Here is a 112,309-nt window from a genome sequence, read left to right on the forward strand (position 1 = left end):
TCCTCGAGGAAGGCCGCGGCGTGCGCCCGGAGATACGGCAGCGGAATGGTCACCCAGGCGCCGATCGATGGGTGCTGGCAGCAGGCGGTGATGGTGTCGATATCCGCCGCCGTGGGCGGCGACAGCCAGACCGTCCCGTCGGCGAGCGCGCGTTCCTCCACGGGATTCATGGTGGCATGCGCATCCGGTGCGCCGGGCCGTTCCCCGCGCCCCGTAGAATCCCCCTGGTGGTAGCCGCTTTTCTCGCTGATCTGTTCGAATCGCATCGAGCGCATCTGCTCTCGGTCGCCTACCGGCTGACCGGAAGCGTCAGCGACGCGGAGGACGCGGTCCAGGAGAGCTGGCTGCGGCTGGCCGGGGTGCACCAGTCCGAGATCGACGATCTGCGCGCCTGGCTGACCACCGTGGTGTCCCGAATCTGCCTGGACCGCTTGCGCAGTGCCGCCGTGCGGCGTGAAGCGTATGTGGGGCAATGGCTTCCGGAGCCGGTCGTCACCCGGCTGGGCGGCGCCCGGGATGCGGATCCGCTGGAGCAGGTGGTGCGCAAGCAGGACACCCGCATGGCGGCCATGGTCGTGCTGGACACGCTGACCCCGCCGCAGCGCGTGGCTTTCGTGCTGCACGACGGGCTTTCGGTGCCGTTCGACGAGATCGCGGAGCTGCTGGGCGTTTCCGCGGATGCCGCCCGGCAGCTGGCGGTGCGGGCCCGCAAAGCAGTGGCCGGGGTGCCCGAGCCGGTGCCGGACGGCGAGCATGAGGCGGCGGTGCGCCGCCTGCTGGACGCGCTCGCCGAGGGCGATATCGCGGCGGTGACGGCGGCGCTGCACCCGGATTCGCGCCTGGTCGGCGATGCCAACGGCACCACCTCGACCGCGGTGAACGTCATCGACGGGGCCGACCGGATCGCCCGCTTCCTGCTCGGCCTGACCGGCCGCTACGGCATCGGGGACACCGACGCCGCCGTGCTGCGTTACGAATTCGCCCTGGTGAACGGGCAATTGGGCCTGATCGTGAAGCGCAACGACGGCCGCACCCGGGTGGTCGGTTTCACCGTCACCGACGAAACCATCTGGGGCACTTACGATCACGCCAACCCCGCGAAGCTGTCGGGGGTGCGGCTCTGAGTGCCCGGGCCGGACCCTCATCGTCCGGCCCGGCACTCCCGCTCGCTGTTACGGAATGGTCGAACCGGTGAACCAGTCACCGGTCGAGGACCCGGTGCCGTGATTGCCCGTTGACGAACCGCCGAAGAAATCTCCGGTGGAGGAGCCGAGGAAGCTGCCGCCGATCAGATCGTGGGCGATGTCGCGAAGGTAACCCAGGACTGATCCGGCGACCTCCGACGCCGCCGGTTGCAGTACCAGGTCGAGATACGAGGCCATGAGCGCCCCTTTCGAGAACCCGCCCCGAGGGGCGGTTTTGTGAGGTAGAACACGGCGAGGCTAGCTGCCTTGCAGAGAACTCACAACCATGCAGTTCAGAGGCTCGAATATAATGTGAAACATAGCCTTTCGCTATCTGTTGGCAACGATGGCGACCGCTGGGCTACCCTTCCAAGGTGTCCACGAGCTCCGCGACAGTCGCCCGCCTGCGCCCCTTCGCCTCGACGATCTTCGCCGAGATGACCGAACTCGCCGTCCGCCACGGCGCGGTGAACCTCGGCCAGGGCTTCCCGGACACCGACGGCCCCGCCGCCATGCTCGAGGTCGCGCGCCAGGCCATCGCCGACGGGCTCAACCAGTACCCGCCCGGCCGCGGGATGCCGGTGCTGCGCCAGGCCATCGCCGCCGACCGGGCCCGCCGCTACGACACCCACTACGACCCCGACACCGAGGTGCTGGTCACCGTCGGCGCGACCGAGGCGATCAGCGCCACCCTGCTCGGCCTGGTCGAGCCCGGCCAGGAGGTCGTGCTGATCGAGCCGTACTACGATTCCTACGCCGCCGCGGTCGCCCTGGCCGGCGCCACCCGGCGCACCGCCCGCCTGGTCGCCGACGGCGACCGCTTCGTGCTCGACCTGGACAGCCTGCGCGCCGCCATCACCCCCGCCACCCGCATGATCGTGGTGAACTCCCCGCACAACCCGACCGGCACCATTCTGGACCGCGCCGACCTCACCGCGATCGCCGAACTCGCCTGCGCGCACGACCTGCTCGTACTCACCGACGAGGTCTACGAGCACCTGGTCTTCGACGGGCACGAGCACATCGGCATCGCCACCCTGCCGGGCATGGCCGAGCGCACCGTCGTGGTCTCCAGCGCCGCGAAGTCCTTCAGCGTCACCGGCTGGAAGACGGGCTGGGCCTGCGGCCCCGCACGCCTGATCGACGGCGTGCTGGCCGCCAAGCAGTTCATGTCCTTCGTGGCCGGCGGCCCGTTCCAGCCCGCCGTCGCCTACGCCCTGGAGCACGAACTCGATTGGGTCGCCGGCCTGCGAGACGATCTGTCGGACAAGCGGCTTCGCCTCGCCGCCGCGCTGCGCGACACCGGCTTCGACGTGAAGTCCAGTGCCGGCGGCTATTTCGTGTGCGCCGACATCACGCCGCTCGGCGGCGCCGACGGCCTGCAGTTCTGCCGGCAACTGCCCGAGCGGCTCGGCGTCGCCGCCGTGCCGATCAGCGTCTTCGCCGACGACAAGCAGTCCTGGAATTCCCTGGTGCGCTTCACCTTCTGCAAGAAGGACGAGACCATCGACGAGGGTGTGCGCCGGCTGCGCGCGGGCGTGCGCGTCTAGGGCAGTGGGCTGTGGCGGGCCAGCGGTGCGCGCCACTGGAATCGGCGCGCGAGCAGCCGGAAGGCGATGGCCAGCAACGCGGCCAGGAAACCCGTCCACGCCTGGTAGAGGCCGAAGTGCAGCAGTATCGCCGTGGCCGTCGCGCCGAGCAGCGCGGGCACCGCGTAGAGGTCCTGGTCGGGGCGCAGCACGCTGGGCACCTGCCCACCCAGCAGATCGCGGATCACGCCGCCGCCGATCGCGGTGACCATGCCCAGCAGCGCGGCCGACGGCGCGCCCGCGCCGGCGGTGTAGGCGACCACGGTGCCGGTGACGCAGAACAGGCCGAGGCCGATCGCGTCGGCGATCTCCAGCGGACCGCGGGTCAGCCGGGCCGACGGGTGCCGGAAGAAGACGACCAGCGTGACCAGCAGCGCCGCGGTGAGGTAGGTCAGGTCCGTGAACGCGGCGGGCGGGGTGCGCCCCACCAGCAGATCGCGAATGACGCCGCCGCCCAGCGCGGTCGAGCAGGCCAGCACGGCCATGCCGAAGATGTCGAGGTTCTTGCGCACCGCGAGCAGCGCGCCGGAGGTGGCGAACGCGACGACCCCCAGCAGCTCGCCGGCGTGGTGCGCGGCGGTCACCGCGTCGTCGAACTGCCCCGCCACAAGCTCGAGCCCGGCGCCCATTCATCGCTCCCTTCGTGCGGATCCTGCACAGCAGGTTGGCACGCCGGTCGCGCCGGAGCGTCCGCGACACCCGCTCCGGGTCAGGCGGGCACGGGCCGCGCCTTGTCGGTCGCCAGTTTCACCGCGATGGCTCCGAGCATCGACCCCATCACCCAGCGCTGCGCCCGCAGCCACAGCGGCCGTCCGGTCAGGAAGCCCGCGATCCCGCCCGCGCCCAGCACGATGAGCCCGTTGACGGTGAGCGCCACCGCGATCTGCACCGCGCCCAGGCCCAGGCTCTGCAGCCACACCTGCCCGCGCTCGGGCGCCACGAACTGCGGGATCAGCGCCATGTACATGATCGCGATCTTGGGATTGAGCAGATTGGTGACCAGGCCCATGGTGAACAGCCGCCGCACCGGATCCGCGGGCAGCGCGGTCGGCGCGAACACCGAGGTCCCGCCCGGTTTGATCGCCTGCCAGGCCAGCCACAGCAGGTAGGCCGCGCCGGCCAGCTTCACCGCCAGATACAGGCCCGGCACCACCGCGAAGACCGCCGTGATCCCGGCCGTCGCCGCGGCCAGGTAGACGCCGAACCCGGCCGCGACGCCGGCCAGCGAGATCAGCCCGGCCCGCCGGCCCTGCGACACCGTGCGCGAGACCAGATACATCATGTTGGGTCCCGGGGTGAGCACCATGCCCAACGCCGCTGCCGCCACACCGAGAATCGCCGCCGTCTGCACCATGCTCCGATCCTGACCCACCGGACCCGCCACCGTCTCGGTCCACTTCGCGACCGGTGGCCCGGCCGCCTGTTCCGAGCTGTGATGCACGCCACTCGAATTCGCGATAGGTTCGCGCGGGCGACGCCGTCATATCAGCGAACCCACCCACTGGAACTTCGAAAGAGATGATGATGATGAGCGACTTCTCCTACCGCCTGACCCGCACCCTGGACGCCCCGGTCGCCGCCGTCTGGCAGGCCTGGACCGACGACAAGCAGTACGAGCAGTGGTCCTACTCCGTGCCCGGCTCGGTGCACCAGGACGTGCGGCCGGGCGGCGCCTGGTCGGCGGCCGTGCAGGGCCCCGAGGGCCCCGCGATCGAGATCAACGGCACCTACCTCGAGGTGGAGCCCGAGCGGCTGCTCGTGATGGACATGCCCACCCCGACCGGCACCACCGTGATGAAGCTCGAACTCACCGACAAGGGCGCGAGCACCGAGGCCGTGCTCAGCCAGGAGTGCGCCTCCGCCGAGGAGCGCGACATGGCCGAGCAGGGCTCGACCATGCTGCTGGACTCGCTGGCCGCCTTCCTGGCCAAGTCCTGAGCCCTCACGCCTCGGCGAGCACCTCGTCGTCGGACATCGCCGCCACCTCCAGATACAGCGTGGCGACGGTCTCCAAACGCCCAGCGGCACCGTGCTCGCGCTCGCGCTCGAGCAGCCGCCGGGCCAGGCCGGCGACCGTCCGGCCGGCGAGCAGATCGGCGACCCGCGCGTCGCCGATCTCCAGCCAGTCCCGGGCCCGGGCGACCGCGGTCGTCGCGAGCACGGAATCGCCGCCGGCGGCGAAGAAATCGTCGTGCACGCCGATCCGCTCGACGCCGAGCACCTCGGCCACGATCGCCGCCAGCGCGGTCTCCAGCGCCGTCGCGGGCGCGGTGTCGACCGCCTCGTTCGCGCCCGGCTCCAGCAGTGCCAGCACCGCGCGGCGGTCCAGTTTGCCGTTGCCGGTCAGCGGCATCCGCTCCAGGATCTCGATCCGGGTCGGAATCATGTACCCGGGCAACAGGTCTGCTACGGCCGCCACGATGTCCGCGGCGCCGCCGAGCTCGGTGCCCGCGACCGCGGCGACCAGCTTGGGCGCACCCGCGCCGACCACCGCGGCCACCGCGTGCCGCACACCGGGCGCGGTCCGCAGCGCGCTCTCCACCTCGCCCAGCTCCACCCGGTAGCCGCGTATCTGCACCTGATGATCGGCGCGGCCGAGGAATTCGATGGTGCCGTCCGGCCAGTAGCGCGCCATGTCACCGGTGCGGTACCAGCGCATGTTGTCGTGGTCGACGAACCGCTGCGCGGTCCGCTCGGGATCGTTGCGATAGCCCGCGGCCACATTCGCGCCGCCGACCCAGAATTCGCCCGGCACCCAGTCCGGGCAGTCCCGACCCGCCGAATTCACCACGCGGCAGCGCACATTGCGCAGCGGCACCCCGAACGGGATGGTGGCCCAGTGCGCCGGCGGCTCGGAGATCTCGCAGATGGTGTTGTGGATCGAGGTCTCGGTGGCGCCGCCCAGACCGGAGAACCGGCAGCCCGGCACCTGCCGGGCCAGTCGCCGGGCCAGGTCCGCGCCCACCCAGTCGCCGCCCAGGGTCACCGCGCGCAGCGAGTCGCCGAGCCGGTCGCCACCGATCTCCAAGATCATGTCGAGCATGCTCGGCACGCAGTTCAGGATCGAAACCCGGTGCCGGGTCAGCAGTTCCACCCAGCTGGTGGCCTCCGCGCGCTGCGCGGCCGACAACGCCACCACCGAACCGCCGACCGCGAACATCCCGAACATGTCGTAGACCGAGGCGTCGAATTCCAGCGCCGACAGGCCCAGCACGCTGTCGCGGGCGTCGACGGCGAACCACTCGTTCACCGCGTCGATGGTGTTCATCGCGCCGCGGTGCGGCACCTCCACCCCCTTGGGCACCCCGGTCGACCCGGAGGTGAACAGCACGTAGGCGATCGCCTCGGTATCCGGAAGCACCGGCGCGGCAAGCGGACTCGTGTGCCGCCGGGCCGCCGACAGCGGCACGCGGGCGATGCCGGGATCGCCCAGGTCGGCGTCGTCGACGGTGAGCGCGGCCACCACGTCACCGGTGCGCAGGATCTCCGCACGCCGCCCCACCGGCTGGTCGAAACCGATCGGCACGTACGCGGCGCCCGCCGCGAGCACGCCGAGCACCGCCAGGATCTGATCCGGCCCTTTCGGCAGCTGCACCGCGACCGCCGCACCGGGGCGCACGCCCGCCTCGTGCAGCGCGCCCGCCACCGCCAGCGCCTGCGCGGCGAGCTCGCCGTAGCTCCAGCCGCCGTCGGTGTCGTCGAGCGTCCAGCGCACCGCAGGCGCGTCCGGCATGCGGCGCGCGTGCTCGAAGAAGCCCTCGTGCAGCGCCCGGCCGGAGACCGGTCCGTCGGTCGCGTTCACCGCGGCGCGCACCGCGGCCTGGGAAACCGGAAGGCGCACAGCGGCTTCGGCGTTCCAGCCCGCATCACCCGCGCCGAGCCGGCCGACGGCGGCGGTGTAGCGGGCGAACATGTCCTCGATCAGGCCCGCCGGGAACGCGGCGGCGCGCACATCCCAGTTCAGCAGCAGCCCGTCGCGCACCTCGGTGACCTGGGCGTCCAGCAGCACCTGCGGGCCCTGCGAGATGATCCAGACCGGCGCACCGAAGGTCTCGGTCACCGTTGTCGCGAACAGCTCGCCCAGGTTGAGCGCGCTGGTGTAGACGATCGGCGCTAGCACCGGCTCGCCGCGGTGCCGGCCCAGATCACGCAGCACCTCGAGCCCGGAATACGCGGTGTGCGAACCGCTTTCGTGCATGGTGCGCTGTAAGGCCTTGGCGCGCTCGGTCACCGAGACGTTCGCGCTGACATCCACCTCGAGCATGATCGAGGAGGTGAAGTCGCCGATCACCCGGTCGATGTCCGGGTGCACCGGCTCCCGGTGGAACAGCGGCACATTGAGCAGGAACCGGCTCTGCGCCGACCAGCCGCCGATCGTCTCGGCGAACACCGCGGCCAGCGCCATCGCCGGCGTGATGCCCCGGGCGTGCGCCGCCGCGAGCAGGCGCTGCTTGGCCGCCGGTTCCAGCCAGTAGTCGAAGCGGACCGTGCGGTGCGGGTCGACCCGCTCGCTGACCGGGATGGTCGGCAATTCGGGTGCGCCGGGCAGGTCCGCCAACCGGTCCTGCCACCACTGCCGGTCGCGGTCGCGCGCGGCGGCGTCCACCGGGCGCTCGGTGCGGTAGCGGCGGTAGCTGTAGCGCTGCTCGGGCAGCGACCCGCCGTGGTAGAGCTCGGCCAGATCCGCGATCAGCACGCGGTAGCTCATGGCGTCGCCCGCGGTCATGTCGACGTCCAGATGCAGCCTGGTGCGGTCCGCTCCGAGCAGGCTCAGCGTGACGTCCAGGACCTGACCTTCCTCGATGGCCAGGCGCTGGTGCGTCTTGCGGTCGCGCAAACGCTCCAGTTCGGCCGCGGCCGCGGCGGGCTCGTGTGCGCGCAGGTCGACCACCGAGTACACCGGCAGGCCGGGCGCCGCCAAGGTTTGCTGGGTGCCGTCGGGCAGCACCCGGGTGCGCAGCATCGGGTGCGCGGCGACGAGGTCGTCGACCGCCCGGCCCAGGCGCTCGGGATCGACGCCGGGACCGTCGAATTCGACGTAGAGGTGGGCCGCCACGCCGCCCAGATCCTGCTCGTCGGAGCGCCCGATCCAGTAGGCGTGCTGCATCGCCGCGAGCGGGAACGGGGCGTTGTCCTCCGGCGTGCTCCCGACCGGCGCGGGCGCGGCGAGCGTGGACGCGGGTGCGGCGAGCGCGGGTGCGGGTGCGGCGGGTGCGGCGAGCGCGGGCGCGGTGGGTGCGGGCGCGGCGAGCGCGGGCGCGATGGGTGCGGCAGGCGCGGCGAGCGTGGGTGCGGCAGGCGCGACCGGCGCGGGTGCGGCGGGCGCGGATTCGTCGGTACCGCCGAGCAATTCGAACCAGCCGTCCACGGTCGGTTGCGCCGCCAGTTGCGCGAAGTTGATGTCGATGCCGCGCTTGCGCCAGCCGCCCGCCAGTTTCATGGTGCGGATGGAGTCGAGCCCGAGCTGGATCAGGTCGGCGCCGGTGGCGATGTCGGCGGCGTCGATACCCAGTTGTGCGGCAATGGCTGCCCGGATGTCCTCCCGGCTGATCTGCGCTGACTCCATATGCGGCTGTCACTCCTCGGTCGCCGCCGCGCGGGGCGGATCGATAATGCTCGCGCCAAGGGTATCGCACTGAGATAGGGTTGCCTAACCTACATAAGAGGCTCTGATCACCACCAGCATGCGAGGCACACCGTGACTTCCACGCCCACCGACCACCGCACCGGCTACGTTCCCTTCCCCGCCGAAGCGGCGAATTCCTACCGCGCGGCGGGCTTCTGGACCGGGCGCCCCCTGGGCGAACTGCTGCGGGAAACCGCGCAGCGGCAGCCCGATCGGCCACTCCTGCTCGGCGACACGGGGTCCTGGAGTTATGCACAGCTGGACACAGCGGCCGACCGGATGGCGCACGGCCTGCTCGCGCTCGGCTTGACGCCCGGCGACCGGGTGGTCGTACAGCTGCCCAATATCGCCGAGTTCCTGACCGTGCTGTTCGGACTGCTGCGCGCGGGGATCATTCCGGTCCTCACCCTGCCCGCGCACCGCCGGGCCGAAATCGAGCATCTGGCCGCGCTTTCCGAGGCCACGGCCTACGTCATCGCCGACCGCCAAGGCGATTTCGACTATCGCGAGCTGGCCGCGTCGGTCCGCGCCGCCGTGCCGTCGCTACGCCACGTCCTCGTCGCCGGCGACCCGGGCGCGTTCACCGACCTGAATTCGGTGCCCCACGAAGGCGATACGCTGCCCGCGATCGACCCGGCCGACATCGCGCTGATGCTGGTCTCCGGCGGCACCACCGGCCTGCCCAAGCTGATCGCCCGCACCCACGACGACTACGTCTACAACGCCACCGCGAGCGCCGGGATCTGCGCGCTCGGCGCCGCAGACGTCTACCTCGCGACGCTGCCGGTCGCGCACAACTTCCCCCTGGCCTGCCCCGGCATCCTGGGCACCATCGCCACCGGCGGCGCGGTCGCCTTCGTCACCGATCCGAGCCCGGAGAGCGCCTTCGCCGCCATCGAGCGCCACCGCGTCACAGTGACGGCGGTGGTGCCACCCCTGGCCCAGCTGTGGTGCGCGGCCACCGAATGGGAGGAGGCCGACCTGAGTTCGCTGCGCCTGCTCCAGGTCGGCGGCGCCCGCCTGGCCGAAGTCAACGCCAAGGAGGTCACGCCCGCGCTCGGGGCCACCCTGCAGCAGGTGTTCGGCATGGCCGAGGGCCTGCTCAACTTCACCCGGCTCGACGATCCGGCCGAGCTGCTGCACACCACCCAGGGGCGGCCGCTCGCACCCGCCGACGAGATCCGGGTGGTCGACGGCGCGGGCGACGATGTCGAGCCCGGGGCCGAGGGCGAGCTGCTCACCAAGGGGCCCTACACGATTCGCGGCTACTACCGCGCACCCGAGCACAACGCGCGCGCGTTCACCCCCGACGGCTATTACCGCAGCGGCGACCTGGTGCGACAGCTGCCCTCCGGCCACCTGATCGTCTCCGGGCGGATCAAGGACGTGATCAACCGCGGCGGCGAGAACGTCTCCTGCGACGAGCTCGAGGAGCACCTGCTCGCGCATCCGGCGGTGCGCCAGGCCGCGGCCGTGGGCCTGCCGGATCCCGCGCTCGGCGAGAAGGTTTGCGCCGTCCTGGTCGTGGGAGGTGAGCTGCCGAGTCTCGCCGAGATCAAGACCTTCCTCACCGACCGCGGCCTGGCCACCTACAAACTGCCCGATGTGCTGCGGCAGGCCGACCGGCTGCCCGTCACCGCGGTCGGCAAGATCGACAAGAAGGCGCTGCGCGCCGCGCACTGAACGACGAAGCCGGGCGGCCTCTTCCGATGCCGCCCGGCTCCGGCGCTCAGGCCTGCACGAGGTAAGGCGCTACGCTGCCGAGCTTTTCGCAGGTCTCCTCGAATTCTCGCTCCGGGCGCGACTGCCCGACCACGCCCGCGCCCGCACGCAGCCAGGCGCCCTCGGCGTTCTGGTACACCGCGCGCAGCACCAGCGTCGCCTCCAGCGCGCCGGTGGGCGAAACCGTCACCACCGCACCGGAATACAGCCCGCGCGGCGCGCCGTCCAGCCGGAAGACCGAGTCGACGCCCGCCTGCTTGGGGATACCGGCGGCGGTCACCGAGGGGAACAGCACCTCCAGCGCGTCCCAGCTGGACCGCCCCGGAGCCAGCCGGCCGCGCACCGTGGAGGCCAGGTGCTGCACGCTGCCGCGCTCGCGCACCGCCATGAAATCCGAGACCGCGGTGCTGCCCGGCTCGGCCACCGCGGCCACTTCGGCGAAGGAGGTCTGCACCGAGATCGCGTGCTCCACAATCTCTTTCGGATCACTGAGCAGATCCGCGCGCGCCGCCAGATCGATCGACTCGCCGAAGCCGAAGGCGCGGGTACCGGCCAGCGGCTCGGTCGTCACCATTCGGTCCTCGTCCACCGCCGCGACGAGTTCCGGGGAGAATCCGGCCGCCTCCAGGCCGCCCAGGCGCAGCAGAAACGACCGCGCCGGCGTGTTGTTCGCGCGGCCGAGCCGGTAGGTGGCGGGCACGTCCACCGCGAACGGCAGTTCGACCTTCCGGGACAGGATCACCTTCTGGTAACGGCCGGAACGGATTTCGGCGACCGCGGCCGCGACCCGGTCTTGATAACCGGTCGGATCCGGACGGATGTCGGCCGGGTGCGGCTGCGGCATCGGCGTCGCGGCCGCCGCCGCCACCAGCGCGCGGATCTCGACGGCCTCGGCCTCCGTGGCGCCGGTGATCCGCACGCCCGAATCGTTCAGCACGATCTCGATCCGCGGAATCATCAGGTGCGCCAGCGGTGTCCGCTCGCCGACGTGTGCGGTGGCGGCCAGGGCCCAGGCACAGAACTCGAAGCCGATCCAGCCGTAGGCTTTCCGGTCGCCGAGCGGCAGCATCCCGAGTGCCCGATCGAGGACGGCGGCGGGTCGCCCGCTCCATCCGCTGACGGTGGACTGCCCCGCCCAGGCCACCCGGAGTTCGTGCGCGTCGAGTTCGACGGCGCCGATCGGGTCGGCCGCGAACACCCACTCCCCCGGGCGCTCGTACATGACGTATTCGCCGAATCGGTCAGCAGCCGCCAGCTGTGCCATCACCGCCGCCGGTTCCGGCCCGCCCCTGGTGGTCACATCTTCGACGCGCAGGCGTTCGTGCGTGGTCGCCAACGATCCTCCAAGGTAATGCTGACCTAACTCAAGGAGGTAAGGTTAGCATTACCTGGCTCGCCGTGACTGGTTAGCGAGAGCCATCCGTTTCACATTTCAGCAAACTCTCCGCGCGACTCCGGCGGCCCCGCGCCCCACCGTCTTCGGCAACCCCGCGCAACTCGGGAACCCGAGATACCTGCGCGATTCGGCCCGTGCCGCTTGAATAGGAGGACTGCGGTGTGAGTTGCGGAGGGACAGTAATGATCGATCACGGCCGAGGTGCGCCCGCACCGGCTCAGCGCACGACGCCACCCGGCTCGGTGGTGGCCTTGATCGAGGCGTCCTCACCCGTGGAACGCCGGATCGTCGGCGAGTGGCTGACCGCCGGTGGGCTCACCCAGGACTTCGGCACGAATGTGCCCGTGACACAACTGGATCTGGACGCGGGCGCGATCGCCACCCGCCTGGTCGGCCGGCACGACGATCCGCTGGTGGTGCCGGTCCGGGTGCTGTGGCTGCCGCCGGAACGCGACGGCGTGCGGCGCATCACCTTCACCGACCTGGCCACCATGACCAATCCGCGCAAGCCGAACCGGCTGGCGCAGCGCCGGCTCGCGCGCAAGGAGCCGGACCGGCACGTCGTGCTGGCCGGCCAGCCCGCGCTACTCAGCGAACTCCGGGCGAACAATCCCGAGGCGACCGCGATGCTCTCGGCCGGGTCCGGTGAGCCGCTCGCCCGCGCCATCGTGCGCGCCGGCGTCGTCGCGCTGGAACGCGCCGAGCGCACCATCATCGGCGACCGGTACAAGGTGCCGCGACTGGTCGCCGAGGAGATCCTGGACTCCCCCGAATTCCTGCGCCGGCTGGAACTGATCGCCGACCAGATCGATACACCGACCCACGAGGTGTACCGCCGCGCCGAGAAGGCGCTGAACGAACTCGTCGCCGCGCAGTCCCGCCTGGTCTCGGACCTGTTCACCCAGGCCATGCGCCCGGTGCACGCCTCCACCTGGAAAGTCGACACCGACGAATCCGGCCTGACCGCCCTCAAGACGCTCAACCGCCGCTACCCCCTGGTCTTCCTGCCCTCGCACCGCTCCTACGTCGACGCCTTCGTCCTCGGTGACGTCCTGGCCCGCAACGACTTTCCGCCCAACCACGTGATCGGCGGCGCCAACCTGAGCTTCTGGCCGATGGGCCCGATCGCGCGCCGCACCGGCACCGTCTTCATCCGGCGCAGTTTCGGCGACGACGAGGTCTACAAGGCGGTGGTCGAGGAGTACTTCGCCTACCTGCTGACCAAACGCTTCAACCTGGAGTGGTACTTCGAAGGCGGCCGCACCCGCACCGGCAAGCTGCGCCCGCCGCGCTACGGGCTGCTGAACTACCTGGCCGCCGCGGTGCGCCGGAACCGCGTCGACGACGTGCTGCTGGTCCCGGTGTCGATCACCTACGAGCGGCTCAACGAACTCGGCGCGATCGCCCACGAACAGGTCGGCGGCAAGAAGAAGCCGGAGGGTCTGGCCTGGCTGGCCCGCTACGTCCGCAGCCAGCAGCATTCGGCCGGCCACGTGTACGTGCGCTTTGGCGAGCCGCTCTCGGCCCGGGACCGCCTGGCCGTCCACGGCGATCCGCTCAGCGAGCCGCCCACCGCCATCCCGCTGCACCGCACCGACGCCGAAGGCGTGGACCGCGTCCCCGAGCCCGACGACGCGGCCGCGGAACTGGAGCGCAAAGCCGTCCAGCGCCTGGCCTTCGAGATCGCGGTCGGCATCAACGCCGTCACCCCGATCACCGTCAACGCGCTGGCCACCCTGGCCCTGCTCGGCGTGCACGACCGCGCGCTCACCCTCGGCGAGGTGCGGGCCGTGCTGGATCCGGTGCTGCGCTACATCGACAAGCGCGGGCTGCCCAGCGGCGAGCTCGCCGCGCTGCGCGACGAGCAGAGCCTGGCCGTTGTGCTGGAACAGCTCTCGCTGGCCAGCGTGGTCACCATCTACCGGGGCGGGCTGGAGCCGGTGTTCTCCATCGAGCCGGGCGCGCACCTGGAAGCCGCGTTCTACCGCAACAGCGGCGTGCACTGGTTCGTCAACCGGGCCATCCTGGAGCTGTCCATCCTCGCCGCGATCGACTCCGACGATCCCGACCAGTTGCGCGCCGGCTGGGCCGAGGCGTTCGAACTGCGCGACCTGCTCAAGTTCGAGTTCTTCTTCCCCGACCGCACCGACTTCGCGGCGCAGATGACCGACGAGATGCTGCTGGTGGATCCGCAGTGGCGCAGCCACACCCGCGCGGACACCTTCGGCGCGGACATCCTGGACCGGCTCACCGAGTCCGGATTCATGATGGCGCACCGCGTGCTGCGCTCGTTCTTCGAGGCCCAGCTGGTGGTGGCCGAGCGGCTCGCGGCGCGCGATCCGGCGCAGGAGGTGGACCGGAAACTGTTCATCGACGAATGCGTGAAGGTCGGCCGGCAGATGCTGCTGCAGCAGCGGCTGCACAGCCCGGAGTCGGTCTCCACCGAATTGTTCACCAGCGCGCTCAAACTGGCCGACAACCACGGTCTGCTGGCCCCGCGCGCGAGCGACGACGCCGGATTGTCCGCGGGCCGGGACGCTTTCGCCCAGCGGCTGCGCACCATCGTCGCCCGCATCTCGCGCGCCGCGACCCTGGATCCGTCCAACCGGGAGCCCGCCGCATGAACCTGGAGGAATCGCTGGCCCGCATCCGGACCGGGCCGCAGGGCCCGCGGATCGCGGCCGTGTTCGACTTCGGGGCCGTGGTCGACGGCTTCGCGCGACTACCCCTGTACCGGCGGCTGTTCCGGCACGGTCCCGATGCCGCGGCCACGCTGCTCGGCGGCATCCACAACGGCCTGACCGACGGCGAATACAGCCGGTTCCTGCAGCAGGCCTCGCTCGCGCTGGCCGGGCAGCGCGCCGCGGACCTGGACCAGCTCGGCGCGAAATTGTTCAAGAGCACCGTCTACGGGCACCTGTATCCCGAGGCGTGGCAGCTCATCCGGACGCACACCGCCGCGGGCCACACCGTGGTGCTGGTCAGCTCGCTGACCCGCTTCCAGGTGGCGCCCGCCGCCGCGGAACTCGGCATCCCGCACGTGCTCTGCACGCCCATGTCGGCCGTGGACGGCGTCCTCACCGGGCACGCCGAGGGTAAGACGCTGTGGCGCAACGGCAAAGCCGACGCCGTGCGCGCCTTCGCCGCCGAGCACCGCCTCGACCTGGCCCAGAGTTACGCCTACACCGACAATGTCGCCGACCTGCCGCTGTTATCCCTGGCCGGGCACCCGACCGCGGTGAATCCGGAACGCAAGCTCACCGTCGCCGCCGCCGAACGCGGGTGGCCGGCGCTGACCTTCCGGCCCCGGCAGTCGCCGCGCCCGGCCGACTATGCCCGCACCCTCGCGGCCTTCGTCGCGCTGCTGGGCGGTGCGTTCGCTGGCGTGCTCAGCAAGTCCTACACCCGGCAGCGGCGCAAGATGGCCGACGCCCTCATGGATTACGGCACGGGCGCGACCCTCAAGGTGCTCGGCGTGCGGCTGCGCGTCACCTCGGGCGGCGAGTACGCGCACGAGCCCCGGCCCGCGGTGTTCCTGTTCAACCACCAGAGCCAGTTCGACGTGATCATCGTGCCCAAGGTGCTCGACGGCGGCGTGACCGGTCTCGGGAAGAAGGAGCTGACCAAGAACCCGATCTTCGGGCCGCTGATGCGGTTCGTCGGCGTCACCTTCATCGACCGCAGCAACGCCACCGAGACCAGGGCCGCGCTGGAGCCGGTGGTGCGCACGCTGCGCGAGGGGCTGTCCATCGCCATCGCGCCGGAGGGGACCCGTTCCTACACACCGGAGGTCGGCCCGTTCAAGAAGGGCGCGTTCCACATCGCGCGCCAAGCCGGGGTGCCGGTGATTCCGGTGGTGATCCGCAACGCCGGCGAAATCTCCTGGCGCAACTCGATGATCGCGCGCCGGGGCACGGTCGACGTGGCGCTGCTGCCGCCCATCGATGTCGGCGCGTGGCACCCGGCCGAGCTCGACGCCGAGGTCGCCGCGGTACGCCGGCTCTACCTCGACACCCTGCTGAACTGGCCGGACGCCGACGCGAAACGGAACGAGACCACCCGTTGAGTGATCTGGAACACGCTGCGGCAGAAGGGGGTTGACCCCAACATTCGTTGAGGTTTCAGGATGGTCTCACACGAAAAACACAGCTTCGTCCCAGGAGATCATCATGAGCATCGCGTCCGCCACCACCGCCCGCACCCTGCCCGTCCCCGCCCTCAACCGGCCCGCCGCCGTGCTCGGCGGCACCGGCGCGGCCCTGCTGGCCAACATCGTCGTCTGGCTGCTCGGCGTAGCCGCCGGCGGCACCTTCGAAATGACCAACCAGGGACAGGTGCAGAGCGTCGCGCCCGGCGGCATCATCACCCTGACCGTCGTGCCCCTGCTCGTCGGCCTCACCGCCGCCGCGCTGATCTCCTACAAGTGGGTCGGTGTCCTGCGGGTCGCCGCGGTCGTCGGATCCCTGCTCGCGGTCGGCACCATCGCCATGACCGTCGCCGCCGACTTCGACACCGCCTCCACGATCGCGCTGTCGGTCACCCACCTGACGCTGGTGCCCGCCATCGTCGTCGCCACCGAAGGTCTGCGCCGCAAGCTGATCGAGGCGTGAGCACGCGAAAAGCCCCGCATCCGAACAGGATGCGGGGCCTTCGGGCGCCCGGGCTCAGACCGAGCGGCCGAACAGCAGCTTCCAAGGCATCAACGCCGACTCCAGCTGCACCTTCAAACTCATCTTCGAAGCGCCCAGCGTGCGCTCCTCGAACCGGATCGGCACCTCCGCGATGCTGATGCCCTGCTTCACCGTCCGGTAGTTCATCTCCACCTGGAACGAGTAGCCGTTGCTCTTGATCGAGCCGACATCGATGGCACGCAGCGTGTCGGCCTTCCACGCCTTGAACCCGGCGGTCGCGTCCTTGACGCCGAGCCGCAGCAGCAGGTTCACGTAGAAGTTCGCCCACGCCGACAGCGCCTTGCGGTACCACTTCCACTCCGTGGCCGTGGAGCCGCCGGCGACGTAGCGCGACCCGAGCACCACGCCCGCGTCGGTCGTCGTCAGCTTCTCCAGCATCGCCGGGATCACCTCGGCCGGATGCGACAGATCGGCGTCCATCTGGATGATAACGTCCGCGCCCTCGTCCAGCGCGCGGGTGATGCCCGCGATGTAGGCGCGGCCGAGACCGTCCTTCTCGGTGCGATGCAACACGCCCACCACGTTCGGCAGCTCGGCGGCCAGCTTGTCGGCCACCTCGCCCGTCCCGTCCGGGGAATTATCGTCAACGACGAGCACATGCAGGTCGGACACCGGAAGCGCCGTCAGCCGCTCCACCGCCACCGGCAGATTCTCCCGCTCGTTGTAGGTCGGCACAACAACGGTAACCCTCAAGGGTCGCCCTCCCTGCTCACCAGCATTCGTCGGATTTCTCGAGAAACTTACCGAGAAACCGTACTTGATCGATCTGACCGTGCCCTGAGCAGTTCCACCTACCCGCTCCGGTCAGTTCCCCCAGGAATCCTTGGCGTCCTCCCGCTCGTTGCGCTCCTTCGCGATATCCAGCGCTCGCTCCGCGGTGGCCTGATCCGGATACGGCCCCATCCGATCCGCGAACCAGCACTTCTTCCCCTGCTCAGCCCTATGGTGCTTCAAGCAGTAGTACCACTGATCATCAGCCATACCCCCAGCATCCCACCACGAGCGGCCAGAGGCTCGCAGATCGCGCGGTGATCTTCGGTGATGCTCCCGCTACTCACTCACGGCTTTGTCCGCCTTGGCCCACAGCCGTCGGTACCAGGCCCGCGTTTTGGGGAACAGCAACGCGGGCAGGGTTGCCGCCGCAAACGCGAGGAACAGCGCGGCGCCCAGGTAGACGAGCAGTTCGGCGAGGAACTGCGGCCCCGCCGCTACCAGGAAAGAGACCGCTACGAACGCGAGCAATGCGAAAAGCGGCCATTGCCCCTGCTCCCAGGCTTCGAGTGCTTGCAGCCCGGAACCGCCTCCGACAATGAGAAAGAACAGCAGGATCGGGATGTCCCATGCGCTGTTCGACCCGCTGAGCCACCACCGGACAACTGGATGAACCTCGGAGACGGTCATGCGGGAATCCCCCTATCAGCGAACACGATTCGACAGTACCGGGGGTCGCACGGAAGCGGCTCCCGCTTCCCCTGCCAACCGGAGACACGAAAAATCCCCCTGATCCAATGGATCAAGGGGATTTTGAGTGGCCAGGGCCGGGATCGAACCGGCGACCTTCCGCTTTTCAGGCGGACGCTCGTACCAACTGAGCTACCTGGCCGCAGGCACCCGGAGCGAATGCCATGCTAATGGGAAACGCCGGATTACTCCGGCGTTCCACATTTGCGACCCTGACGGGACTCGAACCCGCGACCTCCGCCGTGACAGGGCGGCGCGCTAACCAACTGCGCCACAGGGCCTTGCTGTGCTTCCAACAGTCCGAAGACCGTACCCCCTACGGGATTCGAACCCGCGCTACCGCCTTGAAAGGGCGGCGTCCTAGGCCGCTAGACGAAGGGGGCTCGTCCCGGAGCTCTGGATGCCTCCAGTTCTCCGGACCGGCTTTCAACGGTGTGTTGCGTTCCGTTGGGAGCTCGCATAGCTTATGACAGCCCGCGCGAGACTTCCAAATCGGCTGGTCAGAGGCCCAAACCGAGCTCTTCCAGGCGTGCGGAAGCCCGCCACCCGTCGGCGCGGAACTTTTCGGCCCACTCCGGCGCTGCCATCGACTCGACGATAACCTCCAGCGCCTCGGCGTACCGGGAGCGCAGGTCCACGCCGCCACCGAGGGTGTCGACCAGGTAGCGCTGGCCGGCCAGGGCGGCGGTGAGGGTGCGGGTGAACCGGTCCGGGTCGGCATCGGGACGCAACTGCCCCTGCTCGATGGCGCGCACCGCGAGGGTGCGCGTGGCTCGGGCGAGGATGCGACCGCCACCGGACTGCACGTCGCGGTAGAAGTCGGGTTCGATGATGAGCCGGTTCTCGGCCTGCACGATGATGTCGTGCTCGAGGCGCAATGCCATCTCGTCGATCATCCCGTGCAGGGTGTCGAGGGGGCCGAGATCCGTTCGCGTGAGCCATCGTTCGGCGGAGGCGCGGTAGCGCTCCACCGCCGTCTCCAGGACCGCGCGCGCCAGATCTTCCTTGGAATCGAAATGGAAGTACATGGCGCCCTTGGTCGCGCGGGAACCTTCCAGTATGCGGTTGAGCGATGCAGCGGCATAGCCGCTCTTCCCGAACTCAACGGCGGCAGACCTGATTATCGCCGCACGTGTCCGGCGGGCCCGCTCTTGCTGCCGTGCCATGCTCGAAACGCCTCCGAAGCCTTATCGCCGCCAATCGAACCCCCCGAAAAGGAACGGACCCCTTGGCGCGAAGTTATGGGATTTTTCAATACTTCAAATCGGTTTTCGCCCCCGATTTCAAACTTTCGGTACGAAAACTTGGTGAATACCTGAAACACACCAGCTGGTATAGTTTTCCTGCCCGGGTGCGCTGCAGGGGGTGCGCACCCGGGTTCGCCTTCTCTTCGGATCAGCCTCCTGCGGCGTCGACTCCTGGGAAATCGCGGTCGGCCGTACCGGTCGCGACACGTTGGGGCACAACATCGATAAGCCGAATTCCGGACCGGCGGCCGTGCCGACGTTTCGTCCGGAATTCATCAATGCGTCACCGTACCCGGAATCGTCACCCGACACGCGGCAAACCGAAGAGTCAGATAGCCAGGATGCCGAACTACGCGTTACGGCAAATGATCCGCAACCATCCGGGCCGGTCCGGGCGATTTTCGAATTCATCAGCGCCGCAGCGGCGTTCACCCGGACCGGCCGGCGCGCCCGGCCACGGACCGGCGCACGCTCGCGGGCGCCGCGCGCCCCGGCCCGCGACCCCCGGACTCCTTCTTCACACCCCCAGCGGCTTCAAAGCCTTTGGTGCACAACATAATTGGATGATATCCCGCTTTCGGTCAGATGAACAAAGCCGGGGGCCGAACGGCTACCGCCAAGATCGCTGCGGCCGCCCGCGGCGTTACCCGAACCCCCGTCGTGACCGGCCGGATCACCCCCAACCGAACCCGACCACTCCCCCGGTTATGGGTTCGGCCCGTGGCCTATTACACTGCCCCTCGCGCCCCTATAGCTCAGTTGGTAGAGCTACGGACTTTTAATCCGCAGGTCGTAGGTTCGAGCCCTACTGGGGGCACTCCCACAGGCGTCCGGTCTCCGCACCGGACGCCTGACCTGTTTCCGGGCCCCGGCGGACGACGCCGGCCTCCGCGTGCCGCGCCGCCGCGCCCGCCGCGCCGCTTCGGTTCGCTAACAAACTCGATCCCGCACCGATAGACCACCCAACGCCCGCGGGCTCGGTCTTGTGCTCCACACCAATTCACGCGGGGCGCATACACTCGGGCCCGCGTGGTACCCCGACGATGTCGTATGAGGTGTATCACCGGCCCCGATTTGTCAGGTGTATGCGTTTCGCATCACACCTACGGTGCCGTAAGGTATGGCCGCATCGGCATGGTCTACTCGGGGAAGACCTGCAAGCGTGGACGCACTCACCGAAGGGCTATTACATGGCAAGGGATCTGACTCAACTCGAGCTGCTCACGGAGTTGGAGCCGGTTGCCGAAGAAAACGTCAACCGGCACCTCTCCCTGGCAAAGGAATGGCATCCGCACGACTACGTCCCGTGGGATGAAGGCCGCAACTTCGCGGCACTCGGCGGGGAGGATTGGGACCCGGAGCAGTCCCAGCTGAACGAGGTCGCCAAGGCGGCCATGATCACCAACCTGCTCACCGAGGACAACCTTCCGTCCTACCACCGCGAGATCGCGGAGAACTTCTCGATGGACGGCGCCTGGGGCACCTGGGTCGGTCGCTGGACCGCCGAGGAGAACCGGCACGGCATCGTGATGCGCGATTACCTCGTGGTCACCCGCGGCGTCGATCCGGTCGCGCTCGAACAGGCGCGAATGATCCACATGACCAACGGCTTCGCCTCCCCGACCGAGGCCGACGCCGGGTTCCTGCACTCGGTCGCCTACGTGACCTTCCAGGAGCTGGCCACCCGCGTCAGCCACCGCAACACCGGCCGGGCCTGCGAAGACCCGATCGCCGACCGCATGCTGCAGCGCATCGCCGCCGACGAGAACCTGCACATGATCTTCTACCGCAACATGTGCGGCGCCGCGCTCGACCTGAGCCCCGATCAGGCGCTCGAGGCGATCACGCTGATCCTGGAGAACTTCCAGATGCCCGGCGCCGGTATGCCCAACTTCCGCCGCAACGGCGTACTGATGGCCAAGCACGGCATCTACGACCTGCGCCAGCACCTCGAGGAAGTGGTGCAGCCGGTGCTGAAGAAGTGGAACATCTTCGAGCGCACCGACTTCACCGCACGCGGCGAGGAGACTCGCGAGCGGCTGGGCCTGTTCCTGGAGAAGCTGGCCGGCGACGTCACCAAGTTCGAGGAGCAGCGCGACCGCATGCTGGCCCGCGAGGCCAAGAAGCGTGAGCTCGCCGGCGCGAGTAGCTGAGAAAGCCCGCCCAGCAACACCATCGAAAACGAACGAGCCGCCCCCGGTAATCCGGAGGCGGCTCGTTCGTTATTGCTTTGCGGACGGTGCGAGGTTATTGCTTCAACCTCGCGCTCACTTCAACGGCAACGCGCCGTCCACCCCGCCCACATCGGTGATCTTCCAATCCGACTTCTCGTCCACGGTGACGTTGTAGGTGACCGTGGTTTGCGCGCCTTCGGGACTCTGCGCATTAGTAGAGGAGACGTTGACGAATACATTCACCTTGTAGACGCCATTGTCGTCGGAGATCACCTTGGCGGTGATCGGGGTGGCGGTCGAGGTCCACTTCAACGGCACCAGGATCTGCTCCAGTTTCGGCGCGGTCGCGTCGAATTTGTTGGACAGCTGCGGCGTCGTATTGGCTTTGAGCTTGGCGATCCAGGCATTGATGTCCTGGTAGTTGACCGTGGCCGCGCCGACCGCGTAATCGGTGGCGACCTGCTCGGCGTGCCGGTTGTCGGCGGCGCGGGCGTTCTGGTCGTCCAGATCGCCCTTGGCCGACTGCCACAGGAAACCGAACACCACGGCCAGCACCAGGCAGAGCGCGGCCAGGGCGCCCAGCAGGATCGAGGACACCGGCAGCGACACCGTCGCCCCGGCGGGGCGGGCCGGGCTCACGTATTGCGCGGCCTCGGGGACGGGCGCGGCGCTCGCGGGCGGCGCCTCGGCCGCCTCCTGCTTGCCCAGGTCGATCTTCTGTTCGCCGTCTTCGTTCGCTGCCATTCGGGTCCTCTCCGATGGGTGGTTGCCGAGTCCGCGACCCGCCTCTGATTACTCGCGGCATTGCAATGCCCCAGGTACAGGCTACTGAGGTCACCTGAGCGCACACGGTGACCCCATGGCCGACACCGATGGCATTCGAGCTGGCAGAACTCCGTTTGAGACACTGGAGGGCGTGACTACGACTGCCGAGGCGAAGACCGAGCTGGCGATCGGGCCGTATCCGGTCGATCCGCCGGTGGTGCTCGCGCCGATGGCGGGCATCACCAATCTGGCCTTCCGCAAGCTGTGCCGCGAGTTCGGCAGCTCCAGCACCATCTACGTCTGCGAGATGATCACCGCGCGGGCGGTGGTGGAGCGCAACGAGAAGACGCTGCACATGATGTCCTTCGACGCGGACGAGCACCCGCGCTCGATGCAGCTCTACGGCGTCGACCCGGCGACGCTCGCGGAGGCGGTGCGGATCATCGTCGGCGAGGGCTGGGCCGACCACATCGACACCAACTTCGGCTGCCCGGTGCCCAAGGTCACGCGCCTCGGCGGCGGTTCGGCCCTGCCCTACAAGCGAAAGCTGTTCCGCGACATCGTCCGTTCGATGGTGCGCGCGGCCGAGCCGGCCGGCGTGCCGGTGACGGTGAAGTTCCGCATCGGCATCGACGACGAGCACCTGACCTACCTGGACGCGGGCCGCATCGCCGAGGAGGAGGGCGCCAAGGCGGTCGCGCTGCACGCGCGCACCGCCGCGCAGCGGTACTCCGGCGAGGCGGACTGGTCGGCCATCGCCCGGCTCAAGGAAGCCGTCACCACCATCCCGGTGCTCGGCAACGGCGACATCTTCTCCGCCGACGACGCGGTGCGGATGATGGCCGAAACGGGTTGCGACGGCGTCGTGGTCGGCCGCGGCTGCCTGGGGCGGCCGTGGCTGTTCGCGGAGTTGCAGGCGGCGCTGCGCGGTCAGCCGCTGCCGGCCGCGCCGAACCTGGGCCGGGTCGGCGAGATCCTCTACCGGCACGGCGCACTGCTGTCCGAGCATCTGGGCGAGGAGAAGGCCATGCGCGATCTGCGCAAGCACATGGCCTGGTATCTGATGGGCTTCCCGGTGGGCGCGGATCTGCGCCGCAGTTTCGCCTCGATCTCGGGGTTGAGCGAACTGCGGGATCTGATCGGTCAGCTCGACCCGGCCGCCCCCTTTCCCAGAGACGCCGAAGGCCCCCGTGGGCGCCAGGGTTCACCCGGCAAGGTCGCCCTGCCGCACGGCTGGCTCGACGATCCGGAGGACCCGACCGTTCCCGCCGGTGCGGACGTCATGCACAGTGGTGGCTGAGATCACACGCGCGAACCGGCCGGGCGGTCCGGCCGACCGGAAGCGCCCTGAGCAGGGATAGTTCGACCAGCAAACTCGAGCCTGCGGCAACGCCTCAGCATCGGCGGAATTGCTCAGTGGATCGCTAATATTCAGCAAACGAACACCGGCGTACCAGGCGGCCGTACCGCGGCGCCTTCGATTTCGTCCTGGGCTGGCTCGCCGTGGCGGAATCGTTATCATTGGCGGAATCGGTCATGCCGAGTCGACCTCGACCCGGAAGACGGCGAAGACGAAAAGTGAGGTTCGTTGGTGGGTGACGATCGGCACGGGCAAGCGCCACGGCCCGGAGATCGCGCCCCGTGGGAGCGCTATCCCACGGCGGATTACCCGGAACGCGACAGCTCCCAGACCTCCCGTCGTGCCCGGCACACCGACGCCACCGCCGATTCCGGCTCCGCGCCCCTGACGGTCCAGGATCTGGTCCAGAAGGTCGACAAGGAGCGCGGCGGCCGCCGGCGCCGCGCCGACGGCGGCCCCCGGGCCGCCCGCCGCGCCGAGACCGCGCCCGCGCATCCGGTCGAACGAAGCTCCCGTGCACCGGAATCCGCGCCGCGCCCGAACGCGGCCGCGCCACGCCCGGCCGAATCCGCCAATCGCGCTCCCGATTCCGCACCACGCCCGAGCGAGCGCACCCCCCGCCCAGCTTCTTCCGCGCAACGTCCCGAGCCCGCCCCGAAGGCCGCGCCCCCGGCGCCCGCCCGGGCCCCCGGCAACCCGCCCGCGAGCGATCCGTCCCGCCCGGCCACCGGACGCCAGCGCGCCACCGCCCGGCCCTCGGCGGTAGTCGACGACATCGCGGGCACCCCGGCCACCGGCCTGCCCAGCGCCACGGCCAAGCGCCGCGGCGCGAAGCGCCGGCCGGAGAAGCCGGAAGAAGTCACCGACGTGATGGCACCGGTCGCCGAAGCCGAACCCGCGGAACCGAAACGGCCGGGCAAGGCCTGGCCGACCGCGGGCAAGAAGGCCGCCCCCGCGACCGTCGGCAGCCCCGCGCTGTCCCGGCTGGCCGCCGGCAGGCAGCGCCGCACCCGCCGGTTGCAGACCTCCGGCCGCGTCGGCGCGGCCGTGCTGGCCGTGGTGATCATGCTGATCACCGGCGGCGGCTGGAGCTACCTGCGCTCCACCGGCAACAGCTTCAACCAGGTCGCCACCGGCCTCGACGAGAACAAGCACGACGTCGTCGACATCGACCAGCAGCTGGGTGACGAGAACTACCTCATCGTCGGCACCGACACCCGCGCCGGTCTCAACGGCAAGATGGGCGCGGGCACGCTGGACGACGCCGAGGGCGCCCGCGCCGACACCGTGATGCTGGTGCACATTCCGAAGAACCGGAAACGTGTTGTGGCGGTGTCGTTCCCCCGCGACCTCGACGTCACCCGCCCGCAGTGCAACGGCTGGGACAACGACAAGGGCGATTACACCAAGGAGACGTTCCCCTCGGCCATCGGCGACAAGCTCAACGCGGTCTACGCGCTGGCCGGTCCCAAGTGCCTGGTGAACGTGATCCGCAAGATGACCGGCCTGAACATCGGCCACTTCATCGGCATCGACTTCGCCGGCTTCCAGGCCATGGTCGACACCATCGGCGGCGTCGAGGTGTGTGCGACCAAGCCGATCCAGGACGGCGTCCTCGGCACCGTGCTGGAGAAGTCGGGCAAGCAGGTCGTCAACGGCGAGACCGCGCTGAACTACGTGCGCGCCCGCCATGTCTACGGCGAGGAACGCAGCGACTACGACCGGATCAGCCGGCAGCAGCGCTTCATGGCCTCGCTGCTGCGCGGTGCGCTGTCGAGCCGGGTGCTGTTCAACCCGGAGAAGTTCAACGGGTTCGTCAACGCCTTCAAGGAACACACCTTCGTCGACGGCGTCCAGCCCAACGATCTGCTCACCCTGGGCCGGTCGCTGCAGAAGATGGAGGCCGGCGCGGTCACCTTCCTGACCATCCCGACCGCCGGCACCACCTCCTACGGCAACGAGATCCCGCGCGAGACCGACATCAAGGCGATCTTCAGCGCGATCCGCGACGACCGCCCGCTGCCCGGCGAGAAGACGGCCGAGCCGGCCACCTCCAGCAGCGCGGCGCCGCCGCCCGCACCGCCCGCCTACACCGCGGTCGATCCGGACACCGTCTCGCTGCTGGTCTCCAACGGCTCCGACATCCAGGGCCGCGCCCTGCAGGTGGCCAACAAGCTGGGCAATCAGGGCTTCAACATCTACAACACCACCAACTACTCCGGCGGGGTCTCCCAGACCACCAAGGTCCGCTTCGCACCGGGCCACGAGGCCGAGGCGGCGACGGTGGCCACCGCGATCCCCGGCGCCAGCCTGGAATCCGATTCCGAGCTCGGCAGCGTGATCGAGGTGGTGCTCGGCAAGGACTTCACCGGCACCATCCGCACGGCGGTCCCGGTCGGTGATCCGATCACCAATGTGCCGACCACCACATCCCCGAACGCGACCACGGTGGCGCTCCCCTCCGACCTCGAGCACGTCAACGCGGCCGACGAGACCTGCAAGTAATACCTGTCATTTACCCACTGTTGGTGACTGTGTCAGCCGATGGAACTAATGTTCAGTTCCATGCGTGTCATCTACAACGAGCAAATGGCCGATCTTGCCCACCTGCTGGGTGAGATGGCCGGACTGGCCGGTTCGGCCATGGAGCGGGCCACCCAGTCGCTGCTCCAGGCCGATCTCTCCCTGGCCGAGCAGGTGATCAGCGAGGGCGACCGGATCGCCGACATGATCACCGACGCCGAGGAGCGCGCCTTCGCGCTGCTCGCGCTGCAAGCCCCCGTGGCGGGCGACCTGCGCCAGGTGGTGAGCGCCATCCAGATCGTCAACGACGTGAACCGGATGGGCGCGCTGGCGCTGCACGTGGCCAAGACCACCCGCCGCCGCCACCCCAACCCCGCCCTGCCCGAATCCGTGCACGGCTACTTCGCCGAGATGGGCCGCATCGCGGTGAACATGGGCGCCGGCGCCAAGGAGGTCCTGGAGACCCGGGATCCCGAGCGGGCAGCCCAGCTCAACCAGGACGACGAAGCGATGGACGATCTGCACAAGCACCTGTTCACGCTGCTGATGGACCGGGACTGGAAAGACGGCGTCGCCGCCGCCGTGGACGTCACCCTGCTGGGCCGCTACTACGAGCGCTTCGCCGATCACGCGGTGGAGATCGGCCGCCGCGTCGTCTTCCTCGTCACCGGTGTGCTGCCGCCCGACACCGACCCGGAACCCGCGCTCTGACCCTCCCTCTCCGATGACACGAGAAAGGCCCGCGCATCGCGCGGGCCTTTCTGGTTGCCGTGGGTGCTCGGGTTATCCGAAGCGGCCGGAGATGTAATCCTCGGTGGCCTTCTTGCCGGGGTTGGAGAAGATCTTCTCGGTGTCGTCGATCTCGACCAGCTTGCCGGGCTTGCCCTGGGCCTCCAGGTTGAAAAAGCCGGTCTGGTCGCTCACGCGCGCGGCCTGCTGCATGTTGTGCGTGACGATGACGATCGTGAATTCCTTCTTCAGCTCGGTGATCAGGTCCTCGATCGCCAGGGTGGAGATCGGGTCCAGCGCCGAACAGGGCTCGTCCATCAGCAGCACGTCGGGCGAGACCGCGATGGCGCGGGCGATGCACAGACGCTGCTGCTGACCGCCGGAGAGGCCGCCGCCCGGCTTGTCCAGCCGGTCCTTGACCTCGTTCCACAGGTTCGCCCCGCGCAGCGAGCGCTCGGCGACCTCGTCGAGCTCCTTCTTGTTGCGCACGCCCTGCAGCTTCAACCCGGCCACCACGTTGTCGCGAATCGACATGGTGGGGAACGGGTTCGGGCGCTGGAACACCATGCCGATGGTGCGGCGCACGCCGACCGGGTCGACGGCCGCGCCGTAGATGTCCTCGCCGTCGAGCAGCACAGCGCCCTCGACGCGGGCATTCGGGGTCACCTCGTGCATGCGATTCAGCGAACGCAGCACGGTGGACTTGCCACAGCCCGAGGGGCCGATGAACGCGGTCACGCTGCGCGGCAGCACGGTCAGCGAGACATCGGCCACGGCGTGGAACTTGCCGTAGAAGATGTTGAGATCTTTGACGTCGATCCGCTTGGCCATCAGAGTTTTCCGTTCGCTTATCGGTTGCGCGTGAGCAGCTTGTTGACGACCGCAGCCGCCGCGTACAGCAGCGCGATGAGCAGGATCAGCGTCAGAGCGGCGCCCCAGACGCGTTCCCGGCCGGCCGCCTCGGGGTTGGCCAGCTCCTGGTAGATCAGCAGCGGCAGCGAGGCCATGTTGCCGTCGAAGAGGTTTGTGTTGATCGACTTGGCGTAGCCGACGAGCACCAGCACCGGCGCCGTCTCACCCATGACGCGGGCCAGCGAGAGCAGGATGCCGGAGATCATGCCGGGCAGCGCCGTCGGCACCACCACCTTGACGATGGTCTTCCACTTCGGGATGCCCAGCGCGTAGGACGCCTCACGCAGCTCGTCCGGTACCAGCTTGAGCATTTCCTCGGTGCTGCGCACCACCACGGGCAGCATCAGCAGCACCATGGCCAGCGACACCGCGAAGGCGCTCTGCGGGAAGCCGAGGGTGGCGATCCACAGCGCGAAGATGAACAGCGCGGCCACGATGGACGGCACGCCCGCCAGGATGTCGACCATGAAGGTGGTGACCTTGGCCAGCCGGCCCCGGCCGTATTCGACCAGGTAGATCGCCGCCATCACACCGAGCGGCACCGCGATCACCGCGGCCACCGCCGACTGCACGATGGTGCCGTAGATGGCGTGGTAGACACCGCCGCCGACCTGATCCGGCAGGATGCCCTTCTGCGAGTTGGTGAACCAGGTGGAGCTGGTGATCGCGGTGATGCCCTTGCTGATCACCATCCACAGCACCCACACCAGGGGCACCAGCGCGATGGCGAAGCAGGCGGCGAAGGCGCCGGTGGCGATGTTGTTCTTGATCCGGCGGCCGGTGCTCACATTGCGGAACGTCGGCGCCTTGATCGGCTTCTCGAGCGTGGTCGTCGTCGCCATCACTGGTTGACCTTTCCGCCGGCCGCGAGTCGCGCCAGCGCGTTGACCACGAAGGTCAGAGCGAACAACACGAAGCCCGCGGCGATGTAGGCGCCGGTGGGCAGCGGGGCGCTGAATTCCGAAGCGGCCGAGGCGATCTTGGAGGCGAAGGTGTAGCCGCCGTCGAACAGCGACCAGTGCCCGGCCTGCGCCGCGGTGCGCAGCACGACGAGGACCGCGATGGTCTCACCGAGCGCGCGGCCCAGGCCCAGCATGGAGCCCGCGATGACGCCGGAGCGGCCGTAGGGCAGCACCGTCATCCGGACGACTTCCCACTTGGTGGCGCCGAGCGCCTGCGCGGCCTCGATGTGCGCGCGCGGCGTCAGATTGAAGACCTCACGCGAGACCGAGGTGATGATCGGCAGGATCATCACCGCGAGCACCACGCCCGCGACGAAGATCGTGCCGCCGCCGCTGATCGAGACGTTGCCGTCGGCGAAGAGCGGGAACCAGCCCAGGTTGTCGTTGAGGAAGGTCTGCACCGGGTCCAGCTGGGGCGCGAGCACCAGGAAGCCCCACAGACCGAAGACGATGGAGGGCACCGCCGCCAGCAGGTCGACCAGCATGGCGGCCGGGCGGGCCACCGCCTTCGGCGCGTAGTGGGTCAGGAACAGCGCGATGCCCACGCCGATGGGCACCGCGATCACCAGTGCGAACACCGCGCTCAGCACCGTGACCATGAACAGGTCCTTGATGCCGAAGCGCAGATTGTTCGCGTCGGTGGTGCTGAACTCGGTGCTGGTGAAGAAGTTGACCTCGTCCGCCCTGAGCGAGGGGATCGCGCGAATCAGTAGGAACAGCGCGATCAGCGCGATCGCGGCCACGATGACCGCACCGGCGGCCGTGGCCAGCGACCGGAAGATCGTCTCGGCCCGCTGACTGTGTGGACGGCGCACCGCGACCGGCGACTCCTGGTTCGGAGCCTCCTTCGTGAGGTTCACGTCGTCTTTCGGTTCGCTCGGCATATGCGCAGTATCTCCGGCCGCGGCCGGGCCCGTCGAATTCGACGAGCCCGGTGCGGTCACCTCAGGGTGCACGGTCACGACTTTCGGATCAGATCAGGAAATCGCGTTGATCGCGGTGGTCAGGCGGGTCTTGAACTGCTCGGGGATCGGGATGTACCCGTTCTCCTCCAGGCCCTTCTGGCCGTTGCTGGTGGCCGAGGTCAGGAACGCCTTGACCGCCTTGGCGGTGTCGGCATCGCTGTACTTCGAGCACACGATCTCGTAGGTCGGCATCATGATCGGGTAGGTGCCGGCCGCGGTGGGCTTGTAGAACGAGGTGGTGTCCAGGATCAGGTCGTTGCCGGTGCCGCTGATCTTCACACCGTCGATGGCCTTGCCCGCGGTCTCCACGCTCAGCTTCACCGGGTCCTTGGAAGCCGAGGTGACGATCTGCGCGACGGACAGGTTCTGCGCCTTGGCGAAGGACCACTCGTTGTAGGTGATCGAGCCCTTGGTGGCCTTGATGGCGGCCGAGGTGCCCTCGTTGCCCTTGGCGCCTTCACCGACACCGCCGTTGAAGATCTTGCCGGCGCCCTTGCCCCAGGCGCCGTTCGAGGCGGCGTCCAGGTAGAGCTGGAAGTTGTCGGTGGTGCCCGACTCGTCGGAGCGGGAGATCACGTTGATCTTGTCCGCGGGCAGCTTGGCGTTCGGGTTCAGCGCCTTGATCTCCGGGGCGTCCCAGGTGGCGACGGTGCCGTTGAAGATCTTGGCGGCGGTCGGGCCGTCCAGCACGAGGTCGGTGACGCCGTCGACGTTGTAGGTGATGGCGACGGGGCCGAACACGACCGGCAGGTTCCAGGCCGGGGAGGCGCAGCGCTGCTCGGCCTTGGCCGGCTCTTCCTTCTTCGCGCTCAGCGGGGAGTCGGAACCACCGAAGTCGGTCTGGTTGCCGATGAACTCGTTGACGCCCGCACCGGAACCACTGGAGGTGTAGTTCAGGGTGTAACCGTCGCAGTTGGCCTCGTAGGCCGCCACGAAACGCTCCATGGCGTTCTTCTGCGAGGAGGCGCCGCTGGCCTTGAGGGCCTTCTTGCCGCCGCACTGCACGTTGGTGTTGGCGGCGCCGGTGCCGTTGCCGTTGCCGGCGTTGTCGTCGCTGCCACAGGCGGCGAGCGGCATGGCAACGGCGGCCAGCACACCGACGAGGGCGCTGCTGCGCTTGAGCTTCACTATTCCTCCGGGGAATCGCTTCTCGCCCGGTCCCTCACCGGCCCGGGCGATTCCTGAAGGCGGCCGTTGCCACCCACAGCTAACGTAAGGTCGCCCGGTTGACAGTCAGTCCGTGCTGGGTGAACGGAAAGTGAACAGGCTGGCGCGATTGCGCTCGGAGCGGTGTGACGTTTGCCGCAGTGTTACTCCGCGGCATAGGCGACATCGATGTGCGCGGCCTGGAAACCCAGCTTCGTGTACGTGTTGACCGCCGCGGCGTTGTCCGCCTCGGTGTAGAGCAGCACCTCGTCGAGCCCGCGATCCCGCAGGTAGTGCAGGCCCGCGAGGGTGAGCAGGCGGCCCAGGCCGCGGCCCTGGGCGCCGGGATCGATGCCGACGACGTAGACCTCGCCGACCACCGGATCCTCGTCGAGATGCACCTTCGTCCAGTGGTAGCCGAGAATGCGCTCCGGGTCGGCGGGATCGGCCGCGAGGAACAGGCCCTTCGGGTCGAACCAGGCCGCCGCGCGGCGGGCCTCGACGTCGCCCTCGGTCCAGGCGCCCTGCTCCGGATGCCACGCGAACGCGGCGCGGTTCACTCGCAGCAACTCCGCATCGTCGGCGGGACCGCCGTAGGTACGCAACACGATGTCGTCCGGCACTACGAGTTCGGGTAGCTCCGGTGTAGCCAGTGGGCGGCGCATCTGCCAGAGCTCGCGCGCGGTGCGCAGGCCGAGCCGCGCGGCGACCGCCTTCGCGGCGGGCCGGTCGCCGTGCGCCCACACCCGGGTGCCGGGGCCGCCCTCGGCCAGTGCCGCCGAGACCAGGTCGCCGCCGAGGCCCCCGCCGCGGGCGGCCGGATCGACCACGACCTCGGCCATCGCCGGGTGCTCGTCGTGCGCGGGAACGAGATTCGCGTACCCCGCGACGGCGTCGTCCCGCACCGCCACCAGATGCCGGGCGGGTGACTCGCCGGTCAGCGACAGCACGGCCTGCTCGGAGATCGGCGCGACGCCGTCGTCGGTTTCCGTCGCCCGGGCCACGACGCCCTGCACCCGGGACGCGATGTCCCCGGGCACCCGGTCGGTCCAGTTCGCTGTCGCACTGCTCACGGCGGTGCCCCTTTCGCGTTCGCGCGGCACCGGCGTGCGCGCCTGCTGTCCTACAGCGCCGCGGCGGCCGCGGGCATTCCGGTTACTGGAAGGAGCTCGGCACCGGCGGGCGCGGCGCTTCTTCCGCGTCGTCGTCCTGGAACGCCGGCTCGCCCTTGCCGGACGTGCGCGACGGGCGCACCGCCTTGTAGCCGACGTTGCGCACGGTGCCGATCAGCGACTCGTACTCGCTGCCGAGCTTGGCGCGCAGGCGCCGGACGTGCACGTCGACGGTGCGGGTGCCGCCGAAGAAGTCGTAACCCCAGACCTCCTGCAGCAGCTGCGCGCGGGTGAAGACCCGGCCCGCGTGCTGCGCGAGGTACTTGAGCAGTTCGAATTCCTTGTAGGTCAGATCGAGCGGGCGACCGCGCAGCCGCGCGGTGTAGGTGCCCTCGTCGATGACCAGCTCGCCCAGGGTGATCTTGCCGGTGTTCTCCGGACTCGCCACACCGCCGTTGCGGCCCACCAGCAACCGCAGCCGGGCGTCCAGCTCGGCCGGACCCGTGCCGGGCAGCAGGATGTCGTCCAGGCCCCAGTCGGCGTTGACCGCCACCAGCCCGCCCTCGGTGAGCACCGCGACCACGGGCACCGAGGAACCGGTGCTTCCCAGCAGACGGCACAGACCGCGCGCGGCGGCCAGATCCGTGCGCGCGTCGACGAGCGCCACATCGGCGGTGCCCGCCTCCAGTAAAGACGCCACCTCGGTCGGTGCCGGCCGCACATTGTGCGCCAGCAGCGCCAAAGAAGGCAGCACCGACTCGGGGTTGGGGTCGGAGGTCAGCAGGAGCAGCTCCACAAGCCCTCCTCCCATCTCATAGCCATAGCTGAGCGAGTCATCAGCAACACTGCTGGTGGCCACGTCGCTGATCGCAGGTAATCGGATGCAAGATTAGCGCGTGAACCCCTCAGAGCACGCGCACCGGGTGACCGTTATGCCAGGAACGACACAGTTCGGCCCGCGAATCCGGGGCCGGATAGGGTTTCGGTCATGCGCAAGCTGATCATCGGGTTGCTGGTACTGGCCGGGCTGGCCGTGGTGGTGGACTTCACCGCCGCCGCGTACTCGGAGTACCGCGTTTCCCGAGCACTGCGCGCCGGCGCGGATCTCACCGCCGACCCCGAGGTGACCATCCACGGCTTCCCGTTCCTGGGTCAGGCCATGGACGGCGTCTACTCGAACGTGGACATCCGGGCGCGCTACATGCGGCCCGACATTCCGGGCGAGATTTCGGTCGAGGCCAACTTGCGCGGCGCGCGGCTGCCGTTCAGCGAACTGGCCGACGGCAACGTGCGGCAGGTGCCGGTGGAGCGCGTGACCGCCAAGATGCGCGTCGAACCGGTCGAGCTCGGCCGGCTGTTCAAAATCCCTGACCTGCAGGTACATACGCGACCGGCGGACAAGTCCGACGGCACCGGCGGCTCCGGCGGCTCCGGGATGACCACGGCGGGCGCGCTGGTGCTGACCGGCACGCTGCCCTCGAGCTTCAACCTCACCGATGTGTACGGCAAACCGCTGGGAGGCCAGAACGTGAAGGTGAAAGCGGACCTGGTGCTCGACGGCGACCAGGTGAAGATCGTCGCCACCGGTTTCTATATCGAGAAGAGCTCGGACCCGAATCCGTCCGCGCGCATCCCGGACGTCGATCAGGCGATGGTGCTGGAACGGTTCACCCACACCATCGACACCAAGGAGTTGCCGTTCGGGATGGAGCCGAAGCGGGTGTACGCGCTGGGCGGCCAGATCGTGGTCGAGGGCGAGGCCGAGAACACCGTCATCGATCTGGACCGGTTGCAGCGGCCATGATCGAAATCACAATTCTGCTCGTCGTGTTCCTGGCCGCGGTGGCGGTCGGGCTGGCCTGGCGCCTGCGCCAGGGCAAGGTCCGCGACACCGCGGCACCGGCCGAGTCGGCGCCTGATCGCGCCGCGCTGCTCGCCGCGGTCGGCTTCACCGGCACGGGTCCGCTGGTGCTGCACTTCTCGGCCGACTGGTGCGGGCCGTGCGCCGCGGTGCGCCGGGTGGTGGCCACGGTGACCGGCGAACTGGCCGGCACCCCCGGCCCGCCGCAGGACATCGAGGTCGACATCGACGCCGAGGCGGCGCTGGCCCGCGAGTTGAACGTGCTGTCGCTGCCGACCACATTCCTGTTCGACGCCGCCGGCACCGAGCGCTTCCGCATCTCCGGTGTGCCCAAGGCAGCGGACCTGCGCACCGCCCTGGCGCCGCTGACCGCCTGAAAAATATTGCGGCACTGCGGGTTCCCGCCGGAAATTCGAGCGTCCGGGCCCGGATATCCCCGTACTCGGACGAGTGTGACGAACCCCGGGTCCAATTCTCCGGCGGAACCGGGTAAACTCGCTCCCGTGCAAACCAACCACGAGCTGATGCTCACCCGACGCCGCACAGTTGATCTGTGTCGCCTCGGTGGTTGTTGCTGCCTGTGTGTCTGATCGGTCGGCCCGTCCCACTTTCCTGACGCCGACCTGTTGTCCCCGCCGCGCGAGTGATCTCTGATCCCCCGGCTATACGGCAACGTTCCCGCTATCAGCCATATTCAGCGCAGGAGTACCCCCTATGTCCCCTGACAGCAAACAAGCCCCACCACCCGGCAGCGTCGATGTGCGCGGCCCCCGTTTCGCCGCCTGGATCACCAGCGCGGTGCTCGCGCTGGTGCTCGTCCTGTCCGCGTTCGCACCCGCCGCCGCGGCGGTGCTCGTCGGCCTGCAGGCCGTGGTGTTCGCGCTCGGCGCGGCGCTCGGCCCGCGCCGCTCCCCCTACGGCCGGATCTACGCGGCGGTCCTCGCGCCCCGCAACGGTCCGGTAATCGAAACCGAACCCGTGGCCCCGCTGCGGTTCGCGCAATTGCTCGGCCTGGTCTTCAGTGCCGTCAGCCTGCTGGGTTTCCTGGCGGGCGCCACCGTGGTCGGCGGGGTCTTCGCCGGCTTCGCCCTGTTCGCGGCGTTCTTGAACGCGGCGTTCGGAATCTGCCTGGGCTGCCAGATCTACCCCCTGGTGGCCCGGCTCCGCCGGCCCGCCGGCTCTACCCACCCCGGCGGCTCCGCCACCGACCATCCCCAAGTGTCCCCGGCACCGAACTGACCCTGCACGTCGAAATTTTTTGAAAGGAACAACATGGCTCGCTCCGATGTCCTGGTCTCCGTTGACTGGGCCGAAGAGAACCTCAACACCCCCGGCGTCGTCTTCGTCGAGGTCGACGAGGACACCTCCGCCTACGACGGCGGCCACATCGAGGGCGCCGTGCGCCTCGACTGGAAGAACGATCTGCAGGACCAGGTTCGCCGCGACTTCGTGAACCAGGAGCAGTTCTCCGACCTGCTCTCCACCCGCGGCATCGGCAACGACGACACCGTCGTGCTCTACGGCGGCAACAACAACTGGTTCGCGGCCTACGCGTATTGGTACTTCAAGCTCTACGGCCACAACGACGTCAAGCTGCTCGACGGCGGCCGCAAGAAGTGGGAGCTCGACGGCCGCCCGCTCTCGCGTGACGCGGTCAACCGCCCGACCACCAGCTACAAGGCCGCCGCGCCCGACGTCTCGATCCGCGCCTTCCGCGACGAGGTCATCGCGGCCATCGGCACCAAGAACCTGGTCGACGTGCGCAGCCCCGACGAGTTCTCCGGCAAGATCCTGGCGCCCGCGCACCTGCCGCAGGAGCAGAGCCAGCGTCCCGGCCACATCCCCGGCGCCATCAACGTGCCGTGGAGCAAGGCCGCGAACGAGGACGGCACCTTCAAGTCCGACGCCGACCTCGCCGAGCTGTACAAGGAAGCGGGCCTGGACGGCGAGAAGGAAACCATCGCCTACTGCCGCATCGGCGAGCGCTCCTCGCACACCTGGTTCGTGCTGCAGGAACTGCTCGGCCACAGCAATGTCAAGAACTACGACGGGAGCTGGACCGAGTACGGCTCCCTCGTCGGTGCACCGATCGAGTTGGGAGCGTAATCCATATGTGTGCAGCACCTACCCAGGGTCAGGCCATTCCCGCGGGCGTCGACGTGGAGAAGGAAACGGTCATCACCGGCCGCGTTCTGAGCACCGACGGCCAGCCGGTGGGCGGCGCGTTCGTGCGCCTGCTCGACGGCAACGGTGATTTCACCGCCGAGGTCGTCGCCTCCGGCACCGGTGATTTCCGGTTCTTCGCGGCGCCCGGCGCGTGGACCGTGCGGGCGCTCTCCTCGGCCGGCAACGGCTCAGCCGAGGTCCGCCCGGAGGGCACCGGCATCCACGAGGTGGAAGTCGCCGTCGCGCGCTAGTCACCCGTTCGCACGATCGCGGCCCCGGAGGTTTCGAACCTCCGGGGCCGTTGCTCTGTCCGGCGCGCGGAGTAGTTAGACTCCAGGAGTGGTCCTCTTCTTCGAAGTACTGCTGGTTCTCTGCTCGGTGCTGATCACCTGGTTCGCCGGGTACGTCGCCTACCGGCTGTTCACCGAGTCATGAGCGATCTCGCGAGCGAAGGTTCCGAACCGGCCGAGCGAGCGAGTGAACACATGAACGGCAACGGTCAGCCTGCCGCGGCGGGTGATGACGCGGTACAAGCACGCCGCAGCGGCGATCAAGCGGTCGCCGACGCGGCCGAGCGCGCCAAATCCACCGGCGGCCGGAACATCCCGGTCCTGCCGGATTTGCCCCTGCCCGAGGACACCGCGAACCTGCGGCTCGGCCCGGACCTGAGTTCGTCCATGCTGGCGCTGCTGCCCATGGTCGGCGTGTGGCGCGGCGAGGGCGAGGGCAACGACCCCGAGCGCGGCGACTACCGCTTCGGCCAGCAGATCATCGTCTCGCACGACGGCGGCGACTACCTGTGCTGGGATTCGCGGTCCTGGGTGCTGGACACCGAGGGCGAATACACCGGCCCGGATATGCGGGAGAGCGGTTTCTGGCGGGTCGGCATCGACGGCAACGACGAGGTCATCGAGCTGCTGCTGACCCACGCCAGCGGCATCGTCGAGCTCTTCTACGGCACGGCCCTGACCCAGTCCTCCTGGGAGCTCGCCACCGATGTGGTGATCCGCTCGCAGTCCGGGATCGTGGTCGGCGGGGCCAAACGGCTGTACGGGATCGTCGAGGGCGGCGATCTGGCCTATGTCGAGGAGCGCGTCGTCGCCGACGGGCCGCTCGAGCCGCGGCTGTCGGCTCGGCTCCAGCGCTATATCGGCTGATCTCCCACTGCTTTTGCGACGGGCCCCGCGGTGCGGGGTCCGTTTTCGTTTCGCGGTGTGCGTGGCGGCAGTGCGTGCGTTCTCGCAGGCCGCGCGTATACGCACCGTCTGCGGCGAACCCGGCCCGGATATGGGACGACCCCCGAGCCATACCGGTGCGGATTGCTCTGCACGGGTCCCGGTCGGACAAGACCGGGGGCTCGGGGGCCGGGTGGCTGCTTTGGATTCACCAGCGCTCGCGCGGGAGAAACCCACCTGCAGCGGTGGCGCTAGTGGACAGCCACCTCACGCGTCCGTTGGAAATACATCTTTCGAACCACCTCCTTCCTGTGTACCGACGAAGTTAGTGGAACTCGGCGCACCCGGCAACGGAATTAATTCGAGGGCGCTGACCTGCGCGGATCCGACGCTACGATGGCGGCATGAGCAAGCCTGCGACCATCACCGGGCGTATCGAAGCGGAGGCGCTGCGACTGCTCGACCGCAACCCCGACGGGCTGCAATGGGCGGATCTGAACGCGCGGCTGGCGGCGGCCGATCCCAGCTGGCATCCGAAGACGATCAACGGATGCGTGTGGAAGCTCGTCGAGAAGTACCCGGATCAGGTCTACAAACCCGCTAAGGGGCTGTTCCGGCTGGCGAAGTATCGCTGATCGTCACCTGTCCGGCGGCGTCGACCCGCACGACGGTGTCGGCGCGGTGGTCGGCGGGCAGCTGGTGGGTGACGACGACGACCGTGCGGTCCGGATCGACCAGGCCCGACACCGGGTCCAGCAGATCGCGCAGCAGCTGTTCGCCCGCTTCGGCTTCGATGTGCTCGGTCGGTTCGTCCAGGAGCAGCACCCGGGCCGGGGCAAGCAGGGCGCGGGCCAGCAGGATGCGCCGGCGCTGACCACCGGAGACGGCCGCCGCGCCGCCCACCAGATCGGTGTGCACGCCCTCGGGCAGAGCGTCCAGCCACTCCCCCGCGCCGACCGCGCGCAGCATGATCTCCGCCTCGGCCGGGGTGATGTCGCCGCGCCCGACGCGCAGGTTCTCCAGGACGGTGGTGCCGAACAGGTGCGCGTCCTCGGCGAAGAAGGTGACCTCGGGTCGCGGGGTGTCGAAGAGCCCGGCCCAGGCCATCAGCAGGGTGGTCTTGCCGGCGCCGCTCGGGCCGACCACCGCGATGCGACGCCCCTGCGGCAGCTCCGGGAACTCGCGGCGGGGCGCGCCCGCGCCGGCGCCCTGCATCCGGGTGATCCGGTGCAGCGCCGCGCGGCCGTTGGTCAGCGCCTGCGCGGCGGCCGGGAGCACGCCGACGGCTTCGAACGCCGACAGCGGGACCAGCACCAGCACGGCCAGCGCCATCGGCGAGATGCCGCCGGGCGTGACGGTCTGGAAACCGGCGGGCGCCGCGCCGACGCCGCCGCCGTAGAGCACGATCCCGATCAGCAGCGCGCCCAGCACGCTCACCCCGATCGACAGCGGCGTCGCCGCGGCAGCCCACGCACTGCGCGAGGCCGCCCGATCCTCCGCCGCCACCGCCCGCTGCCCGGCCGCCGTCGCCGCGGCGAGCGCGTCGTCCAGCCGCCCCGCGACCCGCAACTCCGGCGCGTGATCGAGCACGGTCAGCGCCGCGGCCGAGAACTCGGTCCGGTCACTCCGCACCGCCCGCTCCGCGTCCCGGGCCGCCCGCGCCGAAAGCCACGGCGCCACCACCCCCGCCACCACCAGCGCGCCGGCCAGAATCAGCGCGGCAGGCACCGAAATCGGCACCAGCAACGCGACGGCACACACCGACAGAATCACCGCCACCGCGATCGGCACGAACGCCCGCACCACCACGGCCCCGAGATCATCGATGTCCCCCATCACCCGGCCGAGCAACTCACCCCGCCGCAACCGCGTCGGATCCCCGTGCGCCCGCAGAGATGCTCGGCCACCGCCAGGCGCCTCCACATCGCCCTGCGCAGCAACCCTCGCGTCCGCCTCGCCGCCACACCCAACGGCACTCGCCCTTACACCGCCACGGGCGCCAGCGCTTGCGCCCGCATCGCCGCCGAGGCCACGATTGCCTCCTCCGACGGCCCGAGCCTCTCGGCCGCTACGCGCAGCAGCGCTTACGTCTACGGCAACGCTCGCGTCAGCACCTTCGCCGGCACTCCCAGCAGCGCTACTCTGCCCGGCTCCGTCGGCAACGGCCGCGTCGGCAATCGCATTGTCGCTGGTGACGGTTGTTTGCGGGGTCCGGCGCGGCTGCCAGATATCGGCGGCGGCCAGCGCGCGGTAGGTCGTGGTTCGGGCCGTGCTCATCGCCCGCAGCGCTACGTCGTGGGTGGCGAGGCGTTCCAGGTAGCGGCACAGGCCCCGCGAGATTCCCAGCGCCCGCACGGTCACCACGGCGATGGTCAGGTCCAGCACCGGCGGCATCTCCCATGCCCGCGCGATCAACCATGCCGCCAGCGCCGCCAAGCCCAGCCCGCTCCCGAGGGCCAGCACGCCCCAGCCGACGGACACCGCCATTCGCCACCGCGACAACTCCAGCAGTTCCCAGATCCGCCGCAGATCGGCTACGACACCCTTCATCGCACGACCGCCTCGATCTTGTCGGAATGCCCGAGTCCCGCCACCTGCTCGTCACCGCTCCGCACCGGGCCCACCGCATCCGTCACCCGCCCCGAAGGTTCGGCGCCGGACTCGCCCGCGCCGAGACCCGAAGCCTCGGAATGCCGTTTGCGGTCGAACAGCACACCCGGCTCGTCGGCCCCGCCGGTGCAGCCACCCCTGTCGCCATCGGTATGCGCCGCACCATCGGAAACCGCTGCGTCCGCAGAGCGCTCATCGCAATCGGAATCTTCGCCACTGGCGGAGCGCCCGTCGCGGTCAGAATCCTCCCCACTGGCGGAGCGCCCGCCACGGTCATCTTCCCGGCCGCCGGAGCTCCGGTCGCAGTCGAAGTTCCCACCACCAGCGGCGCGCTCACCGCGCTCGAAGCCTCCAGCACCAGCAGAGCGCCCACCGCGATCAGAATCTTCCCGGCCGCCCGAGCGCCCGTCGCAGTCGAAGTTCCCACCACCAGCGGCGCGCTCACCGCGCTCGGAACCTCCACCACCAGCGGAACGCACGACACGATCGAAGTCGCTACCGCCGACGCGGTGCTCGTCGGAGTCGGAGTCTTCACCTCCGGCGAGATGCCCCTTTTCGTCGGAGCGTCCCGCACCTTCCGAACGATCCGAGCGGGTGGTGTTGGCGGTGGCTGTGCCGAGACCGTGTTGTTCGCTTCCGGCATCGTCTCGATCCGCCTCGGCGGCAATACTTTCCGGGTCCGTGCCGCGCACCTCGATGACGTGGTCGGCGACGGCCAGGATGCTCGGGCGGTGGGCGACGATGACGACGGTGGCGCCGGCGCGGGCGCGGGCTACCAGGGCGGTGAGGACGGCGGCTTCGCTGTCGGGGTCGAGGTGGGCGGTAGGCTCGTCGAGCAGGAGGACGGGGCGGGCGGCGGCGAGGGTGCGGGTGAGGGCCAGGCGCTGGCGCTGGCCGAGGGACAGGCCGGTGCCGCCGGCGCCGAGGGTGGTGTCCCAGCGGTCGGGGAGTTCGTCCAGGACGGTGTCGAAACCGGTTGCGGCGCAGGCCGCTTCGAGCTGATCCGGGTCCGCGGGCGCACCCAGCAGGGCGAGATTGTCGCGGAGGGTGCCAGGGAGCAGGACCGGTCGTTGCGGCAGCCAGGCCACGCGCGACCACCACCGGTCGGAGTCGAGATCGGCGACCGGGGTGCCGTCCACCAGGACCACACCGCTGTCGGGGGACTGCAAACCCAGGATCGCTTGCAGCGCGGTGGATTTGCCGCAGCCGTTGGGACCGGTGAGGACGGTGACAGCGCCGGGGCGCAGCGTCGCGAAGAGGTCCGCGGGCGCGAAACCGCCGCGGGCGGCGACGCTCAGACCGCGCACCTTGATCACGCCGCGGAACTCGCGTGGCGCAGTGAGCGCCACGCGCCGGATCGTGGTTGCCTTCGCACCCGGGTCGAGCACCGCGAAGGCTTTGTCGGCCGCGGCCATCCCGTCCTGCGCGGCGTGGAAGCGTTCGCCCACCAGGCGCAGCGGCAGGTAGACCTCGGCGGCGAGGATCAGCGCGAGCAGACCCGGGTAGAGCTCCATGTTGCCGAAAACCAGCCGCATGCCGATGGAGACGGCGACCAGCGCCACGGACAGTGTCGCGAGCGCCTCCAGCACCATCGAGGACAGGAAGGCGATCCGCAGCGCGGCCATGGTGCGCTTGTGCAGCGCGTCACCCAGGTCGCGCACCCGGCCCGCCATGCCCGGCCGGGCCGGAACCTGCGGTGCGGCAGCGGCTTCGGCCGGTCCGGCTTCCCGCCCGAGGGCCCGCAGCGTCGGCATGCCCGCGAACAGGTCGAGCAGTTGATCGGACAGCCGTGTGGTGGCGGCCAGCGTCGCCGCGGACTTCCCCTGGGTGAGCAACCCGATGAGCACCATGAAGATCGGGATGAGCGGCAGGGTGACCAGGATGATCCCGGCGGACACCAGATCGTGGAACGCGATGACCGTCAGCACGATCGGCGGCACGAACACCGAAAGCAGCAGCGCGGGAAGATATCCCGAGAGGTACCCGCGCAGCCCGTCGAGCCCGCTCCCGGCCACCACCGCCAATTCCGTACGCCGCGACTCCAGTTCGCGCGGCGGCAGCTGCGCACCGGCGGCCACCACCGCCGTTTCCAGCTCGGCCACCACCTGCGCGCCGGCGCGGTGCGCGAGCCGGGACTGCCACCAGGTGGCGGCGGCCCGGATCGCGACGGCCGCGACCAGCACCGCGATTTCGGTTGTCCACGAACCGAAGTCGCGGCGGGCCGGATCGGTGATCACCCCGGCCAGGACCCGCGCCAGGGCCAGGGCCGTGACCACGATGCACCCCGTGGTCACCAGCGACAGCGCCACGCTCAGCACGAGATAGCGCCGGGCCGAGCGGGCGTGTCGCCACAGGCGCGGATCCACCGGTCGGGCCATGGTCAGCTCCGCACCTTCTCCGGCAGCAGGCCGATCGGGTCGGGGATCTGATCCATGGTCAGCCGCTTGCGGAACACCCAGTAGGTCCACGCCTGGTAGACCAGCACCAGCGGCACCATGACCGCCGCCACCCAGCTCATGACGACCAGGGTGTAGTGCGTGGACGACGCGCTCACCGTGCCGCCGCGCCCGTCGACGGTGAGGCTGAAGGCCGGGTCGATATTGGAGGGCAGCACGTCCGGAAACAGCGCCCCGAACAGCAGCACGGTGGCCGACAGGATGGTCAGCGCGGTGCCGGTGAACGCCCAGCCGTCGCGGCCCCGGAAGTGCGCCAGCCCGGTCAGCAGCAGCCCGGCCACGGCCAGCCCCAACGGGATCCAGGTCCAGCCCACCCCGTAGGACAGCTGGGTCCAGATGCCGAAGGCCGCCACCACGACCGCGGTCGGCACGAAGATCTTGCGCACGATGGCCTCGGCGTCGTCGCGCACCTCACCGCCGGTCTTGAGGCAGAGGAAGATCGCGCCGTGCAGCAGGAACAGCAGCAGCGTGGTCAGCCCGCCGAGCAGCCCGTAGGGGTTGAGCAGATCGAGCAGGTTGCCCTGCACCTGCCGCTTCTCGTTCAGCTCGACCCCGCGCACGATGTTCGCGAAGGCCAGGCCCCAGGCGAGCGCGGGGATCCAGGAGCCGAGCCCGATGCCGATGTCGCACCAGAACCGCCAGCGGTCGTCGTGGATCTTGCTGCGCCATTCGATGGCGCAGGCTCGCGTGATCAGGCCGACCAGGATGAGCAGCAGCGCGAGGTAGAAGCCGGAGAACAGGCTCGCGTACCACTCGGGGAAGGCGGCGAACATGGCGCCGCCCGCGGTGAGCAGCCACACCTCGTTGCCGTCCCAGACCGGCCCGATGGTGTTGAGCACCACGCGCCGTTTCACCTCGGACTTGCGCCCGATGATGGGCATGAGCATGCCGACGCCGTAATCGAAGCCCTCCAGCACGAAGTAGCCGATGAAGAGGACGGCGACCAGCAGAAACCAGAACACTTGCAGAGTCATCCGGGTCTCCTAGTAGGCGAAGGAAAGCTTCTCGACGGGCTCCCCGGTCTCCGGGGACTCGGCGGTGGCCGCCGGTTCCGGGCCGGCCAGCACGTAGCGCCGCTGCAGGTAGAACCACGCGACCGCGAGGATCCCGTAGAGCAGCGTGAAGACGATGAGCGAGGTCAGGATGGTGCCCGCCGACACTCCGGAGACGCCCTGCTGCACCGTCATCCGGATGTTCGGGTCACCGGTGGGGTTCGGCGCGACCACCCACGGCTGGCGGCCCATCTCGGTGAACACCCAGCCCGCGCTGTTGCCGAGGAACGGGGTCGCGATGGCCAGCAGCGAGAGCCAGCCGAACCATTTCTGGTCGGGCACCCGCCCGCGCCGGGTGAGCCAGAAACCGGCCAGCGCCAGCAGGATCGAGCCCGCCATCCAGGTGATCATGGCGCGGAAGCTCCAGTAGGTGACGAACAGGTTGGGCCGGTAGTCGCCGGGGCCGAACCGCTCGATGGCGGAGGCTTGCAGATCCTTGACACCCTCCAGGGTCACGCCGCTGAATTCGCCCTTGGCCAGCCAGGGCAGCACATAGGGCACCTCGATGAGGTGGTCGACGCTGTCGCAGTTGTTGTGCGTGCCGACGGTCAGGATGGAGAAGTCGGGGTCGGTGGCGGTGTGGCACAGCGATTCCGCCGACGCCATCTTCATGGGCTGCTGCTCGAACATCAGCTTGCCCTGCACGTCGCCGGTGTAGATGAGCGCGACGCAGGCGAACGGAATGATCCACAGCCCCAGGCGCGCGGCGGGCCGCCACATGGTGCGGGCTTCCTCGACGTCGCCGCCCTTGCGCACGGTGCGCACCATCCACCAGCCCGCGATGCCGGCCACGAAGGTGGCCGAGGTGAGCAGCGCTCCGGCGATGACGTGCGGGAACGCGGCCAGCGTCGTCACGTTGGTGATGACTTCCCAGATGCTGTGCAGTTCGGCGCGTCCGGTCTCGGGGTTGTAGCGCGCCCCGACCGGGTGCTGCATGAACGAGTTGGCCGCGACGATGAAGTACGCGGAGGCGTTCACGCCGAGCGCCACCAGCCAGATACAGGCGAGGTGCACTTTTTTCGGCAGCCGGTCCCAACCGAAGATCCACAGGCCCAGGAACGTCGACTCCATGAAGAAGGCGACCAGCGCCTCCATGGCCAGCGGCGCGCCGAAGACGTCACCGACGAAGCGGGAGTACTCGCTCCAGCCCATCCCGAACTGGAATTCCTGCACGATGCCCGTGGCGACGCCGAGGGCGAAGTTGATCAGGAACAGCTTGCCGAAGAACTTGGTGAGCCGTTTCCAGTGTTCCTTGCCCGTGACCACCCACGCGGTCTGCATGCCCGCGACGAGCGGCGCGAGGCCGATCGTGAGCGGCACGAAGATGAAGTGATAAACGGTGGTGATACCGAACTGCCAACGTGCGACGTCGACGACGTTCATCCGTCCTCCCTGCCGATCTACGACATGTCGTAGTAAACGATACGCCGGAAGGTGCTCGGGACAACGTGCTCTGCGACACGACACGCCAGCTATTTGCTGGCGGCGCTTACCAATCCCGGGCCGACCCCGCCTTCTCGACGCCCCGATCGACCAGTTCGATGATCTCTTCGGCATTGTCGGGGGCCGACATCCGCAGACCGTCCAGCGAGTTCACCCGGGCCGCCAGGGTGACACTGGACAGCAGCCAAATGCTGTCGCACGTCAGCAAATCCGCAGTGAACAGAGATTTGTAGGTGCACTCCCACCCGGCCCGCTCCGCCTCGGCGAACAGCGCCCGCTGCGTGACACCCGGCAGCACGCCGTTCTTGGCCGGCGGCGTGAGCAACTGCTTGTCCCGCGCGATCACCACGGTCGAGCGCGGCCCCTCCAGCACCCGGTTCTCGGTGCTCGTGAAGATGACGTCATCGGCGCCCATCCGCTGCGCGAACCGGAGGGCCGCCATGTTCGTCGCGTAGGACAGCGTCTTCGCGCCCAGCAGCTGCCACGGCGCGGCCTGCGCCAGATCGATCGAGATCCCCCGGGCCAGCGAGACCACCTTGATGCCCTCGGCGCGGGCCTTGGCCACCCGCTCCCCCACCGGCAGCACCAGCACGTAGGCGGTCGGCACCGGCACCGCGGCCGCCAGATCCCCCGAGGTGACGCTGTCCTTGACGCCGGGTAGCTCGCTGTCGCGCCCCCGGGTCAGCACCAGCCGCAGCACGCCCTCGCGCTCGCTGCCCCACTCCTTGGCGGCCGTCTCGACGGCTTCACGCCAGCGCGCCAGATCCGGCTCGGGTAGGTCGAGGGCCTGCGCCGAGTGACGCAGCCGACCTAGGTGGTGTTCGATCGCACACGCTTTACCACTACGCACCAGCACCGTCTCGAAGACACCGTCACCGCGCAGCACACCGATGTCGTCGGCAAACAGCAACGGCGCGTCCGCATCCCGGACCGCGCCGTCGAGTGTTACAAGAACTCGATCTACCATGCGTCGAGCGTAGGCGGTGTGACTTGGTACCGCCTACGTCACAGCGAAGATCGCGGAAACGAATCCCCGGGGGCGGCGGCGATCGCGCACCGCGCCTAGAGTGGTTTACGTGTCCGTGGTCGTTGTGCCCAGTCCTCTGCTTTCCGTCCCGGGTGCTGTCGCGGGAATTCCGGGTTCGCCGGATGCCGCGGTGGCCTGGCATTACGGGGATCCCTTCGGTGAACAGAAGGCCGCCACGCAGCGCGTGGCGCTCGTCGATCGTTCCCATCGATTCGTCCTGCGCATCACCGGTAAAGAGCGCCTGACCTGGCTGCACACCATCACCAGCCAGCACGTGGCCGCACTGGCCGACGGGCAGTCCGCCGAGAATCTCGATCTCGATCTCAACGGCCGGGTGCTGCACCACTTCGTGCTCTCCGAGCTGGACGGCACGGTCTGGATCGACACCGAGGCCGAGCGCGGCCCCGAACTGCTGGCCTTCCTGCAGAAGATGGTGTTCTGGGCCGACGCCAAGCCCGAGGCGGCCGACCACGCGGTGCTGAGCCTGCTCGGGCCGGGCATCGCGAGCCTGACCGAGGCGCTGGGCGTCGCGGGGCTGCCGACGGTGTTGCAGGCCGTGCCGCTGCCCGAAGGTGGCTTCCTGCGGCGCATGCCCTGGCCCACCGAGGAGGCCTTCGATCTGGTCGTCCCGCGCGCGAGCCTGGCCGACTGGTGGGCCCGGCTCACCGCCGCCGGCGCCGTCCCGGCCGGCATGTGGGCTTTCGAGGCCCTGCGCGTGGCCGCCGTGCGCCCGCGCGTCGGCCTGGACACCGACGACCGCACCATCCCACACGAGGCGCGCTGGATCGGCGGTGTCGAGGAGTTCGGCGCGGTACACCTGGACAAGGGCTGCTACCGCGGCCAGGAGACCGTCGCCCGCGTGCACAATCTCGGCAAACCCCCGCGTCAGCTGGTGCTGCTGCACCTGGACGGCTCCGCCGACGAGCGCCCGGTACCCGGCGACGACGTCACCGTCGGCGGGCGCACGGTGGGCCGGGTGGGCACCGTGATCGACCACTTCGAATTCGGCCCCATCGCACTGGCTCTGCTCAAACGCACCATTCCCGCGGACACCGCGCTGACCGCCGGGTCGGCCGCCGCCGCGATCGACCCCGATTCGGTTCCCGTCGACGACGCGCCCCAGGCCGGCCGTCTCGCCGTCGACCGGTTGCGTGGCCGGTGATGCCGGCGGAGGTACTCGCGGTCTGTGTCGTGCACGCCGAGCTCGAGGTTCCGGGCCGGGTCGGGCGCACCGCGATCGACAAGCGTCCGGTGCCCGGCCGGGTCGGGGTCCAGGCGCTGGGCCTGGCCGGTGATCACGTCGCCGACACCAAGCATCACGGCGGTGTGCACCAAGCCGTCTACGCCTACGCCGAGTCCGACGCCCAGCGCTGGGCCGCCGAACTCGGCCGGGACCTGCCCGCCGGCTGGTTCGGCGAGAATCTGCGGATCGAGGGCCTCGCGGTCAGCGACGCGGTGCTGGGCGCGCGCTGGGCGATCGGCGACACCCTGCTGGAGGTCAGCGCCCCGCGGGTGCCGTGCGCGGTCTTCCAGCACTGGGCCGGGGAGGCGCAGTGGGTCAAGCGCTTCACCCTGCAGAGCGACACCGGCGCCTACCTGCGCGTGCTCACCGAGGGCAGCATCGGCGCGGGCGACGAGGTGCGGGTGGTGCACGTGCCCGAGCACGGCATCACCGTGCGCGACGTGTTCGTCGGGACCGATCTGGACCGCCTGCGCTTGCTGGCCGAGGTGGAACCGTCGATCTCCGACGACATCCGCATGCAGATCGATCGGCACGAGCGCCGGCACGCCAACGCCGAGCGCGCGGCCGCGATGCGGGCGGAGGCGATCTCGTGAGCGTCGATCTGGTCGAGGTGGTGCGGTCGGGGTTCCGCGAGTGCGTGCACCGCGGTTCGGTGGTCGTGCTCGGCGCCGACGGCGAGCCCCGCATCCAGCTCGGCGAGGTGCACCTGCCGATCTTCCCGCGCTCGACGAACAAGCCGATGCAGGCGATCACCCTGCTGCGCAATGGTTTCGAACCGGCCGACGACGCCGAGCTGGCCATCGTCACGGCCTCGCACTACGGCGAACCGGATCAGGTGGCGCTGGTGCGGCGGCTGCTGGACCGCTTCGGTTTCGACGAGAAACAGCTCGAGTGCCCCGCCGACTACCCGTCCGAGGATCGGGCCCGCGCCGCCGCGATCACCGCCGGGCCGCCGCGCGAGGTCTACATGAACTGCTCGGGCAAGCACGCCGCCATGCTCGCGACCTGCCGGATCAACGGCTGGCCGACCGAGGGGTACCTGGCCGAGAGTCACCCGCTGCAGCAATCGGTCATCGCCACCATCGCCGAGCTCACCGGCGAGCCGGAAACCGATCTCGGTATCGACGGGTGCGGCCTGCCGATCATCCCGGTGTCGCTGGTGAATCTCGCTCGCGTATTCGCCACCCTGGCCACCGCCACGCCCGGCACGCCCGAGCGCCGGGTCGCCGATGCCATCCGCGCGCACCCGCGAGTGATTTCCGGCACGAACGCTCCCGACTTGCTGACGATGCATGCCACACCCGGCCTGGTCTGCAAAATCGGCGCCGACGGCGTGCACGCCGGGGCGCTGCCCGACGGCTCGGCCTTCGCCTACAAGATCGACGACGGCCACGACCGCGCCCGAATGCCCTTGACGCTGGCCATTTTGCAGCGCATGGGCATCGAATGGACCGACGCGCACACCGAACTCGCGGCACCGCCGATCATGGGTGGCGGGGCCCGGGTCGGGGTGATCCGGGCCATCCCCGGCGCGCTCTAGCAACCCGGGCTGACGGCGACAACCGGGCAAACGACACCACTTCGGGAGTACTTCCCCCACTCCTGGAAGCGCGAGCGCCGGACACACGCTAAAGTGTCTGTCAGGAAGAGTATTAATTCGAACGGGGCCGCCAACAAACCCCAGGCCGCCCCGCAGTGACGCGAGGGGGTCAGCCATGGGCCGTGGCCGGGCTAAGGCAAAGCAGACCAAGGTTGCACGCGAGCTGAAGTACAGCACGCATAACACCGACTTCGCGAGCCTTCAGCGCGAGCTCGCGGGTAGCCCCAACTCTCAGCCGAGTGGTGGAGTGCTGTCCGATGAGCACGACGCAGACGAGCCGTCATCCCGCTGGGATGACGACGACGACTGGCGCCGCTGAACTTCGGATCTTCGCCGAAGGGGGAGGCCGACGGGCCTCCCCCTTCAGGCGTTGACGCCGTTTTCCAGCGGATATCGCCGGAAGGCTCGCCATAACGAGATCAGCGCCCTCATCGTTTCGATGCGGGGCGCTGAGTCATACCTGGGCACCGTGCAAGTCTTTGCGGCGCAACGGCTCCGGACATGACGAAAGCCCCGGCCGCGGCCGGGGCTTTCGAGCTTTCCGCGCGATCAGAAGCGGGGGTGTTCACCCACCAGGATCGCTCGCAGCGCGTCGGCGCCCTTGGCCTTCTTGACCGTGCCGAGCGTCCAGCATTCGATGTGGCGGGCGGTGAGGACCGCCAGGGCGCGGTCCACGTCCTCCGGGGCCACCACGGCGACCATGCCGACGCCCATGTTGAAGGTCTTCTCCATCTCGACCCGCTCGACACGCCCGCGCTGCGCGATCATCTTGAACACCGGCGCCGGGCTCCAGGTGCCGCGATCCAGCTCGGCCACCATGCCCGCGGGCAGCACCCGGGCCAGGTTGGCGGCCAGGCCGCCGCCGGTGACGTGGGCGAAGGTGCGCACGTCGGTCTCGGCGATCAGCGCCAGGCAATCCTTGGCGTAGATGCGGGTGGGCTCCAGCAACTCCTCGCCCAGGGTGCGGCCGAACTCCTCGACATGCCCGGTCAGCGACATCCGGTCGATGTCGAGCAGCACCTTGCGGGCCAGGCTGTAGCCGTTGGAGTGCAGGCCCGAGGAGCCCATGGCGATGACCACGTCGCCGGGGCGGACCCGGTCCGGGCCGAGCACCGAATCGGCCTCCACGACGCCCACGCCGGTCGCGGACAGGTCGTAGTCGTCCGGGTCCATCAGGCCCGGGTGCTCGGCGGTCTCGCCGCCCAGCAGCGCGCAGCCGGCCTTCACACAGCCCTCGGCGATGCCCGAGACGAGTTCGGCGACCTTCTCCGGAACGACCTTGCCGATGGCGATGTAGTCCTGCAGGAACAGCGGCTCGGCGCCGCAGACCACCAGGTCGTCGACGACCATGGCGACCAGATCCAGGCCGACCGTGTCGTGCTTGTCCATCGCCTGCGCTACCGCGATCTTGGTGCCGACGCCGTCGGTGGAGGCGGCGAGCAGGGGCTCGCGGTAGCCGCCCTTGAGGGCGAACAAACCGGCGAAGCCACCCAAACCGCCCTGCACTTCGGGACGGCTGGCCTTCTTCGCCAATGGTCCGAACAACTCGACTGCGCGGTCACCGGCTTCGATGTCCACGCCTGCCGCGGCGTAGGAAGCCCCAGTACCGGAGGGGGTCTGTTCAGTCATTTTCGGGGAAAGCTCCAAACCGAATCGGCGGATAGATGCCTGCTCACGCTACCGGAACCGGATAACGGCTCCGCAGCTGAGTTGGCTGGGGCTCTTGACGCCACGACTCACCCGGCGCTGTCGGTGGCGAACAGCGAACCCGTTTCGGCCCGTCTACGCCGTTGCTCGACCGGGTCCGGCACCGGCACCGCGGCAACCAAGCGCTGGGTGTATTCCTGCTGCGGATCGCGCAGAATGCTGTCCCGATCGCCCTGTTCGACGACCGCGCCGTCGCGCAGCACCACGATCCGATCCGAGAGCTGATCGACCACCGCGAGGTCGTGACTGATGAACAGGCACGCCCACCCGCATTCGCGCTGCAACTCGCCGAACAGGTCCAGCACCGCCGCCTGCACCGAGACGTCCAGCGCGCTGGTCGGCTCGTCGGCGACCAGCAGGTCCGGGTTGGTCACCAGCGCCCGGGCCAGGCTGGCGCGCTGGCGCTGGCCGCCGGACAGCTCGTGCGGGTAGCGGCGCTCGGCGCCCGCGGGCAGTTGCACATCGTCGAGCATGTGCCGCACCTTGGCCCGGATCTCGGCGGCGCTGCCCAGCTTGTGCACCAGCAGCGGCTCGGCCACGCAGTCGCCCACGGTCAGGCGCGGGTTCAGCGAGGTCGCCGGGTCCTGGAAGACGAACCCGAACCGCTTGCGAACGGGCCGCAGCTGCCGCTGCGACATGCCCGAGATCGCCTCGCCGCGCACCCGCACCACTCCGGAGCTGGGTCGCTGCAGCGCGGCGACACACCGGCCGATGGTGGACTTGCCGGAACCGGATTCGCCGACCAGGCCGACGGTTTCGCCCGCGCCGATCCGGAAGCTCACCTCGTCGACCGCGCGGAACGGCGGCCGGCCGAACGGCCCGGGGAACTCCACGACCAGGTCGGACACCTCGAGCACCGGTGTGGCCGACTCGTCGGGCGCGCGCGCCGGCGCCGGTGTGGCCGGCTCCTTGCGCGCGCCCAGGTGCGGCACCGCCGCGAGCAACTTCCGGGTGTACTCCTGTTTCGGGTGCGCGAAAAGCTCGTCCACCGGCGCGGTTTCGACCACCTCGCCGTTCCACATCACCACCACGCGATCGGCGAGGTCGGCGACCACGCCCATGTTGTGGGTGATCAGGACGATCGCGCTGCCGATCCGATCGCGCAGATCGCGCAGCAGTTCCAGGATCTCGGCCTGCACGGTGACGTCGAGCGCGGTGGTGGGCTCGTCGGCGATGATCACCTTGGGTTCGCAGGCGATGGCGATGGCGATCACCACGCGCTGCTTCTGCCCGCCGGAGAGCTGGTGCGGGTAGTAGTCCACCCGGTGCTCCGGATCGGGCAGGCCGACCAGGCGCAGCAGTTCCACCGCCCGCGCCTTGGCCTGCTTCTTGGTCAGCTCCGAATGCGCGCGCAGCGCCTCGGAGATCTGGAAGCCGACGGTGAACAGCGGGTCCAGCGCCGAGCCCGGCTCCTGGAACACCATCGAGATGGCGCCGCCGCGCAGCGCGGTGAGCTGTTTCTCGCTCATCTTGGTGATGGACTGACTGCCCAGGGTGACCAGGCCGGTCACCTGGGCGGTGCCGGGCAGCAGCGCCATCGCGGTGCGCGAGCTGACCGACTTGCCCGAACCCGATTCCCCCACGATGGCGAGCACCTCGCCGGGGAACACCTCGTAGGACACGTTGCTGACCGCGTGCACCGGTCCGGCATCGGTGGCGAATGTGACCGACAGGCCTTGGATCGACAGCGCGGGCCCGCCCGGCTCCGCCGCCGTTTGCTGCTTACTCAGCTCGGTTCTCCTTGCTCACGGCGACTTCCGCCGGTGCGGCCGCGACGTCCATCTCGGGTTCGCCGGTCTCCCCCACGACCACGTCGCTGCCCACCGCGGTGGGGCGGGCCGTGCGGCGGGTCCGCAGCAGCGGATTGAGCACCTCGTTGAGGCTCTCGCCGACCAGGGTCATGCCGAGCACCACGAGCACGATGGCGATGCCGGGGAAGATGCCGGTCCACCAGATGCCGTTGGAGACATCGGAAATCGCCTTGTTCAGGTCGTAGCCCCACTCCGCGGCCTGGGTGGGTTCGATGCCGAAGCCGAGGAAGCCCAGGCCGGCGAGGGTGAGGATGGCCTCGGCCCCGTTCAGCGTCACGATCACCGGCAGCGACTGGGTGACGTTGGCGAGGATGTGCCGGAACAGGATTCGCGTGGTAGAGGCGCCGGTGACCCGGGCCGCGTCGACGTACGGTTCCTGTTTCACCGCCACGGTGGCATTGCGCACCACCCGGAAGTATTGCGGCACGAAGATCGCGGTGATGGCGATGGCCGCCGACAGCACGCCGCCGAAGCTGCTGGAGGCGCCGCCCGCGACCACGATGGACACCACGATCGCCAGCAGCAGCGTCGGGAACGCGTACATCGCGTCCATGAACAGCACCAGCACGCGGTCCAGCCAGCGCCCGACATACCCGGACACCAGCCCCAGCGGCACGCCGATGAGCAGCGAGAGCACCAGCGAGGTCAGGATCACGTACAGCGCGGTGCGCGCGCCGAACAGCACCCGGGAGAACACGTCCTCGCCGCGCACCGAGGTGCCGAACCAGTGCTGTGCCGAGGGCGCCTGCTGGCGCACGAATTCCGTGCCGTTCTCCTGGATCTGGGAGAACCCGTACGGCGCCAGCAGCGGCGCGAACACCGCCGCGACGACGAACAGCGCGATCAGCGCGAGCCCCAGGATCAGCGTGGCCCGCTGCAGGCCCGAGGTCATCGAGAACAGCCGCAGCCCCGGGATGCCGCGGCGCGGGCCGACCACCGGCGGCACCGGCGCGGTCGCGACGGACTCGTTGAGCAGTTCCGGTGTGGTCATCAGAACCTCACCCTCGGGTCGATCAACGCGACGATGGCGTCCACGATGAAGCTCATCACCGCGATCGCCACCGCGATGAACGCCACGATGCCCTGTACCGCGATGAAATCGCGCGCCTTCAGATATTCGGCGAGCTGGAAGCCGAGGCCCTTCCATTCGAAGGTGGTCTCGGTGAGCACCGCGCCGCCGAGCATCATCGCGATGTACATGCCCATCACGGTGACGATCGGGATCATCGCGTTGCGGAAGGCGTGCCGTCCGGTGACCACGCGGCTGGACAGCCCGCGGGCGCGGGCGGCGTCGACGTAGTCGCTGCGCAGGGTCTGGATCAGGTTGATCCGCACCAGTCGCAGGAACACGCCCGCGGTCAGCAGGCCGAGCGCGATCGCCGGCAGCACAGCGTGTTTCAGCACGTCGATCAGATAGCCGGTGTCGCCGTAGAGGATCGCGTCGATCGCCATGATGTTGGTCTTCGGCGAGACGCGCTGCAGCCGCAGTTCGACGTTGGTGCTGGCCCGGCCGGCGACGGGCAGCCAGCCCAGCTGGACCGAGAACACCAGCTTGAGCAACAGGCCGACGAAGAACACCGGCGCCGCGTAGGCCAGGATCGCGAAGATCCGCAGACCGGCGTCCGACACCGAATCCCTATGCGTGGCAGCCCATCTGCCCAGCGGGACACCGACCGCGAAGGCCACCAGCAGCGACCAGAACACCAGCTCGACCGTCGCCGCGCCGTAGGTGACGATGACGTCGCTGATCTCCCGATTGTCTTGCGAGCGGCCGAAATCCAGCCGCAGCAGATCCGAGAGGTACTCCCAGTACTGGGACAGGATCGGCCGGTTCAGCCCGGCCGCCTCCTTGCGCTCCTCGATCTGCTGCTGAGTCATGCGTCCGCCCATGGCCGCGCTGATCGGATCACCGATCACGCGCATCAGGAAGAACACCACGGTCACCAGAATCCACGCGGTCAGCGGGATCATCAGCAACCGGACACCCAGGTACCGCAGCAGGGCGGCGTGACGAGAGTCGCCCCGGCCGATCCGCGGCAGCCCGAACCGCCGGGGCGGGACCGTTTCCGATCCCGCCTCGGCTTTCGTCTCCGAGCTCACTTGCTCAGCGTCGTGTATCGGAACTTGAAGGAACCGTCCAGGACCACGCCCTGCACGCCGGTGCCGGCCACCGCGATTTGCTTGCCGGACAGCAGCGGCAGCGTCGGGATGTGCTTCTCGGCGATGTCCTTCTGGATCTGCTTGATGATCTCGAGCCGCTTGGTCTTGTCGCTCTCGGTGGTCTCGGCCGTGAGCAGCTTGGTGATCTCGGGATCCTCGAAGTGCGACTGCAGGAAGTTGTTCGGCGCGAAGAACGGGGTCAGGTAGTTGTCCGGATCCGGGAAGTCCGGGAACCAGCCCAGCTGGTACAGCGGGTACGCGTCGCGCGCCCGCTCGCGCTGGTAGGTGACCCACTCGGTGGACTGCAGGTTGACCTTGAACAGGCCGCTCGACTCGAGCTGCGACTTGACCGCCGCGTACTCCTCCGGGCTGGAGGGGCCGTAGTGATCCGGGTTGTACTGCAGGTTCAGCTCGACCGGGGTGGCGACGCCGGCGTCGGCGAGGAACTTCGCCGCCTTGGCCTTGTCCGGCTTGGCGCCGTAGAGATCCTTGAACGGCTCGGTCGCGCCCGGCTGGCCCTGGGGCAGCGGGGAATACGCGGGCACGTAGGTGTTCTTGTAGACGCCCGTCGCGAGCGCCTCGCGGTCCACCGTGGACGACATCGCCTTACGGATGGCCAGCTTCTGCTCGGGGCTGCCGCCGGGCATCGTGTTCATGTTGAACACGATGTAGCGCAGCTCGCCGCCGGGGCCCTCGTGCACCTTCACCTTGTCCGAGGACTTCAGCGACTCCACATCGGTGGGCGTGAAGGAACGGTAGGCCGCGTCCAGCGAACCGTTCTGCAGATCCAGCTTCATGTTGTCGCTGGTCGCGTAGTACTTCGCGGAGACCTGCTTGGTCTTGGGCGTACCCAGGATGCCCTGGTAGTCGGCGTAGGCCTGGTACTCGACCAGCTTGTTCTTGTCGTAGCTGGCGATCACGTACGGGCCGGAGTAGCCCTTGGCCTTCACGACGTCCTCGTCCGGCATGACTTTGTCTGCGGGATAGACCTTTTCGTCGACGATCGGGCCGGCCTGCGTGGGCAGGATGGCCGGGAAGGTCTGGTCGTTGGCGACCTTCAGCGTGAAGTTCACGGTGAGATCGTCCGGCGCGTCGGTCTTGTCCAGGTTCTGGAGCAGCGACGCGGGACCGTTCGGGTCATTGATCTTGACCATCCGGTCGAAGGAGAACTTGACGCTCTTGGCGGTCAGTGGGTTCCCGTTGGCGAACTTCAGGCCGGACTTGAGTTTGCAGGTGTAGACCGTCGGCGCGCTGAACTCGCACTTCTCCGCCGCGTCGGGCTTGGGCGTGGTGTCGCCCGGCTCGAAATTCAGCAGATACGAATAGATCTGGGTCTCGACGACGAGTGAACCGTTGTCGTAGGCGGCCACCGGGTCGAGGGAGAAGATCTTGTCCGTGGTGCCGACTACCAATCCGGCGCCGTCTCCCGCGTCGTCCTGCTTACCGGAACCACACCCCGCGACCACCGACGAGGCCAGTGCGGCCAGACCGACGGCCGTGATCACTCTCGTTCGGGTGCGCTGCCCAGGCGTCTTCGAAACCAACATCAGGCCCCACTTCTCGTGCGTGTCCGCACCTGGTCGTCCTGGATCACAGGGCGGGTGCGGACACGGTGAACTAGCGATATATCCGGGGAACCTACCCAGGAACCATTTCCGGCGAGTTGCGTTTTCGAAGAAAAAATCACCGGCGCGTTAGCAGACGAACTGAGTCCGGCGCGGCGAGAGCCCCCTTGACAGGTCATATGTCCAGGTTGCGCCCGATCGGCGGATAACCGTGTCTCGAGGAGGCCACAGCACTCCCCCTGACAGGTACCCCGAAACGACCGAAGGCGCCCCCGCGGGGACGCCTTCGGTGTTCGACTCGGTGGACTACGGGCGGCTCAGCGCGCTCGCATTCGCGTTCTCGCTCAGCAACATCGACTCGGACTGGCCGCTCAGCATGCCCTCCAGGACGTTCTTGCCGATGGCCGCCTCGGTGGGCAGCGGAATCGGGTAATCGCCGTCGAAGCAGGCGGCGCACAGCCGCGAGCGCGGCTGCTCGGTGGCGGCGATCATGCCCTCGGTGGAGATGTAGCCGAGGCTGTCCGCGCCGATCGAGCGGCGCACCGCCTCCACCATGTCGGCGTAGCTGTCGTCGGCGCCCGCGCCGTTGGCGATCAACTCCGCGCGCGAGGCGAAATCGATGCCGTAGAAGCACGGCCACTTCACCGGCGGCGACGCGATGCGGACGTGGATCTCCAGCGCGCCCGCCTCCCGCAGCATGCGCACCAGGGCGCGCTGGGTGTTGCCGCGCACGATGGAATCGTCGACGACGATCAGGCGCTTGCCGCGGATCACCTCGCGCAGCGGATTCAGCTTGAGCCGGATGCCGAGCTGGCGGATGGTCTGACTGGGCTGGATGAAGGTGCGGCCGACATAGGCGTTCTTCATCAGACCCTGGCCGTAGGGCACACCCGAGCCCTGCGCGTACCCGACCGCGGCCGGGGTGCCGGACTCCGGCACCGGAATCACCAGATCGGCGTCGACCGGGTGCTCCCCCGCCAGGCGGCGGCCGATCTCCACCCGGGTGGCGTGCACCGAGCGGCCGGAGATGGTGGAGTCGGGACGGGCCAGGTAGACGAACTCGAAGACGCAGCCCTTGGGCTCGGGGTTGGCGAAGCGCATGGACCGCACGCCGTCGGCGTCGATCGCCAGCAGTTCGCCCGGCTCGATGTCGCGGACGAACGCCGCGCCCACGATGTCCAATGCTGCGGTTTCGCTGGCGACCACCCAGCCGCGGTCCAGCCGGCCCAGGCACAGCGGGCGCACGCCGTGCGGATCCCGGGCGGCGTAGAGGGTGTGCTCGTCCATGAAGGTCAGGCAGAACGCGCCTTTGAGCTGCGGCAGCAGCTCCATCGCGGCCTGCTCGATGGAGGAATCGGCGGCGGCGTGCGCGAGCAGCGCCGTCATCACGTCGGAGTCGGAGGTGGCGCCCACCGGCTGCGGGCGGCCGTTCTGGATCGGAGTCCCGATCAGGCCGAGTTCCCTTGCGCGACCGGCCAATTCGGCGGTGTTGACGAGATTACCGTTGTGGCCCAGGGCAAGTCCGGAGCCCACGGCGGTGGTGCGGAAGATCGGCTGCGCGTTCTCCCAGGTCACACCGCCCGTAGTGGAGTAGCGGCAGTGGCCGACGGCGATATGGCCGGGCATGGCCGCGAGCGTCTGCTCGTCGAAGACCTGGCTCACCAGACCCAGATCCTTGAAGACCAGGATCTGCGAACCATCGGAGACCGCGATGCCCGCCGCCTCCTGGCCGCGGTGCTGTAGCGCGTAGAGGCCGTAATAGGTGAGTTTGGCCACGTCTTCGCTCGGGGCCCAGACACCGAAAACGCCACACTCCTCGCGTGGTTCGTTCTCGTCCTGATCGGGGGTGACGGCTTGGTCGACGTTGGTCAACGTTTGCTCCCTAAGAGGGCGGGCTGGGGGCCACCCCATTCTACGGGTGCGAATCTCGCGCCGAGCACCGCCACCGCATCCGCAGGGCAATCACGTCGGGCGGGGCCGCCGCGGAGTGACCAGCGACACCGGGCCCGAGGTGCCGAATTACCGCCCGCGCTGCTGTTAGCGTCCCCAGCGTGACGACTTCCGAGGAAGTGGACAGCACCAGGGCCCCGCGCTTGCGCCCGATGGGCTGGATCGCACCGATCGCGGTGCTGACCTTGTTCATGGCGCTGCTCGGCACCATGTATCTCGCCTACGTGGTCGATCCCGAGAAGAACCTGCACGATTTCCCGATCGCGCTCGTCAACCAGGACGAAGGCGATGTCACCGGCCCGCCCGACGCGCAGCAACGTGTGAACTTCGGCGACCAGATCGCCGCGGCCATGAAGCAGGGCATCCCGGCGGACAAGGTCGATCTGCGCGAGCTCGGGATCAACGAGGCCGAGTTGCAGATGCAGAACGGCAAGGTCTACGGCGCGATCATCATTCCGAGCGACTTCAGCAAACGGCTCGGAATCCTCGGCGTCGGCAGCGTGATCCCCGGCGATATCGAGAAGCCCGTCATCACGCTGCAGACCAATCCGCGGACCGGCGCGTTCGTCACCAACATCGTGCAGCAGGTCGGCGAGCGGGCCCTGACCCAGGTGGACAAACAGGTCGGCGAACAGCTCACCCAGCAGGTGAAAATCCAGCTCACGCCGCCCGACGGCGGTCAGGCGCCGGAACTGAGCGGTGCCACCCGGCTGGCCCTGGCCGATCCGATCGACGTCGTCGTCGAGCCCTTCCGGCAGCTGCCCTCGGGCACCGGCCAGGGCCTGACCGCCTTCTTCTACGCGCTGCTGCTGTTGCTGGCGGGCCTGGTCGGGTCGATGACCATCCACACCATGATCGACGCCGCGCTCGGGGTGGTGCCCACCGAATACGGGCCCTGGTTCGTGCACTATCCGCGCACACACCTGTCCCGGTTCAAGACCCTGCTGCTCAAGTGGGGCGTGATGGTGATCACCTCGATCACCGTGTCGACGGTGTTCGTGCTGGTCGCCAAGGCACTGGGAATGCCGATGAGCAATACCTTCGGGCTGTTCCTGTACGGCGTGCTGGCCATCACGGCGGTGGGCGTCACCGGGCTGGCCATCCTGGCCGCGATCGGGTCGGCCGGTCTGCTGGTGAACCTGATCCTGTTCATCATCCTGGGCCTGCCCTCCTCCGGCGGCACCGTGCCGATCGAGGCGACGCCGCACTATTTCGCCTGGCTGGCCGCGTTCGAGCCGATGCATCAGGTGTTCCTCGGCGTGCGGGCGATCCTGTACTTCGACGGCAGCTTCGAGGCCGGGCTGGCGCGCGGAGTCTGGATGGCGGTGCTCGGCCTGGCCGTCGGCGTGGTGCTCGGCGTGCTGATCACCCGGTTCTACGACCGCAAGGGGCTGCACCGCGGGTCCTCGATCGTGGTCGAGGAGTCGGGCAGTGCCGTGGTCAACAAGAGCGAGGATTAGCCGGAGGCCCCTGTGGAGCTGCACAGGGGCCTCCGGTCCGGCCGCCGGATCGGCGCTGTTCCCGAAGGGTCTGCCGCACAGCCGGTTTCATCGATTTGTCATTGTCGACGACACCATTGACAACGGCTGCCGGGCGGGACAGGGTGATCGCGGCTGTAGACGTGGCGGCCGGGGTTCGAAGACGTGGGGGTTCGATGTTCGTTTCCGAGAGCTGTTTCGTGCTGCCCGGATGGCGGTCGGTGGTCGCGGCCGCCCTGGCGGTTCCGGTGCTGGCGCTCGCGGCCGGCTGCGGCGGCGCGTCCGAGGCCGAGGCGGGCGGCTGCGCGAGCAAAGCCGAGGGCCGCAACGCGGACGAGAAGTATCTGACGGCGGAGGTCGCCAAGCTGCGCGTCCTGCCCGAGGGCGTCTGCCTGTCCTCGGTCGACACCACCGAGCTGACCGAGCAGCCCGGTAAGATCTCGGTGCGGTTCAACCTGTCCGCGGCGGCGTCCACCAGCCCCGAGGACCTGCGCCCCGCCGCCACCGACCTGGCCTACTTCTTGAAGAAGACCCCGCTGCTGTTCATCCGGACCGCCGCCGTGGAAGTCAGCAACGCGGGGTACGCGAAAGCGCCGTACCGCGCGCTGCTCAGCGACCCCGCTTTCGGGGCCCACCCGTGGAACGGCACGCCTTCGCGCGACGCCGATCAAGCGCGCTGGGCGACGGTCCCACTCGGCTGACCGGCCCGCGACCAGGCGGTTCCGCATCCGCGTCGGCCGCACGCGACCCGGTCGTCACCCGGACGGCCGCTCAGACGACCTGGCCGTTACCCACAGGCCACCCGCTGCCACCACTTACGCGGCTCGCTCACTGTCGTCACGCGGGCGTGCCGCTGACCCGACTGGTCGGCACCCGGGTAGCACCAGGAGACCGGCGATCCCTCAGTCGGCAGCCGGTTTCGCCATCGGGAGCCAGTACGCGACCTCCGGGGCCCGGCTGCCGGAGGCCGTGAGTGCGCCGGAATCCACGGCGGCGGCGAAGTCCAGCAGGCCCGTCGCCAGCAGCAACCAGGTGCGCGCGTCCGTTTCGACGACATTCGGGGGCGTGCCCCGGGTATGCCGCGGCCCCTCGACGCACTGCACGGCGACGAACGGCGGCACCCGCAGCTCGACGGAATGCCCCGGCGCGGAGGCCGCCAGGGTGCGGGCCGTCGCACGCACCGCCGCGGCGATCTCGGAACGCGCGGGCGCGGCGGCGGACTCGTCCAGCAGCCACGGCGTCACCACGTCGACGGCCGCACGCAGTTCACCTGGTTTCACGGTCGCTCGTCCTGCCATGCGGCCGAGAGTACTGGGCGGCCCCGACACACCGACTACCTCTCGAGCGGCAGCTGCCAGGCCACCCTCGCCAGCCGCACCGAGACGCCCCTGCCCGGCACGGCCGAGACAGCCGCGCGGCTGGGAGCTGCCGAGATCGGATCGTGCAGAACCTGGCGGGAAGAGGTCTCCGCACGGTGCCACCGGCTTCGGGCCGCGTTCCAGCGGCGAGAATCGCTGCCGCCCTACCGAGTCACCCCCAGCGGCAACCCGCTACCGCCCTACCGAGTCACCCCCAGCGGCAACCCGCTACCGCCCTACCGGGCCACGCCCCAGCGGCAACCCGCTACCGCTCTACTGGGCCACGCCCCAGGCGCGGGCCCCGCCGCCCTACCGGATCGCGCTCCATCGACGAAGCCCGCTTCGGCCCTGCCCGGTCACGTTCGAGCGGCGAAATCCCGCCGCTCTACCGAGGCGCTTGCCAGCGACGGGCCAGGCGCGGGGCGAGGACACCGCCCGCGTTGAGCGCCCAGTGAAGCAGGGCGGGGGCGGTGGCGCTGCCGGTGTGGCGGCGGAGCCGGCCGAAGACCAGGCCGCCGAGGGCGGTGATCGCGACGGTGCCGGGGACGCTGTCGCCCGCGGTGCGGGCGGGGTGGATGTGCCACAGGCCGAAGGTGGCGGCGCCGAGGAGCGCGCCGGTTCGTGGGCCGAACGTGTTGTCCAGCAAGGGTTCCAGGGTGCCGCGGAAGACGAGTTCCTCGGTGTAGACGGTGCCGATCGGGATGTGCACCGACACCCATTCGCTGGCCGGGACCTCCGGCTCGTGGTCGGCGAGTTCGATCAGGCGTTCGCGGAGCGCCGGGATCGCCACTGCCGCAGCGTATCCGGCAGCCACCGGAAGCACGGCGCCCAGGCCGATCCGCACGCCACGGGCCGAAAACCAGTGCGGCGCACCGCGGAACACCAGTGCGTAGCCGGTGGCGAAACCGGCGTTGGCGGTGGTGCGCCCGCGCAATCCGGCGTTCAGCCGAGGCAGCAGGACGTTGCTCCAGAGCAGCGGAACACCAATGGCGGCAACGATTTCAGCGGATCGTCTCACTTGAGTTCGCGTTCCAGATCCTCGGCGGCTTCGAGCTGGGTGCGGATCTTGTCCGACAGCTCGGCGTTCCAGCCGGGTGGTTCGGCGATGGCGACCCAGCCGTCGAGCACCAGCGAACCGTACCGGTGGCCGTGCCCGTCGGTGACGCCCTGGGCGTTGGTCAGGTCGGCGGCCACCTGCCAGAAGGTGACGAAGGGCCACCAGCGCATCTGGGTGGTGACGTCGGTGCCGCGCGGTTCGGCCAGCCAATCCGGCTGGGAGAAGATCAGATCCGGGGACCACCAGACGATCGGGTCGGACGGATGCTGCAGGTAGGCGATGCGCGGCGGCCGCCACTCGGTGCTCGGCCGGGCCAGGTCGGCGCTGTCGGCCGCGAAGCGGACCACCAGGCCGTCGGCGTACATCGGCGCCACCTCGCGCGAGCCCGGGTCCCGGCGCGAGACCAGTTGCTTCCACATCTGATTGGAGTTCGGCGGGCCGACCCACAGCGCGCCGTCGACCTTGGCCCGCAGATCGGACAGTCCGTCGAAGGCCGCCTCGGATCCCTGAGAGCCGAGGCTCTCGCCGTAGACGAGCAGCTTCGGCCGGGCCTCCGGCGGCCGGGCCGACCAGTGCTGGTGCACGGCGTCGAAGACGAGTCGGCCCGCCGTGGTGGCTTTCCCGCGGTCGGCGAGGAAGGACAGCACGCTGGGCAGATACGAGTACTGCGTGGCGATGATGGCGGTGTCGCCGCCGTACATGTACTCGATCGCCCCGGCGGCCAGCGAATTCACCCAGCCGGTGCCGGTGGTGGTGGCCACGACGAGCACCTTGCGGTCGAAGGCGCCGGTGCGTTCCAGTTCGGCGGCGGCGAGCTGGGCCTGCTCCTCCGGGCCGCCCTCGGCCGATTCCAGGCCGACGTAGGCGCGGATCGGTTCCTTCGCGGGCTTGCCGGTAAGCGCGGCGATCTGCTCCGCGTCCGGTCCGTGCGAGACGAACCAGCGTCCTTCGAAACCGAGGGTTTCCCACTTCGACAGGGATTCGGGGCTGCCGGAGCGCTCGAATTGCTGCGGCTGCACCGCGTTCACCGAGGTGTGATCGTTGCGGACGCTGAAGGCGGAGTTCGCGACGGCGAAGAAGGCGCGCGAGGCGACACCGTTGACGACGGTCACGGTGAAGATGGTGAGCAGCAGCAGACCGAGCGCCGGCGCGAATTCGCGCGGCACCCTGATCCAGCGGTTGAGCTGGCGGGCCAGCGCGAGCACCAGGTGCCGCAGGGTGCGATAGACCGCGACCACGCCGACCCCGACGGCCACGCTGAGCAGCCCGGTACGCAGGTAGGCGGGAGTGGTGGTGCCCTCCATGCCCATCAGCGCCGTGATCTCGCGTTGCCAGCGCGCGGACTGCACCAGCATCAGCGCCGCACTGAGCGCGGCGGTGAGCAGGATCGCCGATTTCACCGCGTAGCGGACCCAGGTCGGCGGGACGGCCGCGCGCACCCGGGGGCCGAGCTTGGGCGAATGCCGCAGCCACACCCGGAACAGCCACTCCAGCAAACAGCCGACGCCGTAGCCGAGGGCGGCGTTGATGCCGCTGATCAAGCCCTGGAACAGCCAGTCGCGCGGCACCAGCGACGGTGTCACCGACAGCGCGAAGAACAGGGTCGCGCAGATCAGGCCGAGGTAGTTCAGATCGATGACGTTCTCGAGTTTGCGCATCACTACGATGCCGCGCGTACGCAGCCTCCGCAGGGACCTCGCCTTCTCGAGCACCCGATCAGTATGGCGGTCGACGCCGGTAACCCCGGCATCGCACCACAGCCCGGTGTCGCCGCCCGCACCGGCCCGCAGCCGGTGATTCATCCAATCATCCTGTGTTCGACCAGGTTACGCACGCACGACAACTACTCGGGACGCTCGAGTAGTTACACCCGGTTGTGTCGAATCGCATCCGGCCAGACTTGTCCCATGAGCACACCCAACGCCCGGCCGAAGACCAGTTCGGCATACATCGCGCAGGCCGCGATCGCGTTCGGCGTCAGCTTTTTCGGGGCGGGCGTCGGCGTTTTCTATCTTCCCCTGGACGCGTGGCAGCGCGGCTTCCTCGCCATGTCGCTGCTGTTCCTGGTGACCAGCGCCTTCACACTGGCGAAGGTGGTCCGGGACCGGCACGAGTCGGAGAACCTGCACAGCCGCATCGATCAGGCCCGGCTGGAAAAGCTCATGGCCGAGCACGATCCGTTCAAGACCCCCTAGCAGCGAGCCGGGCCCGGTACACGAGGTGTACCGGGCCCGAACGCGTCTGCGGCCGATCAGGCGGTGTGCGCGCCGAACAGCTGGGGCAGCGTGCCCTCGAACGCCGTGCGCAGCTCGGCCAGCGGAACGGTGAACTGGCCCTGCACCTCGAGCTCGTCGGAGCCCTGGTCCACCACGCCGATGCGCACCCACGGCAGTCCGCGCGCGTCGCACATCTTGGTGAAGCGGGTCTCCTCGGTGCGCGGCACCGCCACCAGCACGCGACCTGCCGACTCGGAGAACAGCTGCACGAACGGGTCCGAGCCCTCGGGCAGCAGGATGCGGCAGCCCGTCTCCCCGGCCAGCGCGGCCTCCACCAAGGCTTGGGCCAGACCGCCCTCGGACAGGTCGTGCGCGGCGCTGATCATGCCGTCGCGCGAACCCGAGGTGAGCACCTCCGCGAGCAGCTGTTCGCGGGCGAAATCGACCTGCGGGGGCACGCCGCCGAGGTGATCGTGGGCGACCTGGGACCAGATCGAGCCGCCCAGTTCGTCCTTCGTCTCACCGAGCAGGATCAGCGTCTCGCCGGGCTCCAGGCCCAGACCGCTGGGAATGCGCCGGTGCACGTCGTCGATGACGCCGAGCACGGCGACCACCGGGGTCGGCAGGATGGCGTCCTGACCGGTCTGGTTGTAGAAGCTGACGTTGCCGCCGGTCACCGGAATGCCCAGGGCGACACAGCCGTCCGCGAGACCGCGCACGGCCTGCTGGAACTGCCACATCACGCCCGGATCCTCCGGCGAACCGAAGTTCAGGCAGTTGCTGACGGCCTTCGGAGTGGCGCCGGTGGTGGCGACATTGCGGAACGCCTCGGCCAGCGCCAGCTGCGCGCCGGCGTACGGGTCCAGCTTGGTGTAGCGGCCGGAGGCGTCGGTGGCCAGCGCGATGCCGCGACCGGACGCCTCGTCGATGCGGATCACGCCCGCGTCGGCGTTCTCGGCGAGCACCGTGTTGCCGCGCACGTAGCGGTCGTACTGCTCGGTGATCCACTTGCGGCTGCACAGCTGCGGGCTGGCGATCATCTGCAGCAGGGTGGCGCGCAGTTCGTCGCCGGTCTTGGGCCGCGACAGCGTGTCGGTGGTGTCGGCGATCAGCGCGTCCTGATAATCCGGCCGCCGCACCGGGCGCTCGTAGACCGGGCCCTGGTGTGCGACGGTGCGCGGCGGCACGTCCACCACGGTCTCGCCGTGCCAGGTGATGACGAGGCGCTCGCCGTCGGTGACCTCACCGATGACGGTGGCCAGGGTGTCCCACTTCTTGCAGACGGCCATGAAGGCGTCCACGTTCTCGGGGGTGACGACCGCGCACATCCGCTCCTGCGACTCGCTGGAGAGGATCTCGGCGGGGGTCATGTTCGCGGCGCGCAGCGGGACCTGGGTCAGGTCGATGTGCATGCCGCCGTCGCCCGCGGCGGCGAGTTCGGAAGTGGCGCAAGAGAGTCCGGCGCCGCCGAGATCCTGGATGCCGACGACCAGGCCGGCCGCGTACAGCTCCAGACAGCACTCGATGAGCACCTTCTCGGTGAACGGGTCACCGACCTGCACGGCGGGCAGCTTCTTGCGGCCGGTGCCGGACTCGTCACCGGAGAAGGTGTCCGAGGCGAGCACCGAGACGCCGCCGATGCCGTCGAGGCCGGTGCGGGCGCCGAACAGGATGATCTTGTTGCCGGCGCCGGAGGCGAAGGCCAGGTGCAGATCCTCGACCCGCATGACACCGGCGCAGAGCGCGTTGACCAGCGGATTGCCCTGGTAGGAGGCGTCGAAGACCGTCTCGCCGCCGACATTGGGCAGGCCGAGGGAGTTGCCGTAGCCGCCGACGCCGCGCACCACGCCGTCGACCACGCGCCGGGTGTCGGGGTGATCGGCCGCGCCGAAGCGCAGCTGATCCATCACCGCGATCGGCCGCGCGCCCATGGCCATGATGTCGCGCACGATGCCGCCGACGCCGGTGGCCGCGCCCTGGTAGGGCTCCACGTAGGAGGGGTGGTTGTGCGATTCCACCTTGAAGGTGACCGCCCAGCCGTCGCCGATGTCGACGACGCCGGCGTTCTCGCCGATGCCCGCGAGCATCGAGGCCTTCATCTCGTCGGTGGTGGTCTCGCCGAAGTAGCGCAGGTGCACCTTCGAGGACTTGTAGGAGCAGTGCTCGCTCCACATCACCGAGTACATGGCCAGCTCGGCATCGGTGGGCCTGCGGCCCAGGATCTCCTTGATACGGGCGTACTCGTCGTCCTTGAGGCCGAGCTCTTTGTACGGTTGCGCCGCGTCGGGGCTTGCTGCGGCTGCGCTGACGGTATCGACCTGCGGAGTCACGGAGGTACCTGGGTCCTTTCGGCCGGGCCAAAGGGGGACGGCGGGCCGGCGAGCCGGCGGGTGGGCGGGCACTGGGAACGGCGAGCAGCGACCTGCGTCGTCACTGGGTTGCGGCGAAGTGCCTGAGCCCAGTCTAGAGGGAGCGCCCAGGTCGGCCGCTGCCCACCCGGCTGCCGAACTGGGGACCGATTGCCCATCAGTTGCCTTCGCGCATCCGAGGAATCGGGATTAATCTCGAATCCCCTTGTCAGGAGCTGTAACTTGCCCGCGAAACACCGATTGCGGGAGACACGCTCCCGGAGGTGACCCCCATTACGCTGTCGCTCGGGAGCGCCCAACAGCGAAGGTCACACCCGAGCGCACTCAGTCATGCGGGAACCAGCGGCGGCGAGGTGGAGTCATGGGCGATCGGGCGGTGGCGAATTCGATGTCGATGCGACAGGGCTGGGGTCTGGTGCTGGCCGGAGGGGTGTTCGCCGCCTCCGTGCTGATCTCGCTGCGCGCGCAGTGGTGGCGCGGCTACATCGATCTGCTGGTCTACCGCAACGGGGCCCAGGCGCTGCTGGACGGCAAGGCCCTCTACGGCGAACTGCCGCCGGTGCTGGGCATCAACCTGCCGTTCACCTATCCCCCGCCGGCCGCGCTGCTGTTCACGCCGCTGGCGCTGCTGCCGCTGCCGCTCGCGGAGGCCGCGATGCTCGCGCTGTCGGTGCTGAGTCTCGGGCTCACGCTGTGGCTGGTGCTGGCCCGGCTGCGGCCGGAGCTCGAGCGCCCGGCCGTGCTGGCGGCGGTCCTCGGCGCGGTCGCGCTGGCACAGCTGCTGGAGCCGGTCCGCCAGACCCTCGGGTTCGGCCAGATCAACCTGATCCTGATGGCCGCCGTGGCCGCGGACTGCCTGGCCCGCAAGCCGTTCTGGCCGCGCGGGCTGCTGATCGGCGTGGCGATCTCGGTGAAGCTGGTGCCCGCGGCGTTCCTGCTGTGGTTCCTGCTGCGGCGCGACTGGAAGTCGCTGCGGACCGTCGCCGTGGCCGCCGCGGTCTCGATCGGCCTGGGATTCGCGCTGTTCCCGCGGGATTCGGCGCGGTACTGGTTCCACACGATCCTCGATACCGGGCGGATCGGGTCCCCGCAGTTCGCGGGCAATCAGTCGCTCAAGGGCCTGCTGTTCCGGCTCGGCTTCGACGGCCCGGCGGCGACGGCCCTGTGGCTGACCCTGGCGGCGGTGACGCTCGCGTTCGCCGTCGTCTGGATGCGCCGGCTGCTCGACGCGGACCAGCCGGTCGCGGCCCTGCTGGTGAACGCCTTCGCGCTGCTGCTGGTTTCGCCGGTGTCCTGGTCACACCACTGGGTCTGGACCGCGCCCGCCCTGCTGCTCGCCGCGCACGCGATCGAACACGGCAACCGCAACCCCTGGTTCCTGGGCACGGTCGCCGCGTTCGCGGCGCTGCTGTTCTGCGGGCCGCAGTGGCACCTGCCGCGACACCACGAGCTGGACTGGTCCTGGTGGCAGCAGGTCGCGGGCAGCAGCTACGTGCTGGCCGCCTTCGCGGTGCTGGCCTTCGCCGCCGCTCAGTCCTCGGCGATCGGCGTGAGGAAGGCGGCCAGCGCGGCGGCGTAGGCGGGCACGTCGGCGGCGCCCATGAGTTCCCGCGCCGAGTGCATGGCCAGCTGCGGCGCGCCGACGTCGACGGTGGTCACGCCGGTGCGCGCGGCCGTCATCGGGCCGACGGTGGACCCGCACGGCAGATCCGCCCGGTGCACGTAGCGCTGCAACGGCACCCCGGCCTGATCACAGGCCAGCGCGAAGGCCCCGGCCCCGGCGGCATCGGTGGCGTAGCGCAGGTTCTGGTTCACCTTCAGCACCGGACCGCCGTTGACCTCGATGCGATGCGCGGGCTCGTGCCGGTCCGGATAGTTCGGATGCGTCGCGTGCGCCATGTCCCCCGAGGCGACCACGGAACCGGCCAGCGCGGTGAGGAATTCGGCGCGGCCGCCGCCGCGGGCGAGCACGATCCGCTCCAGCACGGTGGGCAGCAGTTCGGACTGCGCGCCGCGGTCGGACTGGCTGCCGACCTCCTCGTGATCGAACATCACCAGCACCGGCACCGCCGCGCCGGGCTCGGCCAGCGCCGCCAGGAAAGCCTGCAGACCCGCGTAGCAGGTGGCCTGGTTGTCCAGGCGCGGCGCGCTGAGCAGGTCCTGATCCCGGCCGACCAGCCGGCTCGGGGTCAGGTCGTGGGTCATCAGCTCCCAGCCGAGCACCACGCCGGGGTCGACGCCGGCCTGCTCGGCGACGAAATCCAGGAACGAGCGCGGGCGCTCGCCCACGCCCCATACCGCGTTCACGTGCCGCTGCGGGTCCAGCTGCACGCCGCGCCGGTCCTCGGAGAGATGGATGGCCAGCTGCGGCACCCGCAGGATCGGGTCGTCGATGCGAACCAGCTTCTCGCGCAGCGTGTTTCCACTGCGCACGCTGAGCCGGCCGGACAGGCCCAGCTCCCGGTCCAGCCAGGAGTTCAGCCACGCGCCGCCGTAGGGCTCCAGGCCGACCAGTTGCCAGCCCGCGCCGGCCAGATCCGGCTGCTGCTTCACCCGCAGATTCGGGCTGTCGGTGTGCGCGCCGAGCACGCGGAACGGCAGCGTGTCGTCGTCGGCGCTCGCCCAGGCGATCAGCGAGCCACCGCGCACGACGTAGTAGCGACCCGGCGCGGACGGCCAGGCCGCCGCCTCGGCGAGCCGGGTGAACCCGTGGTCGTCCAGTTCCGTCGCGACCGTCGCGCAGACGTGGAACGGGCTCGGCGAGGCATCGATGAAGCGGCACAGCCCCGAGGCCGTGGCAGCGGTAGTAGTCGCGGGCATCTCCCGATCGTAGTGAAACGATCTAGTTCTCGACGATCTCCTGCACCTGCTCCTGGGCCTTGACCGGGTCGTTGATCCAGGTCCGGTAGAAATCCAGCGGGCAGTCGGCCACGCCGAACGCGTCGGCGCCGCGGGATTCGCCGCGGTGCAGCAGGCTGTAGGGCCCGAAGTTGGCGCGGTCGTAGTGACGGGCCTCGCGCAGCAGCCGCATCGAGAGCCGGGCCGTGCTCAGCTCGTTCTGCTCGGAACCGCATTCGCCCAGCGTGCGGCCGGCTCCGTCGATGATCGTCGAGCGTCCGGCGTAGGAGTGCACGCCGTCGAAGCCGCTCGCGCCGGCCACCGCGACGTAGACGTTGTTGGCCCACGCCATCGCCTTCGCCATGCCCAGTTGCTGTTCGGTCCGGCTGCCGCGCAACCCGTGACTGTGCACCACCAGCTCCGCGCCCTTGGCCACGCAGTCGCGCCAGATCTCGGGGTAGCGGCCGTCCTCGCCGAGGATCAGCGACAGCTGGATGCCCTTGGGACCGGCACAGACGAAGGTCGCCTCGCCCGGGTAGCAGGGCCCGCCGTCGGGCGACGGAGCGATCTTGCGGTAGCGCTGCACGATCTCGCCGAGGTCGTTGATCAGGATGACGGTGTGGTACGGCGGGCGCAGCGGATGTTCCTCGTGGCGCTCGCTGAGCGAGAACACGCCCCACACCTGGTTGCGGCGGCAGGCCTCGGCGAAGACAGCCGTCTCCTCGCCGGGCACGAGCGTCGCGGTGGAGTACAGCTCGGTCTCGTCGTACATCACGCCCATGGTCGAATATTCGGGCAGCACAACGAGATCCACATCCGGGTGCCCGATTTTGAGGCCGTCGAGGAGGTGCCCGAGAAGGTAGCAGTTGGCCAGCACCTCCGGGCGGGAATGCAGCCGCGGCATCGCGTGATTGAGCACCGCGACATTGACCGTGTCCGGGTTCGACACCACCGATTCGTTTCCCATGATCCGCTCCTCGCCGTCCAGCAACTAATTCCATCCGAAAATAATGGAAGAAGATCGCCCACGGGAAACGAAAGATTCGGAAGAAGACTTATGGGACGAATGTGCCCGAGCCGAAACCAGGTTGCGACTCGGGCCCGCGTTTATGGCGACTCGGCGCTGGATATGAGCTCGAGCACACGCAGCAATTCGGCATAGCGGCGGGCGCCCAGCCGGGCCCGCAACTCCTGTTCGGCCCGCATCTCCTCGGCCCGCACCGCGGCGACCAGTTCGGCGCCGAGCGTGCTCAGGCCGATCAGGATGCGCCGCCGGTCCTCCTCCGCCGCGACCCGGAAGATCAGGCCGCGTTCGGCGAGGTAATCGGCGTGCCGAGTGGCCGAGGACGGCGCCAACTGGGAGCGCACCGCCAATTCGCTCATGGTTATGCCGGAATCACTGGACAAATTGCACAGCATCGACCATTGATCGGGCGAAAGTCGCCTCGCGCACAATGCCTCGTCCAGGTGGCGCAGCCAACGGCGTTCGGCGGCGCGCAGCGCACCATGCAGCGTGGAATGTCCGCCTACAATGGTCGTCATTGTTTCCTGCCCCGAAGAATTCTGCTCGAACGAGAAGAAGAGTACCGAATGCCTGCGTTCGATGAGAGCCCAGACGGCATCATCGAGATCCTCGACATCGTCCCGCGCCAGGGCCCCGGCGGGATCGTCGCCCCCTCCTGCGACGCGGCGATTTCCCTCGCGGTGCACGAAATCAACAGCGGCGCCGGAATTCTCGGACGCGAAATTCGCACCACGCATATCGACGGCGGCCGGGCGCCCGGCGAGGTGGCCGCGGAGGTCGGCGCCCTGCTGGCCACCGGCATGGTGCACGCGATCACCGGCTGGCACACCTCGGCGGTGCGGCGCGCGGTGGCCCGCGCCAACGCCGGGCGCGTCCCGTATCTGTTCGCCACCGCGCACGAGGGCCTGGCCGAACTTCCCGGCGTACTGATGCTCGGCGAGCATCCGGCCGAGCACACGGTGCCCGCGGTGCACTGGCTCGCCCGCGAATACGGCATCCGGCGCTGGGCCGTGATCGGCAACGACTACATCTGGCCGCGCGAGACCGCCCGGGTCGTGCGCCGCTCCCTGGCCGATCCCGAGGCCATCGTGCTGGAACGCTTCGTGCCGCTGGGCAGCCCGGACTTCGGCGGCTTCCTGGCCGACCCGGCGCTGGACCGGGCCGAGGGCGTCATCATCCTGATGGTCGGCAACGACGTGTCCCGCTTCAACCGCCAGTTCGCGGCCACCGGGCGCGCGGCCGGCCAGGTGCGGGTCAGCCCGGCCGCCGACGAGAACGTGCTGCTGGCCGGCGGCGCCGGCGCCAACCACAACCTCTTCGTGCCCTCCAGCTTCTTCCTCGACGAGCGCCGCGGCGACGGCGCCGCCCGCAAGGCCCGCTACCGCCGCCGCCACGGCGGCTTCGCCCCGGCGCTGACCAGCTTCAGCAACGCCACCTACGAGGCGATCCACACCCTGCGCGGCCTGGCCGAGGCCGTCGGGTCACTGGATCTGTCGGACATCCAGCGCGCCCTGACCACCGGCGTGCGCTACGAAACCCCCGGCGGCGCACGCGGATTCCGCGGCAACCAGGTGATCCAGCCGGGCTACCTGGCGCGCGCCGACGGCGTCGACTTCGAGATCCTCGACCGCATCTGCTGACGAAAAACACCCCGCCACCGAAGTGACGGGGTGTTCTGCGCAGAAAATCAGGCCGAGACCAGCGAATCCAGCACCGACAGGAACAGGCCCATGCCGTCGTCGCTCGGGCCGGTCAGCGGCTCGGTGGCGTGCTCGGGGTGCGGCATCAGGCCGACCACCCGGCCGTTGGCCGAGGCGATGCCCGCGATGCCGCGCTGCGAACCGTTCGGGTTCTCGCCGGCGTAGCGGAAGACCACGCGGCCCTCACCCTCCAGCTCGTCGAGCACCTGGGTCGAGGCCTGGAAGCGGCCCTCACCGGACTTCAGCGGGATCAGGATCTGCGCACCCGGTTCGTAGCGGGAGGTCCACGCGGTGTCCACCGATTCGACCTGCAGCCACTCGTCGCGGCAGATGAAGTGCAGGCCCTCGTTGCGGGTCAGCGCGCCGGGCAGCAGACCGGCCTCGCACAGCACCTGGAAACCGTTGCAGATGCCGAGCACCGGCATACCGGCCTTCGCGCCCTCGACGACCTTGCCCATCACCGGCGCGAACCGGGCGATGGCGCCGCAGCGCAGGTAATCACCATAGGAGAAGCCGCCGGGCACGACGACCGCGTCGACACCCTTCAGGTCGGCGTCGGCGTGCCACAGGCTGACCGCCTCGGCGCCGGACCTGGTCACCGCGCGGGCCGCGTCGACATCGTCGAGCGTGCCCGGGAAGGTGATCACGCCAATGCGAGCCGTCACGAGACCCGAACCACCTTCCACTCCTCGATCACGGTGTTCGCGAGCAGCGCTTCGGCGATCTGCTCGAGCTCGGCGTCGCTGACACTGTCGTCCACGTCGAGTTCGAATCGCTTGCCCTGCCGCACATCCGCGATACCGGCGAATCCCAGGCGCGGGAGCGCACCGACGATGGCCTGCCCCTGCGGATCCAGGATCTCGGCCTTCGGCATCACCTCGACCACGACTCGTGCCACGCGTTGCTCCTCAAAGTTTCGTGGGGGTGGGTTCCTTGACCAGGGTAGTTGTTCGCTTCCGCCGCCCAGGCTCCGGGGTCAATACGATGGGCGGCATGCGCATAGCCCACTTCGGCCACTCGTGTCTCCTCGTCGAGCTGCACGGCAAGAAGGTGCTGTTCGATCCCGGCACCTTCGCCCACGGCTTCGAAGGTCTCACCGGTCTGGACGCGATCGCGGTCACCCACCAGCATCCCGATCACCTCGACCCGGCGCGCATCGACGCGCTGATCGAGGCCAACCCCGGCGCCCGCCTGTTCGCCGACCCGCAGACCGCCCGGCAGCGCGGCGGCAAGTGGGAGGCGGTGCACGCGGGCAATGTCGTGCAGTTCGACGAGCTGCGGATCACCGGGGGCGGCGGGCGGCACGCGGTCATCCACCCGGACATCCCGGTCATCGACAACACCGTCTTCCAGCTCGGCACCGCCGAGGATCCGGCGGAGCTGGTGCACCCCGGCGATTCGCTGTGGGTGCCGCCGGTGCCGGTCGGCGTGCTCGCGATCCCGGCGGCCGCGCCGTGGATGCGGGTCAGCGAGGCCGTCGACTACCTGCGCGCGGTCGCGCCGCGCACCGCCGTTCCCATCCACTACGGCATCATCGAGCCGCAGGCCCAGGGCATCTATTTCGGCCGGCTGGCCGAAATGGGCCCGGAGGCAACCGAATTCACGGTGCTGACCACCGAGGAGCAGCGCGAGTTCTAGCGCGCGGCGTAGCCGGTCAGGAACAGCGCCTCGGCCAGGGCCATCTTCTCGATCTCGTTCGGATCCACGCTCTCGTTGGGGGCGTGGATCAGGCACTTGGGTTCCTCCACGCCGAGCAGCATGATCTCCGCGTCCGGGTAGGTGTCGGCGAAGACGTTGCACAGCGGGATCGAACCGCCCTGCCCCTGGGTGGTGGCCGCCTTGCCGTAGGCCGCGGCGAGCGCGGCCTCCATGGCGGTGCGCGCCGGGCCGCCCCGGACCGAGCGGAAGGGGGCGCCGACGGCCTCGGTCTCGACGGTCAGCCGCGCGTGCCACGGCGTATTGGCGTGCAGGTGCGCGGTCAGCGCCCGCAGCGCGACCTTCGGATCGGTGCCGGGCGGGATGCGCAGATTGAGCCGCGCCCGCGCGGCGGGCTGGACGGCGGCCGCGGAGCCGACCACCGGCGGCGCGTCGATGCCCAGCACCGTCAAAGCCGGTCGGGCCCAGAGCATATCGGCGACCGCGCCCTCCCCCAGCAGATCGACCCCGTCCAGCACGCCCGCGTCGGCGCGGAACCGCTCGGCCGGGTACTGCACGCCCGGCCAGCGCTGATCGTTGGACAGGCCGTCCACGGTGGTGTTGCCGTGCTCGTCGCGCAGGGTGGACAGCAGCTGGATCAGCGCGGCCAGGCCGTCCGGGGCCGCGCCGCCGAACATGCCCGAATGCAGCGGTCCGGCAAGGGTTTCCACGGTGACAACGACATTCACGGTGCCGCGCAGGGTTTCGGTGAAGGTGGGGACGCCGACGGCGAAGTTGCCGCAGTCGCCCACCACGATCGCGTCGGCGCGCAGCAGGTCCGGATGGGCTTCCACGAAACGCTCCAGGCCACCGGTGCCCTGCTCCTCCGAGCCCTCCGACACCAGCGTGATGCCCAGCGGGAGTTCGGGATCGATGGCGCGCAGCGCCGTCAGGTGCATGACGATGTTGCCCTTGCAGTCGGCGCTGCCGCGGCCGTACCAGCGGCCGTTCTTCTCGGTCAGCTCCCACACCGGCGTCCGCCACGCGGCGTCGTCGAGCGGCGGTTGCACGTCGTAGTGGCAGTACAGCAGGACCGTCGGGGCGCCGGGCGGCGCGGGCCGGGACGCGATGACCGCCTTGCTGCCGTCCGGTGTTTCGTGCAGACCCACCTTGGACAGGCCGACCGAGGCGAAAGCGTCGGCCACCCACTGCGCGGTGCGCTCGCACTCCTCCGGCGGGAACTGGCGCGGGTCGGCCACCGATTTGAACGCGACCAGCTGAGTCAGATCCTTTTTCGCCTGCGGCATCAAAGCGGCTATGCGCGTGCGGAATTCGGCGGTCTGCGGCCCCTCGGCGGTCATGCCGGTATCTCCTGTGGTTGTCCGGGATTGCCAACGCTGCTCGCCTGACAATACTCAGGGCACGGTCGGACCGCGCGACCTCCCACCACAGACAGCAACGAATCCGCTACCGCACGCCGCCGCCCGTACACGCCATTCACGGGCGGCGGCGCCTGCCGGCGCATCCACCGGGCAACACACCCGGCCGCATCACCGACCCCGCCGCACCTCGGCGGCGACTAGGCCGCTCGAGCCGCGGTGAACGGCTCCCAGCGGTAGACCTCACTGCGCGCGCCGTGGAGCAGCGCCAGATCCACGGCGTCCAGCAGCGCCTGGCGCGGGCCGGATCGCTGCAACTGTGCCGCCGAGACGGCGAGGCGCACGACACCCCCACGCCGAGCCGTGCGGGCCGCACCCAAAACCAGGGCACGGCACCACCACGGCTCGGCGCGGAACCCCTCACCGATCCCGTAAACACGGGTCTTCTGCGCGGCGTTGCGTTCCAGATCCAGGATCGAGGTCAGCCCCAGGGCCAGCCGGAATCCGACATCGGGCAGTGCCGCGATCGCGCCGTGCGAGGCGTCCCAGCGCGGCGCCGCGAACAGCCGCGTGCGCAACTCCACCTGCTCCATCACCCGGTCCGCCGCCGTGAGCCGCAGCCGGGCCTCGTGCCGGGGCAGCGTCGCGAACTCGGCCCGCCGCCGCTTGGTCGCCGCCTGGTCGTAGCCGTGCAGCACGATGGCGTCGCCGCGGGCCCGCCGCCCGCGCAGCCACGCCTGCGTCGCCGGGTCGGCCGCCAGGCGATAGCCGCCCTTCAACCGGGGCGCGACCAGCAGGGACAGCCGGACCTCGCGCTGATCCATCTCGGCGGCGAATTCGATCGCGGCGTCCCGCGTGGTCTCGCGGATACCGGAGACGGATACGAGGAGCTCAGCGTTCATGAAACTACGGTGTCAGGCGGACATGTACACCGCGTGCAGGACACGTGTCCAGGCGAAGAACAGCCTCGAACGGCTGCGCGGCCCCGGCCGCCCGGCCCGCCCGGCTAGGCTCGCGGAGGTGAGAACAGCATTGTTGAGCGCATTGATCACGCCATGGGTACTGATCGCGCCGGGGGCGGCACTGGCTGATCCCGGCGATCCACCACCCATCTTCACCCAGCAGGAAAGGTGTGAAGCCGCACAGGCTTTCGCGAACAAGGTCCGCGCCGAGCGGCCCGACGCCACACCGCAGCAGATCGCCGACGTCTACATCGCGATCCTGGACAGCAAGGGCGCCTACCGGGGCATCGAGCACATCCGCGAGCAGAACCGGCAGCAGATGCTCGACGACATCCAGAACTGCGGCATCTGACCACCGGGATCCCGGCCCGTCCGGGCCGGGATCACCAGGGGCACAGCGCTATTCGCCCGACAAGCCGACGGTGTCGAGCAGCCAGGCGAACTCGAAGGCGATTTCCTTCCACTTCTCGTAACGGCCGCTGACGCCGCCGTGGCCCGCGCTCATCTCCGTCTTGAGCAGCAGCTGGGAATCACCGGTCTTGGTGTCGCGCAGCTTCGCCACCCACTTGGCGGGCTCGACGTAGAGCACGCGGGTGTCGTTGAGGCCCGTGATCGCCAGGATCGCCGGGTAGTCCTTGGCGGCCACGTTCTCGTACGGCGAGTACGACTTGATGTACTCGTAGACTTCCTTGTCCGCCACCGGGTTTCCCCACTCGTCCCACTCGATCACGGTGAGCGGCAGATCCTCGTCCAGGATCGAGGTGAGCGGGTCGACGAACGGGACGCTGGTCAGGATGCCCCGGAACAGCTCCGGCGCCATGTTCGCCACCGCGCCCATCAGCAGACCGCCGGCGCTGCCGCCGTCGGCCACCATCCGGTCCGCGGCCGTGACGCCCGTGTCGATGAGATGCCGTGCGCAGTCGATGAAATCGGTGAAGGTGTTCTTCTTCGACAGCAGCTTGCCCTGCTCGTACCAGAGCCGGCCCATCTCGCCGCCGCCGCGCACGTGCGCGACCGCGTACACCATGCCGCGTTCCAGCAGCGAGAGCCGGGCCACCGAGAAGTACGGATCGATCGGCGACTCGTAGGACCCGTAACCGTAGAGCAGCAACGGTTTCGGGCCCTCGGCCACCGCGTCCTTCTTCCAGACCAGCGAGATCGGGATCCGGGTGCCGTCGCCCGCGATCGCCCAATCTCGTTGCTGGACATACTCATCCGGGTCGTACCCGCCCAGCACCGGCGCCTCCTTGCGCAGCAGCAGCGCACCGGTGGCGGGGACGTAGTCGTAGATCCGCATCGGGGTGAGGAACGAGGTGAGCCCGATCCGCAGCGTCGGCTGCTCCCACTCCGGGCTCGAACCCGCGCCCGCGGAGAACAACTCCAGGTCGAAGTCCAGCTCCCGGCGCTCGCCGTAGCCGCTCTCGGTCAGCGGCCACACCGCCACTCGGGGCAGCGCCTCCCGGCGGTAGCTCAGGACCAGGTAGTCGCGGAACGCGTCGATGTCCTCCAGGCGGACGTCGTCGCTGTGCCCGATCAGCTGGGTCATCCGCGACGGATCGGCGACGGGGGCCTCGCACAGCACGAAGTTCTCCGCCTTCACCCCGTCGACGACGTCGTTGTGCAGGATCAGGAAGCGGTCCTCGCCGCCGATCACCGCGTGCTCGACGGAGTACTCGACGCCCTCGCGGCGCGGCAGGATGACCTGGAACTCCCCCTCCGGCGTCGCGGAGTCCAGCAGCCACTGCTCACTGGTGATCTTCGAATGCAGCCCGATGATCAGGTACTTCTCCGAGCGGGTGGTGCTGATGCCGACCCAGTACCGCTCGTCCGGCTCGTGGAAGACCTTGACGTCCTCGGCCCGCTCGGTGCCGAGCCGGTGCCGCCATACGGTGTCGGGCCGCCAAGCCTCATTGACGGTCTGATAAAAGACGTGGGTGCCGTCGTGCGACCAGGTCGCGCCGCCCGTGGTGCCGACGATCTCGTCGGGCAGCAACTCCCCGGTGCGCAGATCCTTGAACCGCAGCGTGTAGCGCTCGTCGCCGAGGACGTCGAACGAGTAGGCCAGCAACTGGCCGTCGCGGCTGGGCGCGACGGTGCCGATGGAGATGAATTCGTGGCCCTCGGCCAGCGCGTTCACATCGAGCAGCACCTCCTCGCCCGGGATCTCGGCGCCCACCTCGAGCTGCGGCGGCGTCCACGCGTCGATGCCCACGGCCTCGGCATCGATCGGGCACCGGCAGCTGGCGCCGTACTGTTTGCCCTCGAAACTGCGCGAGTAGTACCAGTAGTCGCCGATCCGGAGGGGCACGGACAGGTCCGTTTCCTGGGTGCGCGACTTGATCTCGTCGAAGATCTTTTCCCGCAGCCCCCGCAGGTGTGCGGTCTGTGCCTCGGTGTAGGCGTTCTCGGCCGCCAGGTGGGCCAGCACCTCCGGATCCTGCTTCTCGCGCAGCCACTCGTACTCGTCGATGAAGACGTCCCCGTGGTGCTCGCGCTCGACCGGCACCTTCTTGGCGACCGGCGCCGCCACCACACTCTCGACAGACATGGGTCCCACCCTAACGTTCCGGGGCCCGAGACCTCGGGTGATGCGCCTGACGCACTACCGCGAACGCCGGTACGCTCGCGGCCATGCGCTCCACCCTGGCCGCTCGGGTCGCGGCCGCCGCGGCGATCTGCCTGTCGCTCACCGGAATCGGGGCCGCCGGCCCGGCCACCGCCTGCGCCTGCGGCGGCGTGGCCCTGCCCGTGAACGCCGCGGCCACCGCCTCGGTCGACCACGAGGTGGCGCTGCTGCACTGGGACGGGCGGCTGGAGACGATCGTCATGCAGCTCGCGCTGCGAACAGGCACCGAGGATGCCGCCCTGATCGTGCCCACCCCCGCCCCGGCCCAGGTCTCGGCGGGCAGCGCGGGCACGTTCGCCGAGCTAGACGAGCTCACCGCACCGGAGGTGGTCACCGAACGGCGCTGGTTCGCGTCCTCGGGCGAGGGCGCTACCGCGGGCGCGCCCGGCGCGCCCACCGTGGTGGATCAGGTCCGGCTCGGCCCGCTGGAGGCCACCACGCTCACCGGCGGCGAACTGGACGGTATCCGGAACTGGTTGCGCGACAACGGTTACGCACTGCGCCCGGAGGTCATCGCGACGCTGGAGCCGTATCTGCGCGAGGGCTGGTCGTTCGTCGCGCTGCGCCTGACCGGCGCCGCACCGCTGACCGGCCCGCTGGACCCGATCCGGCTGAGCTTCGCCGCCGACCGGCTCGTCTATCCGATGCGGATGTCCAGCGCGGCCGGCACCGCCCAGTACGTGCGGCTCTACGTGCTCGGCGAGCACCGCGTCGTGCGCGCCGATCCCGACGCGGCCGGTCAGGTCGTCTCGGTCGCGTTCGCGGGCCGGATCTTCGGCGCGCGGGACCCGGACCTGGCCCGGCTCAGCGCGAACGGCCACGATTACCTGACCGAGTTGTCCGTCGCGATCCGCACGCCCTCGGCCATCACCAGCGATTTCACCTTCACGGCCGCGCCCGCCGATACCGCGTTCCGCGAGCAGGTCCGGCGGCGCGAGGACGTCCTGCTGTTCGGCTCACCGGCGGGGCCGCAGCTCGTCGTCGGGGCGCTGCTGCTGGTGGTGGCGCTCGTGCTCGCCGTGCCGCTGGTACGCCGCGTCCGGCGCTAGAGCGCCCCGAGGGCGGGCCCGAGCGTGATCCACGAGGCGTGCAGGGTGTCCTGCCAGTAGGACCACGAGTGCGTGCCGGTCAGGCTGTGATCGATCCGGGCCGGGATGCCCAGGCCGCGCAGCCGCTGGTCGAAGGCCACGACGCAGGCGTTGACGCCCGCCTCGATCGGGCCGCCGAGCACCAGGTTCTCCGGCAGCTGCGGCTTGATCTCCAGCTCGTGCTGGCCGGGCAGGCCGGTGCCGGTGGACAGATAGATCGTCTTGCCGCGCAGGCCCTCGGCCAGCAGCGCGGGATCGTGCGCGGCCCAGTCCGGACTGCCGGGCGGACCCCACATGTTCACCGGGTTGCCGCCCCGGTTGGCCACCGAGAACATGATGGCCGCGGCGGCCAGGCCGGTGTCGGGGCAGGCGCTGTAACCGGCGACCGCGCGGTAGAGGTGCGGGTTGCGGGCGGCGAGGATGAACGCCGCGTTGCCGCCCATGGACAGCCCGCCGATGCCGTTCACGCCGTTGCCGTCGAAGCGCGCGTCGATCAGCGGCGGCAGCTCGGCGGTGAGGAAGGTTTCCCACCTGTAGCGGCCGAACTTCGGGTCGTCCTGCTGCCAGTCGGTGTAGTAGCTGGCCTGCCCGCCCACGGGCAGCACCACGTTGACCCGGCGGCCGGCGAAGAACGGCTCGGCGTCGGTGGCGTTGGTCCACGTGCTCTGCCCCACACCGGGATCCAGCCCGTCGAGCAGGTAGTAGGAGGGGCGCGGGCCGCCGTCGGCCGGATGCAGCACGTCCACCTGGATGACGCGGCCCATGGCCGGGGAATCGACGAAGACCGCCGAGCGGGTGGGGCCGCGCTCCTCGACGCGCACGATCTGCGCGGCGGCGGCGGGCGCGGGCTGGAGCAGCACCGGCCCGGCCACCCCGAAGGCGAGTAACAGCACAGCAACAGCAACTATCGCTCGGCGCACAGTCCACCTCCGTCACCGCATTCAGTTGCCTCCCAAGCTATCCCAACCGGGCATCCCGGGCAGCGGAAATGGATAATAGCATCCGCTCAGCAAACTATTCGGTACGATTCGGCGCCCCGGTGGCTACCGCGCCAGGGCGCCCCGGATCGAGCCCGCGAGATAATCCAGATCGGCCCGCTGCGGGGACGTCGGCCGCCCCCGCAGCCCGAATCCGTCGCCCGGAGTCCGGGGAATCACGTGCAGGTGCACATGGAAGACCTCCTGGCCCGCCGTCACCCCGTCCGCGAGAAAGAAGTTCACGCCGTCGCAGCCGACCTCGCTCTGGCGCAGCGCGGCGGCCAGCTGCTGCCCCACCTGGAACAGCTTGCCGCCGATCGCGGGATCCAGCTCGGCCAGACTGCGCGCCGCCACCTTGGGCACCACCAGCAGATGACCCGGGGTCATGGGACGGATGTCCAGGAAGGCCAGGACGTCGTCGTCCTCGTAGACCTTGCTCGCGGGCGCCCGCCCGGCGACGATGTCGGCGAAAATCGTGTACGGATTCACGCTGCGACCCTAGACCCGTGCGCGCGGCGCACGCACGGGTCTACAGGATCGGCGAGGGCGTGTAGCGCGCGCTCTCCGGGTTGGCCTCGACCAGTTTCGTCACCGCGGCGAGCACCTCGGAGACCTGCGCCTCGGCCGCGCCGATGAACGCGGACTTGTCGGCGAGCGCCGCGTCCAGGGCGGCGCGATCCAGCGGCATGCGGTCGTCGGCGGCCAGGCGATCCAGCAGATCCGGTTCCCGGCCCTGCTCGCGCATCGCCAGGGCGACGGCCACGGCGTGCTCCTTGATGACCTCGTGCGCCGTCTCCCGTCCGACGCCCGCGCGCACCGCGGCGATCAGGATCCGGGTGGTGGCCAGGAACGGCAGGTAGCGGTCCAGCTCGCGCGCCACCACGGCCGGGTAGGCGCCGAACTCGGCCAGCACGGTGAGGAAGGTTTCCATCATGCCGTCGATGGCGAAGAACGCGTCCGGCAGCGCGACGCGGCGCACCACCGAGCAGAACACGTCGCCCTCGTTCCACTGCGCGCCCGCGAGCTCGGCGGCCATGGAGCCGTAACCGCGCAGCACCACCTGCAAGCCGTTCACCCGTTCGCAGGAGCGGGTGTTCATCTTGTGCGGCATCGCCGAGCTGCCCACCTGGCCGGGCTGGAAGCCCTCGGTGACCAGCTCGTGGCCGGCCATCAGGCGGATGGTGTGCGCGAAGGAGGACGGGCCCGCGCCGAGTTGCACCAGCGCGGAGAGCACGTCGTGATCGAGCGAGCGGGGGTACACCTGGCCGACGCTGGTCAGCACGGTCGCGAAACCGAGGTGCCGGGCGACCTGCTGCTCCAGCGCGGACAGCTTGGCGGCATCACCGTCGAGCAGATCGAGCATGTCCTGGGCGGTGCCCATCGGACCCTTGATGCCGCGCAGCGGATAGCGATCGATCAGCTCGCGCACTCGCGCCAGCGCGATCAGCACCTCGTCCGCGGCGGAGGCGAACCGCTTGCCGAGGGTGGTGGCCTGCGCGGCGACGTTGTGCGAGCGCCCCGCCATCACCAGCGCCTGGTACTCGGCGGCCCGCTCGGCCAGGCGCGCGGCGACCGCCACGCCGTGCCCGTACACGTGCTCGAGCGAGAGCCGGATCTGCAGCTGCTCCACGTTCTCGGTGAGATCGCGGCTGGTCATGCCCTTGTGCACGTGCTCGTGCCCGGCCAGCGCGTTGAACTCCTCGATGCGCGCCTTCACGTCGTGGCGGGTGACCCGCTCCCGCTCGGCGATCGAGGCCAGGTCGACCTGGTCGACGACGCGCTCGTAATCGGCGACGACACCGGCCGGCACATCGATGCCGAGCTCGGACTGCGCCCGCAGCACCTCCAGCCACAACCGGCGCTCGAGCACGATCTTGTTCTCGGGCGACCAGAGGTGCACGAGCTCCGGGCTGGCGTACCGGGTGGCGAGGACGTTCGGGACAAGACTCACGTGTTACGAGTCTAATGCCCGGTACCTGTCCGCTTGCTGGGGCGTCGCGGGGGCGACGATATCGATGATCTCCAGCAGCGCGCCGCGCGCCATCCGCCGCGGTTCCGGGTCGAGTTCGGTGAGCGCCGCGACCACCGCGCCGTCCACCACCGCGACCAGCCGGCGCACCTGCTCGTGCCGGACCAGCCGGTCCGACCGGCGCAGCACGTCGCCGAGCAGCTCGTCCAGCTGGGCGCGCAGGCGCAGCTGCACCTCGCGCAGCTCCGGATGCCGCGCCGAGGCCACCGAGCGCTCGTAGCGGGCGATCAGCTGGCGCAGGCCGCTCTCCTCGTGCCCGTCGGCGCCCACCAGCACATCCAGCAGCAGATCGACCGTGGCCTCGGCGCCACGGCGGCGGTGCGAGACCTCGCCGACCCGGCGGCGCATCGCGTCCAACTCCGCGTTGCCGCTGAACTCGACCGCGCGTGCGATCAGGTCCTCCAGCGACTCGAAGTAGTACGTCGTCGACGCCAGCGGCAGATCGGCGCGCGTGGCTACCGATCTGTGCCGCACCGCATCGAATCCGCCTTCGAGTAACAACTCGGCGGCGGCCGCTACCAAAGCCTGGCGACGCCGTTCGCCTTTGGGGGTCGTCGCGGTTATCACCGTGCCATCGTGCCAGTCGTCATCGGTTCACCCGTGCGAAATCGTTAGAGGAGGAATCCCAGCCATCGATGTTTTACCGTATTCATCCCGGCTGGGTGTGGGTCTGGGCAAACTTGTTGCCCGGCACCGGACTTCAGCCACGCAGGTGGTGGCCGAGCCGCGTGAGGGCGGTCTCGATGTCGGCGGTCGCGCCCGCGAAAGAGAACCGGACGGTCCGGTGTCCGTTGACCGTGTCGAAGTCGATGCCCGGCGCCAGCGCCACGCCCGTGGCCGCCAGCACCTGCGCGCACCAGGCGCGGGAATCGTCGGTCAGGTGCCCGATATCGGCGTAGGCGTAGAACGCGCCGTCGGCCGGGGCCAGATCGGTGATACCGAGCGAGGTGAGCCCGTCCAGCAGCAGTTTGCGGTTGGTGGCGTAGCGCGAAACATGGCCGTCCAGTTCGGTTTTCGCCTCCGGCCCGAACGCGTGCAGCGCCGCGTACTGCGAGATCGCGGGCGGGCAGACGGTCATGTTCGAGGCCAGGCGTTGCAGGGCCGGGCGCAGATCGGCGGGGGCCAGCATCCAGCCCAGGCGCCAGCCCGTCATCGAGAAGTACTTGGAGACCGAGCCGATCACCACCGAATTACGGGAGGTCTCCCAGGCGGAGGAAGTCCCTTCGTCGCCGTAGGTGATGCCGTGATAGATCTCGTCCGAGATGAGCAGGGTGCCGTGCGCGTCGCACCAGCGGGCGATCGCGGCCAGCTCCTCCGGTTCGATCATGGTGCCGGTCGGGTTGGCCGGGCTGGCGATGATCAGGCCCTTGGGCGGCTCCGGCAGCGCCTCCAGCATCGCGACGGTCGGCTGGAACCTGGTGTCGGCGCGGCAGTCCAGCTCGACCACCCGGCAGCCCAGGGCGTTCAGGGTGTTCCGGTAGGCCGGGTAGCCCGGCCGGGCCACCACCACGGTGTCGCCCGCGTCGAACGCGGCCAGGAAGATCAGGGTGAACGCGCCCGAGGACCCGGTGGTCACCACCACGTCGTCGGGATCCACCGGGTAGCCGTAGCTCTCCCGGTGGTGTGCGGCGATCGCCGCGCGCAACGGCAGGATGCCGAAAGTCTCGGTGTAGCCCAGCAGTTCCGTGCCGATCGCCTGCTCGGTGGCGCGCAGCACCGGCGCCGGCGCCGGCGTCGAGGGCTGCCCCGCGGCGAGAACGAGCACGTCACCGTGGGTGCGGGCGCGTTCGGCGGCGGCCTTCCAGACATCCATCACGTAGAAGGTGGGAATGATCGACCGGCGAGATTCTCTGGGCACCCGAGAGACCGTAATCGCTCCGCGCCCACGACACCACGGGCTCGGACAACCTTTGTCCCACGCGCGACAAAGGCTAGGGTCGGCCTAATGCTTGACAGCGCCCGCCTAACCCGCCGCACCCCGTCGCCCGGCGCCCGCCGCGCGGGGCTCGACACGGTGCGCACGGTGGGTGGCATCGGCGTCGTCCCGCCCGATTGGCGCGCCCGGCTCCCCGAGCCCGCCCGGCCGAGAGCCTGGCTCGGCGGCCTCAGACGCCGCGCCGCGGAGCTATCCCGAAGACCACGCCCGGACCTGCGGCTGCTCTGGCACCAGCACAGACACCGCGACTACAGAGCCCTGCTCTACCGAAACCGCGTGCGACTGGCCGTCTTTCTCGCGGTGGCCTTGCTCGCCTCCGCCGACTCCGCCTTCGACTGGGGCGTCAGCGAACGCACGCCCGGCCCCAACGAGGCTCAGCGCGTCGCCTTCGCACACGAGCAACTGATCCAATCCACCGTGCCCTCGGTGAAGCGCTACCTCACCGCCATCGCCAACGGCGAACGCCTCCGCGAACAAGCCGTCGTCGCGGCCGCCGCCCGCGCCACCCTGGAGCGCGCCAAGGCCGAAGCCGCCGCGGCCGCCGCGGGCGAATACCAGCCCTGGATGTCGGCGAGCACTCCCCTTCCCCCCGGCTCGATCCTGCCCGGTCTCGGCGGCCTCGTCCTGCCCACCCGCGGCATTTTCACCTCCGGATTCGGTTCCCGCTGGGGCACCTTCCACAACGGCATCGACATCGCCGGACCGATCGGCACACCCATCTACGCCGTCGCCAACGGCACTGTCATCGACGCCGGGCCCGCCCAGGGCTTCGGCCTGTGGGTGCGCATCCGCCACGACGACGGCACCATCACCGTCTACGGGCACATGTACGACTTCTTCGTCTCCGTCGGCGAACGGGTCCCGGCCGGCATGCAGATCGCCCGCATGGGCAACCGTGGCGACTCCTCCGGACCGCACCTGCACTTCGAGGTCATCGCGCAGGGCCGGCACATCGACCCGCAGGCCTGGCTAGCCCAGCGCGGCCTCGGCTTCTAGACGCTGATCCGGTTCTCCACCGCGGCCAGGCCGATGTCGGTGCGGAAATGGCTGCCCGCGAGCTTGATTCCCGCGATCCGGGCGTAGGCGTTGGCGCGGGCCTCGGCCAGGTCGGCGCCACGCCCGACCACATTGAGGACGCGACCGCCGGCCGAGACCAGCGCGCCGTCCTCGCGCAGGGCCGTGCCGGCGTGCATCACGGCGGTGTTCTCGGCCGAGGCGCCGTCGCCGGCGCCGGTGATGACATCGCCCAGCCGCGGGCGGCCCGGGTAGTTCTCGGCGGCGATCACCACGGTGATCGCCGAACCGTCGCGCCAGCGCGGAGCGGCGACCTCGGCGAGCGTGCCGGTGGCGGTGGCGTTGAGCAGCTCGCCCAGCGGGCTGTCCAGCAGGGCCAGCACGGCCTGGGTCTCCGGATCGCCGAAGCGGCAATTGAACTCGACGACCGCGGGGCCCTCGGCGCCGATCGCCAGACCCGCGTAGAGCAGGCCGGAGAACGGGCAGCCGCGGCGCACCATCTCCGCGGCGACCGGCTCGACCACGTCCTCGACGATGGCGGTGACCGTCTGCTCGGGCAGCCACGGCAGCGGGGTATAGGCGCCCATGCCGCCGGTGTTCGGGCCGGTGTCGCCGTCGCCGACGCGCTTGTGGTCCTGGGCGGGCAGCAGCGGGACCACGGTCTCGCCGTCGACCAGGCAGAACAGTGAGACCTCGGGACCGTCCAGGAACGACTCCAGCAGCACCGGGTGGCCCTGCTCCAGCAGTTCGGCGCCGTGATCGCGGGCCGCCGAGCGGTCGGCGGTCACCACCACGCCCTTGCCCGCGGCCAGGCCGTCGTCCTTGACCACCCAGGTCGGGCCGAAGCGGTCCAGCGCGGCGTCGAGATCGGCCGGATTGTCCACGATCTCGCTGTGCGCGGTGCGGACGCCGGCCGCGGTCATCACGTCCTTGGCGAACGCCTTCGAGCCTTCGATGCGGGCGGCCTCGGCCGAGGGACCGAAGCAGGCGATGCCCGCCGCGCGCACCGCGTCGGCGACGCCCAGCACCAGCGGGACCTCGGGGCCGATCACGACCAGGTCGGCGCGCAGCTCACCGGCCAGCGCCGCCACCGCCTCCCCGGAGGACGGATCGATCGGGTGGTTCTGCGCGTGCTGCGCGGTGCCGGGGTTGCCCGGGGCCGCGAACAACGCGGTCACCGCGGGGTCCTTGCGCAGGGCAAGAACGAGAGCATGTTCACGGGCTCCGGAGCCGATCACGAGTACGCGCACGGCCAACAGCTTAAGTGGGCACACCGGCGGCGCACCAAGAGGATGATGGTTGAGGACGGGTGTGGATGAATTCACACCGCCTCCAACACATCTGAAGGATGTGGTTCGCCATGGGCCTGATCGACGGAATCATGGGCAATGCCGGTCGTCTCGATCCCGCCAAAGCGCAGCACGAGTATCAGCGGCTGTTCGGGCAGGACGAACAGATCTACGCCGCCTACCTCCTGGTCCGGGATGCGATCCTGTTCACGAACCGGCGGCTGGTGCTGGTCGACAAGCAGGGCGTGACCGGTCGCAAGGTGAGTTATCACAGCGTCCCGTACCGGGCCATCACGCATTTCTCGGTGGAGACCGCGGGCACCTTCGACCTGGACGCCGAGCTCGTCATCTGGATCGCGGGCACGGCCGAGCCGCTGCAGAAGCGGTTCAACCGCCAGGTCGACATCTACGAGGTCCAGGGCATCCTGTCGCACTTCGTGTCCGGGTGAGCCCGGATACGCTGCAAGACATGGCATCCGTCTTCAGCAAGATCATCGAAGGTGAGTTCCCCGGCCGATTCGTCTGGCAGGACGACGAATTCGTCGCCTTCCTGACCATCGCGCCGGTCACGCAGGGCCACACCCTGGTCGTTCCGCGCAAGGAGATCGACCAGTGGCAGGACGTCGACGGCGCGACCTTCGCCCGCCTCACCGGCGTCGCCCAGATCATCGGCCAGGCCGTCCGCCGCGCCTTCGACGCCCCCCGCGCCGGCCTGCTCATCGCCGGCCTCGAGGTCCCCCACCTGCACCTGCACGTCTTCCCCGCCTACGACATGGGCAACTTCGACATCTCCGGCGCCAACCCCGACCCCACCCCCGAATCCCTCGACGAAGCCCAGACCAAGATCAAACAGGCCCTCCGCGACCTCGGCCACACCACCAACGTCCCGGACTAGGCGTAGGAGGGCCAATCGGCGGTGCCGAGCGGGTGGTCCGGGAGACAGAGGAGCGGGATTTCGTCGCCGAACGCGAAATCCTCTTTTCCGTGCCAGCGGCGGGCCTGCCGGTCCGGACGCTGGTAACGGAGGATCAGCTTGTCGCGTGGGTCGACGAGCAGGTATTCCGGGACACCCGCCCAAGCGTATCGCTCGAGTTTGCCCATGTAGTCGCTGCGCCAGTTGCTTTCGGACACGATCTCGACCAGCAGGAGCGTCTCTCCCGCGATCGGTTTCGACCCCGGGGCGGGAGGGCCGTCGAGAACCGTCACGTCCGGGATCGGCTCGCGGCCGTCGGGCAGCACCACATCCTGGGTGGTGAGGCCCATCAGGCCGTGGGCACGGACGTGACCGACGATCTGCTGCTGGATCTCGTTGCGCTCCCAGCGAGCCGCGGCCAGCATGACGATCTGTTCGCCCATGGCTTCGATCCGGGATTCCGGCAGGACGCCCTCGCGCTGTAGCCGCGCCAGCGTCTCGGCGACCTCGTTCGGATCCCAGCTCATATCACGCGTCATGCCGTGTTCCGGCCTTTCGTGACTGTCGCGGACGTCGGTGCCGCCGAAATCGATAAGGGTGATCACCATTGGTGATCACCCTTTTCGCGGGAGCCCCCTGTCAGGATTGAACTGACGACCTTCGCTTTACAAGAGCGGTGCTCTACCACTGAGCTAAGGAGGCGGGTGCGAGCGGAAGCCATCATAGCGGGGCGCGCCGCCCGCGCGACACCGAGTTACGGTGCCGTGCACGGGCGGCGGCTCAGCTTGCGGCCCCGGCGCAGTATTCAGCTACCGCGGGTCAGGACTGGGCGCCCTGACGGGCCGCGTCATCGGCGGCCATCGCATCACGCAGGCTCTTCGGACGCATATCCGTCCAGTTCTTCTCCACGTATTCGACGCAGGCGGCCCGGCTGTCCTCGCCGAACACGACTCGCCAACCGGCCGGAACCTCGGCAAACGCCGGCCACAGGGAATGCTGTTCCTCATCGTTGACCAGAACGAAGAAGCGGCCGTCTTCGTCGTCGAAGGGGTTGGTGCTCAATTTCACCTCACTGGATACTGGCGCTGTGTACGGGATCGGCTCCTGGGCCCGTCCGGCGCCAGACTTGTGCGCAGCACAAGACATCGAGCGCCGGATGACTCCCCGAGCATGTGTCGACCCTAGCAAGGCAGACGTTACCTGTAGGGGGTTACCTCATGCCGCGAAAAAATCGAGCAGGATCTTGTTGACCGCCTCCGGTCGCTCCAGGTACCCGAAGTGCCCGGTATCGGGAATCTCCTGGTAGCGACCGCCCGGAATGATTTCGGCCACTTCGCGGGACAGGTACGGCGGGATCATCCGGTCGTCGGCGAACCCGATCGCCAGGCACGGAACGGTGATGCCGCGGTAGGCCTGCACCCGGTCGAAATCGTGGTCCATGCGGCGCTGGGCCCGGATCCCGGGCGGCACCGGCCCGCCGGTGAACTCGAACAGATCCAGCCAATCCCGGGCGGAGTTGGCGTTGGCCAGGGTGGCGGGCGACAGGTTCATCACCGCGGTCAGCGCGGCCTCGTACTTGGCGGGCAACTGCACCCCGCTCGCGTCGAGTTCGTGCTCGCCGAGCGAGAGCGTCTTCTGGAACTGGTCGAGCCGCCCGTGCCCGGCCATGAACACGGCTTTGCGGACCAGCTCGGGGCGGGCCAGCGCCAGTTCCTGGGCCACCCGCGCGCCCATCGAGGTGCCCACGACCAGCGCCGGGCCCTCGTCCAGCAGTTCGATCAGGGCGGCGGTGTCGGCGACCAGTTCGTCGATCGTCATGCCGCCGGCGGCCTCGAAAGTGGGTGCGATGCCGCGGTTGTCGAACGTGCAGACCCGGTATCCGGCGGCCACCAGCGCCGGCACCTGGTGTAGCTCCCAGACTCGGCCGGGGCTGCCGGTGCCCATGATCATCACGACCAGCGGACCACCCCCCTTGGCGTCGGTGCCCTTGGCCCGGTCACCCTTGACCTGGTAGTTGAGGGGAATTCCGTTTACCGTGGCCAGCGGCATTGTCGACCCTTTCGTGGAGTTTGATGCTGGCCCCCACGGTATAGGGACCCGCGAACGGACGCCGAGGCCATATACCATTGACTATTCGCACGCACGAGCGTAATGAGCCGGGAGGAAACGATATGGCCGCGAAGGGTAGCGCGAACGACATCGCGGACGACGACCTGGAACCACTTGCCGACGAAACCGCACGTCAGGCCCAGCGCGTTGTCGCGGCCTACGCCGAGGACGCCGACGAGTGCCGGATGCTGCTGTCGATGCTCGGCATCGGTCCCAGCGCGCGGGGCGAATAACAGACTGGGCGGGCGGGTAACTCCGCACCACCGTTCGACGACAACGGCGCCGTCGATTTCGACCCCTGGCGACACCCACACGGGAAACCACGACGCGCGAAGGATGCGTGAATGGACCAGATGACCGACCAGCCGTCCGCCGACACCGAGCCCGCCCAGGCGGCGCCCGCAGACTCCGAATCAGGTCCGATCGAGGGTGGTGCGGGTTCCGGCTTCGTCGTCGTCGCCAACCGGCTGCCGGTCGACCTGGAGCGACTACCCAACGGCAGCACCCGCTGGAAGCGCAGTCCGGGCGGCCTGGTCACAGCCCTGGAGCCGGTGCTCCGGATGAACAAGGGCGCCTGGGTCGGCTGGGCGGGCGTCCCCGACGTCGAAGTCGACCCGATCATCGAGGACGGGCTGGAACTGCACCCGGTCCCGCTGAGCTCGCAGGAAGTCGCCGACTACTACGAGGGCTTCTCCAACGGCACCCTGTGGCCGCTCTATCACGACGTGATCGTGCGCCCCACCTACGACCGCACCTGGTGGGCCGCCTACGTCAACGTGAACCGTCGCTTCGCCGAGGCCGCCGCGAAGGTGGCCGCCGAGGGCGCGACGGTCTGGGTGCAGGATTACCAGCTGCAACTGGTGCCGAAGATGCTGCGCATGCTGCGGCCCGATCTCACCATCGGCTTCTTCCTGCACATCCCGTTCCCGCCGGTCGAGCTGTTCATGCAGATGCCCTGGCGCACCGAGATCATCGAGGGTCTGCTCGGAGCCGATCTGATCGGCTTCCACCTGCCCGGTGGCGCGCAGAACTTCCTGTACCTGGCGCGCCGGCTGGCGGGCCAGCCGACCTCGCGCGGCAATGTCGGCGTGCGCTCCAAGCTGGGCGTGGTGCAGGTCGGTTTCCGCACCGTGCGGGTCGGCGCGTTCCCGATCTCGATCGCCTCGGCCGAGCTGGACGAGCTGTCCCGGCGCAAGTCGGTGCGCGACCGGGCCGCGAAAATCCGTGCGGAACTGGGCAATCCGAAGCACATCCTGCTCGGCGTGGACCGGCTGGATTACACCAAGGGCATCGACATCCGGCTCAACGCGCTGGAGGAACTGCTCGTCGAGGGCCGGATCGACCCGGCCGACACCGTCATGGTGCAGCTGGCCACCCCGAGCCGCGAGCGCGTCGAGTCCTACATCCAGATGCGCGGCGACATCGAACGCCAGGTGGGCCGGATCAACGGCGAGTTCGCCGAGGTCGGGCACCCGGTCGTGCACTATCTGCACCGGCCGATCGCGCGCGAGGAGCTGGTCGCGTTCTTCGTGGCCGCCGACGTCATGCTGGTGACCCCGCTGCGCGACGGCATGAACCTGGTCGCCAAGGAGTACGTGGCCTGCCACAGCGGCCTCAACGGCGCCCTGGTGCTGAGCGAATTCACCGGCGCGGCAGCGGAATTGCGCCAGTCCTACCTGTGCAACCCGCACGACCTGGACAGCGTGAAGGACGCCATCGTCTCCTCCATCGAGGACGAGCGCGACACCAAGCGCCGCCGGATGCGCTCGCTGCGCCGCCAGGTGCTCGCCCACGACGTGGACCGCTGGGCGCGCTCGTTCCTGGAGGCGCTGGCCCAGGACCAGGTCGCGGGCAGCGCGCTGCTCACCGACGACGACGTCTACCCGGAGGAGCGCTCGCCGCGGCGCTAGCGTTCACAGGAACCTCCCAGCCTGGGTCCAGCCTGTTCGCAGTGGGTTGGCGCAGGATGGGAGGCGTGGCAGCATCGCGAAGTGATTCCCTGGCGGGCGACCGGGCGGCGCAGGCCCCCGAGGCCCGGGTGCTCGTCGTCGACGACGAGCCCATGATCGTCGAGCTGCTCGCCGTCAGCCTGCGCTACCAGGGTTTCGAGGTGGAGACGGCGGCCGACGGCGCGCAGGCCCTGGACCGGGCGCGGGCCTTCCGCCCGGACGCGCTGATCGTCGACGTGATGATGCCCGGCATGGACGGCTTCGGGTTGCTCCCCCGGCTGCGCGCCGACGGCATCGCCGCGCCGGTGCTGTTCCTGACCGCGCGGGACGAGGTCCAGGACAAGGTGGCCGGGCTGACCCTGGGCGCCGACGACTACATCACCAAACCCTTCAGCCTCGAGGAAGTGGTGGCGCGGCTGCGCGTGGTGCTGCGCCGGGCCGGGCACGGCGCGCCCGAGCCGGTGAGTTCGCGGCTGCGCTTCGAGGACATCGAACTCGACGACGACACCCACGAGGTCTGGAAGGCGGGCGAACCGGTTGCCCTGTCCCCCACCGAGTTCACGCTGCTGCGCTACTTCATGGTCAACGCGGGCACCGTGCTGAGCAAGCCGCGCATCCTGGATCACGTGTGGCGCTACGACTTCGGCGGCGAGGTGGGCGTCGTGGAGACCTACGTGTCGTATCTGCGCAAGAAGGTCGACACCGGTGACCAGCGCCTGATCCACACCCTGCGCGGCGTCGGCTATGTGATGCGGACGCCGCGGCGATGAGCACCGAGCGGGTGCTCGCGCCCCGCCCGTTCCGGAAACCGCACGGGCCCAGGGGAACTCGCCCGCGCCCCGGGCGGCTGCGCCGCGCCAGGGACTGGCTCGGCCGCCGCCTCGGCGCCATCCCGCTGCGCGTCACCCTGGTGCTGGCCCTGGTCGCGCTGGCCGCGCTCGGCCTGCTCGCCTCCGGCATGGCCGTCACCTCGGCGTTCGAGAAATCCCTGCTCACCCAGACCGATCAGCAGCTGCGCGAGGCCGGCATGTCGCGGGTGACGATCGCCCGCCCGGCGCTGCCCATTCCGGTGCCGGACCAGCGCACCCCGCCGAGCCCGTTCTACATCGTCACCGAGAACGGCAGCGGCGCCGGCCCGCTCGTGCTGCCGCCCTACGACGTCGCGGCCCGGCCCGATCTGACCCAGATCCACGGCCCGCGGGCCGTGACCGTCGGCTCGCTCGACGACGCGCCCGTGCAGTGGCGCGCGCTGGCGCTGCGCGCCGGCGACACCACCACCATCGTGGCGCTGCCGCTCACCAAGAACGACGACACCATCAGCCGGCTGATCAGGCTGCAGTTGCTGATCGGGGGCGCGGTGCTGGCCGTGCTGGCGGTGCTGGCCTACTTCGTGATCCGGCGCAGCCTGCGGCCGCTGAGCCGGGTGGAGAACATCGCGGCCGCCATCGCGCGGGGCGATCTGTTCCGCCGAGTTCCGGTGCGCGGCACCAACACCGAGGTGGATCGCCTGTCGCAGTCGTTGAACGGCATGCTCGCGCAGATCCAGTCCGCGTTCGCCGCGACCGAGGCCTCGGAGGCCGCGGCCCGCGAATCCGAGGCGACCATGCGCCGTTTCGTCGCCGACGCCAGTCACGAACTGCGCACGCCGCTGACCACGATCCGCGGCTTCGCCGAGCTCTACCGGCAAATGGGGGCGGCAGGCGGGGTGGGTGCGCACAGCGCCACCGATGACGCGGCGCGGTTCATGGACCGCATCGAGCACGAGGCCCAGCGCATGGGGCTGCTGGTCGAGGATCTGCTCATGCTGGCGCGCCTGGACGCGCAGCGCCCGCTCGAACTCGGCCCGGTCGATCTGCTCACCGTCGCCAGCGACGCGGTCCACAATGCCCGCGCGCGGGCGGCGGCGACGCGCCCGGAGGGCCCGCGCCGCCCAATCGAACTCGAGATCCATTCGGGTGCGGGCACTTTGGAGATCATCGGCGACGAGATGCGCCTGCGTCAGGTGCTGGCGAATCTGCTGGAGAACGCGCTGACGCACACGCCGCCGGACGCCGCCGTCACCGTGCATCTCACGCCGGAGCCGGACGAGGTCCGGCTCGCCGTGGCCGACACCGGGCCGGGGCTGCCCGCCGCGGCGGCCGCCCGCGTCTTCGAGCGCTTCTATCGCACCGACACCTCACGGACCCGCGCCAGCGGCGGCACCGGGCTGGGGCTGTCCATCGTGCAGGCCCTCGTCAGCGCGCACCGCGGGAAGGTGACCGTCGACAGTGTCGAGGGCACCGGCACCACGTTCACCGTCCGCCTCCCTCGGGAGCCGGATTAGACCGGGGTGACCGCGTCCACGAGCCAGCGATCGCCGGACTTGTCCAGGGTGACCCGGACCCGGCTGCCGGAGGTGGTGCCCTGCGGGCTGTCCTTGCTGGTGGTGACCTGATTGAGGAACAGCAGGACCACGGCGTGCTCGGGCTCGGCGGAGACCACACCGCCGGCCTGCGTGGTCGCCCGGACGGTCAGCTGCTTGTCCTTGGCGCCCGGCGCGATCGCCTGGTTGATCAGCTTGAGGTAGTCCTCGCGGAACTTCGGCGAGAGGGCGTCTGCCGCCTTGGGCAGTTCCTTGTCGACGGTGTTGAAGTCGTAGGTGAACATGGCGGACACCGAGCGGGCGGCCACGTCGACGACCTCGCCACGTGCCTGTTCGGCGCGGCGGTCGTCCCAGTACCGGTAGCCGTTGATGCCGATGACGACCAGGGCGGCGGCCACCAGCACGCCGGCGACGGCGGCGATCAGGCCGCGGGTTCCGAGTTTCATGCCACGAACTCCACATTCGACGCGGACATCCCCGAATCGGTGCGGTCCACGGTGATCCGGAACCGGTAGAAGCGGGTCTGCGGCTCGTTGGAGCCCGCGTTGGTCAGGGTCTGCTTGGCGGCCACCAGCACGGTCGCCTGATTCTCGTCGTCGCGCACCAGGGCGGCCTCGATGATCTCGCCGTTGGAGACGACCTTGGCCTGCTGCACGATCTGCAGGAAGGGGTCGACGCGGCCGTCGAACTCGGTCTTGAACTTGCCCGAGGCGGTGGCCAGGATCCGGTCGACGTCCTCCTTGGCGGAGTCGGCGCGGATGGTGGTCAGGTTCAGCACCGCCTGCCGGGCCGCCTGGATGTACTCGGTCCGGCGATCCTCGCGCTGGTTGTTGCTGTGCACCAGGTAGAAGGAGGCACCCGCGCCGACGACGAGCGCCAGGACCAGCAGCACGCTCGCCGCCAGCGCCACGATCCGGCCGGGACCGCGCTTGCCGCCGGATTCCCCGGCGTTTCCGCCCAGGAAATCCGCGGCCGCGGGAATCGCGGCGGCCTTGACCGTGGGCGCGTCGGCAGCGGTGTCCTTGGTGAGCGCCACCTTCTCGGTAGCGGCGGAGCTCTCCTCGGCCGAGGCGGCCTTTTCGCCGGAGGCGCCGGACTGTTCGCCGGTGGCGGCGACCGCGGCCTGCTCGGTGGCGGCATCAGCGCCCCCGGCAGCCGCGCTCGGCTTCGCGATCTTTTCGGTAGCCGCACCGGTGCCCGCGGCGGCCGGCGGCTCCTCGGTGACCGCCGGGGCGGCGGCAGCGGCGCTCTCGGTGTCCTGGACAACGGCGGAACCCGGGGCCGCGGCTCCGATGTCTTCGACCGGAGGTCCGGCCGGTCTGCCCGCACGCCTGCGCGTGCGGGGTGTCTCGCCGTTGTTCTGGGTCATCGTTGTTGCTCCTCGAACATGGCCTGCCAGTTCGCCGGTATCGTGCCCGATCCGCCGGGCCCGACATCGCCTTGCCGGTAGGTTCTACCGTCGGTACCGATGTACACCCCGGTGTCCGGGTCGTAGTTCCGAGCCGCCGCGGGTGTCTGGCCACCATAGGACGCCGGTGCGACCGGAGTCACATCCGGGGTTTGCGGATCGGTTGCGGGCTGGGCCGGAGTGACCGGTCCGAAGGCCGGGTTGTCGCCCTCGGGGACATAGCCGGTCCGGCACAGTTCCGGCGTCGGCGCGCGGCGGCCGGGGAACTCGGCGCACGGGGTGTTGCGGATGCCGCGCACGCTGATCGGCGAATCCTGCGGCACCTTGCAGTACAGGCCCCCCGGACTGTCGATGAAGCTGAGGTCGGCGGGCGAGCGGCGCTGATCCGCGGGCAGGAAGCCCGTGGTGCACGCGGGCGGATCATTCACGATCGCTTGGAAATTCACCATCGCGCCGTACTTGGACGGGCCCCGGATGATCGTCTTGAGCGCCGCGATCAGCGGCGGGAAGACCACCAGGATCTGTTCCAGCCCAGCGTGATACGTGACGCCGACCTGCCCGAGACTGACCAGGTTGTTCAGCAGCAGCGGCAGCGTGGGCCGCAACGACTCGAACTGCGCGCTGACCGTCTGCATGGCCGAGGGGCCGTCGCGCAGAATGCCGCGCAGCGCCGGATCATGCTGGCGCAGTTGATCGGTCACGGTCGCGAGGTCCTGGGTCCAGGACCGGATGGCGGCCTCGGATTCGATCTGGGTGTCCAGCAGCGGGCCGATCTGATCCAGCAGCTTCTTGGTCGGCTCGGCGCTGTTGTTCGCCTCCTGGATCAGCAGCGCCGCCGAGTCGATGAAGCGCTGCAGATCCGGGCCCGCGCCGTTGAAGGCGTGGAAGGCCTCGTCGATGACCTGGCGCAGCTGGGTGTTGGTGACGGTGGACAGCAGCCGGTCGGTCTGGTCCAGCAGGCTGCCCACATCCTGGGGCAGCTTGGTGCGGTCCTGGGCGATCACCGCGCCGTCGGACAGGTTGCCGCCCTTGGGGTCGTCGGCCGGAACCAGGTCGACGTACTGCTCGCCGATCGCGGACACGCTGCGCACCCAGGCCACCACATCGGACGGGATCTTCTGATCGCTGTCGATGGACAGTTTCGCCTCGACGCCGTCCGGCGTGAGCACCACCGACTCCACCTTGCCGATATTGGTGCCGCGATAGGCCACGTTCGCGGTCTCGTAGAGCCCGCCGGTGGCGGCCAGGCGCACCGTGACGTCATAGCGCCCGATGCCCAGCATGGCGGGCACCTGCACGTACACACCGCCCATGACCACCAGGCCGATCACCGTGAGCACGGCGAAGATCATCAGCTGGATCCGGACGAACCGCGTCAGCGTCATCGGGGGGCTCCTTGCGGTGCGGTGTTCTCCAACGGCACCGTGAGGCCGGGGATGGCGGGCAGCCCCGGTATCGAGGGCAGGCCGGGGATGCTCGGCGCCGGGGTGGCGCTCGGCGTCAACGGGGCCGTGGCCGGGTTGCCGCCGTCGGTCGCGGTGGTGGGCGCGAAGCTGCCGACCACACCTTCCGGACCGCCGAAGCGGCCGCCGAGCGGAGTGCCCGAGAGCCAGTTGGCGTCCAGGCGTTTCCCGGTGAGATCCACGGTGATCCACAGGTTCATGTAGTCGCCCTTGATCGCCTTGGTGATGTTCTTCATCGGGAACGGGAAGGTCGGCAGGATCTTCAGCGCCTCGATGAGGTTAGTCCCGGTGTTGGCGAGGGTGTCCAGGATCGGGGAGAGGTTGGCCAGGTTGGTCTTGAGGTCGGTGCCGCTGGCGTCGATGATCCGGTCGGCGACGTCGCTGAGATCGCCGAGTGCGGTGACCGCGTCGGTGATGCTGCGGGTGCGGTCGGCCAGCACGGTGAGCGCCGGATGGATCTCGTCGATGGCCTTGCCGATGACATCGCGCTGCTCGGCCAGCTGGCCGCCCAGGTAGTCCAGGCCCTCCATGGCGCGGATGATGTCCGCGGTCTGTTGGTTCAGGCCGGTGGTCAGGGTGTTGAGCTGCGGCAGCAGGTCCCGGATGTCGTTCTCCCGGCCGTGCAGGGCGGTATTGAGTTCCCGGGTGATGGTTTCCAGCTGCGAGATGCCGCCGCCGTTGAGCACCACCGAGAGCGAGGACAGCACCTGCTCGGTGGTCGGGTAGGCCCCGGCCCGCTCCAGCGGGATGACATCGCCCGCCCGCAACTGCCCCTGCGGCGCGATGTCCGTCGGCGCGGCCAGCTCGACGTGGTTGCTGCCGAGCAAGCTGGTCTGGCCGATCTTGGCCACGGCGTTGGCGGGCAGGCGCACATCGGGATGCAGCGCGACGGTGACCAGCGCGTGCCAGCCCTCCACCTCGATGCCGGTGACCGTGCCGACCGTCACGTCCGCGACGCGCACCGGCGAATTCCGGGTCAGCGTCGTGACATTCGGCATCTGGATGCGCACTTCATAAGCGCCGTCGGCGGTTTCGGCACCGGGCAGCGGCATCGAGTTCAGCCCGTCCCATTCGCAGCCGGAGACCGACAGCGTCACCGCGGCGCCCAGCGCGAGCGCGACGAGGCGCCGGCGCGAATTGCCGATCATCGGGTTCCTCCTGGAATGGCGAGCCCGGCGACATCGTTGGGCACGGTGACCTCGGGCGCGGCCTGACCGGCCAGGCTCTGCGGGCTGTACACCAGCTGATCCGGGAAGGCGTGCACGCCGGTGGCCGGGTTGGTCATGATCGGCGCGTAGTTCATCGCGACCGAACTGATCACGGGGGCGATCATCTGCGCGCACAGCTCGGCGCTGCGGGCGGAGTCGTTGCTCTCGATGGCCTCGATCGAGCCGCACAGGAAGCTCAGCGGATCGGCCGGGTTGTTCAGGGCGACGGCGCCGCCCAGGGTGCCCTGGGCCGGGCTGTAGATCTGGTAGAAGTTCACCAGCGCGGTGGGGCCGGAGTGCAGCACCCGCTCGATCTCGGGCCGCTTGTCCAGCAGGATCTGCGTGACGCTCGCCAGGCGCGACATGCCCTCGGTGAGCTCGGCGCCGCTGCCCTCGATCAGGCGCTTCACGTCGGCCAGCGCGATATCCAGATTGTCCAGTCCCGCACCGAGATCGGCGGAGGTGTCGGCGAGCACGTCGCTGACCGAGGCCAGCCGGCCGCCGAACTGCACGATCTGCTCGTTGCTGGCCGAGAGCACCTCGACGAATTTCTGCAGGTTGCGAATGGTGCCGAAGAGGTCGGTCCGCCCGTCCGAGAGCGTGCCCAGCGTCGCCGACAGCTCGCGCAGGGTGTCGCGGAACTTCTGGCCGTTGCCGTCGATATTGGCGGCCGCGGTGTCCAGGAACCGGCCGAAGGAGCCCTGCTCGTCGTCGCCGACCGGACCCAATGTGGTGGCCAGCTTGGACAGTTCGGCCTTGATGTCGTCCCATTCGACCGGCACCGCGGTGCGCTCGATCGGGATCTGCGCGTCGTCGGCCAGCTTCGGGCCGCCGGTGTAGGCGGGCGCCAGCTGGATGAAGCGCGCCGAGACCAGCGACGGCGAGATGATCACGGCCTTGGCGTCGGCCGGGAGCTCGACGCCGCGGTCCAGCGTGAACTCCACCTTGACCCGCTCCGGCCCCGGCTCGATGACATCGATCGTGCCGACCTTGACGCCGAGCACGCGGATGTCGTCGCCGACGTAGAGCCCGTTGGTGGACTGGAAATACGCGGTCACACTGGTTTTGCCGATCCGGGTGACACCGTTGTACACACCCACCACCACCAGTGCGGCGACCAGCACGCCGGCGACCACCAGCACCCAGCGCGGCAGCTCGGCGACCTTGTTCTGCAACGTCATCGCGGCGGATCCTCTTCTGACGGTTTGATGGTGGTGAAGGGATTCGGCTCCAGGAACATCGCGCGCAGGCTCTCCGGCAGGTGCTGCGGCCACGCCATGGCGTCGGCGAGGACCTGCAGCGCCGGGGAGGTCGCGTTGGCCACGTAGGCGTTGAACCACGGGCCGCTGCCGACCTGCTCGCCGAGCGCGGCCGCGTAGGGCCCGAGGCTGTCGAGCGCGTCGTGGATGTTCTGCTTGTTGCGCTCGAGCACCGCCAGCACCGAATTCAGCCGGTCCAGTGTGTTCTTCAGCTGCGGCTCGTTGTCGTTGACCAGGCCGGTCAGCTGCTGGGCGACCCCGTTCACGTTCACGATCAGCTGGCCGATCGCGGCCCGCCGCCGGTCCAGTTCACCGAGCAGATTGTTGCCGTCGAGCAGCAGCGCGCTGATCTGGTTGCTGCGGTCGGCCAGGATCTTGGTGACGTTCTGGGCGCGGGTGAGCAGCTGGCTCAGCGCCTCGTCCCGGGCGTTGATGCTGCGCGACAAGGCCGTGACCCCGTCCAGCGCCGAGCGCAGCGGCGCCGGGGTGTCGGCGAAGGTCTCCGAGAGCGCGTCCAGGGTCTTGTCGACCTGCTGCATGTCCAGGCCCTGGACCGTCGCGCCCAGCTCGCTGAGCGCGTCGTTGAGCGAGTACGGAGAGGTGGTGCGATCCAGCGGAATCGTGTCCGCGGTGCGCAGCGCCCCGTGCCCGGCGGGGGTGATCTCGAGCGACTTGCGGCCCAGCACCGTGTTGGTCTTGATCGCGGCGGAGGACTTGTCCCCCAGCACGATCGCCTCGTCCAGGCTGAACTTCACCAGCACCTTCGCGCCGTCGAGCTCGACCTTGTCGACCTCACCGGAGCGGACGCCGGCGACCTGCACCGCGTCACCGGGCACCAGTCCGCCGGCGTCGGCGAAGAACGCGGTGAAGTTCGCGCCGCCGCGGATGAACGGCAACTGGGTGAACTGCAGCGCGGTCAGCGACACGCACACCGCCACGACGATGCCGACGACACCGATCGTGATGGCCGGTGACCTCTTGGAATCAGCCATCGCTCGCACACCTTCCGGTCGTCTGCCCGCCCGGCAGGGTCATCTCGATCGGCTTGCCGTCGGGGCCGTCCACGAGCAGCCAGGTGCCGCAGATGTAGAGCTGCAGGAACGAGCCGTAGGAGCCGATGCGGATCAGCTTCTTGTAGGTGTCGGGCAGCCGCTCGAGCACCCACTCCAGGGTGTCGCTGCCGTTGTCGAGGTTGGTGGAGAGCCGGCCGAGGTTGCCGATGGTGCCGGCCAGATCCGGCCGGGCCTGGGCCAGCAGGTCGGTCAGGTCGCCGGTGGCGCCCGCGATGCGCGGCACCGCGTCGCCGATCGGGTCCTTGTTCTCGGCCAGGCCGGTGATCAGGCGCTGCAATTCGTCGAGGGTGGTGGCGAATTGGTCGCCGCGCTGATCGATGGTGGCCAGCACCGTGTTCAGGTTGTCGATCACGTTGCCGATCAGCTGATCCCGGTCGGCCAGGGTCTTGGCGAAGGAGCCGCCGCTGTTGAGCAGCGAGACCAGCGTGCCGCCCTGGCCCTGGAAGATCTGCAGCAGCGCGCTGGTCAGATCGTTGACCTGGCCCGGATCCAGCCCGCGCAGCAGCGGTTTGAAGCCGCCGAGCAGCATGTCCAGATCCAGCGCGGGGGCGGTCTGGTCCTTGCCGATGGTGCCGCCCTCGCGCAGGGTGTCCGCCGTGCCGGGGCCCTCGAGCAGTTCCATGTAGCGGTCGCCGACCAGGTTCTCGTACTTGATCGTGGCGCGGGTGCTGGCCAGCAGCCGGTAGCGGCGGTCCACGTCGAATTCGACGTGCGCGAGGTTGTCCTTGCCGACCTTCACCGAGGTGACCGAGCCGACCGGGACGCCGGCGATCCGCACCTTGGAGCCGGGCAGCATGCCCGAGGAGCTGGTGAACACCGCGTGGTAGGCGTGCTCGCGGGAGAAGCGCATCTGGCTGAACACGACCACGAGGCCGGCGAAGATCAGCGACATCACCAGGGTGAAGATGGCCAATTTGACTGTCGTAGCGGTGTTTTTCACGGCTTCGGCACCCCCGGCAGGCCAGAGAACAGGATTTGGAAGACCTTGGGCGGGTTGTCGTGGAAGCGCGGCGGCGTCGCGTTCGGCACGTACGGTGTCCCCTCGCTGGTGTCGGTGACCACGTAGTCGGAGTGGCTCTCCGGCGCGCGGTTGGTCACGCCCTCGCAGTGCGGGCCGCCGGTGGCGTTCACCTTCGGCAGGTCGTTGGGGTAGGTGTAGGGCTTGGAACCCAGCTGGAAGTTGGTGTTCATGCCGACGCCGTCGTACATGCCGCCGAAGATCTCCTCGGCCAGCGGCATCAGTTCGCCGATGCCGTTGATCAGGCACTCGGTCGCGGGGTTGTAGTCGTAGAGCAGCTGCACGGTCGGGGTCATCAGATCCAGCGCGGTGATCAACCGGGTCTCGTTGTCCCGCAACACCGAACCGGTGGTGTCGGCCAGGCCGATCACATTGGTCAGCAGTTCGTCGACGTTGCCGGCTTCCTCGGCGAAGGTGCGGCTGGTGGCGGTGGCGTTGTCCATCACGGCCAGCAGGTCGCCGACGGTGTCGCCGTAGATGTCGGCGACGTCGGCGGTCTTGTTCAGATCCGTCTGCAACGTGGGCAGATACGGGTTCACCGTGTCGCGCAGGTAGCTGTTGCTGGTGGAGAGCAGCTCACCGAGCTTGGCGCCCCGCCCTTGCAGCGCGGTACCCAGAGCGGCCATGGTCGCGTTCAGCTTGTCCGGCTCCACCTTGGCCAGCAGATCCGACAGGTGCTGGAACAGGGTGTTGAATTCGACGGTCACCTGCGAGGCGGCGAGGATCGCGCCCGGCCGCAGCGCGGACTTCGAAGGCTGTTCCGGGACGATGAAGTTCACGTACTTGGCGCCGAACACGGTGGTGGAGCGGATGTCCACGGTCGCGTTGTCGGGCACCAGCTTCAGCATGTCGGGGTCGATCTCCAGGCGTAGTCGCGCGGAGTCGGCGGCGTGGTCGACCGAGGCGACCCGGCCGATCTCGACGCCGCGCACCTTCACCTTGGCGTCGGTGTCGAGGACCAGGCCGCTGCGCGGCGCGGTGATGGTGACGGTCTCGGTCGAGGTGAACCCGCCCACGAACATCACCATCGCCACCGCGACGATTGCGGCCAACGCGAGCACCATTGCGGCGCCGGCCAATTTGAGCTTCATCGTTCCCATACCCGTTATCCGGAGAGGTGGAAGTTACCGGAGGTGCCGTAGATGGCCAGCGACACCAGCAGCGTCACCGTGACCACCGCGACCAGCGAGGCACGCACCGCGTTGCCGACCGCGATGCCGACGCCCACCGGGCCGCCCGCGGCCGTATAGCCGTAGTAGGTGTGAATCATCATGACGGCCAGGGCCATCAGGATCGCCTGCGCGAACGACCACAGGATGTCGCTCGGGATCAGGAAGGTGGAGAAGTAGTGGTCGTAGACGCCGGCGGACTGCCCGTAGATGACCACGGTGGCGAAGCGCGCCGCCAGGAACGACATGATCACCGCGAGCGCGTAGAGCGGGATGATCGCGATCATCCCGGCCAGCACGCGGGTGCCGACCAGGTAGGGCACCGGGCGGATGGCCATGGTCTCCAGCGCGTCGATCTCCTCGGAGACCCGCATGGCGCCCAGCTGCGCGGTGGAACCCGCGCCGATGGTGGCGGCCAGGCCGATGCCGGAGATCACCGGCGCCGCGATGCGCACATTGATGAACGCGGAGAAGAAGCCGGTGAGCGCCTCGACGCCGATGTTGCCGAGCGAGCTGTAGCCCTGCACCGCGATGGTGCCGCCGGCGAACAGCGTGAGGAAGCCGACGATGACGACGGTGCCGCCGATCACCGCCAGAGCGCCGGTGCCCATGCTGATCTCGGCGATCAGGCGGATGGTCTCGGTGCGGTAGTGCAGCAGGGCGCGCGGCAGCGAGGCCACGGTCTCGCCGTAGAACAGCGCCTGCTTGCCGACCGAGTCCAGCGAGTCCGAGACGCGCCGGGCCCGCCGGACGGTCTTCGGGAAGCGCGAGCTGATCACGAATGCCATCAGGTCACCGCGCCGCGAACTTGATGCCGACCGCGGTGGCCACCACGTTCACCACGAACAGGGCCATGAACGCGAACACCACGGTCTGGTTCACCGCGTCACCGACACTCTTGGGGCCGCCCTTGACGTTCAGGCCCAGGTAGCAGGCCACCAGTCCGGCGATCAGGCCGAACAGCCCGGCTTTGACCTCGGAGATGATCAGCTCGGGCAGGTGGGTCAGCAGGGTGATGCCGTTGACGAACGATCCGGGGTTGACGTCCTGCAGGTACACCGAGAACAGGAAGCCGCCGACGATGCCGATGGTGCACACCAGGCTGTTCAGCAGCAGCGCCACGAACATCGAGGCCAGCACGCGCGGTACCACCAGGCGATGGATCGGGTCGATGCCCAGGACGCGCATGGCGTCGATCTCTTCGCGGATGGTGCGGGCGCCCAGGTCCGCGCAGACCGCGGTGGCGCCGGCGCCGGCCACGATCAGCACGGTGACCATCGGGCCGATCTGGGTGACGGCGCCGAAGGCCGCCCCCGCTCCGCTGAGGTCGGCGGCGCCGATCTCGCGCAACAGGATGTTCAGCGTGAAGCTCACCAGGACGGTGAACGGGATCGCGACCAGCAGGGTCGGCACGATGGAAACGCGCGCGATGAACCAGGACTGATCGATGAACTCACGCAACTGGAAGGGCCTGCGAATGCTCGCCCGGGCCACGTCGGCGACAAGTTCGAAGAACCCCCCGACGGCCCGCAACGGCACGGCAAGGACCTCGTTCATTCGCGATCCTCCTTGCTCAACGTGCTCGTATTGCTGACGGCACGGCCCCACCCGAGGGCCGCGTCGCCGGAATGATTAGAACATGTTCACTTGATGGCCGTGAGGTTTTGCTCACTTTTGAAGTGCGCATATCCCCATAATCAGCCTATGTATTTGAAACGTGTGTCAGTTTTGTCCGCTGCGGGCTTTGTGAGCCGCCACACACGTCGACTCCCATGTCTAACAAAGTCGAGTGCGGTGATCAACAATTGGACACTTGATCAGGTTCTGACCGCCGGGCGCGCCACCGGTCAGCAACCCGAATCCGGCCGCTGAGCACCGGAAACTTGGGATTTCGCCCAGGAAACCTGGTGCGTCAGCCCAACTCGCTCAGCGCGGGGCCCGCGGAGAAGGTGCGATCGGCGGGGCGGTCGGCGAAGTACCCGCCGAGGGTCGCCGCGAGGTCGCCCGCCTCCCACTGATCGCCCGCGGCATCGAAGCGCCGCTCCACCACGGGAGCGGCCATCAGCGCCACCATCGGCCCGTAGACGACGAAGAGCTGACCGCTGACCGTGTCGGCCGCGGGCGAGGCCAGGTAGGCGACCAAGCGGGCGACATGCTCCGGGGACAGCGGATCGACGCCGCCCTCGGGAGCATCGGAGAAGACCGCCTCGGTCATGGCGGTCCGGGCGCGCGGCGCGATCGCGTTGGCGCGCACGCCGTACTGCGACAGCGCGCGGGCGGCGGTCAGCGTCAGCGCGGTGATACCCGCCTTGGCCGCGCCGTAGTTGCCCTGCCCGGCGGGGCCGAGCAGACCGGCCTCGGAGGAGGTGTTGATCAGCCGCCCGTAAACCGGCGCACCCGCCGCCTTGGACTTGCCGCGCCAGTAGGCGGCGGCGTTGCGGGTGAGCAGGAAGTGCCCGCGCAGATGCACGGCGAGCACCGCGTCGAAATCCTCGTCGGACATGTTGAACAACATCTTGTCGCGGGTGATGCCCGCGTTGTTGACCACGATGTCCACGCTGCCGAACGCCTCGTCGGCGGTGCGGATCAGCGCGTCGGCGGTGCTCCGCTCGGCGATGCTGCCCGCGACGAACTCCGCCTTGGCGCCCAAAGCCCTTATCTCGGTCAGGGTTTCGGCGACCGCCGGGCTCTCGGCCAGGTCGTTGACCACGACCGACGCGCCCGCCGCGGCCAGGGCCAGCGCCTCGGCCTTCCCCAGTCCGGCACCGGAGCCGGTGACGATCGCGACCTTGCCCGCCAAGTTAAGTTCAGTGCTCACCGGGCCGACTTTAGAACGTGTTCCTGTTATGTGGCAAGCACCGATCAGATCAGCTTCAGTGCGGCCTTCGGGCACTGGGCGACCGCGTCCTTGACCACTTCGAGCTGGTCGGCCGGGATGTCGTCGACCAAGACGTGCAACTGATCCTCGTCATCGAGTTCGAACACGTCGGGGGCGAATCCGACACAGATTCCATTGGCCTCGCACTGGTCGAAATCGACTGCGACCTTCATGGTTACTCCTTCATACGAGTCTGTTCGGAAGCCTACAAGCGATGACGGCGGGCTGTGCCGCCATCGCGCGGATCCGCACTCAATACTGGAACATGTTTCAGTCGATATGCAATCATCAGACCTAGTTGTATTCGACCTGAAGGCTGAGGTACTGCCCATGCGCATTGCGTACACGCCGCAGCAGGAGGAGCTTCGCGCCGAACTGCGCGACTACTTCGCGCGGCTCATCACACCGGAGCGCCGGGCGGCGCTGAGCTCCACCACCGGTGAGTACGGAGAGGGCAATGTCTATCGCGAAGTCGTCCAGCAGATGGGCAAGGACGGCTGGCTCACCATGGCCTGGCCCAAAGAATACGGCGGCCAGGACCGAACCACCATGGATCAGTTGATCTTCACCGACGAAGCCGCCATCGCCGGCGCTCCGGTGCCGTTCCTGACCATCAACTCGGTCGCGCCGACGATCATGCACTACGGCACCGAGGAGCAGAAGAAGTTCTTCCTGCCGAAGATCGCCGCGGGCGAATTGCATTTCGCCATCGGCTATTCCGAGCCCGGCTCGGGCACCGACCTGGCCAGCCTGCGCACCTCCGCGGTCCGCGACGGCGACGACTACATCATCAACGGCCAGAAGATGTGGACCAGCCTCATCGCCTACGCCGACTACGTCTGGCTGGCCGTGCGCACCGACCCGACGGCCAAGAAGCACAAGGGCATCAGCATGCTCATCGTGCCGACCACCGCCGAGGGGTTCTCCTGGACGCCGGTGCACACCATGGCCGGCCCGGACACCAGCGCCACCTACTACCAGGACGTCCGCGTGCCGGTGAGCTCGCTGGTCGGCCCGGAGAACGGCGGCTGGGCGCTGGTCACCAACCAACTCAACCACGAGCGCGTCGCGCTCACCTCCGCCGGACCGCTGCAGGTCGCGCTGAACCAGACCGTCGAATGGGCGCGGGAAACCAAGGCCGCCAACGGCAATCGCGTCATCGACCAGGAATGGGTGCAGATCAACCTGGCCAAGGTCTACGCCAAGGTGGAGTACCTCAAGCTGCTCAACTGGCAGGTGGCCAGCGGCGCCGACCACGGCGGCGAGGCCGCGCCGAAGATGTGGGACGCCTCCACGTGCAAGGTCTACGGGACCGAGCTGTCCACCGAGGCCTACCGCCTGCTGATGGAGGTCCTCGGCCCGCAGGCGTATCTGCGCCAGGACTCCCCCGGCTCGGAACTGCGCGGCCGCCTGGAGCGCATGCACCGGGCCGCGCTGATCCTGACCTTCGGCGGCGGCACCAACGAAGTCCAGCGCGACATCATCGCCATGACCGCGCTGCGCCAGCCGGCCTCGGCGCGCTGAGAACAGGGGAATACCAATGGATTTCACTCCCACCGAAGCCCAGAACGACCTGGCCGGCCTGACTGCCGAGGTATGCGGCAAGCTGGTCACCGCCGACCGCCTGCGCGAGCTCGACAGCGAAGGGCGCTTCGACGCGCCGCTGTGGAGCTCGCTCGCCGAGACCGGGGTGCTGGCGGCCGCGCTGCCGGCGGCGCTGGGCGGCGGCGATTTCGGCGTCCTGGAGCAGACCTCGGTGCTGCGCGAGCTCGGCAAGGCCGTCGCGGCGGTGCCGTACCTGTCCTCCATCGTGGTGAGCGCGGGCGCGCTCGCCGCGTACGGCTCCGCCGCGCAGCAGGATTGGGCGCGCAAGGCCGCGAGCGGCGAGGTCGTCCTGACCGCCGCGCTCGCCGAGGTGCACAACTGGGAGCCCGCCAAGCCCGTCACCGTCGCGCGCGAGGCGGAGGGCGGCTGGCGCCTGGTCGGCGCCAAGACCACCGTCCCCTACGCCGACCGTGCCGCCCGGATTCTGGTGCCCGCCAGCGTGTCCGGCGTTCCGGCGCTGTTCCTGGTGGATCCCGCCGACGCCTCGGTCACCCTGACCGGGCAGCGCGTGGTCGACTTCAGCGCCGAGTTCGAGCTCGAATTGCACGACACCCCGGGCGAATTGATCGGCACCGTGGAGTCCGGCGCGGAGATCCTGGACTGGGTCCTGACCCGCTCCTGGATCGGTCTGGCCGCCCAGCAGCTCGGCACCCTGGAGAAGGCGCTGGAGCTGGTCGCGGACTACGCCCGCGAGCGCGAGCAGTTCGGCAAGGCGATCGGCTCCTTCCAGGCCGTGGCCCAGCGCCTGGCCGACGCCTACATCGACGTGCAGGGCCTGCGCCTGGCGGTCACCCAGGCCGCCTGGCGGCTGTCGGAGGGTCTGCCCAGCGCCGAGGCGGTGCACACCGCCAAGTTCTGGGCCGCCGATGCCGGGCACCGGGTCGCCCACACCGTCGTGCACGTGCACGGCGGCGTCGGCATCGACCGCGATCACATCGTGCACAACTACTTCACCGCCGCCAAGCACAACGAATTCGCCCTCGGCGCCGGCACCGATCACCTGCGCGCCCTCGGCGCGGCCCTGGCCGAACCGGCCTGAGTGACCGAACCGACAGCGGCCCGGCGGTTTCCACCGTCGGGCCGCTGCGCGTCAGGCGGCCTTGTCCCGCGGGCCCAGCCAGCGCCGCTCACTCCCCACCCGGCGAGCGAGACCGGCCAGGCCGCCCAGGATCCAGCGCTGCGCCGCGGCGGGGATGCCGCCGAGGTAGCCGTCCTGGTAGTCCCACAGCAGCCCCAGCAGCAGCGGATTGCGCGGCACCCCGCTCTTGGTCGTCTTCCCGGCCGCGTCCAGCGCGTGCCAGAGCCGGAACATCTCCCAGTGCCGCAGCGGCGGCCGGATCTCGTGGTCGATGAGCGTGCCCGGCTCCTCGCACCAGAACTCGTGCACCGAGCGCGCGCCCGCCGCGACCGAATTCCCCGCTTGCGCGAGCACCGTGCGGCCGTCGATGCGGAACCGGAGCCGGCCACGCCGCACGGTCCAGGTTTCGGCCAGCACCGGATGCCAGTGCGGCCCGGCTTGGCGACCCTCGGGCAGTTCGTGCTCCAGCCGGAGGTAGGGCCCGTGCTCGTCGGAGCCCTCCTCGACGAAGGTGACGCGGTGTCCGCTGCGGAAAAGAAGGGTCCGGCTGTCCATGCCACAAATATGAAGGTAACCTTCCTATTGTGTCAACCGGCGACCCCACCTTGCTGAAACTGCTCGTGCAGACCACCCGCGCCTTCGAGCAGGATCTGAACGGCCGATTGCGCGCGCGGCTGCACGACGACCTGCGCCCGGCGCACTTCGCGGTCTTCCGCTACATCGATCCCGCCGGTTCCCGGATCAGCGCCCTCGCCGAGGCGGCGGGCATGACCCAGCAGTCGATGGGGGAATTGATCACCCACCTGGAGCGCTGCGGTTACGTCGAACGCCGGGTCGACCCGTCCGACCGCCGGGGCCGGCTGGTCGCGCTCACCGAGCCGGGCCGCACCGCCCTGGCGGCCGCCGCCGAGGGCATCCGCGAGATCGAGGACCGGCTCGGCCGCACGCTCGGCGCCGACGGCCTGCGCGAACTCCGCGCGCTGCTCGCGCGATCGGCCGCGACGCTGACCGAATAGCCGCCGCAGCGGACCGGCCGCCCGCGCGAAGTCCCCGACCGGCCGACGCGGTCACCCACGGCACCACAGGCTCGGCGCGATCAGCCGGGCAAGGAAGTCAAATAGCGCTGCAACGTCGGACCGACGTCGGCGATCAACGCCTCGGGGGTCATCGCGACGACCGGGGGCAGGCGCAGCACATAGCGACACAGCGCCAGGCCCAGCAGCTGGGTGGCGACCAGACCGCTGCGCCGGGGCGCGTCGGCGGGATCGCCGTAGCGCAGGACAGCGGGCAGGACCTGCTCGGCGAAAACGGCGCGGGCACGATCGGCGAGAGCCTCGTCGGTGATGCCGGTGCGCAGCAGGGTGAGCATCACCTCGTTGCCCGGAGGCTCCTCCCAGATCGCCAGGAATCGGCGAATCAGCAGTTCCCCCAAGGTATCCGGGTCGGCCGCGGACAGATCCGGCAGCTCCAGGTAGATGTCCACCGCGGCGGCGAACAACCCCTCCTTGTTACCGAAGTAGCGCATGACCATGGAGGGGTCGATCTCGGCGTCGCCCGCGATCGCGCGCACGGTCGCCTTGCGGAATCCCTCCGCGGCGAAGCGGGCCCGCGCCGCGTCCAGGATCTTGGCGCGGGTCGCGTCCGAGCGGCGCGCGGGGGTCTGATCAGGCTCGATGGTCACCCCCCGAGTGTATGCCAACAATTGTTGGCATACAGGCCCCGGTCCTGCCGCAGCCCGATCCGCTACTGCGCCAAGCGCTCCGACGGGTGGCGGTACCCCTTGCCGAAGTTCACCGCGCGGTCGGCGTTCGCGATCGCGGTGACCACACAGGTGCCGAACGGCCCGCGCCGATCGAACAGGGTCGCGCTGCCGACGGCCACGCCATCGGCGGCGAGGTGGTTGTCGGCCGTCAGACCGATCTCCAGCCCCTCCGCCGGGCGGGCCAGGGCGATGGTCAGATCGGCGTTGATGAACCCGACGCCCTCGCTGCTCCAATTGGTCAGCAGGCTGGTCGATTCGCCGATGATGGCGGCGCCGACGAACGGGGACGGCGCTTCGCCCGCGACGGCCGAAATCGGCGCCTGCCACAGGGTCTTGTGCCCGCCGTTCTGATGGTCGCCGATCCGGTTGGTCCAGCCGTCGGGGTGATCGCTCGAGTTCATCATCGGCACCGTCGGCCCGGTGGCGGGCGGGACGTCCGGCGGCCGCGGCGCCTCGGCGCGGGTCCACCGCTCCCCCGGCGGCTGCTCGGAGAGCTTGAGGAAGACCGCGCTGGCGCGCGCCACGTCCGCGCCGTCCTGGGTCAGCACGGCGTCGGCCACCACGATCCGATTGCCCGACCGCACGATCTCGGTCGAGACGGTGGTCGTGACCTTCTGCGCGGGCCGGAACATGTCGACGGTGAGGCGCGACGGGAGGAAGCCCGCCGGACAGTGCCGTTCCAGCTCCCGGGCCAGCAGGCCGCAGACGGCCGGGCCGTTGATCATCGTGGGCGACCAGGCGCTGTTCGCGAACGGCAGCGGTTCGAAGCCGGCCGGGGTGGCCTCGAAGAAAGCCAGCGGCGGACGCTCGGTGTCCGAAGTAGCCATCACGGTCTCCTGTCAGGTACGCGAAAAGCGGCAAGGGCCGCCGCTCACGCGACAGCCCTTGTCCGGTGATGCTTAGCCGAACTTACTTGTTGCTCGCTTCGGCGTGTTCATCGGCCGGGCGCGACTCGGTCTGCTCCTTGGCCCAGCGGTAGTCCGGCTTGCCCGCCGGCGAACGCTTGATCTCGTCGACGAACCACAGGCTGCGCGGCAGCTTGTAGGCCGAGATCTCCTTGGTCAGGATCGGGCGCAGGTCCTCGAGCGTCGGGCGCTGCTCGCCACGACACTGCACGACCGCCGAAACCCGCTGCCCCCAGCGCTCATCCGGGACGCCGACCACCAGCGCGTCGAAGATCTCCGGGTGCATCTTCAGCGCGCCCTCGACCTCCTCGGGGTAGATCTTCTCGCCGCCGCTGTTGATGCTCACCGAACCGCGGCCGAGCATGGTGACGGTGCCGTCCTCCTCCACCCGGGCGTAGTCACCGGGGATGGAGTAGCGGGTGCCGTTGAATTCCTTGAAGGTCGCCTTGGTCTTGGCCTCGTCGCCGTAGTAGCCGAGCGGGATGTGGCCCTTGCGCGCGATGAAGCCGATCTGGCCGGAACCGGGCACGACCGGGTTGCCGTCGTCGTCGAGCACCTCGGTGGAGGCGTCGATCTTCACTCGCGGGCCGCCGGTGTGGGTCTGCCCCTTGGCCACCACGGACAGGCCGCCGAAGCCGGTCTCCGAGGAGCCGATCGAGTCGGTGATCATGGTGGTGGTGAGCAGTTCCATGAACTGGTCCTTGATCGTCGGCGAGAACAGCGCCGCGCTCGAGGCCATCGCCCACAGCTGCGAATGCTGGTACGGCTCACCGGTTTCCGGGTTGCCCTCGCGCAGCGCGTCCAGCATCGGGCGAGCCATGGCGTCACCGGTGATGAAGATCAGGTTCACGGTGTGCTTGTCGATGGCCTGCCAGACGCCGTGCCCGCTGAACTCCGGCAGCATGATGGCCTTGCCGCCGTCGAACAGGGCGTGGAACACCGCGCACTGCGAACCGCCGTGGATCAGCGGCGGAATCGGGTAGCGCACCATCTGCGCGTTGCCGGCACCGGTCTTGGCCTGCTGCCATTCGTCCTGGATCGCCTCGCCGGTGACGAAGTTGATGCCGCCGCCGAGCACGCGCCACCAGTCCTCCTGGCGCCACATCACGCCCTTGGGCAGACCGGTGGTGCCGCCGGTGTAGAGCATGAAGATGTCGTCGCCGGAGCGTTCGCCGAAATCCCGCTCAGCGGACGACTCGGCCAGCACAGTGGCGTAATCCACCGAATCCGCTGCGGTCTCGATCGTTCCGGTCGTATCGTCGTCCACGACGATGACCGTTCGCAGCTTGGGGGTGTTCGGCCGGACCGCGGCCACCTTGTCGCTGTAGCGACGCTCGTGAATCAGCGCGACCATGTCCGAATTGTCGAAGATATATTGCAACTCGTTCTCGACGTATCGGAAGTTCACGTTGATCAACACCGCGCGGGCCTTGAAGACCGCGACCATGGCGATCACCGCTTCGATGGTGTTGCGGGAGTAGAGGCCCACCTTGTCCCCCTGCTGGACACCATGTTCCAGCAGGTAGTGGGCCAATTTATTGGCCTGCTCCTCGAGCTGTGCGTAAGTCACCTCACGGTCGTCGTCGACCAGCGCGACGCGATCCGGCATGAGGTCGATGGCGTGTTCGACAAGGTCCGCTATGTTGTAGCTCACAGCCCTAAAATAGAACGTGTTACTGTTCCTGGCAAGGCTGAATTCGAGCTTGAAGTCAGGAGATACATCCATGCCGCACTGCCTCGTCGAGAAGCGCGATCACGTCCTCGTCGTCACCATGAATCGCCCCG

The 112,309-nt window shown here is 69.3% G+C and carries 105 protein-coding genes, 5 tRNA genes and 1 pseudogene (2 of these 111 cut by a window edge); 42 read left to right on the forward strand and 69 right to left on the reverse strand.

Annotation, left to right across the window (positions count from 1 at the left end; all coding sequences use genetic code 11):
• Positions 1-161: the 5' portion of a GNAT family N-acetyltransferase gene (locus AB0I43_RS26660; RefSeq protein WP_356975065.1), read on the reverse strand. It extends 403 nt beyond the left edge of the window; the window shows 161 of its 564 coding nt (coding positions 1-161); the start codon lies at positions 159-161; its stop codon lies beyond the left edge, outside the window.
• A 66-nt stretch (positions 162-227) separates the two neighbouring features.
• Here AB0I43_RS26660 and AB0I43_RS26665 point away from each other — a divergent pair, with 66 nt between their 5' ends.
• Positions 228-1,124, forward strand: coding sequence for a sigma-70 family RNA polymerase sigma factor (locus AB0I43_RS26665; RefSeq protein WP_357432761.1), 897 nt, complete (start codon positions 228-230; stop codon positions 1,122-1,124).
• Positions 1,125-1,172: 48 nt separating this feature from the next.
• Here the strand turns inward: AB0I43_RS26665 and AB0I43_RS26670 are convergent, their stop codons facing one another.
• A complete protein-coding gene (locus tag AB0I43_RS26670; protein ID WP_356975062.1) occupies positions 1,173-1,382 on the reverse strand; it encodes a hypothetical protein in 210 nt (69 codons plus the stop codon).
• Positions 1,383-1,621: 239 nt separating this feature from the next.
• Between AB0I43_RS26670 and AB0I43_RS26675 the strand changes: the two genes are divergently transcribed.
• Positions 1,622-2,734, forward strand: a complete 1,113-nt coding sequence (locus AB0I43_RS26675) for a pyridoxal phosphate-dependent aminotransferase (protein ID WP_357432879.1) — start codon at positions 1,622-1,624, stop codon at positions 2,732-2,734.
• Here the strand turns inward: AB0I43_RS26675 and AB0I43_RS26680 are convergent.
• Both AB0I43_RS26680 and AB0I43_RS26685 read right to left on the reverse strand, forming a co-directional pair.
• The gene (locus AB0I43_RS26680; RefSeq protein WP_356975060.1) at positions 2,731-3,402 is read right to left on the reverse strand and encodes a trimeric intracellular cation channel family protein; all 672 of its coding nucleotides are present in this window, start codon (positions 3,400-3,402) and stop codon (positions 2,731-2,733) included. The genes AB0I43_RS26675 and AB0I43_RS26680 overlap by 4 nt on opposite strands.
• Positions 3,403-3,482: 80 nt before the next feature.
• On the reverse strand, positions 3,483-4,127 hold the full coding sequence (locus tag AB0I43_RS26685; RefSeq protein WP_356975058.1) for a LysE family translocator: 645 nt from the start codon (positions 4,125-4,127) through the stop codon (positions 3,483-3,485).
• A gap of 164 nt (positions 4,128-4,291) precedes the next feature.
• Here AB0I43_RS26685 and AB0I43_RS26690 point away from each other — a divergent pair, with 164 nt between their 5' ends.
• Entirely contained in the window at positions 4,292-4,711 is a 420-nt protein-coding gene (locus tag AB0I43_RS26690) for an SRPBCC domain-containing protein (protein WP_357432762.1), read from the forward strand.
• Positions 4,712-4,715: 4 nt separating this feature from the next.
• Here AB0I43_RS26690 and AB0I43_RS26695 read toward each other — a convergent pair whose 3' ends face one another.
• Positions 4,716-8,339 carry an amino acid adenylation domain-containing protein gene (locus AB0I43_RS26695; RefSeq protein WP_357432763.1) on the reverse strand — a complete coding sequence of 1,208 codons (3,624 nt, stop codon included), beginning with the start codon at positions 8,337-8,339 and terminating at the stop codon, positions 4,716-4,718.
• Between the two features lie 132 nt (positions 8,340-8,471).
• Between AB0I43_RS26695 and AB0I43_RS26700 the strand changes: the two genes are divergently transcribed.
• Positions 8,472-10,082 carry an AMP-binding protein gene (locus AB0I43_RS26700; RefSeq protein ID WP_356975052.1) on the forward strand — a complete coding sequence of 537 codons (1,611 nt, stop codon included), beginning with the start codon at positions 8,472-8,474 and terminating at the stop codon, positions 10,080-10,082.
• Positions 10,083-10,128: 46 nt separating this feature from the next.
• Here the strand turns inward: AB0I43_RS26700 and AB0I43_RS26705 are convergent, their stop codons facing one another.
• A complete protein-coding gene (locus AB0I43_RS26705) occupies positions 10,129-11,457 on the reverse strand; it encodes a salicylate synthase (protein ID WP_357432764.1) in 1,329 nt (442 codons plus the stop codon).
• 242 nt (positions 11,458-11,699) lie between these two features.
• Here AB0I43_RS26705 and AB0I43_RS26710 point away from each other — a divergent pair, with 242 nt between their 5' ends.
• The 3 genes from AB0I43_RS26710 (at position 11,700) to AB0I43_RS26720 (ending at position 16,127) form a co-directional block, all read left to right on the forward strand.
• Positions 11,700-14,141, forward strand: a complete 2,442-nt coding sequence (locus tag AB0I43_RS26710) for a glycerol-3-phosphate 1-O-acyltransferase (protein ID WP_357432765.1) — start codon at positions 11,700-11,702, stop codon at positions 14,139-14,141.
• Positions 14,138-15,583: an HAD-IB family hydrolase gene (locus AB0I43_RS26715; protein ID WP_357432766.1), complete on the forward strand. Its 1,446-nt coding sequence runs from the start codon at positions 14,138-14,140 to the stop codon at positions 15,581-15,583. Before AB0I43_RS26710 ends, AB0I43_RS26715 begins: the two co-directional genes overlap by 4 nt.
• Positions 15,584-15,686: 103 nt before the next feature.
• Complete coding sequence (locus AB0I43_RS26720) at positions 15,687-16,127, forward strand: DUF6069 family protein (RefSeq protein WP_357432767.1); 441 nt, start codon at positions 15,687-15,689, stop codon at positions 16,125-16,127.
• 54 nt (positions 16,128-16,181) lie between these two features.
• On the opposite strand, the gene AB0I43_RS26725 is transcribed toward AB0I43_RS26720, so the two are convergent.
• The 7 genes from AB0I43_RS26725 to AB0I43_RS26755 form a co-directional block, all read right to left on the reverse strand.
• The gene (locus AB0I43_RS26725; protein ID WP_357432768.1) at positions 16,182-16,901 is read right to left on the reverse strand and encodes a polyprenol monophosphomannose synthase; all 720 of its coding nucleotides are present in this window, start codon (positions 16,899-16,901) and stop codon (positions 16,182-16,184) included.
• Between the two features lie 111 nt (positions 16,902-17,012).
• Positions 17,013-17,189: a hypothetical protein gene (locus tag AB0I43_RS26730; protein WP_356975040.1), complete on the reverse strand. Its 177-nt coding sequence runs from the start codon at positions 17,187-17,189 to the stop codon at positions 17,013-17,015.
• A 69-nt stretch (positions 17,190-17,258) separates the two neighbouring features.
• Positions 17,259-17,609 (reverse strand): hypothetical protein, encoded by a 351-nt coding sequence (locus AB0I43_RS26735; protein WP_357432769.1) that lies wholly within the window; start codon positions 17,607-17,609, stop codon positions 17,259-17,261.
• A gap of 128 nt (positions 17,610-17,737) precedes the next feature.
• Positions 17,738-17,811 (reverse strand) — tRNA-Phe (locus tag AB0I43_RS26740).
• A 65-nt stretch (positions 17,812-17,876) separates the two neighbouring features.
• Positions 17,877-17,950 (reverse strand) — tRNA-Asp (locus AB0I43_RS26745).
• 29 nt (positions 17,951-17,979) lie between these two features.
• Positions 17,980-18,052 (reverse strand) — tRNA-Glu (locus AB0I43_RS26750).
• A 117-nt stretch (positions 18,053-18,169) separates the two neighbouring features.
• The gene (locus AB0I43_RS26755; protein ID WP_356975036.1) at positions 18,170-18,835 is read right to left on the reverse strand and encodes a TetR family transcriptional regulator; all 666 of its coding nucleotides are present in this window, start codon (positions 18,833-18,835) and stop codon (positions 18,170-18,172) included.
• A gap of 825 nt (positions 18,836-19,660) precedes the next feature.
• Here AB0I43_RS26755 and AB0I43_RS26760 point away from each other — a divergent pair.
• Both AB0I43_RS26760 and AB0I43_RS26765 read left to right on the forward strand, forming a co-directional pair.
• Positions 19,661-19,733 (forward strand) — tRNA-Lys (locus AB0I43_RS26760).
• Between the two features lie 373 nt (positions 19,734-20,106).
• Positions 20,107-21,069: an acyl-ACP desaturase gene (locus AB0I43_RS26765; RefSeq protein ID WP_356975034.1), complete on the forward strand. Its 963-nt coding sequence runs from the start codon at positions 20,107-20,109 to the stop codon at positions 21,067-21,069.
• A 114-nt stretch (positions 21,070-21,183) separates the two neighbouring features.
• Here the strand turns inward: AB0I43_RS26765 and AB0I43_RS26770 are convergent, their stop codons facing one another.
• Positions 21,184-21,834: a hypothetical protein gene (locus tag AB0I43_RS26770; RefSeq protein ID WP_357432770.1), complete on the reverse strand. Its 651-nt coding sequence runs from the start codon at positions 21,832-21,834 to the stop codon at positions 21,184-21,186.
• A 172-nt stretch (positions 21,835-22,006) separates the two neighbouring features.
• On the opposite strand from AB0I43_RS26770, the gene dusB reads away from it, so the two are divergent.
• The 3 genes from dusB to phoU all read left to right on the forward strand — a co-directional run bounded on the left by dusB (position 22,007) and on the right by phoU (position 26,449).
• Positions 22,007-23,155, forward strand: coding sequence for a tRNA dihydrouridine synthase DusB (gene dusB / locus AB0I43_RS26775; protein ID WP_356975031.1), 1,149 nt, complete (start codon positions 22,007-22,009; stop codon positions 23,153-23,155).
• 291 nt (positions 23,156-23,446) lie between these two features.
• Positions 23,447-25,720, forward strand: a complete 2,274-nt coding sequence (locus AB0I43_RS26780; protein WP_356975029.1) for an LCP family protein — start codon at positions 23,447-23,449, stop codon at positions 25,718-25,720.
• A 60-nt stretch (positions 25,721-25,780) separates the two neighbouring features.
• On the forward strand, positions 25,781-26,449 hold the full coding sequence (gene phoU, locus AB0I43_RS26785; protein ID WP_356975027.1) for a phosphate signaling complex protein PhoU: 669 nt from the start codon (positions 25,781-25,783) through the stop codon (positions 26,447-26,449).
• A 72-nt stretch (positions 26,450-26,521) separates the two neighbouring features.
• Here phoU and pstB read toward each other — a convergent pair whose 3' ends face one another.
• From pstB to AB0I43_RS26815, 6 genes are all read right to left on the reverse strand, one after another.
• Entirely contained in the window at positions 26,522-27,298 is a 777-nt protein-coding gene (gene pstB / locus AB0I43_RS26790) for a phosphate ABC transporter ATP-binding protein PstB (RefSeq protein WP_357432771.1), read from the reverse strand.
• Positions 27,299-27,315: 17 nt separating this feature from the next.
• Positions 27,316-28,221, reverse strand: a complete 906-nt coding sequence (gene pstA, locus AB0I43_RS26795) for a phosphate ABC transporter permease PstA (RefSeq protein ID WP_356975023.1) — start codon at positions 28,219-28,221, stop codon at positions 27,316-27,318.
• A complete protein-coding gene (pstC, locus tag AB0I43_RS26800; protein ID WP_356975021.1) occupies positions 28,221-29,303 on the reverse strand; it encodes a phosphate ABC transporter permease subunit PstC in 1,083 nt (360 codons plus the stop codon). The genes pstA and pstC overlap by 1 nt, the downstream gene beginning before the upstream one ends.
• A 15-nt stretch (positions 29,304-29,318) precedes the next feature.
• Positions 29,319-30,434 carry a phosphate ABC transporter substrate-binding protein PstS gene (pstS, locus tag AB0I43_RS26805; protein WP_356975020.1) on the reverse strand — a complete coding sequence of 372 codons (1,116 nt, stop codon included), beginning with the start codon at positions 30,432-30,434 and terminating at the stop codon, positions 29,319-29,321.
• Positions 30,435-30,616: 182 nt separating this feature from the next.
• On the reverse strand, positions 30,617-31,525 hold the full coding sequence (mshD, locus tag AB0I43_RS26810; protein ID WP_357432772.1) for a mycothiol synthase: 909 nt from the start codon (positions 31,523-31,525) through the stop codon (positions 30,617-30,619).
• Positions 31,526-31,607: 82 nt separating this feature from the next.
• Positions 31,608-32,360 (reverse strand): response regulator transcription factor, encoded by a 753-nt coding sequence (locus AB0I43_RS26815; protein ID WP_356975016.1) that lies wholly within the window; start codon positions 32,358-32,360, stop codon positions 31,608-31,610.
• A gap of 192 nt (positions 32,361-32,552) precedes the next feature.
• Here AB0I43_RS26815 and AB0I43_RS26820 point away from each other — a divergent pair, with 192 nt between their 5' ends.
• The 7 genes from AB0I43_RS26820 to AB0I43_RS26850 all read left to right on the forward strand — a co-directional run bounded on the left by AB0I43_RS26820 (position 32,553) and on the right by AB0I43_RS26850 (position 37,401).
• A complete protein-coding gene (locus tag AB0I43_RS26820; protein ID WP_357432773.1) occupies positions 32,553-33,368 on the forward strand; it encodes an LmeA family phospholipid-binding protein in 816 nt (271 codons plus the stop codon).
• Positions 33,365-33,802, forward strand: a complete 438-nt coding sequence (locus tag AB0I43_RS26825) for a thioredoxin family protein (RefSeq protein ID WP_357432774.1) — start codon at positions 33,365-33,367, stop codon at positions 33,800-33,802. The genes AB0I43_RS26820 and AB0I43_RS26825 overlap by 4 nt, the downstream gene beginning before the upstream one ends.
• Positions 33,803-34,139: 337 nt before the next feature.
• On the forward strand, positions 34,140-34,664 hold the full coding sequence (locus AB0I43_RS26830; RefSeq protein ID WP_357432775.1) for a DUF4395 domain-containing protein: 525 nt from the start codon (positions 34,140-34,142) through the stop codon (positions 34,662-34,664).
• Positions 34,665-34,697: 33 nt separating this feature from the next.
• Complete coding sequence (locus tag AB0I43_RS26835) at positions 34,698-35,531, forward strand: sulfurtransferase (protein WP_356975009.1); 834 nt, start codon at positions 34,698-34,700, stop codon at positions 35,529-35,531.
• A 5-nt stretch (positions 35,532-35,536) separates the two neighbouring features.
• Positions 35,537-35,842, forward strand: a complete 306-nt coding sequence (locus AB0I43_RS26840) for a DUF1416 domain-containing protein (protein ID WP_194817162.1) — start codon at positions 35,537-35,539, stop codon at positions 35,840-35,842.
• 180 nt (positions 35,843-36,022) lie between these two features.
• Positions 36,023-36,748, forward strand: a complete 726-nt coding sequence (locus AB0I43_RS26845) for an FABP family protein (RefSeq protein ID WP_356975006.1) — start codon at positions 36,023-36,025, stop codon at positions 36,746-36,748.
• A 422-nt stretch (positions 36,749-37,170) separates the two neighbouring features.
• Entirely contained in the window at positions 37,171-37,401 is a 231-nt protein-coding gene (locus AB0I43_RS26850; RefSeq protein ID WP_357432776.1) for a hypothetical protein, read from the forward strand.
• Here the strand turns inward: AB0I43_RS26850 and AB0I43_RS26855 are convergent.
• From AB0I43_RS26855 to AB0I43_RS26875, 5 genes and pseudogenes are all read right to left on the reverse strand, one after another.
• Positions 37,367-39,316, reverse strand: a complete 1,950-nt coding sequence (locus AB0I43_RS26855) for an ATP-binding cassette domain-containing protein (protein WP_357432777.1) — start codon at positions 39,314-39,316, stop codon at positions 37,367-37,369. The two genes, AB0I43_RS26850 and AB0I43_RS26855, sit on opposite strands and share 35 nt — an antisense overlap.
• 749 nt (positions 39,317-40,065) lie before the next feature.
• Positions 40,066-41,754: pseudogene (gene cydD, locus AB0I43_RS26860) on the reverse strand (thiol reductant ABC exporter subunit CydD); the annotation flags it as partial.
• A 2-nt stretch (positions 41,755-41,756) separates the two neighbouring features.
• On the reverse strand, positions 41,757-42,806 hold the full coding sequence (gene cydB / locus AB0I43_RS26865) for a cytochrome d ubiquinol oxidase subunit II (RefSeq protein ID WP_357432778.1): 1,050 nt from the start codon (positions 42,804-42,806) through the stop codon (positions 41,757-41,759).
• A 9-nt stretch (positions 42,807-42,815) separates the two neighbouring features.
• Complete coding sequence (locus tag AB0I43_RS26870; protein WP_357432779.1) at positions 42,816-44,267, reverse strand: cytochrome ubiquinol oxidase subunit I; 1,452 nt, start codon at positions 44,265-44,267, stop codon at positions 42,816-42,818.
• 106 nt (positions 44,268-44,373) lie between these two features.
• Positions 44,374-45,294 carry an aminodeoxychorismate lyase gene (locus AB0I43_RS26875; protein ID WP_356974997.1) on the reverse strand — a complete coding sequence of 307 codons (921 nt, stop codon included), beginning with the start codon at positions 45,292-45,294 and terminating at the stop codon, positions 44,374-44,376.
• Positions 45,295-45,403: 109 nt separating this feature from the next.
• Between AB0I43_RS26875 and AB0I43_RS26880 the strand changes: the two genes are divergently transcribed.
• The 4 genes from AB0I43_RS26880 (at position 45,404) to AB0I43_RS26895 (ending at position 48,516) form a co-directional block, all read left to right on the forward strand.
• A complete protein-coding gene (locus AB0I43_RS26880) occupies positions 45,404-46,516 on the forward strand; it encodes a folate-binding protein (RefSeq protein WP_357432780.1) in 1,113 nt (370 codons plus the stop codon).
• Positions 46,516-47,190, forward strand: a complete 675-nt coding sequence (locus AB0I43_RS26885) for an MOSC domain-containing protein (RefSeq protein ID WP_357432781.1) — start codon at positions 46,516-46,518, stop codon at positions 47,188-47,190. The genes AB0I43_RS26880 and AB0I43_RS26885 overlap by 1 nt, the downstream gene beginning before the upstream one ends.
• Positions 47,187-48,137: an asparaginase gene (locus tag AB0I43_RS26890; protein WP_357432782.1), complete on the forward strand. Its 951-nt coding sequence runs from the start codon at positions 47,187-47,189 to the stop codon at positions 48,135-48,137. The genes AB0I43_RS26885 and AB0I43_RS26890 overlap by 4 nt, the downstream gene beginning before the upstream one ends.
• Before the next feature lie 175 nt (positions 48,138-48,312).
• Complete coding sequence (locus AB0I43_RS26895) at positions 48,313-48,516, forward strand: DUF3073 domain-containing protein (protein ID WP_356974990.1); 204 nt, start codon at positions 48,313-48,315, stop codon at positions 48,514-48,516.
• 230 nt (positions 48,517-48,746) lie between these two features.
• Here the strand turns inward: AB0I43_RS26895 and purM are convergent, their stop codons facing one another.
• From purM to purF, 6 genes are all read right to left on the reverse strand, one after another.
• Positions 48,747-49,826: a phosphoribosylformylglycinamidine cyclo-ligase gene (gene purM, locus AB0I43_RS26900; RefSeq protein WP_356974988.1), complete on the reverse strand. Its 1,080-nt coding sequence runs from the start codon at positions 49,824-49,826 to the stop codon at positions 48,747-48,749.
• A 107-nt stretch (positions 49,827-49,933) separates the two neighbouring features.
• Positions 49,934-51,634: an ABC transporter ATP-binding protein gene (locus AB0I43_RS26905; protein WP_356975278.1), complete on the reverse strand. Its 1,701-nt coding sequence runs from the start codon at positions 51,632-51,634 to the stop codon at positions 49,934-49,936.
• The gene (locus AB0I43_RS26910) at positions 51,627-52,607 is read right to left on the reverse strand and encodes an ABC transporter permease (protein ID WP_356975276.1); all 981 of its coding nucleotides are present in this window, start codon (positions 52,605-52,607) and stop codon (positions 51,627-51,629) included. The genes AB0I43_RS26905 and AB0I43_RS26910 overlap by 8 nt, the downstream gene beginning before the upstream one ends.
• Positions 52,608-52,705: 98 nt before the next feature.
• Positions 52,706-53,716, reverse strand: a complete 1,011-nt coding sequence (locus AB0I43_RS26915; protein ID WP_356975275.1) for an ABC transporter permease — start codon at positions 53,714-53,716, stop codon at positions 52,706-52,708.
• Between the two features lie 95 nt (positions 53,717-53,811).
• Positions 53,812-55,422, reverse strand: a complete 1,611-nt coding sequence (locus AB0I43_RS26920) for an ABC transporter substrate-binding protein (protein ID WP_356974986.1) — start codon at positions 55,420-55,422, stop codon at positions 53,812-53,814.
• 324 nt (positions 55,423-55,746) lie between these two features.
• Positions 55,747-57,312, reverse strand: coding sequence for an amidophosphoribosyltransferase (gene purF, locus AB0I43_RS26925; protein ID WP_356974984.1), 1,566 nt, complete (start codon positions 57,310-57,312; stop codon positions 55,747-55,749).
• Positions 57,313-57,542: 230 nt separating this feature from the next.
• Between purF and AB0I43_RS26930 the strand changes: the two genes are divergently transcribed.
• A complete protein-coding gene (locus AB0I43_RS26930) occupies positions 57,543-58,850 on the forward strand; it encodes an ABC transporter permease (protein ID WP_357432880.1) in 1,308 nt (435 codons plus the stop codon).
• Between the two features lie 194 nt (positions 58,851-59,044).
• Entirely contained in the window at positions 59,045-59,569 is a 525-nt protein-coding gene (locus AB0I43_RS26935) for a hypothetical protein (protein WP_356974982.1), read from the forward strand.
• Between the two features lie 201 nt (positions 59,570-59,770).
• Here the strand turns inward: AB0I43_RS26935 and AB0I43_RS26940 are convergent, their stop codons facing one another.
• The 3 genes from AB0I43_RS26940 to AB0I43_RS26950 all read right to left on the reverse strand — a co-directional run bounded on the left by AB0I43_RS26940 (position 59,771) and on the right by AB0I43_RS26950 (position 62,941).
• Positions 59,771-60,166: a sterol carrier family protein gene (locus AB0I43_RS26940; RefSeq protein ID WP_357432783.1), complete on the reverse strand. Its 396-nt coding sequence runs from the start codon at positions 60,164-60,166 to the stop codon at positions 59,771-59,773.
• Positions 60,167-60,611: 445 nt separating this feature from the next.
• A complete protein-coding gene (locus AB0I43_RS26945; RefSeq protein ID WP_356974978.1) occupies positions 60,612-61,244 on the reverse strand; it encodes a CPBP family intramembrane glutamic endopeptidase in 633 nt (210 codons plus the stop codon).
• Complete coding sequence (locus AB0I43_RS26950) at positions 61,241-62,941, reverse strand: alpha/beta hydrolase (protein WP_356974976.1); 1,701 nt, start codon at positions 62,939-62,941, stop codon at positions 61,241-61,243. Before AB0I43_RS26950 ends, AB0I43_RS26945 begins: the two co-directional genes overlap by 4 nt.
• A gap of 249 nt (positions 62,942-63,190) precedes the next feature.
• Here AB0I43_RS26950 and AB0I43_RS26955 point away from each other — a divergent pair, with 249 nt between their 5' ends.
• Positions 63,191-63,478, forward strand: a complete 288-nt coding sequence (locus tag AB0I43_RS26955) for a YiaA/YiaB family inner membrane protein (protein ID WP_357432784.1) — start codon at positions 63,191-63,193, stop codon at positions 63,476-63,478.
• A gap of 56 nt (positions 63,479-63,534) precedes the next feature.
• Here AB0I43_RS26955 and purL read toward each other — a convergent pair whose 3' ends face one another.
• Complete coding sequence (gene purL, locus AB0I43_RS26960; protein ID WP_357432785.1) at positions 63,535-65,829, reverse strand: phosphoribosylformylglycinamidine synthase subunit PurL; 2,295 nt, start codon at positions 65,827-65,829, stop codon at positions 63,535-63,537.
• Positions 65,830-66,229: 400 nt separating this feature from the next.
• Between purL and AB0I43_RS26965 the strand changes: the two genes are divergently transcribed.
• Positions 66,230-67,447, forward strand: coding sequence for a glycosyltransferase 87 family protein (locus AB0I43_RS26965; RefSeq protein WP_357432786.1), 1,218 nt, complete (start codon positions 66,230-66,232; stop codon positions 67,445-67,447).
• Here the strand turns inward: AB0I43_RS26965 and AB0I43_RS26970 are convergent.
• The 3 genes from AB0I43_RS26970 to AB0I43_RS26980 form a co-directional block, all read right to left on the reverse strand.
• Positions 67,399-68,688, reverse strand: a complete 1,290-nt coding sequence (locus AB0I43_RS26970) for a M18 family aminopeptidase (RefSeq protein WP_357432787.1) — start codon at positions 68,686-68,688, stop codon at positions 67,399-67,401. The two genes, AB0I43_RS26965 and AB0I43_RS26970, sit on opposite strands and share 49 nt — an antisense overlap.
• Before the next feature lie 22 nt (positions 68,689-68,710).
• Entirely contained in the window at positions 68,711-69,673 is a 963-nt protein-coding gene (locus AB0I43_RS26975; RefSeq protein ID WP_357432788.1) for a nitrilase-related carbon-nitrogen hydrolase, read from the reverse strand.
• A gap of 140 nt (positions 69,674-69,813) precedes the next feature.
• A complete protein-coding gene (locus AB0I43_RS26980) occupies positions 69,814-70,248 on the reverse strand; it encodes a MarR family transcriptional regulator (protein ID WP_357432789.1) in 435 nt (144 codons plus the stop codon).
• Positions 70,249-70,296: 48 nt separating this feature from the next.
• On the opposite strand from AB0I43_RS26980, the gene AB0I43_RS26985 reads away from it, so the two are divergent.
• Complete coding sequence (locus tag AB0I43_RS26985) at positions 70,297-71,370, forward strand: substrate-binding domain-containing protein (protein ID WP_357432790.1); 1,074 nt, start codon at positions 70,297-70,299, stop codon at positions 71,368-71,370.
• Between the two features lie 47 nt (positions 71,371-71,417).
• Here the strand turns inward: AB0I43_RS26985 and purQ are convergent, their stop codons facing one another.
• Positions 71,418-72,095 (reverse strand): phosphoribosylformylglycinamidine synthase subunit PurQ, encoded by a 678-nt coding sequence (gene purQ, locus AB0I43_RS26990; RefSeq protein WP_356974961.1) that lies wholly within the window; start codon positions 72,093-72,095, stop codon positions 71,418-71,420.
• Positions 72,092-72,328, reverse strand: coding sequence for a phosphoribosylformylglycinamidine synthase subunit PurS (purS, locus tag AB0I43_RS26995; protein WP_356974959.1), 237 nt, complete (start codon positions 72,326-72,328; stop codon positions 72,092-72,094). The genes purQ and purS overlap by 4 nt, the downstream gene beginning before the upstream one ends.
• A gap of 95 nt (positions 72,329-72,423) precedes the next feature.
• Here purS and AB0I43_RS27000 point away from each other — a divergent pair, with 95 nt between their 5' ends.
• Positions 72,424-73,068, forward strand: a complete 645-nt coding sequence (locus AB0I43_RS27000) for an MBL fold metallo-hydrolase (protein WP_356974957.1) — start codon at positions 72,424-72,426, stop codon at positions 73,066-73,068.
• On the opposite strand, the gene AB0I43_RS27005 is transcribed toward AB0I43_RS27000, so the two are convergent.
• Both AB0I43_RS27005 and AB0I43_RS27010 read right to left on the reverse strand, forming a co-directional pair.
• Positions 73,065-74,426, reverse strand: a complete 1,362-nt coding sequence (locus AB0I43_RS27005; protein WP_357432791.1) for a dipeptidase — start codon at positions 74,424-74,426, stop codon at positions 73,065-73,067. The genes AB0I43_RS27000 and AB0I43_RS27005 overlap by 4 nt on opposite strands.
• A 218-nt stretch (positions 74,427-74,644) precedes the next feature.
• Positions 74,645-75,346 carry a DUF2334 domain-containing protein gene (locus AB0I43_RS27010; protein ID WP_357432792.1) on the reverse strand — a complete coding sequence of 234 codons (702 nt, stop codon included), beginning with the start codon at positions 75,344-75,346 and terminating at the stop codon, positions 74,645-74,647.
• 118 nt (positions 75,347-75,464) lie between these two features.
• On the opposite strand from AB0I43_RS27010, the gene AB0I43_RS27015 reads away from it, so the two are divergent.
• On the forward strand, positions 75,465-75,758 hold the full coding sequence (locus AB0I43_RS27015) for a hypothetical protein (RefSeq protein WP_356974952.1): 294 nt from the start codon (positions 75,465-75,467) through the stop codon (positions 75,756-75,758).
• Positions 75,759-75,806: 48 nt separating this feature from the next.
• Here the strand turns inward: AB0I43_RS27015 and AB0I43_RS27020 are convergent, their stop codons facing one another.
• On the reverse strand, positions 75,807-77,954 hold the full coding sequence (locus AB0I43_RS27020; RefSeq protein ID WP_357432793.1) for a S9 family peptidase: 2,148 nt from the start codon (positions 77,952-77,954) through the stop codon (positions 75,807-75,809).
• 83 nt (positions 77,955-78,037) lie between these two features.
• On the opposite strand from AB0I43_RS27020, the gene AB0I43_RS27025 reads away from it, so the two are divergent.
• Positions 78,038-79,081 carry a DUF2330 domain-containing protein gene (locus tag AB0I43_RS27025; protein WP_357432794.1) on the forward strand — a complete coding sequence of 348 codons (1,044 nt, stop codon included), beginning with the start codon at positions 78,038-78,040 and terminating at the stop codon, positions 79,079-79,081.
• Here the strand turns inward: AB0I43_RS27025 and AB0I43_RS27030 are convergent.
• The 5 genes from AB0I43_RS27030 to AB0I43_RS27050 form a co-directional block, all read right to left on the reverse strand.
• Entirely contained in the window at positions 79,078-80,013 is a 936-nt protein-coding gene (locus tag AB0I43_RS27030) for an alpha/beta hydrolase family protein (RefSeq protein ID WP_356974947.1), read from the reverse strand. The two genes, AB0I43_RS27025 and AB0I43_RS27030, sit on opposite strands and share 4 nt — an antisense overlap.
• Positions 80,014-80,163: 150 nt before the next feature.
• Entirely contained in the window at positions 80,164-80,586 is a 423-nt protein-coding gene (locus AB0I43_RS27035) for an HIT family protein (protein ID WP_356974945.1), read from the reverse strand.
• A gap of 40 nt (positions 80,587-80,626) precedes the next feature.
• Positions 80,627-82,048 (reverse strand): adenylosuccinate lyase, encoded by a 1,422-nt coding sequence (purB, locus tag AB0I43_RS27040; protein WP_356974944.1) that lies wholly within the window; start codon positions 82,046-82,048, stop codon positions 80,627-80,629.
• 3 nt (positions 82,049-82,051) lie between these two features.
• A complete protein-coding gene (locus AB0I43_RS27045; protein ID WP_356974942.1) occupies positions 82,052-82,693 on the reverse strand; it encodes a TetR family transcriptional regulator in 642 nt (213 codons plus the stop codon).
• Between the two features lie 133 nt (positions 82,694-82,826).
• Positions 82,827-83,984: a pyridoxal phosphate-dependent aminotransferase gene (locus AB0I43_RS27050; protein ID WP_357432795.1), complete on the reverse strand. Its 1,158-nt coding sequence runs from the start codon at positions 83,982-83,984 to the stop codon at positions 82,827-82,829.
• Between the two features lie 87 nt (positions 83,985-84,071).
• Here AB0I43_RS27050 and AB0I43_RS27055 point away from each other — a divergent pair, with 87 nt between their 5' ends.
• Positions 84,072-85,058: a M23 family metallopeptidase gene (locus AB0I43_RS27055; protein ID WP_357432796.1), complete on the forward strand. Its 987-nt coding sequence runs from the start codon at positions 84,072-84,074 to the stop codon at positions 85,056-85,058.
• Here the strand turns inward: AB0I43_RS27055 and purD are convergent.
• Positions 85,055-86,326: a phosphoribosylamine--glycine ligase gene (gene purD, locus AB0I43_RS27060; RefSeq protein WP_357432797.1), complete on the reverse strand. Its 1,272-nt coding sequence runs from the start codon at positions 86,324-86,326 to the stop codon at positions 85,055-85,057. The two genes, AB0I43_RS27055 and purD, sit on opposite strands and share 4 nt — an antisense overlap.
• A 110-nt stretch (positions 86,327-86,436) precedes the next feature.
• Here purD and AB0I43_RS27065 point away from each other — a divergent pair, with 110 nt between their 5' ends.
• Both AB0I43_RS27065 and AB0I43_RS27070 read left to right on the forward strand, forming a co-directional pair.
• Positions 86,437-86,814: a PH domain-containing protein gene (locus AB0I43_RS27065; RefSeq protein WP_356974934.1), complete on the forward strand. Its 378-nt coding sequence runs from the start codon at positions 86,437-86,439 to the stop codon at positions 86,812-86,814.
• Between the two features lie 20 nt (positions 86,815-86,834).
• On the forward strand, positions 86,835-87,260 hold the full coding sequence (locus AB0I43_RS27070) for an HIT family protein (RefSeq protein ID WP_356974932.1): 426 nt from the start codon (positions 86,835-86,837) through the stop codon (positions 87,258-87,260).
• On the opposite strand, the gene AB0I43_RS27075 is transcribed toward AB0I43_RS27070, so the two are convergent.
• The 4 genes from AB0I43_RS27075 to AB0I43_RS27090 form a co-directional block, all read right to left on the reverse strand.
• The gene (locus tag AB0I43_RS27075; RefSeq protein ID WP_357432798.1) at positions 87,257-87,886 is read right to left on the reverse strand and encodes a Uma2 family endonuclease; all 630 of its coding nucleotides are present in this window, start codon (positions 87,884-87,886) and stop codon (positions 87,257-87,259) included. The two genes, AB0I43_RS27070 and AB0I43_RS27075, sit on opposite strands and share 4 nt — an antisense overlap.
• A gap of 22 nt (positions 87,887-87,908) precedes the next feature.
• Positions 87,909-87,980 (reverse strand) — tRNA-Thr (locus AB0I43_RS27080).
• 117 nt (positions 87,981-88,097) lie between these two features.
• Complete coding sequence (locus AB0I43_RS27085; protein WP_011207082.1) at positions 88,098-88,340, reverse strand: MbtH family protein; 243 nt, start codon at positions 88,338-88,340, stop codon at positions 88,098-88,100.
• 153 nt (positions 88,341-88,493) lie between these two features.
• Positions 88,494-89,327, reverse strand: coding sequence for an alpha/beta hydrolase (locus tag AB0I43_RS27090; protein WP_356974929.1), 834 nt, complete (start codon positions 89,325-89,327; stop codon positions 88,494-88,496).
• Between the two features lie 122 nt (positions 89,328-89,449).
• On the opposite strand from AB0I43_RS27090, the gene AB0I43_RS27095 reads away from it, so the two are divergent.
• The 4 genes from AB0I43_RS27095 to AB0I43_RS27110 all read left to right on the forward strand — a co-directional run bounded on the left by AB0I43_RS27095 (position 89,450) and on the right by AB0I43_RS27110 (position 93,659).
• Positions 89,450-89,620: a hypothetical protein gene (locus AB0I43_RS27095; protein ID WP_169333842.1), complete on the forward strand. Its 171-nt coding sequence runs from the start codon at positions 89,450-89,452 to the stop codon at positions 89,618-89,620.
• 111 nt (positions 89,621-89,731) lie between these two features.
• Positions 89,732-91,297, forward strand: a complete 1,566-nt coding sequence (locus tag AB0I43_RS27100; protein WP_356974927.1) for a trehalose-6-phosphate synthase — start codon at positions 89,732-89,734, stop codon at positions 91,295-91,297.
• A gap of 65 nt (positions 91,298-91,362) precedes the next feature.
• Positions 91,363-92,106, forward strand: a complete 744-nt coding sequence (locus tag AB0I43_RS27105) for a response regulator transcription factor (protein WP_356974925.1) — start codon at positions 91,363-91,365, stop codon at positions 92,104-92,106.
• Complete coding sequence (locus AB0I43_RS27110; RefSeq protein WP_356974924.1) at positions 92,103-93,659, forward strand: HAMP domain-containing sensor histidine kinase; 1,557 nt, start codon at positions 92,103-92,105, stop codon at positions 93,657-93,659. The genes AB0I43_RS27105 and AB0I43_RS27110 overlap by 4 nt, the downstream gene beginning before the upstream one ends.
• On the opposite strand, the gene AB0I43_RS27115 is transcribed toward AB0I43_RS27110, so the two are convergent.
• The 12 genes from AB0I43_RS27115 to AB0I43_RS27170 form a co-directional block, all read right to left on the reverse strand.
• Entirely contained in the window at positions 93,656-94,144 is a 489-nt protein-coding gene (locus tag AB0I43_RS27115) for a h domain protein (RefSeq protein ID WP_356974923.1), read from the reverse strand. The genes AB0I43_RS27110 and AB0I43_RS27115 overlap by 4 nt on opposite strands.
• Complete coding sequence (locus AB0I43_RS27120; RefSeq protein WP_356974921.1) at positions 94,141-95,067, reverse strand: hypothetical protein; 927 nt, start codon at positions 95,065-95,067, stop codon at positions 94,141-94,143. Before AB0I43_RS27120 ends, AB0I43_RS27115 begins: the two co-directional genes overlap by 4 nt.
• Complete coding sequence (locus AB0I43_RS27125; RefSeq protein WP_356974920.1) at positions 95,064-96,491, reverse strand: MlaD family protein; 1,428 nt, start codon at positions 96,489-96,491, stop codon at positions 95,064-95,066. Before AB0I43_RS27125 ends, AB0I43_RS27120 begins: the two co-directional genes overlap by 4 nt.
• On the reverse strand, positions 96,488-97,717 hold the full coding sequence (locus tag AB0I43_RS27130; protein WP_356974918.1) for an MCE family protein: 1,230 nt from the start codon (positions 97,715-97,717) through the stop codon (positions 96,488-96,490). The genes AB0I43_RS27125 and AB0I43_RS27130 overlap by 4 nt, the downstream gene beginning before the upstream one ends.
• Positions 97,714-98,958, reverse strand: coding sequence for an MCE family protein (locus AB0I43_RS27135; RefSeq protein WP_357432799.1), 1,245 nt, complete (start codon positions 98,956-98,958; stop codon positions 97,714-97,716). Before AB0I43_RS27135 ends, AB0I43_RS27130 begins: the two co-directional genes overlap by 4 nt.
• Positions 98,955-100,028: an MCE family protein gene (locus tag AB0I43_RS27140; protein ID WP_356974914.1), complete on the reverse strand. Its 1,074-nt coding sequence runs from the start codon at positions 100,026-100,028 to the stop codon at positions 98,955-98,957. Before AB0I43_RS27140 ends, AB0I43_RS27135 begins: the two co-directional genes overlap by 4 nt.
• Positions 100,021-101,049: an MCE family protein gene (locus tag AB0I43_RS27145; RefSeq protein WP_356974912.1), complete on the reverse strand. Its 1,029-nt coding sequence runs from the start codon at positions 101,047-101,049 to the stop codon at positions 100,021-100,023. The genes AB0I43_RS27140 and AB0I43_RS27145 overlap by 8 nt, the downstream gene beginning before the upstream one ends.
• The gene (locus tag AB0I43_RS27150; protein ID WP_356974910.1) at positions 101,046-102,218 is read right to left on the reverse strand and encodes an MCE family protein; all 1,173 of its coding nucleotides are present in this window, start codon (positions 102,216-102,218) and stop codon (positions 101,046-101,048) included. The genes AB0I43_RS27145 and AB0I43_RS27150 overlap by 4 nt, the downstream gene beginning before the upstream one ends.
• A 14-nt stretch (positions 102,219-102,232) precedes the next feature.
• The gene (locus AB0I43_RS27155; protein ID WP_356974908.1) at positions 102,233-103,084 is read right to left on the reverse strand and encodes an ABC transporter permease; all 852 of its coding nucleotides are present in this window, start codon (positions 103,082-103,084) and stop codon (positions 102,233-102,235) included.
• 4 nt (positions 103,085-103,088) lie between these two features.
• A complete protein-coding gene (locus AB0I43_RS27160) occupies positions 103,089-103,853 on the reverse strand; it encodes an ABC transporter permease (RefSeq protein ID WP_356974906.1) in 765 nt (254 codons plus the stop codon).
• A gap of 355 nt (positions 103,854-104,208) precedes the next feature.
• Positions 104,209-105,114, reverse strand: a complete 906-nt coding sequence (locus AB0I43_RS27165; RefSeq protein ID WP_356974904.1) for a 3-oxoacyl-ACP reductase — start codon at positions 105,112-105,114, stop codon at positions 104,209-104,211.
• 44 nt (positions 105,115-105,158) lie between these two features.
• On the reverse strand, positions 105,159-105,347 hold the full coding sequence (locus tag AB0I43_RS27170) for a ferredoxin (RefSeq protein WP_356974902.1): 189 nt from the start codon (positions 105,345-105,347) through the stop codon (positions 105,159-105,161).
• Between the two features lie 157 nt (positions 105,348-105,504).
• Here AB0I43_RS27170 and AB0I43_RS27175 point away from each other — a divergent pair, with 157 nt between their 5' ends.
• Both AB0I43_RS27175 and AB0I43_RS27180 read left to right on the forward strand, forming a co-directional pair.
• Positions 105,505-106,698 (forward strand): acyl-CoA dehydrogenase family protein, encoded by a 1,194-nt coding sequence (locus tag AB0I43_RS27175; RefSeq protein WP_356974900.1) that lies wholly within the window; start codon positions 105,505-105,507, stop codon positions 106,696-106,698.
• A gap of 16 nt (positions 106,699-106,714) precedes the next feature.
• The gene (locus AB0I43_RS27180) at positions 106,715-107,818 is read left to right on the forward strand and encodes an acyl-CoA dehydrogenase family protein (protein ID WP_356974898.1); all 1,104 of its coding nucleotides are present in this window, start codon (positions 106,715-106,717) and stop codon (positions 107,816-107,818) included.
• A 51-nt stretch (positions 107,819-107,869) separates the two neighbouring features.
• Here the strand turns inward: AB0I43_RS27180 and AB0I43_RS27185 are convergent, their stop codons facing one another.
• Positions 107,870-108,412, reverse strand: a complete 543-nt coding sequence (locus AB0I43_RS27185; protein WP_356974896.1) for a cupin domain-containing protein — start codon at positions 108,410-108,412, stop codon at positions 107,870-107,872.
• A gap of 29 nt (positions 108,413-108,441) precedes the next feature.
• Here AB0I43_RS27185 and AB0I43_RS27190 point away from each other — a divergent pair, with 29 nt between their 5' ends.
• Entirely contained in the window at positions 108,442-108,873 is a 432-nt protein-coding gene (locus tag AB0I43_RS27190; RefSeq protein WP_356974894.1) for a MarR family transcriptional regulator, read from the forward strand.
• An 80-nt stretch (positions 108,874-108,953) separates the two neighbouring features.
• On the opposite strand, the gene AB0I43_RS27195 is transcribed toward AB0I43_RS27190, so the two are convergent.
• The 3 genes from AB0I43_RS27195 to AB0I43_RS27205 all read right to left on the reverse strand — a co-directional run bounded on the left by AB0I43_RS27195 (position 108,954) and on the right by AB0I43_RS27205 (position 112,178).
• The gene (locus AB0I43_RS27195) at positions 108,954-109,538 is read right to left on the reverse strand and encodes a TetR family transcriptional regulator (protein ID WP_356974892.1); all 585 of its coding nucleotides are present in this window, start codon (positions 109,536-109,538) and stop codon (positions 108,954-108,956) included.
• 62 nt (positions 109,539-109,600) lie between these two features.
• Positions 109,601-110,446: an acyl-CoA thioesterase domain-containing protein gene (locus AB0I43_RS27200; protein ID WP_356974890.1), complete on the reverse strand. Its 846-nt coding sequence runs from the start codon at positions 110,444-110,446 to the stop codon at positions 109,601-109,603.
• 82 nt (positions 110,447-110,528) lie between these two features.
• Positions 110,529-112,178 carry an acyl-CoA synthetase gene (locus AB0I43_RS27205; protein WP_356974888.1) on the reverse strand — a complete coding sequence of 550 codons (1,650 nt, stop codon included), beginning with the start codon at positions 112,176-112,178 and terminating at the stop codon, positions 110,529-110,531.
• Between the two features lie 70 nt (positions 112,179-112,248).
• Between AB0I43_RS27205 and AB0I43_RS27210 the strand changes: the two genes are divergently transcribed.
• Positions 112,249-112,309, forward strand: the beginning of a protein-coding gene (locus AB0I43_RS27210) for a crotonase/enoyl-CoA hydratase family protein (RefSeq protein ID WP_356974886.1). Its footprint extends 716 nt past the window's final position; 61 of the gene's 777 nt are visible here — the first part of the coding sequence; the start codon lies at positions 112,249-112,251; its stop codon lies beyond the right edge, outside the window.

The organism is Nocardia sp. NPDC050435, assembly GCF_040655395.1.
In the GTDB taxonomy this organism is placed as follows: domain Bacteria; phylum Actinomycetota; class Actinomycetes; order Mycobacteriales; family Mycobacteriaceae; genus Nocardia.

What these genes read in the sequence shown, in the direction of transcription:
- AB0I43_RS26670 (WP_356975062.1), bottom strand. Translation starts at nt 1,382, where the DNA reads ATGGCCTCGTATCTCGACCTGGTACTGCAACCGGCGGCGTCGGAGGTC.
- AB0I43_RS26770 (WP_357432770.1), bottom strand. Translation starts at nt 21,834, where the DNA reads ATGGCAGCGAACGAAGACGGCGAACAGAAGATCGACCTGGGCAAGCAG.
- AB0I43_RS26715 (WP_357432766.1), top strand. Translation starts at nt 14,138, where the DNA reads ATGAACCTGGAGGAATCGCTGGCCCGCATCCGGACCGGGCCGCAGGGC.
- AB0I43_RS27025 (WP_357432794.1), top strand. Translation starts at nt 78,038, where the DNA reads ATGCGCTCCACCCTGGCCGCTCGGGTCGCGGCCGCCGCGGCGATCTGC.
- AB0I43_RS26970 (WP_357432787.1), bottom strand. Translation starts at nt 68,688, where the DNA reads ATGCCCGCGACTACTACCGCTGCCACGGCCTCGGGGCTGTGCCGCTTC.
- pstB (WP_357432771.1), bottom strand. Translation starts at nt 27,298, where the DNA reads ATGGCCAAGCGGATCGACGTCAAAGATCTCAACATCTTCTACGGCAAG.
- AB0I43_RS27100 (WP_356974927.1), top strand. Translation starts at nt 89,732, where the DNA reads ATGGACCAGATGACCGACCAGCCGTCCGCCGACACCGAGCCCGCCCAG.
- AB0I43_RS26910 (WP_356975276.1), bottom strand. Translation starts at nt 52,607, where the DNA reads ATGACCTCGGGCCTGCAGCGGGCCACGCTGATCCTGGGGCTCGCGCTG.
- AB0I43_RS26685 (WP_356975058.1), bottom strand. Translation starts at nt 4,127, where the DNA reads ATGGTGCAGACGGCGGCGATTCTCGGTGTGGCGGCAGCGGCGTTGGGC.
- AB0I43_RS26935 (WP_356974982.1), top strand. Translation starts at nt 59,045, where the DNA reads ATGTTCGTTTCCGAGAGCTGTTTCGTGCTGCCCGGATGGCGGTCGGTG.
- AB0I43_RS27200 (WP_356974890.1), bottom strand. Translation starts at nt 110,446, where the DNA reads ATGGCTACTTCGGACACCGAGCGTCCGCCGCTGGCTTTCTTCGAGGCC.
- AB0I43_RS26965 (WP_357432786.1), top strand. Translation starts at nt 66,230, where the DNA reads ATGGGCGATCGGGCGGTGGCGAATTCGATGTCGATGCGACAGGGCTGG.
- AB0I43_RS27090 (WP_356974929.1), bottom strand. Translation starts at nt 89,327, where the DNA reads ATGCCGCTGGCCACGGTAAACGGAATTCCCCTCAACTACCAGGTCAAG.
- AB0I43_RS26730 (WP_356975040.1), bottom strand. Translation starts at nt 17,189, where the DNA reads ATGGCTGATGATCAGTGGTACTACTGCTTGAAGCACCATAGGGCTGAG.
- phoU (WP_356975027.1), top strand. Translation starts at nt 25,781, where the DNA reads ATGCGTGTCATCTACAACGAGCAAATGGCCGATCTTGCCCACCTGCTG.
- AB0I43_RS27125 (WP_356974920.1), bottom strand. Translation starts at nt 96,491, where the DNA reads ATGACGCTGACGCGGTTCGTCCGGATCCAGCTGATGATCTTCGCCGTG.
- AB0I43_RS26975 (WP_357432788.1), bottom strand. Translation starts at nt 69,673, where the DNA reads ATGGGAAACGAATCGGTGGTGTCGAACCCGGACACGGTCAATGTCGCG.
- AB0I43_RS26710 (WP_357432765.1), top strand. Translation starts at nt 11,700, where the DNA reads ATGATCGATCACGGCCGAGGTGCGCCCGCACCGGCTCAGCGCACGACG.
- AB0I43_RS27000 (WP_356974957.1), top strand. Translation starts at nt 72,424, where the DNA reads ATGCGCATAGCCCACTTCGGCCACTCGTGTCTCCTCGTCGAGCTGCAC.
- AB0I43_RS27110 (WP_356974924.1), top strand. Translation starts at nt 92,103, where the DNA reads ATGAGCACCGAGCGGGTGCTCGCGCCCCGCCCGTTCCGGAAACCGCAC.
- AB0I43_RS26840 (WP_194817162.1), top strand. Translation starts at nt 35,537, where the DNA reads ATGTGTGCAGCACCTACCCAGGGTCAGGCCATTCCCGCGGGCGTCGAC.
- AB0I43_RS26680 (WP_356975060.1), bottom strand. Translation starts at nt 3,402, where the DNA reads ATGGGCGCCGGGCTCGAGCTTGTGGCGGGGCAGTTCGACGACGCGGTG.
- AB0I43_RS27175 (WP_356974900.1), top strand. Translation starts at nt 105,505, where the DNA reads ATGCGCATTGCGTACACGCCGCAGCAGGAGGAGCTTCGCGCCGAACTG.
- AB0I43_RS26830 (WP_357432775.1), top strand. Translation starts at nt 34,140, where the DNA reads ATGTCCCCTGACAGCAAACAAGCCCCACCACCCGGCAGCGTCGATGTG.
- purM (WP_356974988.1), bottom strand. Translation starts at nt 49,826, where the DNA reads ATGACTGAACAGACCCCCTCCGGTACTGGGGCTTCCTACGCCGCGGCA.
- AB0I43_RS26825 (WP_357432774.1), top strand. Translation starts at nt 33,365, where the DNA reads ATGATCGAAATCACAATTCTGCTCGTCGTGTTCCTGGCCGCGGTGGCG.
- AB0I43_RS26930 (WP_357432880.1), top strand. Translation starts at nt 57,543, where the DNA reads ATGGGCTGGATCGCACCGATCGCGGTGCTGACCTTGTTCATGGCGCTG.
- AB0I43_RS27005 (WP_357432791.1), bottom strand. Translation starts at nt 74,426, where the DNA reads ATGACCGCCGAGGGGCCGCAGACCGCCGAATTCCGCACGCGCATAGCC.
- cydB (WP_357432778.1), bottom strand. Translation starts at nt 42,806, where the DNA reads ATGACTCTGCAAGTGTTCTGGTTTCTGCTGGTCGCCGTCCTCTTCATC.
- AB0I43_RS27160 (WP_356974906.1), bottom strand. Translation starts at nt 103,853, where the DNA reads ATGAACGAGGTCCTTGCCGTGCCGTTGCGGGCCGTCGGGGGGTTCTTC.
- AB0I43_RS26765 (WP_356975034.1), top strand. Translation starts at nt 20,107, where the DNA reads ATGGCAAGGGATCTGACTCAACTCGAGCTGCTCACGGAGTTGGAGCCG.
- AB0I43_RS26895 (WP_356974990.1), top strand. Translation starts at nt 48,313, where the DNA reads ATGGGCCGTGGCCGGGCTAAGGCAAAGCAGACCAAGGTTGCACGCGAG.
- AB0I43_RS26845 (WP_356975006.1), top strand. Translation starts at nt 36,023, where the DNA reads ATGAGCGATCTCGCGAGCGAAGGTTCCGAACCGGCCGAGCGAGCGAGT.
- AB0I43_RS27130 (WP_356974918.1), bottom strand. Translation starts at nt 97,717, where the DNA reads ATGATCGGCAATTCGCGCCGGCGCCTCGTCGCGCTCGCGCTGGGCGCC.
- AB0I43_RS26875 (WP_356974997.1), bottom strand. Translation starts at nt 45,294, where the DNA reads ATGGTAGATCGAGTTCTTGTAACACTCGACGGCGCGGTCCGGGATGCG.
- AB0I43_RS26955 (WP_357432784.1), top strand. Translation starts at nt 63,191, where the DNA reads ATGAGCACACCCAACGCCCGGCCGAAGACCAGTTCGGCATACATCGCG.
- AB0I43_RS27020 (WP_357432793.1), bottom strand. Translation starts at nt 77,954, where the DNA reads ATGTCTGTCGAGAGTGTGGTGGCGGCGCCGGTCGCCAAGAAGGTGCCG.
- AB0I43_RS26695 (WP_357432763.1), bottom strand. Translation starts at nt 8,339, where the DNA reads ATGGAGTCAGCGCAGATCAGCCGGGAGGACATCCGGGCAGCCATTGCC.
- AB0I43_RS27055 (WP_357432796.1), top strand. Translation starts at nt 84,072, where the DNA reads ATGCTTGACAGCGCCCGCCTAACCCGCCGCACCCCGTCGCCCGGCGCC.
- AB0I43_RS26820 (WP_357432773.1), top strand. Translation starts at nt 32,553, where the DNA reads ATGCGCAAGCTGATCATCGGGTTGCTGGTACTGGCCGGGCTGGCCGTG.
- pstA (WP_356975023.1), bottom strand. Translation starts at nt 28,221, where the DNA reads ATGGCGACGACGACCACGCTCGAGAAGCCGATCAAGGCGCCGACGTTC.
- AB0I43_RS27185 (WP_356974896.1), bottom strand. Translation starts at nt 108,412, where the DNA reads ATGGACAGCCGGACCCTTCTTTTCCGCAGCGGACACCGCGTCACCTTC.
- AB0I43_RS26950 (WP_356974976.1), bottom strand. Translation starts at nt 62,941, where the DNA reads ATGCGCAAACTCGAGAACGTCATCGATCTGAACTACCTCGGCCTGATC.
- AB0I43_RS26920 (WP_356974986.1), bottom strand. Translation starts at nt 55,422, where the DNA reads ATGTTGGTTTCGAAGACGCCTGGGCAGCGCACCCGAACGAGAGTGATC.
- AB0I43_RS27095 (WP_169333842.1), top strand. Translation starts at nt 89,450, where the DNA reads ATGGCCGCGAAGGGTAGCGCGAACGACATCGCGGACGACGACCTGGAA.
- AB0I43_RS26940 (WP_357432783.1), bottom strand. Translation starts at nt 60,166, where the DNA reads ATGGCAGGACGAGCGACCGTGAAACCAGGTGAACTGCGTGCGGCCGTC.
- AB0I43_RS26870 (WP_357432779.1), bottom strand. Translation starts at nt 44,267, where the DNA reads ATGAACGTCGTCGACGTCGCACGTTGGCAGTTCGGTATCACCACCGTT.
- AB0I43_RS26835 (WP_356975009.1), top strand. Translation starts at nt 34,698, where the DNA reads ATGGCTCGCTCCGATGTCCTGGTCTCCGTTGACTGGGCCGAAGAGAAC.
- AB0I43_RS27075 (WP_357432798.1), bottom strand. Translation starts at nt 87,886, where the DNA reads ATGGTGATCACCCTTATCGATTTCGGCGGCACCGACGTCCGCGACAGT.
- AB0I43_RS27115 (WP_356974923.1), bottom strand. Translation starts at nt 94,144, where the DNA reads ATGAAACTCGGAACCCGCGGCCTGATCGCCGCCGTCGCCGGCGTGCTG.
- AB0I43_RS27070 (WP_356974932.1), top strand. Translation starts at nt 86,835, where the DNA reads ATGGCATCCGTCTTCAGCAAGATCATCGAAGGTGAGTTCCCCGGCCGA.
- AB0I43_RS27010 (WP_357432792.1), bottom strand. Translation starts at nt 75,346, where the DNA reads ATGAACGCTGAGCTCCTCGTATCCGTCTCCGGTATCCGCGAGACCACG.
- AB0I43_RS26855 (WP_357432777.1), bottom strand. Translation starts at nt 39,316, where the DNA reads ATGAAGGGTGTCGTAGCCGATCTGCGGCGGATCTGGGAACTGCTGGAG.
- AB0I43_RS26755 (WP_356975036.1), bottom strand. Translation starts at nt 18,835, where the DNA reads ATGGCACGGCAGCAAGAGCGGGCCCGCCGGACACGTGCGGCGATAATC.
- AB0I43_RS27155 (WP_356974908.1), bottom strand. Translation starts at nt 103,084, where the DNA reads ATGGCATTCGTGATCAGCTCGCGCTTCCCGAAGACCGTCCGGCGGGCC.
- AB0I43_RS26980 (WP_357432789.1), bottom strand. Translation starts at nt 70,248, where the DNA reads ATGACGACCATTGTAGGCGGACATTCCACGCTGCATGGTGCGCTGCGC.
- AB0I43_RS26985 (WP_357432790.1), top strand. Translation starts at nt 70,297, where the DNA reads ATGCCTGCGTTCGATGAGAGCCCAGACGGCATCATCGAGATCCTCGAC.
- AB0I43_RS26690 (WP_357432762.1), top strand. Translation starts at nt 4,292, where the DNA reads ATGATGATGATGAGCGACTTCTCCTACCGCCTGACCCGCACCCTGGAC.
- AB0I43_RS27120 (WP_356974921.1), bottom strand. Translation starts at nt 95,067, where the DNA reads ATGACCCAGAACAACGGCGAGACACCCCGCACGCGCAGGCGTGCGGGC.
- AB0I43_RS26885 (WP_357432781.1), top strand. Translation starts at nt 46,516, where the DNA reads ATGCCGGCGGAGGTACTCGCGGTCTGTGTCGTGCACGCCGAGCTCGAG.
- AB0I43_RS27065 (WP_356974934.1), top strand. Translation starts at nt 86,437, where the DNA reads ATGGGCCTGATCGACGGAATCATGGGCAATGCCGGTCGTCTCGATCCC.
- AB0I43_RS27140 (WP_356974914.1), bottom strand. Translation starts at nt 100,028, where the DNA reads ATGGCTGATTCCAAGAGGTCACCGGCCATCACGATCGGTGTCGTCGGC.
- AB0I43_RS27150 (WP_356974910.1), bottom strand. Translation starts at nt 102,218, where the DNA reads ATGAAGCTCAAATTGGCCGGCGCCGCAATGGTGCTCGCGTTGGCCGCA.
- AB0I43_RS27170 (WP_356974902.1), bottom strand. Translation starts at nt 105,347, where the DNA reads ATGAAGGTCGCAGTCGATTTCGACCAGTGCGAGGCCAATGGAATCTGT.
- AB0I43_RS27180 (WP_356974898.1), top strand. Translation starts at nt 106,715, where the DNA reads ATGGATTTCACTCCCACCGAAGCCCAGAACGACCTGGCCGGCCTGACT.
- AB0I43_RS27135 (WP_357432799.1), bottom strand. Translation starts at nt 98,958, where the DNA reads ATGACGTTGCAGAACAAGGTCGCCGAGCTGCCGCGCTGGGTGCTGGTG.
- AB0I43_RS26720 (WP_357432767.1), top strand. Translation starts at nt 15,687, where the DNA reads ATGAGCATCGCGTCCGCCACCACCGCCCGCACCCTGCCCGTCCCCGCC.
- AB0I43_RS26675 (WP_357432879.1), top strand. Translation starts at nt 1,622, where the DNA reads ATGACCGAACTCGCCGTCCGCCACGGCGCGGTGAACCTCGGCCAGGGC.
- AB0I43_RS26850 (WP_357432776.1), top strand. Translation starts at nt 37,171, where the DNA reads ATGAGCAAGCCTGCGACCATCACCGGGCGTATCGAAGCGGAGGCGCTG.
- AB0I43_RS26735 (WP_357432769.1), bottom strand. Translation starts at nt 17,609, where the DNA reads ATGACCGTCTCCGAGGTTCATCCAGTTGTCCGGTGGTGGCTCAGCGGG.